The 115,343-nt window shown below is 71.1% G+C and carries 94 protein-coding genes (1 of these 94 cut by a window edge); 51 read left to right on the forward strand and 43 right to left on the reverse strand.

The genetic code is table 11. From position 1 onward, the window contains the following. From OG381_RS18460 to OG381_RS18490, 7 genes are all read left to right on the forward strand, one after another. Positions 1-1,177: the 3' portion of a sugar transferase gene (locus tag OG381_RS18460; protein ID WP_327717182.1), read on the forward strand. 248 nt of this gene lie to the left of the window's left edge; 1,177 of the gene's 1,425 nt are visible here — the last part of the coding sequence; the start codon falls outside the window, past its left edge; its stop codon occupies positions 1,175-1,177. A 2-nt stretch (positions 1,178-1,179) separates the two neighbouring features. After that, a complete protein-coding gene (locus OG381_RS18465) occupies positions 1,180-2,511 on the forward strand; it encodes an O-antigen ligase family protein (protein ID WP_327717183.1) in 1,332 nt (443 codons plus the stop codon). Positions 2,512-3,143: 632 nt separating this feature from the next. Then, on the forward strand, positions 3,144-5,084 hold the full coding sequence (gene murJ, locus OG381_RS18470) for a murein biosynthesis integral membrane protein MurJ (RefSeq protein ID WP_327717184.1): 1,941 nt from the start codon (positions 3,144-3,146) through the stop codon (positions 5,082-5,084). Next, on the forward strand, positions 5,068-5,790 hold the full coding sequence (locus OG381_RS18475) for a polysaccharide deacetylase family protein (protein ID WP_327717185.1): 723 nt from the start codon (positions 5,068-5,070) through the stop codon (positions 5,788-5,790). The genes murJ and OG381_RS18475 overlap by 17 nt, the downstream gene beginning before the upstream one ends. A gap of 1 nt (position 5,791) precedes the next feature. Then, on the forward strand, positions 5,792-6,937 hold the full coding sequence (locus tag OG381_RS18480) for a glycosyltransferase (RefSeq protein WP_327717186.1): 1,146 nt from the start codon (positions 5,792-5,794) through the stop codon (positions 6,935-6,937). Next, a complete protein-coding gene (locus tag OG381_RS18485) occupies positions 6,934-7,590 on the forward strand; it encodes a lipopolysaccharide biosynthesis protein (RefSeq protein WP_327717187.1) in 657 nt (218 codons plus the stop codon). The genes OG381_RS18480 and OG381_RS18485 overlap by 4 nt, the downstream gene beginning before the upstream one ends. Continuing rightward, a complete protein-coding gene (locus OG381_RS18490) occupies positions 7,587-8,675 on the forward strand; it encodes a GNAT family N-acetyltransferase (protein ID WP_327717188.1) in 1,089 nt (362 codons plus the stop codon). Before OG381_RS18485 ends, OG381_RS18490 begins: the two co-directional genes overlap by 4 nt. Positions 8,676-8,697: 22 nt before the next feature. Here OG381_RS18490 and OG381_RS18495 read toward each other — a convergent pair whose 3' ends face one another. Then, positions 8,698-9,984, reverse strand: coding sequence for a glycoside hydrolase family 26 protein (locus tag OG381_RS18495; protein WP_327717189.1), 1,287 nt, complete (start codon positions 9,982-9,984; stop codon positions 8,698-8,700). A 136-nt stretch (positions 9,985-10,120) separates the two neighbouring features. On the opposite strand from OG381_RS18495, the gene OG381_RS18500 reads away from it, so the two are divergent. Together OG381_RS18500 and OG381_RS18505 are read left to right on the forward strand one after the other, a co-directional pair. Continuing rightward, a complete protein-coding gene (locus OG381_RS18500; RefSeq protein ID WP_327717190.1) occupies positions 10,121-11,398 on the forward strand; it encodes a carboxylate--amine ligase in 1,278 nt (425 codons plus the stop codon). Then, on the forward strand, positions 11,398-12,669 hold the full coding sequence (locus OG381_RS18505) for an NAD(P)-binding domain-containing protein (protein ID WP_327717191.1): 1,272 nt from the start codon (positions 11,398-11,400) through the stop codon (positions 12,667-12,669). The genes OG381_RS18500 and OG381_RS18505 overlap by 1 nt, the downstream gene beginning before the upstream one ends. A gap of 42 nt (positions 12,670-12,711) precedes the next feature. Here the strand turns inward: OG381_RS18505 and OG381_RS18510 are convergent, their stop codons facing one another. From OG381_RS18510 to OG381_RS18520, 3 genes are all read right to left on the reverse strand, one after another. Continuing rightward, positions 12,712-13,521 (reverse strand): chaplin, encoded by an 810-nt coding sequence (locus OG381_RS18510; RefSeq protein WP_327717192.1) that lies wholly within the window; start codon positions 13,519-13,521, stop codon positions 12,712-12,714. A gap of 133 nt (positions 13,522-13,654) precedes the next feature. Then, positions 13,655-13,882, reverse strand: coding sequence for a chaplin (locus OG381_RS18515; protein ID WP_327722496.1), 228 nt, complete (start codon positions 13,880-13,882; stop codon positions 13,655-13,657). A gap of 234 nt (positions 13,883-14,116) precedes the next feature. After that, positions 14,117-14,521, reverse strand: coding sequence for a rodlin (locus tag OG381_RS18520; RefSeq protein WP_327717193.1), 405 nt, complete (start codon positions 14,519-14,521; stop codon positions 14,117-14,119). A gap of 257 nt (positions 14,522-14,778) precedes the next feature. On the opposite strand from OG381_RS18520, the gene OG381_RS18525 reads away from it, so the two are divergent. From OG381_RS18525 to OG381_RS18535, 3 genes are all read left to right on the forward strand, one after another. Further along, complete coding sequence (locus OG381_RS18525; RefSeq protein WP_327717194.1) at positions 14,779-15,180, forward strand: rodlin; 402 nt, start codon at positions 14,779-14,781, stop codon at positions 15,178-15,180. Between the two features lie 109 nt (positions 15,181-15,289). Then, positions 15,290-16,309, forward strand: coding sequence for an LCP family protein (locus tag OG381_RS18530; RefSeq protein ID WP_327722497.1), 1,020 nt, complete (start codon positions 15,290-15,292; stop codon positions 16,307-16,309). A gap of 138 nt (positions 16,310-16,447) precedes the next feature. Then, complete coding sequence (locus tag OG381_RS18535; protein ID WP_327717195.1) at positions 16,448-16,858, forward strand: rodlin; 411 nt, start codon at positions 16,448-16,450, stop codon at positions 16,856-16,858. A gap of 59 nt (positions 16,859-16,917) precedes the next feature. Here the strand turns inward: OG381_RS18535 and OG381_RS18540 are convergent, their stop codons facing one another. From OG381_RS18540 to OG381_RS18560, 5 genes are all read right to left on the reverse strand, one after another. Beyond that, positions 16,918-18,837, reverse strand: coding sequence for an AMP-dependent synthetase/ligase (locus tag OG381_RS18540; protein ID WP_327717196.1), 1,920 nt, complete (start codon positions 18,835-18,837; stop codon positions 16,918-16,920). A gap of 55 nt (positions 18,838-18,892) precedes the next feature. Beyond that, positions 18,893-20,443 carry a vWA domain-containing protein gene (locus OG381_RS18545; protein WP_327717197.1) on the reverse strand — a complete coding sequence of 517 codons (1,551 nt, stop codon included), beginning with the start codon at positions 20,441-20,443 and terminating at the stop codon, positions 18,893-18,895. A 147-nt stretch (positions 20,444-20,590) separates the two neighbouring features. After that, positions 20,591-21,445: an ABC transporter permease gene (locus OG381_RS18550; RefSeq protein ID WP_327717198.1), complete on the reverse strand. Its 855-nt coding sequence runs from the start codon at positions 21,443-21,445 to the stop codon at positions 20,591-20,593. Next, positions 21,442-24,084: a CocE/NonD family hydrolase gene (locus tag OG381_RS18555; protein WP_327717199.1), complete on the reverse strand. Its 2,643-nt coding sequence runs from the start codon at positions 24,082-24,084 to the stop codon at positions 21,442-21,444. Before OG381_RS18555 ends, OG381_RS18550 begins: the two co-directional genes overlap by 4 nt. A gap of 193 nt (positions 24,085-24,277) precedes the next feature. Then, positions 24,278-25,669 (reverse strand): APC family permease, encoded by a 1,392-nt coding sequence (locus tag OG381_RS18560; protein WP_327717200.1) that lies wholly within the window; start codon positions 25,667-25,669, stop codon positions 24,278-24,280. 272 nt (positions 25,670-25,941) lie between these two features. Between OG381_RS18560 and OG381_RS18565 the strand changes: the two genes are divergently transcribed. Continuing rightward, entirely contained in the window at positions 25,942-26,775 is an 834-nt protein-coding gene (locus OG381_RS18565) for a hypothetical protein (RefSeq protein ID WP_327717201.1), read from the forward strand. A 60-nt stretch (positions 26,776-26,835) separates the two neighbouring features. Here OG381_RS18565 and mmsA read toward each other — a convergent pair whose 3' ends face one another. From mmsA to iolC, 5 genes are read right to left on the reverse strand one after another with little or no spacing between them, the layout of a single operon-like run. Beyond that, positions 26,836-28,338, reverse strand: a complete 1,503-nt coding sequence (gene mmsA / locus OG381_RS18570; RefSeq protein ID WP_327717202.1) for a CoA-acylating methylmalonate-semialdehyde dehydrogenase — start codon at positions 28,336-28,338, stop codon at positions 26,836-26,838. A 14-nt stretch (positions 28,339-28,352) separates the two neighbouring features. Beyond that, positions 28,353-30,236, reverse strand: coding sequence for a 3D-(3,5/4)-trihydroxycyclohexane-1,2-dione acylhydrolase (decyclizing) (gene iolD / locus OG381_RS18575; RefSeq protein WP_327717203.1), 1,884 nt, complete (start codon positions 30,234-30,236; stop codon positions 28,353-28,355). Further along, the gene (gene iolB, locus OG381_RS18580) at positions 30,233-31,045 is read right to left on the reverse strand and encodes a 5-deoxy-glucuronate isomerase (RefSeq protein ID WP_327717204.1); all 813 of its coding nucleotides are present in this window, start codon (positions 31,043-31,045) and stop codon (positions 30,233-30,235) included. Before iolB ends, iolD begins: the two co-directional genes overlap by 4 nt. Before the next feature lie 10 nt (positions 31,046-31,055). Continuing rightward, complete coding sequence (locus tag OG381_RS18585; protein WP_327717205.1) at positions 31,056-31,937, reverse strand: Cgl0159 family (beta/alpha)8-fold protein; 882 nt, start codon at positions 31,935-31,937, stop codon at positions 31,056-31,058. Further along, positions 31,934-32,884, reverse strand: a complete 951-nt coding sequence (gene iolC / locus OG381_RS18590; protein ID WP_327717206.1) for a 5-dehydro-2-deoxygluconokinase — start codon at positions 32,882-32,884, stop codon at positions 31,934-31,936. The genes OG381_RS18585 and iolC overlap by 4 nt, the downstream gene beginning before the upstream one ends. A 125-nt stretch (positions 32,885-33,009) precedes the next feature. Here iolC and OG381_RS18595 point away from each other — a divergent pair, with 125 nt between their 5' ends. The 4 genes from OG381_RS18595 (at position 33,010) to OG381_RS18610 (ending at position 36,213) form a co-directional block, all read left to right on the forward strand. Beyond that, the gene (locus OG381_RS18595) at positions 33,010-33,927 is read left to right on the forward strand and encodes a sugar phosphate isomerase/epimerase family protein (protein ID WP_327717207.1); all 918 of its coding nucleotides are present in this window, start codon (positions 33,010-33,012) and stop codon (positions 33,925-33,927) included. 77 nt (positions 33,928-34,004) lie between these two features. Continuing rightward, positions 34,005-34,940 (forward strand): helix-turn-helix domain-containing protein, encoded by a 936-nt coding sequence (locus tag OG381_RS18600; protein ID WP_443061909.1) that lies wholly within the window; start codon positions 34,005-34,007, stop codon positions 34,938-34,940. Positions 34,941-35,327: 387 nt separating this feature from the next. Continuing rightward, positions 35,328-35,528, forward strand: coding sequence for a helix-turn-helix transcriptional regulator (locus tag OG381_RS18605; protein ID WP_046262470.1), 201 nt, complete (start codon positions 35,328-35,330; stop codon positions 35,526-35,528). A gap of 118 nt (positions 35,529-35,646) precedes the next feature. Further along, positions 35,647-36,213, forward strand: coding sequence for a GNAT family N-acetyltransferase (locus OG381_RS18610; RefSeq protein ID WP_327717208.1), 567 nt, complete (start codon positions 35,647-35,649; stop codon positions 36,211-36,213). Here the strand turns inward: OG381_RS18610 and OG381_RS18615 are convergent. Together OG381_RS18615 and OG381_RS18620 are read right to left on the reverse strand one after the other, a co-directional pair. After that, on the reverse strand, positions 36,194-37,237 hold the full coding sequence (locus tag OG381_RS18615) for a zinc-dependent alcohol dehydrogenase family protein (RefSeq protein ID WP_327717209.1): 1,044 nt from the start codon (positions 37,235-37,237) through the stop codon (positions 36,194-36,196). The genes OG381_RS18610 and OG381_RS18615 overlap by 20 nt on opposite strands. Then, entirely contained in the window at positions 37,206-39,458 is a 2,253-nt protein-coding gene (locus OG381_RS18620) for an MMPL family transporter (RefSeq protein ID WP_327717210.1), read from the reverse strand. Before OG381_RS18620 ends, OG381_RS18615 begins: the two co-directional genes overlap by 32 nt. A gap of 143 nt (positions 39,459-39,601) precedes the next feature. On the opposite strand from OG381_RS18620, the gene OG381_RS18625 reads away from it, so the two are divergent. The 3 genes from OG381_RS18625 (at position 39,602) to OG381_RS18635 (ending at position 43,039) form a co-directional block, all read left to right on the forward strand. Then, complete coding sequence (locus OG381_RS18625) at positions 39,602-40,267, forward strand: TetR/AcrR family transcriptional regulator (protein ID WP_327717211.1); 666 nt, start codon at positions 39,602-39,604, stop codon at positions 40,265-40,267. A 234-nt stretch (positions 40,268-40,501) separates the two neighbouring features. Continuing rightward, positions 40,502-40,741, forward strand: coding sequence for a heavy-metal-associated domain-containing protein (locus OG381_RS18630; RefSeq protein WP_327717212.1), 240 nt, complete (start codon positions 40,502-40,504; stop codon positions 40,739-40,741). 78 nt (positions 40,742-40,819) lie between these two features. After that, the gene (locus tag OG381_RS18635) at positions 40,820-43,039 is read left to right on the forward strand and encodes a heavy metal translocating P-type ATPase (RefSeq protein ID WP_327717213.1); all 2,220 of its coding nucleotides are present in this window, start codon (positions 40,820-40,822) and stop codon (positions 43,037-43,039) included. A 682-nt stretch (positions 43,040-43,721) separates the two neighbouring features. On the opposite strand, the gene OG381_RS18640 is transcribed toward OG381_RS18635, so the two are convergent. The 3 genes from OG381_RS18640 to OG381_RS18650 form a co-directional block, all read right to left on the reverse strand. After that, positions 43,722-45,011 carry a citrate synthase gene (locus OG381_RS18640; protein WP_266826777.1) on the reverse strand — a complete coding sequence of 430 codons (1,290 nt, stop codon included), beginning with the start codon at positions 45,009-45,011 and terminating at the stop codon, positions 43,722-43,724. 233 nt (positions 45,012-45,244) lie between these two features. Then, positions 45,245-47,479, reverse strand: a complete 2,235-nt coding sequence (gene recD2 / locus OG381_RS18645; RefSeq protein ID WP_327717214.1) for an SF1B family DNA helicase RecD2 — start codon at positions 47,477-47,479, stop codon at positions 45,245-45,247. 45 nt (positions 47,480-47,524) lie between these two features. Continuing rightward, positions 47,525-47,890 carry a hypothetical protein gene (locus OG381_RS18650; protein WP_327717215.1) on the reverse strand — a complete coding sequence of 122 codons (366 nt, stop codon included), beginning with the start codon at positions 47,888-47,890 and terminating at the stop codon, positions 47,525-47,527. A 208-nt stretch (positions 47,891-48,098) separates the two neighbouring features. Between OG381_RS18650 and OG381_RS18655 the strand changes: the two genes are divergently transcribed. From OG381_RS18655 to rbsD, 5 genes are all read left to right on the forward strand, one after another. Further along, positions 48,099-49,136 (forward strand): LacI family DNA-binding transcriptional regulator, encoded by a 1,038-nt coding sequence (locus OG381_RS18655; RefSeq protein WP_327717216.1) that lies wholly within the window; start codon positions 48,099-48,101, stop codon positions 49,134-49,136. Then, the gene (locus tag OG381_RS18660) at positions 49,133-50,662 is read left to right on the forward strand and encodes a sugar ABC transporter ATP-binding protein (protein ID WP_327717217.1); all 1,530 of its coding nucleotides are present in this window, start codon (positions 49,133-49,135) and stop codon (positions 50,660-50,662) included. Before OG381_RS18655 ends, OG381_RS18660 begins: the two co-directional genes overlap by 4 nt. Beyond that, entirely contained in the window at positions 50,652-52,601 is a 1,950-nt protein-coding gene (locus OG381_RS18665) for an ABC transporter permease/substrate-binding protein (RefSeq protein ID WP_327717218.1), read from the forward strand. Before OG381_RS18660 ends, OG381_RS18665 begins: the two co-directional genes overlap by 11 nt. 68 nt (positions 52,602-52,669) lie before the next feature. Next, positions 52,670-53,572: a ribokinase gene (locus OG381_RS18670; RefSeq protein ID WP_327717219.1), complete on the forward strand. Its 903-nt coding sequence runs from the start codon at positions 52,670-52,672 to the stop codon at positions 53,570-53,572. Further along, on the forward strand, positions 53,569-53,967 hold the full coding sequence (gene rbsD, locus OG381_RS18675; RefSeq protein WP_327717220.1) for a D-ribose pyranase: 399 nt from the start codon (positions 53,569-53,571) through the stop codon (positions 53,965-53,967). Before OG381_RS18670 ends, rbsD begins: the two co-directional genes overlap by 4 nt. Before the next feature lie 185 nt (positions 53,968-54,152). Here rbsD and OG381_RS18680 read toward each other — a convergent pair whose 3' ends face one another. From OG381_RS18680 to OG381_RS18690, 3 genes are read right to left on the reverse strand one after another with little or no spacing between them, the layout of a single operon-like run. Beyond that, positions 54,153-54,950 carry a sugar phosphate isomerase/epimerase family protein gene (locus OG381_RS18680; RefSeq protein ID WP_327722499.1) on the reverse strand — a complete coding sequence of 266 codons (798 nt, stop codon included), beginning with the start codon at positions 54,948-54,950 and terminating at the stop codon, positions 54,153-54,155. A 32-nt stretch (positions 54,951-54,982) separates the two neighbouring features. Further along, positions 54,983-56,134, reverse strand: coding sequence for a dihydrodipicolinate synthase family protein (locus tag OG381_RS18685; protein WP_327717221.1), 1,152 nt, complete (start codon positions 56,132-56,134; stop codon positions 54,983-54,985). Next, on the reverse strand, positions 56,131-57,282 hold the full coding sequence (locus tag OG381_RS18690; RefSeq protein WP_327717222.1) for a Gfo/Idh/MocA family protein: 1,152 nt from the start codon (positions 57,280-57,282) through the stop codon (positions 56,131-56,133). The genes OG381_RS18685 and OG381_RS18690 overlap by 4 nt, the downstream gene beginning before the upstream one ends. A 335-nt stretch (positions 57,283-57,617) precedes the next feature. On the opposite strand from OG381_RS18690, the gene OG381_RS18695 reads away from it, so the two are divergent. Together OG381_RS18695 and OG381_RS18700 are read left to right on the forward strand one after the other, a co-directional pair. Continuing rightward, positions 57,618-58,664, forward strand: a complete 1,047-nt coding sequence (locus OG381_RS18695; RefSeq protein WP_327717223.1) for a LacI family DNA-binding transcriptional regulator — start codon at positions 57,618-57,620, stop codon at positions 58,662-58,664. Between the two features lie 241 nt (positions 58,665-58,905). Then, positions 58,906-59,319, forward strand: a complete 414-nt coding sequence (locus OG381_RS18700; protein ID WP_327717224.1) for a hypothetical protein — start codon at positions 58,906-58,908, stop codon at positions 59,317-59,319. A gap of 12 nt (positions 59,320-59,331) precedes the next feature. Here the strand turns inward: OG381_RS18700 and OG381_RS18705 are convergent, their stop codons facing one another. The 3 genes from OG381_RS18705 to OG381_RS18715 all read right to left on the reverse strand — a co-directional run bounded on the left by OG381_RS18705 (position 59,332) and on the right by OG381_RS18715 (position 62,142). Then, complete coding sequence (locus OG381_RS18705; protein ID WP_327717225.1) at positions 59,332-59,919, reverse strand: hypothetical protein; 588 nt, start codon at positions 59,917-59,919, stop codon at positions 59,332-59,334. 31 nt (positions 59,920-59,950) lie between these two features. Beyond that, positions 59,951-61,354, reverse strand: coding sequence for a hypothetical protein (locus OG381_RS18710; RefSeq protein WP_327717226.1), 1,404 nt, complete (start codon positions 61,352-61,354; stop codon positions 59,951-59,953). A 119-nt stretch (positions 61,355-61,473) separates the two neighbouring features. Further along, a complete protein-coding gene (locus OG381_RS18715) occupies positions 61,474-62,142 on the reverse strand; it encodes a class I SAM-dependent methyltransferase (protein WP_327717227.1) in 669 nt (222 codons plus the stop codon). A gap of 168 nt (positions 62,143-62,310) precedes the next feature. On the opposite strand from OG381_RS18715, the gene OG381_RS18720 reads away from it, so the two are divergent. The 3 genes from OG381_RS18720 to OG381_RS18730 all read left to right on the forward strand — a co-directional run bounded on the left by OG381_RS18720 (position 62,311) and on the right by OG381_RS18730 (position 65,393). Beyond that, positions 62,311-63,249, forward strand: a complete 939-nt coding sequence (locus OG381_RS18720; protein WP_327717228.1) for a bifunctional helix-turn-helix transcriptional regulator/GNAT family N-acetyltransferase — start codon at positions 62,311-62,313, stop codon at positions 63,247-63,249. 10 nt (positions 63,250-63,259) lie between these two features. Beyond that, positions 63,260-64,060: a sugar phosphate isomerase/epimerase family protein gene (locus OG381_RS18725; RefSeq protein WP_327717229.1), complete on the forward strand. Its 801-nt coding sequence runs from the start codon at positions 63,260-63,262 to the stop codon at positions 64,058-64,060. A 79-nt stretch (positions 64,061-64,139) separates the two neighbouring features. Further along, positions 64,140-65,393 (forward strand): MFS transporter, encoded by a 1,254-nt coding sequence (locus OG381_RS18730; RefSeq protein ID WP_327717230.1) that lies wholly within the window; start codon positions 64,140-64,142, stop codon positions 65,391-65,393. Here the strand turns inward: OG381_RS18730 and OG381_RS18735 are convergent. Continuing rightward, positions 65,371-65,946 (reverse strand): alpha/beta hydrolase, encoded by a 576-nt coding sequence (locus OG381_RS18735; protein WP_327717231.1) that lies wholly within the window; start codon positions 65,944-65,946, stop codon positions 65,371-65,373. The two genes, OG381_RS18730 and OG381_RS18735, sit on opposite strands and share 23 nt — an antisense overlap. 50 nt (positions 65,947-65,996) lie before the next feature. On the opposite strand from OG381_RS18735, the gene OG381_RS18740 reads away from it, so the two are divergent. After that, positions 65,997-66,950 (forward strand): LysR family transcriptional regulator, encoded by a 954-nt coding sequence (locus OG381_RS18740; RefSeq protein WP_327717232.1) that lies wholly within the window; start codon positions 65,997-65,999, stop codon positions 66,948-66,950. Between the two features lie 41 nt (positions 66,951-66,991). Here the strand turns inward: OG381_RS18740 and OG381_RS18745 are convergent, their stop codons facing one another. Together OG381_RS18745 and aroA are read right to left on the reverse strand one after the other, a co-directional pair. Further along, positions 66,992-67,624: a GNAT family N-acetyltransferase gene (locus OG381_RS18745; RefSeq protein WP_327717233.1), complete on the reverse strand. Its 633-nt coding sequence runs from the start codon at positions 67,622-67,624 to the stop codon at positions 66,992-66,994. Next, on the reverse strand, positions 67,608-68,861 hold the full coding sequence (gene aroA / locus OG381_RS18750; RefSeq protein WP_327717234.1) for a 3-phosphoshikimate 1-carboxyvinyltransferase: 1,254 nt from the start codon (positions 68,859-68,861) through the stop codon (positions 67,608-67,610). The genes OG381_RS18745 and aroA overlap by 17 nt, the downstream gene beginning before the upstream one ends. A gap of 316 nt (positions 68,862-69,177) precedes the next feature. Between aroA and OG381_RS18755 the strand changes: the two genes are divergently transcribed. Continuing rightward, complete coding sequence (locus OG381_RS18755) at positions 69,178-70,422, forward strand: IS256 family transposase (protein ID WP_327717235.1); 1,245 nt, start codon at positions 69,178-69,180, stop codon at positions 70,420-70,422. A gap of 625 nt (positions 70,423-71,047) precedes the next feature. Here the strand turns inward: OG381_RS18755 and OG381_RS18760 are convergent. Next, on the reverse strand, positions 71,048-71,962 hold the full coding sequence (locus tag OG381_RS18760) for an EamA family transporter (RefSeq protein ID WP_327717236.1): 915 nt from the start codon (positions 71,960-71,962) through the stop codon (positions 71,048-71,050). A gap of 136 nt (positions 71,963-72,098) precedes the next feature. Between OG381_RS18760 and OG381_RS18765 the strand changes: the two genes are divergently transcribed. The 3 genes from OG381_RS18765 (at position 72,099) to OG381_RS18775 (ending at position 75,881) form a co-directional block, all read left to right on the forward strand. Further along, positions 72,099-73,016, forward strand: a complete 918-nt coding sequence (locus OG381_RS18765) for a LysR family transcriptional regulator (protein ID WP_327717237.1) — start codon at positions 72,099-72,101, stop codon at positions 73,014-73,016. 333 nt (positions 73,017-73,349) lie between these two features. Next, the gene (locus OG381_RS18770) at positions 73,350-75,134 is read left to right on the forward strand and encodes a glycoside hydrolase family 3 protein (RefSeq protein ID WP_327717238.1); all 1,785 of its coding nucleotides are present in this window, start codon (positions 73,350-73,352) and stop codon (positions 75,132-75,134) included. A 114-nt stretch (positions 75,135-75,248) separates the two neighbouring features. Further along, positions 75,249-75,881, forward strand: a complete 633-nt coding sequence (locus OG381_RS18775; protein WP_327717239.1) for a hypothetical protein — start codon at positions 75,249-75,251, stop codon at positions 75,879-75,881. 25 nt (positions 75,882-75,906) lie between these two features. On the opposite strand, the gene OG381_RS18780 is transcribed toward OG381_RS18775, so the two are convergent. The 3 genes from OG381_RS18780 to OG381_RS18790 form a co-directional block, all read right to left on the reverse strand. Further along, positions 75,907-77,334 carry a S28 family serine protease gene (locus tag OG381_RS18780; RefSeq protein WP_327717240.1) on the reverse strand — a complete coding sequence of 476 codons (1,428 nt, stop codon included), beginning with the start codon at positions 77,332-77,334 and terminating at the stop codon, positions 75,907-75,909. A 121-nt stretch (positions 77,335-77,455) separates the two neighbouring features. Beyond that, complete coding sequence (locus OG381_RS18785; RefSeq protein ID WP_443061910.1) at positions 77,456-77,839, reverse strand: hypothetical protein; 384 nt, start codon at positions 77,837-77,839, stop codon at positions 77,456-77,458. A gap of 312 nt (positions 77,840-78,151) precedes the next feature. Further along, positions 78,152-81,865: an ABC transporter ATP-binding protein gene (locus OG381_RS18790; RefSeq protein ID WP_327717242.1), complete on the reverse strand. Its 3,714-nt coding sequence runs from the start codon at positions 81,863-81,865 to the stop codon at positions 78,152-78,154. 175 nt (positions 81,866-82,040) lie between these two features. On the opposite strand from OG381_RS18790, the gene OG381_RS18795 reads away from it, so the two are divergent. After that, on the forward strand, positions 82,041-82,610 hold the full coding sequence (locus tag OG381_RS18795) for a hypothetical protein (RefSeq protein WP_327717243.1): 570 nt from the start codon (positions 82,041-82,043) through the stop codon (positions 82,608-82,610). Between the two features lie 5 nt (positions 82,611-82,615). On the opposite strand, the gene OG381_RS18800 is transcribed toward OG381_RS18795, so the two are convergent. After that, positions 82,616-83,644 (reverse strand): esterase-like activity of phytase family protein, encoded by a 1,029-nt coding sequence (locus tag OG381_RS18800; protein ID WP_327717244.1) that lies wholly within the window; start codon positions 83,642-83,644, stop codon positions 82,616-82,618. 48 nt (positions 83,645-83,692) lie between these two features. Continuing rightward, positions 83,693-84,532 carry a serine hydrolase gene (locus OG381_RS18805; protein ID WP_327717245.1) on the reverse strand — a complete coding sequence of 280 codons (840 nt, stop codon included), beginning with the start codon at positions 84,530-84,532 and terminating at the stop codon, positions 83,693-83,695. Between the two features lie 144 nt (positions 84,533-84,676). On the opposite strand from OG381_RS18805, the gene OG381_RS18810 reads away from it, so the two are divergent. Further along, entirely contained in the window at positions 84,677-86,917 is a 2,241-nt protein-coding gene (locus OG381_RS18810) for an ArnT family glycosyltransferase (protein ID WP_327717246.1), read from the forward strand. Between the two features lie 192 nt (positions 86,918-87,109). Further along, positions 87,110-87,919 (forward strand): endonuclease I family protein, encoded by an 810-nt coding sequence (locus OG381_RS18815; protein WP_307030342.1) that lies wholly within the window; start codon positions 87,110-87,112, stop codon positions 87,917-87,919. Between the two features lie 139 nt (positions 87,920-88,058). Here the strand turns inward: OG381_RS18815 and OG381_RS18820 are convergent, their stop codons facing one another. The 3 genes from OG381_RS18820 to OG381_RS18830 form a co-directional block, all read right to left on the reverse strand. Beyond that, positions 88,059-89,747 (reverse strand): thiamine pyrophosphate-binding protein, encoded by a 1,689-nt coding sequence (locus tag OG381_RS18820; protein ID WP_327717247.1) that lies wholly within the window; start codon positions 89,745-89,747, stop codon positions 88,059-88,061. Continuing rightward, a complete protein-coding gene (speB, locus tag OG381_RS18825) occupies positions 89,744-90,724 on the reverse strand; it encodes an agmatinase (RefSeq protein WP_327717248.1) in 981 nt (326 codons plus the stop codon). Before speB ends, OG381_RS18820 begins: the two co-directional genes overlap by 4 nt. A gap of 66 nt (positions 90,725-90,790) precedes the next feature. Then, positions 90,791-92,248, reverse strand: coding sequence for a sodium:solute symporter (locus tag OG381_RS18830; protein WP_327717249.1), 1,458 nt, complete (start codon positions 92,246-92,248; stop codon positions 90,791-90,793). 122 nt (positions 92,249-92,370) lie between these two features. Between OG381_RS18830 and OG381_RS18835 the strand changes: the two genes are divergently transcribed. Then, positions 92,371-94,158: a PucR family transcriptional regulator ligand-binding domain-containing protein gene (locus OG381_RS18835; RefSeq protein WP_327717250.1), complete on the forward strand. Its 1,788-nt coding sequence runs from the start codon at positions 92,371-92,373 to the stop codon at positions 94,156-94,158. 62 nt (positions 94,159-94,220) lie between these two features. Beyond that, a complete protein-coding gene (locus tag OG381_RS18840; protein ID WP_327717251.1) occupies positions 94,221-95,009 on the forward strand; it encodes a phosphatase in 789 nt (262 codons plus the stop codon). On the opposite strand, the gene OG381_RS18845 is transcribed toward OG381_RS18840, so the two are convergent. The 5 genes from OG381_RS18845 to OG381_RS18865 all read right to left on the reverse strand — a co-directional run bounded on the left by OG381_RS18845 (position 94,972) and on the right by OG381_RS18865 (position 99,439). After that, positions 94,972-95,952 (reverse strand): cation diffusion facilitator family transporter, encoded by a 981-nt coding sequence (locus tag OG381_RS18845; protein ID WP_327717252.1) that lies wholly within the window; start codon positions 95,950-95,952, stop codon positions 94,972-94,974. The genes OG381_RS18840 and OG381_RS18845 overlap by 38 nt on opposite strands. A gap of 31 nt (positions 95,953-95,983) precedes the next feature. Continuing rightward, complete coding sequence (locus OG381_RS18850) at positions 95,984-96,856, reverse strand: acyl-CoA thioesterase (RefSeq protein ID WP_327717253.1); 873 nt, start codon at positions 96,854-96,856, stop codon at positions 95,984-95,986. 35 nt (positions 96,857-96,891) lie between these two features. After that, positions 96,892-98,049: an acyl-CoA dehydrogenase family protein gene (locus tag OG381_RS18855; protein ID WP_327717254.1), complete on the reverse strand. Its 1,158-nt coding sequence runs from the start codon at positions 98,047-98,049 to the stop codon at positions 96,892-96,894. A 186-nt stretch (positions 98,050-98,235) separates the two neighbouring features. Next, complete coding sequence (locus tag OG381_RS18860) at positions 98,236-98,580, reverse strand: hypothetical protein (RefSeq protein WP_327717255.1); 345 nt, start codon at positions 98,578-98,580, stop codon at positions 98,236-98,238. 262 nt (positions 98,581-98,842) lie between these two features. After that, positions 98,843-99,439, reverse strand: coding sequence for an SACE_7040 family transcriptional regulator (locus OG381_RS18865; RefSeq protein WP_327717256.1), 597 nt, complete (start codon positions 99,437-99,439; stop codon positions 98,843-98,845). Positions 99,440-99,525: 86 nt separating this feature from the next. Between OG381_RS18865 and OG381_RS18870 the strand changes: the two genes are divergently transcribed. The 10 genes from OG381_RS18870 to OG381_RS18915 all read left to right on the forward strand — a co-directional run bounded on the left by OG381_RS18870 (position 99,526) and on the right by OG381_RS18915 (position 112,683). Beyond that, on the forward strand, positions 99,526-101,142 hold the full coding sequence (locus tag OG381_RS18870) for a carboxyl transferase domain-containing protein (RefSeq protein WP_327717257.1): 1,617 nt from the start codon (positions 99,526-99,528) through the stop codon (positions 101,140-101,142). 14 nt (positions 101,143-101,156) lie between these two features. Further along, entirely contained in the window at positions 101,157-103,073 is a 1,917-nt protein-coding gene (locus OG381_RS18875; RefSeq protein WP_327717258.1) for an acetyl/propionyl/methylcrotonyl-CoA carboxylase subunit alpha, read from the forward strand. Continuing rightward, the gene (locus OG381_RS18880; protein ID WP_327717259.1) at positions 103,070-104,014 is read left to right on the forward strand and encodes a hydroxymethylglutaryl-CoA lyase; all 945 of its coding nucleotides are present in this window, start codon (positions 103,070-103,072) and stop codon (positions 104,012-104,014) included. The genes OG381_RS18875 and OG381_RS18880 overlap by 4 nt, the downstream gene beginning before the upstream one ends. A gap of 5 nt (positions 104,015-104,019) precedes the next feature. Next, complete coding sequence (locus OG381_RS18885) at positions 104,020-105,180, forward strand: acyl-CoA dehydrogenase family protein (RefSeq protein WP_327717260.1); 1,161 nt, start codon at positions 104,020-104,022, stop codon at positions 105,178-105,180. A gap of 224 nt (positions 105,181-105,404) precedes the next feature. Continuing rightward, positions 105,405-106,454 carry an ABC transporter substrate-binding protein gene (locus tag OG381_RS18890; RefSeq protein WP_327717261.1) on the forward strand — a complete coding sequence of 350 codons (1,050 nt, stop codon included), beginning with the start codon at positions 105,405-105,407 and terminating at the stop codon, positions 106,452-106,454. Between the two features lie 116 nt (positions 106,455-106,570). Further along, positions 106,571-107,443, forward strand: coding sequence for a siderophore-interacting protein (locus tag OG381_RS18895; RefSeq protein WP_327717262.1), 873 nt, complete (start codon positions 106,571-106,573; stop codon positions 107,441-107,443). Between the two features lie 225 nt (positions 107,444-107,668). Beyond that, complete coding sequence (gene desA, locus OG381_RS18900; protein WP_327717263.1) at positions 107,669-109,111, forward strand: lysine decarboxylase DesA; 1,443 nt, start codon at positions 107,669-107,671, stop codon at positions 109,109-109,111. After that, positions 109,095-110,372, forward strand: a complete 1,278-nt coding sequence (locus tag OG381_RS18905; RefSeq protein WP_327717264.1) for a lysine N(6)-hydroxylase/L-ornithine N(5)-oxygenase family protein — start codon at positions 109,095-109,097, stop codon at positions 110,370-110,372. Before desA ends, OG381_RS18905 begins: the two co-directional genes overlap by 17 nt. Further along, on the forward strand, positions 110,369-110,914 hold the full coding sequence (locus OG381_RS18910; RefSeq protein ID WP_327717265.1) for a GNAT family N-acetyltransferase: 546 nt from the start codon (positions 110,369-110,371) through the stop codon (positions 110,912-110,914). The genes OG381_RS18905 and OG381_RS18910 overlap by 4 nt, the downstream gene beginning before the upstream one ends. Beyond that, positions 110,911-112,683 (forward strand): IucA/IucC family protein, encoded by a 1,773-nt coding sequence (locus tag OG381_RS18915; protein ID WP_327717266.1) that lies wholly within the window; start codon positions 110,911-110,913, stop codon positions 112,681-112,683. Before OG381_RS18910 ends, OG381_RS18915 begins: the two co-directional genes overlap by 4 nt. Positions 112,684-112,735: 52 nt before the next feature. Here OG381_RS18915 and OG381_RS18920 read toward each other — a convergent pair whose 3' ends face one another. Beyond that, a complete protein-coding gene (locus OG381_RS18920; protein ID WP_327717267.1) occupies positions 112,736-114,307 on the reverse strand; it encodes a beta-N-acetylhexosaminidase in 1,572 nt (523 codons plus the stop codon). Between the two features lie 134 nt (positions 114,308-114,441). Here OG381_RS18920 and OG381_RS18925 point away from each other — a divergent pair, with 134 nt between their 5' ends. After that, positions 114,442-115,326, forward strand: coding sequence for a DUF4429 domain-containing protein (locus tag OG381_RS18925; RefSeq protein WP_327717268.1), 885 nt, complete (start codon positions 114,442-114,444; stop codon positions 115,324-115,326). Positions 115,327-115,343 lie beyond the last annotated feature (17 nt).

The following is a 115,343-nucleotide window of genomic DNA, read 5'->3' on the forward strand; positions in this document are numbered from 1 at the left end:
GATGCTGCTGCGCCCGCACCTGCCCCGCGCGGTGCCGGGTGTCCTGGACGAACTGCCCGCCGTCTGCGGCCGGATCGCGGTGTCCTGGCTGGCGCTCGGCGCGCTGGTCGCCGCGTACGCCCCGCAGCACGCGCTGCCCGCCGACACGCTCGCCCTCGGTTTCCTGCTCCAGTCGGCGGCGGCCTGCGCGGTCCGCGGCGCCGTGCACTGGCGGCGCCGCACGGTGCTGCGGAACCGCCCGCGCGCCGCCCTCGTCATCGGCCCCGCGACGACCGCGCAGCGCGTGGCCGCGGGCATCCTGCGCCACCCGCGCTGCGGAGTACGCCCGGTGGGTGTCGTCACCGAGACACCGGACGGCAGCGAGGGCCTGCCCGTGCTGACGACCGGTCAGGAGGTCGAGCGGGCGCTCATCCAGAACGGCGTACGGGACGTCCTGGTCGTGCATCCGTCCGTACGGTCCCAACAGGGGCCGCTGCTGCGGGCGTTGGCCGAGTCGGGCTGCGTGGTGTGGGAGGTCGACGCGGACTCCCCGTCGTACGCCACCCGCGACCAGCTCGCCGGATTCGCCTGCCGGCGCCTGGACATGGGCGGACGGCGGCGCGGCAGCTTCGGCAAGCGGATGCTGGACGTGCTGGTGGCCGGGACCCTGTTGCTGCTGGTCAGCCCGCTGCTGCTGGTGTGCGCGGTGGTGCTGCGGCTGACCGACGGACGCGGTGTGGTGTTCCGTCAGGAACGCATCGGCAAGGACGGCCGCCCCTTCACGCTGCTGAAGTTCCGCACCCACCGCCCGGTCGACGAGCACGAGTCGGCGACCCGCTGGAGCGTGGCGGACGAACGCCAGATGTCGTGGTTCTGCCGCTTCCTGCGCAAGACGTCCCTGGACGAGCTGCTGCAACTGTGGAACGTCGTCTGGGGCGACATGAGCCTGGTGGGACCGAGGCCCGAACGCCCGTACTTCGTCGCGAACTTCAGCCAGACCTACCCCGGGTACGCGGCCCGCCACCGGATGCAGACCGGCATCACCGGCCTCGCCCAGATCCACGGTCTGCGCGGCGACACCTCCATCGAGGACCGGGCCCGCTTCGACAACGCGTACATCGACAACTGGTCGCTGTGGCAGGACATCTGCATCCTGGCCCGCACCGCCGCCGCTCTCGTGCGTCCGACGGGGAGTTGACCATGGACCACGTGCGCAGATGCGCGCCGGTGCTCCCGGTGGTGGCGGTGATCGCCCTGCTGGGACTGCCGATCGGGCCGGGCGGCGAGGGGGGCGCGGGGCCCGCCGACGCGGTCTCGGCGCTGGTGGTGCTCTACTGCGGGGTCCTCCTGGTACGGGACCGGCGGCGCCCCTTGTCGCGCACGGCGGCCGTGGTGCTGGGCCTGCCGGTGCTCGGGCTGGCGATCGCCGCCGCGGGAGCCTCCTCACCGGGTGCCGGGATCACCGGTATGGGCCGCTATCTGCAGATCTTCGTCCTCGTCCCGGCCGCGGTGCTGCTGCTGATCCGGGGCCGGGGCGACTTCCGTGTCCTGGCCTGGTCCTTCGTGGGGCTCGCCCTGTGGCAGGGGGCGATCGGGGTGCACCAGTTCCTGACCGGGACCGGTGCCTCGTACCAGGGCAAGGAGATCCGTGCCGTCGGCACCTTCGGGGCGCAGGACGTGATGGGCATGGCGACGGTCGTGTGCTTCGGGCTGGTGTGCGCGGTGGGGCTGGCGCTGGGCCGGACCCCCGTACGGCACCGGGCGGTCGCCGCCTGCTGCGCGCTGGCCCTGCTGGTGCCGCTCGCCCTGTCCTTCAGCCGCGGGGCGTGGATCGCCACGGCGGTCGCGTGCACGGTGCAGCTGATGCTGGCCGGGATGCGGCGGGCGCTGCGGGTGGCGGCCGTGATGATGGCCCTGGGCGTGATCCTGGTGGGCGGTTTCGGGGTTGGTTCGGCGATGCTCCAGGAGCGGATCAGCAGCATCACGCAGGTCACCGACGCGCCCGACCAGTCCGTCACCGACCGGTACACCATGTGGGCGGCGGCGGTCGGCATGTGGCGTGAACAGCCTTTGACCGGCGTGGGGTTGAAGGGCTTCCCCGAACACCGGGACGCGCACGCCTCACTGGCGCTGTCCGCCGGCAGCGACACCGAGGGCGCGGGCGCGGCCTTCCGCAAGCAGCCGCTGCTCTCCCCGCACAACATGTACCTCCTGGTCCTCTCCGAGCAGGGCCTCATCGGCCTCCTCGCCCTCGCGGGCGGCTGGCTGGCCCTGCTGGTGTGCGGGCTGCGGGGGCTGGCACGGGTACGCCGGTCCGGTCCGGGGCTCGACTGCGCCCTGGTCGCCTGCGGCCTCCTGGTCTGGCAGCTCACCGACTTCGCGTACGCCGACATCGGCGGACCCTCGACGGTCCTGACAGCGGTGTGCTTCGGCCTCGTGGCCTGGTGGGCCCTGCTCGGCAACGCCCCCGAGCAGCCCGCGCCGACCCCGGCCCCGGCCCCCGACCGCGCCGAGGAGGCGGCAACCCGATGACGGTGACGCCGCCCCGGACTCCCGGGGACGCGGCAGGCCCGCCGCGCGGAAGAAACGCGGGGCCCATCGCCGCATCCGCGGTTTCGCCGAGCGCCCCGGGCGGCCATGACGCGAAGCCCGCCGAGACATCCGGACGGCCCTTGGCCTCCCAGAGCCGGCGGACTTCCGGGGTTTCATCGAGCACGCCGAACGGACGGGGCGCACGGCCTGATGAGGCTACGGGGCAGGCCATGGCTGTCCGCAACACCCGGGCTTCCGCGGACCCGACGGACTCCCCGGGCGGCCAGGACGCAGGGACCGGCGAGCCTTCAGGGCGGACCATGATCGCTCGGGGCACCCGGGCCTCCGCGGACCCGACGGACTCCCCGGGCGGCCAGGACGCACGGGCCGGCGAGCCTTCAGGGCAGGCCATGGCCGTCCGGAACACCCGGGCTTCCGCGGACCCGACGGACTCCCCGGGCGGCCAGGACGCAGGGACCGGCGAGCCTTCAGGGCGGACCATGATCGTTCGGGGCACCCGGGCCTTCGCGGTTCCGCCGAGCACCCCGGGCGAGCGGAACGCGGAGCCCGCCGAGGCATCCGCACGGGCCTTGGCCTCGCAGAGTCAGCGGGCTTCCGGGGTTTCCCCGGGCATGCCGAAGGGACCGGGCGTGGAGTCGGCCGAGGCTTCCGGGGGGCCGTTGGAGTCCACTGTTTCCGGGAGGGGCGAGTGGCTCGTAGCGCCCGGAGGCTCCGGGGAGTTCCTCAGTGGTGGGGATTCCGGGGCCCGCGAGGCTCCGGCCGGCCCCCGCGTCTCCAGCGCCTCCCCGGCTCACCCGCAATCCCGTACACCGGCCGCTCCCCCGGCCCCGGACGCTTCCGCGCCCTCCCGGCACCCGCGCGCCGTCCGCGCCCCCCGCCCGTCCCGGGCTCCCCGCCCCTCCCGTACCGCGGGACGCGTCCCCGCTCTCCCATCGGCCCGCCCCGCGGGTCCCCCCACCACTCCCCCCGGGGACAATCCCGACCTCGCCCCCGTCTCCCGCGGCTTCCTGGCCAAGGCCACCCTCGTCACCGCGGTCCTCTCCGTCGCCGGGGCGATCCTCGGGCTCGCGCGGGACCAGGCGCTGGCGCGGCTCTTCGGGGCCGGGATCGAGACGGACGCCTTCCTGGTGGCGTGGACGATCCCGGAGTTCGCGTCGACGCTGCTCATCGAGGACGGGCTGGCGTTCGCGCTGGTCCCGGCGTTCAGCCTGGCGCTGGCGCGGCGGGCGCAGGGCGCTCCCGGGGATCCGGTGCGCTCCCTGGTCGTCGCCACGCTGCCCCGCCTCTCCCTGGCCTTCGTCGCCGTGTCCGCGCTGATCGCCGCCACCGCCCCCTACCTCGTCGAAGCGCTGGCCCCGGGCCTGCCCGACCCCGCTCTCGCCGTCGACTGCACCCGGCTCGCCGCGGTCTGCGTGCTGGGCTTCGGGCTCGCCGGGTACTGCAGCGCCGCACTCCGCGCCCACCGCAGGTTCCTCGCACCGGCCGCGATCTACGTGGCGTACAACACCGGCATCATCACGACGATGTTCGTCCTGGGCGGGCAGTGGGGCGTGCGGTCGGCGGCGATCGGGGTCGCGGTCGGCGGCGGGCTGATGGTCCTCGTGCAGCTGCCTTCCTTCGTACGGCAGTTGTGCCGCAAGCAGGTCGCTCAGCCGGAGTCGGGCGCGAGCGGCGACCGTGCCGTCACCGCCGCCCTCGTCGCCACCGTCCTCCTCTTCGCCCTGTGCAGGCAGTCCCAGACCCTCATCGAGCGCTACCTCGCCTCCACCCTCGACGCCGGCGCCATCTCGCACCTGAACTACGCGCAGAAGGTCGCCCAGATCCCGATGACCCTGTCGATGATGCTGTGCACGGTCACCTTCCCGGTGGTCGCGCGAGCCCTCGCCGACGGCGACATCGAGCGGGCCCGCAGCCGCGTGGAACGGGACCTGGCGCTGGCCACCTGCATGGTGCTGCTCGGCGCCGCCACGGTGATCTCCTGCGCCCCGCAGATCATCGAACTCCTCTTCCAGCGAGGCGCGTTCACCGCCCGGGACACCGCGGCCACCGCGGACGTCATGCGCGTGTACGCCCTCGGTCTGCTCGGCCAGACCCTGACCGGCGTGCTCGTCCGGTCGTACTTCTCCGCCGCCCGCCCCAGCTGGTACCCGGTCGCCGCGATGACCGCAGGCATCGTCGCCACCTCCTGGATCGGCGCCTGGACGGTGGGCCCCTGGGGCGTCTGCGGCATCGCCGCCGCCAACGCCGTCGGCATCACCGTGACCGCCGTACTGCTGCTGGCCGGTATGGGCCCCAGAAGCGTCCCGATCCGCAAGCGGGGCGCGCTGCGCGAGCTGAGCAGGCCCGTCCGTGCCGCGGTGGTCGCGACGATCGCCGGGACCTTCGTCGCCGGGCAGGTGCCGTCCGCCGTGCCGGGGCTCGCCGCGGGCGGGGCGACCGTCGCCGCCGTCTTCGTCCTGCTCGCCTGGGCGCTGGACGCCCAGGGCGTCGTACCCGCACTGAGATCCCTACGCTCCGTCACACGAAGGCTGACGCATGGCCGCTGCCGTTGAATCCGCCCCCGTCCCGTGGATCGCGATGTACCACTCGGTCGGCGACTGCTCCGAGGACCCGTACCGCATCACGGTCACACCCGACCGACTCGACCGCCAGCTGACCTGGCTCCGCCGCCGCGGTCTGCGGGGCGTGTCCATGGCCGCGCTGCTGGCCGACCCCAGCCGCAAGGACCTCGTCGGCCTCACCTTCGACGACGGGTACGCCGACTTCCTCGACCACGCCCTGCCCGTGCTGCGCGCGCACGACTTCGGGGCCACCCTATTCGTCCTGCCCGGCCGGCTCGGCGGCGACAACGCCTGGGACCCGCTCGGCCCGCGCAAACCGCTGCTCGACGCCGACGGACTGCGCCGGGCCTGCGAGGCGGGCGTGGAGATCGGCTCGCACGGTCTCACCCACATCGACCTGACCGAGGCCGACGACCTGCGGCTCAAGGCCGAGGTCGTCGAGAGCCGGGCCGCGCTGGAGGAGCTGACCGGTGCGCCCGTGAAGGGCTTCTGCTACCCGTACGGAACACTCGACCAGCGCGCCGTCGACGCGGTACGGGAAGCCGGATACGCGTACGCCTGCGCCATCGACCCCGGCCACCTCACCGGCCCGTACGCCCTGCCCCGGCTGCACATCGGCCAGAACGACACCGCCGTACGCCTCTTCCTCAAGCACCGGCTGCACCGGCTGCGCCGCCGTCCCGTCGAGGGGATCTGAGATGAAGGCCCTCCACGTCATCACCGGCCTCGGGGTCGGCGGCGCCGAGCAGCAACTGCGGCTGCTGCTGCGGCACCTGCCCGTCGACTGCGACGTCGTGACGCTCACCAACCCGGGCGCGGTCGCCGACGGGCTCATCGCCGACGGGGTCCGCGTCACCCATCTCGGGATGGCCGGCAACCGCGACCTGGCCGCCCTGCCCCGCCTGGTCCGCCACATCCGGGCCGGCGGCTACGACCTCGTGCACACCCACCTGTACCGCGCCTGTGTCTACGGCCGGCTCGCCGCGCGGCTCGCGGGCGTCCGCGCGGTCGTCGCCACCGAACACTCCCTCGGCGACTCGCAGATGGAGGGCCGCAGGCTCACCGCCGGGGTCCGCGGTCTCTACCTGGCCAGCGAACGCCTGGGCCGCGCGACGGTCGCCGTCTCCCCCACCATCGCCGCCCGTCTGAAGCGCTGGGGCGTGCCCGCCCCCCGTATCGAGGTCGTCCCGAACGGCATCGACCTGCCCCGCTTCCGCTTCGACGCCCTCCAGCGGCTGCACACCCGCCGCCGCCTCGGCCTGCCCGAGGAGGCGTACGTCATCGGCGGCGTCGGCCGGCTCACGGCGGCCAAACGCTTCGCCACCGTCATCCGGGCGATGGCCCAACTGCCCGACAATTGCTGGCTGTTGCTGGTCGGCGGCGGCCCGGACGAACACCGGTTGCGCCAGGTCGCCCGTGCGGCCGGGGTCGCCGACCGGGTGCTGTTCACCGGCGAACGCCCCTGCGTTCCCGACGGCTCGCCCGGTCCCGACCTGCCGTCCCTCACCTCCGCGATGGACCTGCTCGTCTCCCCGTCGCCCGAGGAGGCCTTCGGGCTGGCGGTCGTCGAGGCGCTGGCGTCCGGGCTCCCCGTGCTCTACAGCTCCTGCCCGGCGATCGAGGACCTGCCCTCGCAGGCGGCCCCCGGCAGCCGCCAGGTCCTGGGCGGCCCCGACGAGTTCGCCCGCGCGATCGCGGCGGCCCGCACCGAGGGCCCGCGCCCGCGCACCGCCCCGGACGCCGCCCACCACTACTGCATCACCCGCAGCGCCGCACAGCTGATGAATGTCTACGCGGCCGCGACCTCGTCGCCCACGTCACCCCAGGGAGCCAGTTCCTCATGACCGAGAACCCCACCGGACCGCGCCGCCCCGCCACGGTCCTCACCCGCGCCAGGACGCTCCCGGCCTGGTCCCTGCTCGCGGCCGGTGCCGTCGCCGGGGGAATGCTGGGCGGGGCGTACAGCCTGGCCCAGGCGCCTACGTACACGGCCACCAGCTATGTCGTCGCCGTCCCCACCGAGAAGTCCGACCCCGCCTCCGCCCTCGGCTTCGCGCAGGCCTACGGCCGGGTCGCGACCCAGCTCGCGGTGCTCGGGGACGCGCAGGTGTGGGCGGGTGTCCCGGTCAGGACGCTGCAGTCGAGCGTGCAGACCGCGACCTCGCCGGACGCCCCGATGGTCGCGATCACGGCGACCTCCTCGCGCCCCGACCTCGCCGCCGACATGGCCAACGCGGTCGCCCGCGCCCTGACCCGGCACGCGGACACCGCCCAGAGCGCCACCAACGTCGAGCTCCAGCAGTTCGCCCGCGCCACCAAGCCCACCGAGCCGTCCTCGGCCCCGCCCGCGGTGACCGGGCTGGTCGGGGCGAGCGCGGGCGGACTGCTCGGTGGCCTGGTGCTGCTGGTGCGGCCGCGACGGGCCGCCGGAGAGCCGGGGCGCCCGGCCCAGGTGCCCGGCCCGGCCGTCGCCGCCGACGCCCACGGCCAGCTGTGACGTACACGACGGAACTCGTCACCGACGACACCGTCTTCGCCGCACTCGCCCCCGACTGGGCACGCCTGTACGGCCGTTCCTCCGCCGCGACCCCGTTCCAGAGCCACGCCTGGCTGCACTCGTGGTGGCTGTCGTACGGCGGTGGCGGGCGGCTGCGTGTCCTGGTGGTCCGGGACGGGGGCGACCTCGTCGCCGCCGCGCCCCTGATGCGCGTACCGCGTCCCGTGCCCTCGCTCGTGCCGCTCGGCGGGGCGATCTCCGACTACGGGGACGTCCTCCTCGACGACGAGCGGGGCGAGGAGCCGGTCGCCGCGCTCACCGAGGCGCTGGCCGCGGCTGCCCGCACCGCACTGGTCGACCTGCGCGAGGTGCGGCCGGGCGGCGCGGCGCAGCGGATCTACGACCACTGGCCCGGGCCGCGGCGCCGGGTCGACGACTCGCTGTGCCTGGAGCTGCCCGCCGTGCCGATGGACGAGCTGGTGGCCCGGCTGCCGTCGGCCAAGGCCCAGCAGCGGGTGCGCGCCAAGCTGCGCAAGCTGACCTCGCTCGGCATCGAACGGCATGTCGTGGAGCCCGACGAGGTCGACAAGGCGCTGCGGCGGCTTCTGGAGCTGCACGAGCTCCAGTGGCAGGGGCGGAAGGTGACGAGCGAGCATCTGCGGCCGCGGTTCCGCGACCACCTGGTGCGCTCGGTCGCTCCGATGGTGCGGTCCGGGGACGCGGTCGTCACCGAGTTCCGGCTGGACGACGACGTGGTGGCCGTCGATCTGACGCTGCTGTCGCGGCGGCTCGCGGGCGGCTATCTGTACGGCGCCCATCCATGTCTGCGTGAGCGCAAGGCGGATGTGGCGGTGATGCTGCTCGACGCGGCCGGCGACCACGCGCGGGGCACGCTGAGTCTGCTGCGCGGCAACGAGCCGTACAAACACCACTGGAAGCCCGAACCTGTGGTCAACCAGCGGCTGCTGATGGCCCGGCGGCGCACCGCCCCGCTGCTGGCGGCGGCACTGTGCGACGTCGCCGCCCGCAGCCGGGGCAAGGAGCTGGTGCGCAGGTGGAGGGAGCGCGGTGGCGGCGGGCCCTGACCGGCCCGCCGCCACCCGGTCCTCACCGGCTGCGCGACCACCAGTCGAAGCGCATGCACAGCTTCCCGCCGATCCAGTACTCCACCCACTCGCCCAGGTCCATCGGCGAACAGTTGGGCGGGTTCGTCGGAGTGGGGTCGGGCGTCGGCTCGGGCGTCGGGTCGGGCGTGGGCTCGGTCGGCACCGGTGTCGGTTCGTCGGTGCGTCCGAAGAGCACGGACCGGTAGATCTCCGACGCCTTGGGGTTGTCGCCGCACTGCCAGACGCCGTGCGGACAGTAGTCCGTGAGCGTGTTGTACAGCGGCTTGTGCTCGTCCATCCACGCGAGCATGCGCCGCATGTACTCGGCGTTGTCTCCGTTGCGGAAGAGTCCCCATTCAGGATAGGAAATTGCCTTGCCGTGGGACTTGGCGAAATCCACGTGCTCCTGAAGCCCGTACGGCTCTTTCACCTGCTGGTCGAATGAGATGCCTTCCGGCTGGTCGTACGAGTCCATGCCGATGATGTCGACGGTGTCGTCACCGGGATAGCACTTCGTCCAGCCGATGGAGTCCTGACCGCGGCTCGGCGTGAAATCGAAGCGGAATTTCTGGCCCGGCACCGAACGCATGGTGGTGACGATCCTGTTCCAGTACTTCTTCCAGGCCTCCGGGTCCGGCCCGCAGCGATGGGTGTACGTGATGCCGTTCATCTCCCAGCCGAGCACGATGACCGTGTCCGGCACCTTCAGCTCGACCAGCCGTTCGGCGAGGCGGCGGAAGTGGTGATCGAAGTCGCCCCGCGCGCCCTGCTGGATCAGCCGCCGGACCTGGTAGTCGGGGACCCGGCCCTCGTTGCGCTCCTGCATGGGGACGTTGAGGACGAACATGCGGTCGTCGCGCTGGTTGCGCCAGTCGGCCCAGGAGTCGAGGAAGTCGGGGGCGCCCTCGATGTTGCTCCAGCGGTCGCCGGGCAGATAGGTGTGGCCGACGCGCAGATCGGCGCCGCCCAGCCAGCGGCTGAGCTCGGAGATACGGTTCACTCCGCGCGGGCCGTAGTCGAGGTAGGCGCCGAAGGCGGGGAGCTCCGGTACGGGCTTCGGCTCGGGCACGGTCACCGGACCGACGGACGGAGTGGCCGCCGGCGGCTGAGCGGACGCGGACGGAACGGCCGGTACCGCGGGCACCGCCGGCGTGGGAGCGGGAGGATCGCCGGCCTGTCCCACCCCCGCTGCGAATCCGGGCCCCGAGGCCAGGGCGGCGGACGCGGCGACCGACGCCGCAATGAACGCCAGCCTTCTGGTCCGGGCCCGTCGCTGCTGTGAGTCCATGCCTGCTCCTTTCTCACTCTCGCGCTAATCCGATAACTGACACTCAGTCACGTGCAGACGAACTCCGCCACCGTGCTTGCGGCTTTCGAGTGGCCCTGTCGCCCGCATGGGTGAAATAACCGAAGGAATTGAGTCCGTGTCGCTGTTCGACACCCGCGTCCCCGCCGTCCTGCTGCGGATCGACCGAAATCCCTTTCACCACGGAACGCTGGGCGCCGTGCGCTCGCTCGGCAGGGCCGGAGTGGAGGTGCATGTGATCGCGGACTCCGCCGGAAGTCCGTTGGCGCGGTCGCGTTTTGTACGTCAGATCCATCCCCCGCCGCCACCGCAGGCGTCCGCCCCCGACATCGCCGTGGCCCTGCGCCGTATCGCCGCCGGGGTCGCGCGCCCGGCGGTGCTGATCCCGATGGACGACGCGAGCGCGGTTGCCGTGGACCGGCTGCGCGAGGAGCTGGCGCCCGCCTATCTGCTGCCCGCGGCGACGGGCCCGCTGGCCGAACGCGTCGCCGACAAGGCGGAACTGGCCGCCCTGTGCGCCGCCGTGGACGTACCGCATCCGCTCACGCTGATCCCGCGGAGCGCGGCCGAGGCCGCGGGCGCCGCCTGGCGGCTTGGCCTTCCGGTGATCGCGAAGTGGAGCCGGCCCTGGTTGCTGCCGACGGAGAGCGGGCTGCGCAGCACGGTGGTGGTGCGGTCCCCGCAGGAGGCGCGGGAGCTGTATCTGCGCTCGGAGGAGGCGGGCAGTCGGCTGCTGCTCCAGGCGTGGCTGCCGCCCGGCCCCGACCGTGACTGGTTCTTCCACGGGTACGTCGACCGCTCGGGTGCCGTGCGCGGCGGGGGCGTCGGGGTCAAACTGCGGGCCTGGCCGCGCGGTGCGGGCCTGACGGCGGTGGGCCGCTGGACACCGGACCCGCGGGTGCAGGAGCTGGCCGAGCGGATCACCGGCGCGCTGGGCTACCGCGGCATCTTCGACCTCGACTTCCGCTGCGACGCCGAGGGCCGCCACCACCTCCTCGACTTCAACCCGCGCCCCGGCGCCCAGTTCCGGCTCTTCAGCGACACCGCGGACCTGGACGTCGTACGCGCGCTGCACCTGGACCTCACGCACCGTCCGCTGCCGGACGGGGTGCCGCGGGCCGGACGGGCGTTCGTGGTGGAGAACTACGCCCCGCTGACCGCGCTGCGTCCGACGCGCGCCGGGCGGGAACGGGCCTGGGGTGCCCGGGACGACCCGGCGCCGGGCTGGGCGATGTGGTGGCTGTGGAGCCGGCATGTGTCCCGCCGCCTGCTGGAGCGGTTGCGCAGGCTGTGCACCCCGGCCGGTGACGGGGCCCGTGTGCGCCTGGTGCGCCAGGCGACCGCCTCTCCGCTGACGACCGGCCTGACCGACGACGAGAAGGCGAGCAGCCGCTGATGTACGACCTGCTGGTGGTGGGCGCGGGACCCTACGGTCTGTCCATCGCGTCCCACGCCGCGGCCGCCGGGCTGAGGGTACGTGTCTTCGGCCGACCCATGGCGTCCTGGCGCGATCACATGCCGCGCGGGATGTTCCTCAAGTCGGAGCCGCGGGCCTCCAGCCTCTCGGACCCGGAGCGCCGCTGGCGCCTCGACGTCTACTGCGAGGGGCAGGGTGTGACGGCCCGTCACGGGGAGCCGATCCCGGTCGAGATGTTCGCCGAGTACGGCCTGTGGTTCGCCCGCAACGCCGTACCGAAGGTCGACGAGCGCACGGTGTCCCGAGTGGTGGCGCTGCGCCCCGGCGGCTTCGAGACGGTCACCGAGGACGGCGAGGTGCTGCCCTCCCGCACGGTCGCGCTGGCCGTGGGCGTGATGCCGTTCGTGGAGATCCCCGCGGCCTTCGAGGGCCTCTCCCCCTCCCTCGTCTCGCACAGCAGCCACCACAGTGACCTCGACCGCTTCCGCGGCAAGGACGTCACGGTGATCGGCGGCGGCCAGGCGGCCCTGGAGACGGCGGCCCTCCTCGCGGAACAGGGCACCCGGGTCCGGGTCCTGGCCCGCGCCGGCGAGCTGTGCTGGAACGATGTGCCGCCGCCGTGGCAGCGCCCCTGGTGGCAGTCGGCCCGCTCCCCGCACAGCGGGCTGGGCTGCGGCTGGCGCAACTGGTTCTACGCCGAGCGCGCCGGTCTCTTCCGCCGGCTCCCGGAGCCGACGCGGGCCCGGATCGCGGCGACGGCACTGGGCCCGGCGGGCGCCTGGTGGGTGCGGGACCGGGTGGAGCCGGCCGTGGAGGTGCTCCTCGCCCACGAGGTGGCGGCGGCCCGGGCGGTGCCGGGCGGGGTACGGCTCGACATGCTGGACCGGGCGGACGGGGCGGGGTCCCTGCGCACCCTGGAGACCGAGCACGTCATCGCGGCCACGGGCTTCAGGCCGTCCGCCGACCGTCTCGGCCTGCTCTCCGAGGACCTGCGCTCGGCCCTGGCCACGGGCCCGGACGGCGCCCCGGAGGCCGGCCGGGACTTCGAGTCCCCGTCGCATCCCGGCCTGTTCCTGGCGGGCCTGGTGACGGCCTCCGCCTTCGGCCCGGCGATGCGTTTCGTGCACGGCGCGACCTACACGGCGGGCGCGCTGGTACGAGGGGTGCGGCGCCGTCTGCACACCGGTCCGCGCGAAGGAATCGTCCCGGCGCCGGGACGGCACGGCACGCCGGAGCGGGTGGGGCGTTGAGGGGCGCGGGTGCCGGACGAAGGTGTCCGGCACCCGGCGCGCCTACTGGTGGGCCCCGGCCTGCCTACGGCCCCGCCGGTACAGCACGGCACCGGCCCCGATCATCGCCGCACTGCCGACGGAAGCGGCCAGCATGGCCTCGTTGCTTCCGGTGTCGGGCAGCTGGGGCGGCGGACCGTGGGGACCGGGGGACGTGCTGTCCGTGCCGGTCGGCGGGGTGGGGGTGGGCGTCTCCTCACCGTGACCGGGCGGCGTCGGCGTCGGAGTGGGCGTCGGCGTCTCCTCACCGTGACCGGGTGGCGACGGGGTCGGAGTGGGCGTCTCCTCGCCGTGGCCCGGTGGCGTCGGCGTCGGCGTGTCGCCGTACCCCGGGGTGTCCCCCGGGCCGCCGGAGCCGCAGTCGTCGCCGTAGGCGGGGTTGAGTCCGCTGATGACATCCGCCGTGTTCCCGCACGCGTTCACCGGCACCTCGACCGGCGCCTGCGTGTTGTTGCCGGACAGCACACCGGGCGAGCCCTCCGCGCGGCCGTGCGTCGCGTGCCCGGAGGGGCCGTGGCTCCCCCCGCCGTAGCCGGACTCGTCACCGTAGCCGGAGTCGTCGCCGTACGAGGCGCCGCCCCTGGGTGAACCCGAGTCGTTCGCACAGGAGTTGCCGAACGCCGGGTTCAACAGGGCGATGACGTCCACGGAGTTGCCGCAGGCGTTGACCGGTACGTCGACCGGGGCCTGGACGTCGTTGCCGGACAGGACGCCGGGCGAGCCCTGGGCGGCGCCGTTCGCGTCCGAGTCGGCAAGGGCGGGGCTGCTGCCGCACAGGGACAGGATGCTCGTCGCGGCGGCGGCCGCGACCATTCCCCTACTCAGGGTCTGTCGCAATCTCGTTGTCTTCCTGCTTGAAGAAGTGGGAAAAGCCGGCCTTGGAAGGCAACAGAGGCTGTTTCCAAGGCCGGCTCACACAGCCGAAAGCGGCTGGGGCGCTACGGCGTCACTTGTTGATGCAGGTGTTGCCGAACGCCGGGTTCAGCAGGGCGATGACGTTGACGGTGTTGCCGCACACGTTGACCGGGATGTGGATGGGAACCTGGACCACGTTGCCGGAGAGGACGCCCGGCGAGTGGACAGCGGCAGCCTCGGCGCCCGCGTCGGCAAAAGCGGGGGCGGCCATGCCCAGGGCCATGATCGCGCCCGCGACGACAGCAGCGGTCTTCTTCATGAGCTTTCCCTTCTCTGCGGTCATGCCCCTATGACGTGACCTGCAGGCTGTAAACGAGGGATAGCCGGACGAAGAAACTACGGAACGTGAGTCGCCTGGTAATTCACTCGAACGCCTTCACAGAATTGACACGAGAAGCCCAATCGAGGAGAAACGCTTCTCCTGAGTGGCGCAAAACGCTCGGACGGCCCGCGCGCATTCGCGGGCCGTCCGAGCGGACTCACAACCGGCGGATCAGCGGTTGCCCGCGCCGTTGCCGGAGAGGGCGGAGATGTCGTCCAGGATGTGCGACAGCGGCTCGTCGCCCTTGGCCTGCGTCGAGTTCTCGGCGCACTGCTGGTTCTGCGGGGCCGACAGGATCGGCACGTCCTGGGCCACGCCGACGGCGGCGATGAGACCGACGATGGCCTGCAGGTTCGCCTTCGCGGGCAGGCCGACGCACAGCTTGTTGGCCGTGCTCTGCACCAGGGTCGCCTGCGGGCTCAGGTCACCCTTGGTGACCGAGTTGCCGAACGCCGAGTGGGCGCCGTTGCCGCTGGCGGACTTGGTGCCGTCGTCGTTCCCGATGGCCATGGCCGGCGACGCCGCACCAACGACGGAAGCGGCGACCGCCGCGGCAGCCATTGCCTTCTTCAGCATTTCTGTTCCTTTCCTGGGTGCATCACCAAGACGCACGCTCCTGCTCCCGCATCAACCAGCTCTGTGTGGTTTGGTTTCGGCACTTCACCCGATCGGGCCGCGCCTCTCCCCGTAATTCACAGAATCGCCGGACTCCGGTATCCACGACTGGCGTCCCATTCAATGGGCCATCGGAGTGAAGGGGAGCAACCAAGCGGCCGCGAGGCAGTTGACCAGAGCGCTCCGGTGGACGGGGTTTCTCCAGAAGGGACTAGCAAGTGATCAAGAAGGTTCTGGCTACCGCCGCGGTCGCCGCCTCCATCGTGGGTGCCGCCTCCCCCGCCATGGCGATCGGCAACGACGACGGCACCAAGTCCGCCAGCGGCAACGGTGCGCACCAGTCGTTCGGCAACTCGGCCACCTACGGCAACATGAGCCCGCAGATGGCGCTCGTCCAGGGCTCGCTCAACAAGCCCTGCATCGGCCTGCCCGCGAAGGCGAACCTGCAGGGCATCCTCGGCCTCGCCGCCGTCGGCGTCCTCCAGGACGTGCCGATCCTGTCGGCCCCGCAGAACCAGCAGTGTGTCGAGAACTCCACCCAGGCCAAGGGCGACGAGCCGCTGTCGCACATCCTGGACGACATCTCGGTCCTGGCCGGCAACGGCACGGGCAACCGCTGAACCACCCTCGGGGACTGAGGTCCCTGAGCCTTGGGGCTGCAATCTGAACCCCCGTCAGCGGGCCGCCGGTTTCTCGGCGGCCCGCTGTTTTAGCGTTCGGCCCGTGACGATGAAGAGAACTCTTTCTTCCCTCGCAGTCCCCGGACTCGTCCTCGCGACGACCGCGACACTCCTCGCCAGTGCCGCACTCCCCGAACGACGGGCGCCCAAGGCCCTGAACATCCTGCTCATGGGCACGGACGGCCGGGACACCATCACCGCCGCCGAGAAGCGCACGTTCCACGCCGGCGGCCACGCCTGCAACTGCACCGACGTCCTGATGCTCGTGCACGTCTCCGCGCGCCGGGACCGCGTCAGCGTGGTGAGCATGCCCCGGGACTCCTACGCGGACATCCCGCCGTACCGCGACGCGGCGAGCGGTGAGGAACGCGCACCGCATCCCTCGAAGATCAACGGCGCCTACAACGAAGGCGGCCCGGCGCTCACCATCAGCACGGTCGAGTCGATGAGCGGAATGCGGATCGACCGGTATCTCCAGGTGGACTTCCGGCGTTTCATCGACGCCGTGAACGACGTCGGCGGCGTCGAGGTGTGCACCTCGCGGACCCTGAAGGACTCGGCCACCAAGCTGAAGCTCAAGCCCGGCAGGCACCGGCTGAAGGGCGGCCCGTCGCTGCAGTACGTCCGCTCCCGGCATGTCGACACCAGCGCCGATCTCGGGCGGATCCAGCGCCAGCACCGGTTCCTGGTGAACGCGCTGCGCGGGCTCCGGGCGGACAACGCGCTCACCGATCCGGTGGGCATGGCGCGCGTGGTGGACACACTGCTCGGCAAGGGGCGGGTCGAGCAGGGCTTCGACGCCAAGGAAATGGTGCAGCTGGCGGCGGCGCTGCAGAAGGTGCCGGCCAAGGCGATCGAGTTCACGACGGTGCCGATCGCCGGCTTCAACGAGACCCGGCCGGACATCGGCTCGACGCTGGCCTGGGACATGGAGCGGGCGGACGCGATGTTCGCCAAGCTGCGCGCGGACCGGCCGCTGCTCAAGGCCGACGCGAACCCCAGCCCCAAGGATCCGCCGGGCCTGAAGGGCTACGGCCCGGTGCGGGGCACCTCGCTGACCTGCAAATGAGCTCGTACGACCGGGGCGCCCGCGCGGTTCGCGAATGCGCTGCGCCAATCGGGGCAAAGAACGCAACCCCGGACGGGGTGCGGCCGTTGACGATCATGCAGCTCCTCACCGGAGTCCGCATTTCGAAAGGGAATGAACATGAAGAAGCTGTGGGCTTCCGCGGCTATCGCCGCCTCCGTCGCCGGTGTCTCGGCTGCGGCCGCCCCCCAGGCTCTTGCCATCGGTGACGGCGACGGCACCCACTCCGCCAGCGGCAACCACGCCTCGCAGGAGTTCGGCAACTCTGCCACGTTCGGCGACATGAGCCCGCAGCTCTCGCTGGTCCAGGGCTCCCTGAACAAGCCCTGTGTCGGCCTGCCGGCGAAGCTGAACCTCCAGGGCCTTGTCGGCGTCGTCGCCGTCGGTGTCCTGCAGGACGTGCCGATCCTGTCGGCCCCGCAGAACCAGCAGTGTGTCGAGAACTCCACCCAGGCCAAGGGCGACGAGCCGCTGTCGCACATCCTGGACGACATCTCCGCCCTCTCCGGCAACGGCCAGGGCAACGGCTGATCCTCGGATCTCCGCCACGGCGGGTCACCGGTTCCCCCGGTGACCCGCCGTTCGGCGTTTCATTTGCGGTAGATCGCCTCGATGTCCTGCGCGTACGCCGACAGCACGGCGTGCCGTTTGACCTTCAGGGACGGCGTGAGCATGCCGTTGTCCTCGGTGAACTCGCCCTCGACCAGCCTGAAGGCGCGGATCGACTCGGCGCGGGAGACGGCCTCGTTGGCGTAGTCCACGGCCTTCTGGACGTCGGCGCGCAGCCTCGGGTCCCGGACGAGTTCGGACAGCGGGGTGTCGGCCGGCATCTTGCGGACCGAAAGCCAGTGGGTGATCGCGTCGGGTTCGAGGGTGATGAGCGCGGCGACGAAGGGGCGGTTGTCGCCGACCACGAGGCACTGGCCGACCGGGGGGCGGCTGCGCAGCCGGTCCTCCAGGACGGCCGGGGAGACGTTCTTGCCGCCCGAGGTGACGATGATGTCCTTCTTGCGGCCGGTGATGGTGAGATAGCCGTCCTCGTCCAGGGAGCCGAGGTCGCCGGTGGCGAACCAGTCGTCGGTGAGTACGGCGTCGGTGGCGGCCGGGTTGTTCCAGTAGGCGCCGAAGACGATGCCGCCCTTGATGAGGACCTCCCCGTCGTCGGCGATGCGGACGGCGGTGCCGGGGACGGGCGGGCCAACCGTGCCGGGGCGGGGTTTCAGGGGCGGGACGATGGTGGCGGCGGCCGTCGTCTCGGTCAGTCCGTAGCCTTCGTAGACGATGATCCCGGCCGCGTAGAAGAACAGGTTGAGGTTGCGGTCGAGCGGGGAGCCGCCGCTGATGGCGTAGCGCATCCGGCCGCCGAGTTCCTTGCGGACCCGGCGGTAGACCAGCAGGTCGTACAGGGCCCAGGCGGCGTAGAGGCCGAGGCCCGGGCCCTTGCCGCGGTCGAGGAACTTGTCCAGGTACTGCTCGCCGAAGCGGACGGCGATGCGGTCGGCGCGGTCGAAGGAGGCGCCGCGGCCGAGCTTCTCGGCGGTGGCACGGCCGGTGTCGTGGATCTTCTCGAAGAGGTACGGCACGCCGACGAGGAAGGTCGGGCGGAACTCCTTGAGTGCCGGGCGGAGTTCGTCGGGCTTGATGCTCGGGCAGTGGCCGATCTCGATGCGGGCCATCAGACAGGCGATCTGGAGGGTGCGGCCGAGGATGTGGGCGAGGGGGAGGAAGAGGAGGGTGGAGGCGACCTGGCGGGTGACCTCCTTGAAGATCGGGTGGAGCAGCTCGACCGTGTTGGCGGCCTCGGCGTGGAGGTTGGCGTGGGTGAGGACGCAGCCCTTGGGTTGTCCGGTGGTGCCGGAGGTGTAGCAGATCGTCGCGACGGTGTCGGGGGTCAGGCCGGTGCGGCGCTTGGTGACCTCCTCGTCGGGGATGTCGGCGCCGAGCGTCCTGAGTTCGGCCAGTGCCTCAGCGTCCAACTGCCAGACGCGTGGCTGCTCTTGGTGGCGGGCCGTGCCCGTCGTCACCGTGGTGGCGTTCTCCGCGGTCTCGGTGACGACGAAGCGGGCGCCGGAGTCCCGGACGATCCACTCCACCTGTTCGGCGGAGGATGTGGCGTAGATCGGGACGGTCTGGCCGCCCGCCGCCCAGATCGCGAAGTCCAGGACCGTCCACTCGTAGCGGGTGCGGGACATCACCGCGACGCGGCCGCCCGGTTCGAGCCCTGCGGCGATCAACCCCTTGGCGACGGCGGTGACTTCGCGGGCGAAGGCGACCGCGGTGACCGGGTGCCAGGTGTCCCCTTGTTTTCGGCGCAGGACCACCGCGTCCGGGGCCTCGCCGGCGTTGGTGAACGGGAGGTCGGCGGTGCTGCCGGCCGGTGCGGGCGGGGCGAGGGGCGCGGTGCGGGCCTCTCGCACCACGCCCCGCTCGTCCCGGGTGATCTCGACCTTGGCGCGGATGGCCAGGTCGGTGCGTTGTTTTGCCCTCTTCAGATCCTTGCGTACGCCCATGACGGCCCCCAGTCGGCTCTGACTGGGGGGTAACTTACTCGCGCGTAAGGAAAGGTCAATCCCCGTGGCGTTTCGCCTGGTCGATGGCTTCGGCGAGCTGCGTCACGTCCTTGTCCTCGGTGCTCCTCGCCAAGTCGTGGGCGTGTTCGCTCAGTTCGCCGAGGGACGGGGTGCCGGGCAGGGGGCTGAACTCGGCGCCGTAGGAGCGCAGGGTGTCGGCGAAGTAGGCGGCGACGGCGGTGACTTGGAGGCGGGAACCCGCTTTCCAGAGGTCGCCGTCGAGGTCTTCGCTCTCCAGTTGGCCTGACTCCTCGTGCGGGGTGCGGGACTCGGGGTCGAGCCAGCGGACGCTCGCGGTGGCGAGGTGGCCGTCGGTGCCGGGCTTGTGGCGCACCGCGTAGAGGGCGGTGACGGTGTGGCCGGGGCCGATCTCGCCGCCGTCGACGCTGTCGTCGCGGAAGTCCTCGTCGTCGACGCGGCGGTTGTCGTAGCCGACGAGACGGAACTCCTTGACCGTCTCGGGGTCGAAGGCGACCTGGGCCTTGGCGTCGCGGGCGGTCAGGTCGATGTTCCGCGGGAGTTGGTCGACGAAGACCTTGCGGGCGTCGCCCTCGTCGGAGACGTAGGCGGTGTGGCCGTCGCCCTTGTCGGCGAGCTGCTCCATCAGCTGGTCGCCGTAGTCGCTGCCGACTCCGACGCCGAAGAGGGTGATGCCGTGCTCGCGGCGTTCGCTCGCGATGCGTTCGAGGATGGTGTCGGCGTCGGTGTCGCCGGTGTTGGCGAGGGCGTCCGAGATGAGGACGACCCGGTTGGTGGCGCCTTCGCGCAGGCCGTCCTCGGCGGTCTCGTAGCCGGTGTCGACGCCGGCGCCGAGGTTGGTGGAGTCGGTGGGCTCCAGGCCCTCGATCGCGTCGTGGACCTCGTCGCGGTTGCCGTCCAGGCGGGTCATCGGCAGGACCCGCTCGGCCTCGTCGCTGAAGGTGACGATGGCGACCGAGTCGTCGTCGCGGAGCTGGTCCGTCATCGTGCCCAGGGAGTCCTTGGCGAGGTCGAGGCGGCCCGGCTCGGCCATGGAGCCGGAGATGTCGATGACGAAGGTCAGGGCGGCCGGCGGGCGTTCCTCGCCGTCCTCGGCGGCGCGGGTGGCGAGGCCGACGCGGACCAGGGACCAGTCGTCCTTGTCGGTGCGGGCGCCGTCGACGGTGACCGTGAAGCCGTTGCCGTCGGGGCGGTCGTAGTCCTGGCGGAAGCTGTTGACGAACTCCTCCGGGCGGACCGTTGAGGGGTCGGGCATGCTGCCCTCGGCGAGGGTGCGGCGGGCGTAGCCGTAGGAGGCGGTGTCGACGTCGAGGGCGAAGGTGGAGAGGTAGTCGGGCTCGGGGGCGACGTCCCGGGAGTCGCTGTCCGAGCTGTCCGGACTGTCCGGGCTGCTTCCCTGTTGCTCCCCCTCCGGCGCGGGTGCGTATCCGCCGCCCTTGTTGCCGCCGTCGTACGACGATCCGTTCGCGCCGTCGCCGCTCGCGCTGCACCCCGTCAGCAGCAGGCCTCCCGCCGCGGTGAGCGCGAGCAGCGCGGCGCGCACGCGTCGTATTCGATACTGCTCCATCTTCCGTGCCCCCTTGGTCCGTTGACGTCGACCTTTGTGACTGTGACGGGCCAGGGGGCCGAAACGTGCGTTACGGAGCGTTGCGGAAGCGTCTCGAAGAGGCCACGGAGCAGGGCCGTTGAGACCGGTAGGTGATCCTCCGGTGACCTAGGACACCACGTCCTTGCGGGCGAAACCGCGGAAGGCCAGCGCGAACAGCACGAGGGCGTACGTTATCGAGACCGCGGTGCCCTGGATCATGCCGGACCACTCGGGAGTGGGCTGGACGGCGTCCGCCCAGGCGAACTGCCAGTGCGCGGGCAGGAAGTGGCGCCAGTCGCCGAGGGCGGTCACCGCGTCCAGGACGTTGCCGACGATGGTCAGGCCGACGGCGCCGCCGACCGCTCCGAGGGGGGCGTCGGTCTTGGTCGAGAGCCAGAACGCGAGCCCCGCGGTGACCAGTTGGGAGACGAAGATGAATCCCACGACGACGACGAGCCGCTGGGCCGCCGTTCCCGGGTCGAGTGAACCTCCCGTGGGCAGCTCCAGCGAGCCCCAGCCGTAGGCCGCCGTGCCGACGGCCAGCGCGACGACGGGCAGCAGGATCATCGCGGCCAGGCTGAGGCCGAGGCCGACGACGAGCTTGGACCACAGGAGGCGGGCCCGGGGCACCGGGGCCGCGAGGAGGTAGCGCAGGGAGGACCAGCCGGCCTCCGAGGCGACCGTGTCCCCGCAGAACAGGGCGACCGGGATGACCAGCAGGAAGCCCGCCGACACGAACAGGTTGACCGCGGCGAAGTTGGCGCCGGACGCGGTCGCCGTGTCCATCAGGGAGACCGTGTTGTTGCGGCCGCCCGGCTCGCCGCCGATGGCGAAGGCGACGAGGAGGACGAAGGGCAGGGCGGCGAGGATGCCGCCCATGACGATCGTGCGGCGGCGCTTGAGCTGGCGGATCAGCTCCACGCGCAGAGGGAGCGTACGGCCCGCTTTGTAGCCGGAGGCCGTCTCGGTCAGCGTGCTCATGCGGCACCTCCGATCAGGGTGAGGAAGGCGTCCTCCAGGCGGCGGTGCGGGCCCACCGACTGGACGGGCACCTCGAGCCGGACGAGTTCGGCGACCAGCCGCTCGGCGCTGCCGTCGGTGTCGAGGCGGATCAGGATGCCCTCGTCGGTGCGGAGCGCCGAGACGATGCCGGGCAGCGCCGCGACCTTCTCGACGATCGGCTCCTCGACGGGCGAGGCCGTGCCGACCAGCAGGGTGTCGCCGGAGCCGATGATCTCGGCGACCGGGCCGGCCTGGACGAGGCGGCCGCGGTCCATGACCACGAGGTGGGTGCAGGTCTGCTCGACCTCCGCCAGCAGGTGGCTGGAGACGATGACCGTGCGGCCGGCCGCCGCGTAGCGGATCATCACCTCGCGCATCTCGCGGATCTGTGGCGGGTCGAGGCCGTTGGTCGGCTCGTCGAGGATGAGCAGGTCCGGCAGGCCGAGCATCGCCTGGGCGATGGCCAGGCGCTGGCGCATGCCCTGCGAGTACGTGCGGACGGCGCGGGCCAGTGCGTCGCCGAGGCCGGCGATCTCCAACGCCTCGTCCAGGTGGGAGTCCTCGGCCGGGCGGCCGGTCGCCCGCCAGTACAGCTCCAGGTTCTCGCGGCCCGAGAGGTGCGGCAGGAAGCCCGCGCCCTCGACGAAGGAGCCGACCCGGGACAGGACCGGGGCGCCGGGGCGGATCGCGTGCCCGAAGACCCGGATCTCGCCGCCGTCCGGCTTGATCAGGCCCATCAGCATGCGCAGGCTGGTCGTCTTGCCGGCGCCGTTGGGGCCGAGGAGGCCCAGCACCTGGCCCTTCTCGACGCGGAAGGAGAGGTCGCGGACGCTGTAACGGTCGCCGCCCGCGTACTTCTTGCTCAAGTCGGTGATCTGGAGCGGGACTTCGGCCAGCTCCGGGTCCGGGGCGGGCATGGCGGTGCGGCGGCGGCCCGTCAGGAGCAGGAGCAGCGCGAGCACGGCGCCCGCGAGCGGCAGCCACCAGACCCAGGAGGGCAGCGGGGCGGCCGCGGTGGAGACGCCGGGGGCCGTCGGGACCTCGAGGTCGCCCTTCAGGGAGACGGTGTACGTCGCCGGGGCGGCCGGGGAGGCGTAGCCGAGGTCCGTGGAGGCGAGGACCAGACGGAGGCGGTGGCCCGCGTCGATCTTGTGGTCGATCGCCGGGAGGGTGAGCGTCACGTCCTTGCCCGACTTGGCGCCCTCGACGCGGACGGGTGAGACCAGCTGGGACGGCAGTACCTGCCGGGTGCCGTTCGGGCTCACGTCGTAGACCTTGGCGAACAGCACGGCGTCGTCGGTCGTGGACTTCACGTGGACGGTGGCCGTCGGGGCGCCGGTGATACGGAGGTCGTCGGTGACCGGCTTCGAGTCGAAGCGGGCGAACTGGCCCGGGAAGTCCAGGGAGACGCCGACGCCCAGCGAGGAGAGCTGGGAGAGGCCGGAGCCGCCGAGGCCGGGGAGGGCGGAGACGGCGGGTGGGTTGGCGCCGGCCGGGTTGGCGAACTCCTGCTCGCGGCCGGTCAGGGCGATGGACTTCCGGCCGCTCTCCAGGCCCGGGTAGGTGTCGTCGCTCGCACCCCGCAGCTGCGCCGCGCCGTCGGTGGAGTCGACACCGCCGGTGCGGGTGACGCGGAAGGCCGGGCCGGTGTCGGTGGTCTTCTCGTCCTTGAGATAGCGGTCGAACCAGGACCGCACCCGGGACTGGACGCGGCTCGTCTCCATGTCGCCGCCGTCATGGCCGCCCGCGATCCAGTCGACGTCCACGGGGGCGCCGTTGGCCTTGATCGCCTTCTCGGCGGCGTCGGCCTGGTCCAGCGGGAAGAGGGAGTCGGTCTGGCCCTGGATGAGCAGGGTCGGGACCTTGATCCGGTCGCCGACCGCGGAGGGCGAGCGTTCCTCCAGCATCTTCTCGGCCGCGGCGTCCGGGGTGCCGGACTCGGCGACGCGCTGGTACATCTCGCAGAGCTGCGGTTCGAACTTGTCGCAGCCGCCGCCGGTGTTGACGAAGATGCCGGCCCAGAGCTTCTTGAAGACGCCGTTCGGGAAGAGGGCGTCCGAGAGGTTCCAGTAGGTGATCGCCGGGGCGATGGCGTCGACGCGGGCGTCGTGCCCTGCGGTGAGGAGGGCGATCGCGCCGCCGTACGAGCCGCCCGCCATGCCCACGCGGGGGTCGCCCTTCTTGTCGAGCTGGACCGTCGGCTGCTCGGCGAGCCAGTCGATCAGCTTCTCGACGTCGGCCACCTCGGCCTGCGGGCCGTTGAGTCCGACCTTGCCGGTCGACTTGCCGAAGCCGCGGGCGGACCAGGTGAGGACCGCGTAGCCGTCCCGGGCGAGGGCCTCGGCCTGCTCGCGTACGTCGTTCTTGCTGCCGCCGAAGCCGTGGCCGAGGAGGACGGCGGGGTGCCTGCCGGCGGTGTCGGGGGTGAAGTACGAGGTGTCTATGCGTACGCCGTTCACCGCCATGACCCGGTCGGCCTGATGCACCGGGGGCGCGTCGTCGTCCGCGACGGCCGTCCATGTACCGGCTCCGGCCAGTACGACGACGGAGGCCGCGGCGGTGATCCACCGTCGCGGCCTCCGGAGGCGTCCTCGCAGTCCGGGGGGTCGAAGATCCATGGTTCAACGGTACGGGGTGAAACTGTCGGATCGTTATCGACCGGGGGTTGAACCGCTGACCTCCCGTGGAGGTACGTCGGCGGGTTCGTGTACCGCGTTCGCTGTATGGCTAAGAGCTCGGTCCGGGCTGTGAGTTGTCGGGTGCCGGTGCGTTGTGGCTGGTCGCGCAGTTCCCCGCGCCCCTCAAGGGGTGCTACTCCTCCGTCGGGATCGAGACCAGCCACCTCGTGTCCTTGCGCGGGCGCAGGTACAGGGCCCAGTAGAGAGTTGCCGCCGCCGTGATGCCGCCCGTCCAGAGCAGGTACGCCGGCTCCTGTTGGCTCAGGATGTACGTCAGTACGACTATGAGCAGCACCGGCACCGCCGGCCACAGGGGCATGCGCCAGGCCGGGGCGTGCTGGTGGGGGCCCTTGCGGGACAGCAGTGCCGCCACCGCCACCAACAGGTACATGGCGGTCACCGAGACGCCCGTGATGCCGTAGAGGGTGTCCAGGTTCACGAAGCAGAGGATCGCGCCGGGGACGCCGACCGCGAGGGTGGCGACCCACGGGGAGCCGAAGCGGCCGAGTCTGGCGAAGACGTGGTTGACCGGGGCGGGCCAGGCCTTGTCGCGGGCCGAGGCGAACAGGACGCGGGAGTTCTGGATGACCATGACGATGCCCGCGTTGATGATCGCGAGGGCCACGCAGAGGCTGACGAAGGTGCCGACGGCGGAGTTGGACCAGCCGGTGACCATCGTGCCGATGTCGCCGCCCGTGAGCGCGGAGAGGTCCTTGGCGCCCATCGTGATCGCGACCACCGGGACCAGGATGACCACGGAGGAGATCGCGAGGGTCGCGAGGACCGTGCGGGCCACGTTGCGGCGCGGGTTCTCCATCTCCTCGGAGAGGTAGACGGCGGTGGAGAAGCCCTGGGTGATGAAGAGGGCGATGGCCAGACCGGAGACGACCAGCATCGCCGTCACGGTGTCCGCGTGGCCGTCCGCGCCCGCCACCTGGAGCGAGACCAGACTGTCCGCGCCCCGCTCGCTGTGTGCGAAGCCCAGGACCGCGACCACGGCCGCCGCGATCACCTCGAGGACCAGGAAGACACCGGTGATCCACGCGTTGGCGCGCAGGTCGAGCAGGCCGGCGAGCGTCGCCAGAAGCATGACGCCGGCGCCTGCCATGGACGGGTCGAGGTGGACGATCGGGGCGAGGTAGTCCGCCGTGCCCATCGCGATCACCGGCGGGACGATCATCACGACCAGGAGGGACAGCACGAAGACGAGCCAGCCCGCCAGCCGGCCCGCCATCGTCGAGACCATCGCGTACTCGCCGCCCGCGCTGGGGATGAGGGTGCCCAGCTCGGAGTAGCAGAACGCCACGGCGATACAGAGGAGGGAGCCGATGGCGATCGTCAGGGCGGTCGCGGTGCCGAGCGAGCCGAACAGGTCCGGGACCACCACGAAGAGCGTGGACGCGGGGGTCACACAGGAGAGGGTCAGGAGGGTGCCGCCGACGACTCCGATGGAGCGCTTGAGCTTCTGGGGACTGTCGGGCGCCTCGGGGAGGCCGGCCTCGGCAGGGCGGAGCGTGTCGGTCATACGGCGGTTCCGATCGACTCGTGCAGCAGATGGCGCTGATGGAACCCCGACGAAAACCATTGCGTCAATGGCTTGCTTGCTACGGAATCAGTAGATCAACTGCCCTGTCACGTTCGTATACGGCAGTCAATCGCTGTCTCCTCCCCGCCCTTGAGAGGTACGGGAACCGCAGCGTCCGCGGTGAAAAAATCCCGTCGCGGGGGTGTCGGTGGGGCCCGCTACAGTCATTTCTCACAGAACTCACATACGAATCACAGCAACGGGTGGGGAACATGAAGCTGAGGCACACCGCTGCCTGGGTGGGGTTCACGGCGGCGGCGCTCTTCGCGACGTCGGCGTGCGGCGCGGAGTCCGTGAAGCAGACGGCCGACGCGATCGACAAGACCGACGCGATCATGGCGGCGCTCACGCGGGCCACCGACCGGACCGAACAGACCGGCTCGGCCGAGATCAAGATGACGACCGACCTGGGTACCGGCACACCGATAGCCATGGACGGCACGTACTCGTGGGGCGACGGCATCGCCTACGACGTCCAGATGGACACCGCGGCCGCGCAGATGCAGACCGTGCAGGACGACCCGACGATCCACTGTCTGCTCGTCGACGGCGTGTACTACTACGACGTCGACCCGCAGGCCTCGGGCCCGCTCAAGGGCAAGGAGTGGATGAAGGTCGACGCCTCCGCCGTCTTCGGCGAGAACGGCGCCGCGGCGATGAACGGGGGCGGCGGTGGCAACCCGACGGCCTCGATGAAGGGTCTCAAGTACGCCGATGACGTCAAGGACCTCGGTTCGGAGACCGTCGACGGGCAGAAGACGACCCACTACCGGGCCGTGATCGACCAGTCGAAGATGGGCAAGTTCAAGGACGCCTACACCGACAAGGACAGCCTGCTGGGCTCGGTGACCGGCGGCGCGGACTCCATCACCATGGAGATCTGGGTGAACGACAAGGACCTGCCCGTCCGTCTGAAGCAGGTGATGGGCAAGGTCACGGCCACCATGAACTTCTCCGAGTTCGGTGCCACGGCCGAGGTCAAGGCTCCGCCGGCCGCGGAGACCGCCGACATGACCCAGGCGCTGAAGGACGCGCAGGGGCAGTAGGTCTTCCCCTGGACATGACTGGGCCCGGGCACCTGGCAGGTGCCCGGGCTCAGTGGTCGCTCAGTGGTTGCGCGGGAAGCCCAGGTCCACGCCCGTCGGGCCGTCGGCCGGGTCGGGCCAGCGGGTGGTGACGACCTTGCCGCGGGTGTAGAAGTGCGTGCCGTCGTTGCCGTAGATGTGGTGGTCGCCGAAGAGCGAGTCCTTCCAGCCGCCGAAGCTGTGGTAGCCGACGGGGACCGGGATCGGGACGTTCACGCCGACCATGCCGGCCTCGACCTCCAGCTGGAAGCGGCGGGCGGCGCCGCCGTCCCGGGTGAAGATCGCGGTGCCGTTGCCGAACGGCGAGGCGTTGATGAGGGCGATGCCCTCGTCGTAGGTGTCGACACGCAGCACGGTCAGCACCGGGCCGAAGATCTCGTCCTGGTACGCCTTCGCCGTGGTCGGCACCTTGTCGAGGAGCGAGATGCCGATCCAGTGACCGTCCTCGAAGCCCTCGACCGTGAAGCCGGAGCCGTCCAGGACGACCTCGCAGCCCTCGGCCGCCGCGCCGGTGACGTAGGACGCCACCTTGTCGCGGTGAACCTTGGTGATGAGCGGGCCCATCTCGGAGGCCGGGTCGTTGCCGGGCCCGATCTTGATCTTCTCGGCGCGCTCGCGGATCTTCTCCACCAGCTCGTCGCCGATCGCGCCGACCGCGACCACGGCCGAGATGGCCATGCAGCGCTCGCCCGCCGAACCGTAGGCCGCGCTCACCGCGGCGTCCGCCGCCGCGTCGAGGTCGGCGTCCGGGAGGACCAGCATGTGGTTCTTGGCACCGCCCAGGGCCTGGACGCGCTTGCCGTTCGCGGAGGCCGTGGTGTGGATGTAGCGGGCGATCGGGGTCGAGCCGACGAAGGAGACGGCCTTGACGTCCGGGTGCTCCAGGAGTCGGTCCACGGCCACCTTGTCGCCGTGCACGACGTTGAAGACACCGTCGGGCAGACCGGCCTCGGCCAGCAGCTCGGCGATCTTCAGGGAGGCCGACGGGTCCTTCTCCGACGGCTTCAGCACGAAGGTGTTGCCGGTCGCGATGGCGATCGGGAACATCCACATCGGGACCATCGCCGGGAAGTTGAACGGCGTGATGCCCGCGACGACACCGAGCGGCTGGCGGATCGAGGCCACGTCCACGCGGCTGGCGACCTCGGTGGACAGCTCGCCCTTCAGCTGCACGGTGATCCCGCACGCCAGGTCCACGATCTCCAGGCCGCGCGCGACCTCGCCCAGCGCGTCGCTGTGCACCTTGCCGTGCTCGGCGGTGATCAGCTCCGCGATCGCGTCCCGGTTCGCCTCGAGGAGCGCCCGGAACCTGAACAGGATGGTCGTCCGCTTGGCCAGCGAGGAGGTGCCCCAGGTCTGGAACGCGTCCTTGGCGGCGGCGACGGCGGAGTCCACCTCCTCCACGGAGGCGAACGCGACCTTGGTGGTGACCGCGCCGGTCGCCGGGTCGGTGACCGGCCCGTAGTTGCCCGACGCGCCTTCGACGGTCTTGCCGCCGATCCAGTGGTTGACGATCTTCGTCATGCCCAGTTGCTCCTTCACAGATGGCGGCGTCGGGTAGAGACGTGCCGGTCGTACAGCTCTCGTGCCTTGACCGCCGACGGTCGGGTCGCGGTCTCGGCCACAGGTACATCCCACCAGGCTTGCGCCGGAGGCGCGCCCGACACTGTGTCTGCCGTTTCGGTCTCGACGTAGACACATGTGGGTGTGTCCGCCGCACGTGCCTGAGCGAGGGCCTCGCGCAGGTCACTCACGGTCTTCGCGCGCAGCACGCGCATGCCCAGGCTGGCCGCGTTGGCGGCCAGATCCACCGGGAGCGGCGCCCCGGTGTAGGTACCGTCCTCGGACCGGTACCGGTAGGCGGTGCCGAACCGCTCACCGCCCACAGACTCGGAGAGCCCGCCGATCGAGGCGTACCCGTGGTTCTGGATGAGCACCATCTTGATCGCGACGCCCTCCTGGACGGCGGTCACGATCTCGGTCGGCATCATCAGGTACGTGCCGTCGCCGACCAGCGCCCAGACGTTGCGCTCGGGGGCGGCCATCTTCACGCCGATCGCGGCCGGGATCTCGTAGCCCATGCAGGAGTAGCCGTACTCCAGGTGGTACTGGTCCCGGGAGCGTGCCCGCCACAGCTTGTGGAGGTCGCCGGGGAGCGAGCCGGCCGCGTTGATGATCACGTCCGACTCGTCGACCAGCGCGTCCAGGGCGCCGAGGACCTGCGGCTGGGTCGGGCGGACATCGGGTTCGTCGGCCTCGTAGGCGGCGTCGACGCGGTACTCCCAGCGGTCCTTGTCGAGCCGGTACTCATCGGCGTACGACTCCGTGACCCGGTGGTCGTGCATCCGCAGGGCCGCGGTCAGCTCGGCCAGGCCGCTGCTCGCGTCCGCGACGAGCGGCTGCCCGGCGAGCTTGTGGCCGTCGAACGGGGCGATGTTGAGGTTGAGGAAGCGCACGCCGTCACCCGAGAACAGGGTGTGGGAGGCCGTCGTGAAGTCGGTGTAGCGGGTGCCGACGCCTATCACCAGGTCGGCCTGGCGGGCGAGTTCGTTGGCGGTCGCGGTGCCGGTGTGGCCGACGCCGCCGACGTCCTGGGGGTGGTCCCAGCGCAGCGAGCCCTTGCCGGCCTGGGTGGAGGCGACAGGGATGCCCGTGGTCTGCGCGAACTCGGCGAGGGCCTCCTCCGCGCGGCTGTGGTGGACGCCGCCGCCCGCGATGATCAGCGGGCGCCGCGCGGACCGGATCGCCGTGACCGCCTCGGCGAGTTCGGTGGGGTCCGCGCCCGGCCGTCGTACGACCCAGGTGCGCTCGGCGAAGAACTCCTCGGGCCAGTCGTAGGCCTCGGCCTGGACGTCCTGCGGGAGCGCGAGGGTCACCGCGCCCGTCTCCACCGGGTCGGTGAGGACGCGCATCGCCTGGAGGGCGGCCGGGATCAGGGCCTCCGGCCGGGTGACGCGGTCGAAGTACCTCGACACCGGGCGCAGGCTGTCGTTGACGCTGATGTCTCCCGCGTGCGGGACTTCCAGCTGCTGGAGGACCGGGTCGGCGACGCGGGTGGCGAAGGTGTCGCCGGGGAGGAGCAGGACCGGGAGGTGGTTGATCGTGGCGAGCGCGGCGCCGGTGACCAGGTTGGTCGCGCCGGGGCCGATCGACGTCGTCACGGCGTGCGTGGACAGGCGGTTGGACTGGCGGGCGTAGCCGATGGCCGCGTGGACCATCGACTGCTCGTTGCGGCCCTGGTGGTACGGCATGTCGTCGCCGTACTCGATGAGCGCCTGGCCGAGCCCGGCCACGTTGCCGTGGCCGAAGATGCCCCAGGTGGCGCCGATCAGCCGCTGCCGTACGCCGTCGCGCTCCGTGTACTGGGCGGCGAGGAAGCGTACGAGTGCCTGCGCGACCGTGAGCCTCGTCGTTGAGGTCATCGGTAACCCTCCGTGTGGTCCGGGTGGAAGCAGATCCGCCACTCCCGCGTCCGGCCCGGTCCCGCCATGACGTTCAGGTAGTACATGTCGTGGTCGGGCTGGGCGATGGACGGGCCGTGCCAGCCGTCGGGGACGAGGACGGCGTCGCCGGAGCGGACCTCCGTGAGGACGTCCGATCCGCCCTCACGGGAGGGAGATACGCGCTGATAGCCGAAACCGTTCGGGCCGTCGATCTCGAAGTAGTAGATCTCCTCCAGCTCCGCTTCCTCGCCGGGCCGGTTCTCGTCGTGCTTGTGGGGCGGGTACGAGGACCAGTTGCCGCCGGGGGTGATGACCTCGACGGCGATGAGCTTGTCGCAGTCGAAGGCGTCGGCGGAGGCGAAGTTGCGGACGTGGCGCAGCCGGTTGCCGCTGCCGCGTTCTTCGGTGGGGACCTCCGGCGCGGGGCCGTAGCGGGCGGGGAGTCGTCGCTCGCACTTCGCTCCTGCCAGGGCGAAGCGGCCTCCCGCGCCGGAGGCGATCGTTGCCCGGGCGTCGCGGGGTACGTACGCGAAGTCGGAGACCGACGCGAACACGCTTTCCCTGCCCAGGAGTTGGAACTCGTTTTCTTCTGTTTGTACGGTACATCCGCCTTCCAGCGGAAGGACGATCCACTCGCTGTCGCCGGTGGTGAAGGTGTGCGTGCCACCCGGCTCCAGCGTGACGATCCGCAGACTGCAGTAGGTCCAGCCGGCCCGCTTGGGGTCGATGTCCACGGTGTACAGGGCGTTGGTCGAGGATCCCTCGGGAACGTACAACTCGATGCTCATGCGGCGGCCCTCACAGCAGTCCTACGGCGGTGTCCACGGCGGCGGCCACGTCACCGTCCGCCGGGTAGAGCAGCGAACGGCCGACCACCAGGCCCTGGACGGTGGGGAGTTGCAGCGCCCCGCGCCACTTCTCGTACGCGCCGTCCTGGTCGTCGCCCACCTCGCCGCCCAGCAGCACGGCGGGCAGGGTGGAGGTGGCCATGACCTCGGCCATGTCGTCGGGGTTGTCGGTGACGGGGACCTTCAGCCAGGTGTAGGCCGAACTGCCGCCCAGGCCCGAGGCGATGGCGATGGACTTGGTGACGGCCTCGGCGGAGAGGTCGTTGCGCACCTTGCCCTCGTCCGTGCGGCTGCTGATGAACGGCTCGACGAAGACCGGGAGTCGCCGTGCGGCCATGTCGTCGATCGCACGGGCGGTGGACTCCATGGTGGTCAGGGAGCCCGCGTCGGCGTAGTCGATCCGCAGGAGCAGCTTGCCGGCGTCGAAGCCGAGCCGCTGTATGTCCTCGGCGCGGTGGCCGGTGAAGCGGTCGTCGAGTTCGAAGCTGGCGCCCTGGAGGCCGCCGCGGTTCATCGAGCCCATGACGACCTTGCCGTCGAGGGCGCCGAGCAGCAGCAGGTCGTCGAGGATGTCGGCGGTGGCGAGGACGCCGTCGACGCCGGGCCGGGACAGCGCCAGGACCAGGCGTTCGAGCAGGTCGGCGCGGTTGGCCATGGCGAACTTGCGGTCGCCGACGCCGAGGGCGCCGCGGGCCGGGTGGTCGGCGGCGACGATCATCAGGCGGTCGTTCGCGCCGAGCAGCGGCCGGCGGACCCGGCGGGCGGCGGCCTCCGCGATCGCCTCGGGGTGGCGGGTGCGCAGACGGACGAGTTCGGAAACGTCGACGGTCACTTGACGGCCCCCGCGCTGATCGCGGCCTCGACCTCGTCCGGTGTGGGCATCGCCGAGCTGCACTCCAGGCGGGAGGCGACGATGGCACCGGCCGCGTTGGCGTGCCGCATGGTCTTCTCCAGGTCCCAGCCTTCGAGGAGGCCGTGGCAGAGCGAGCCGCCGAAGGCGTCTCCGGCGCCGAGTCCGTTGAGGACGGTGACGGGCAGGGGCGGGACCTCGGCTTCCTCGCCCTTGCTGTTGACGGCGAGGACACCCTTGGGGCCCTGCTTGACCACGGCGAGCTCGACACCGGCGTCCAGGAGCGCCTGGGCCGCCGCGCGGGGTTCGCGGACGCCTGTGGCGACCTCCACCTCGTCGAGGTTGCCGACCGCGACGGTGGTGTGGCGCAGGGCCTCCTCGTAGAAGGGGCGGGCCTGCGCGGGGTCCTTCCAGAACATCGGGCGCCAGTCGAGGTCGAAGACGGTGACGCCCGCCCTGGCGCGGTGGGCAAGGGCCGCCAGCGTGGCCGTACGGCTGGGCTCCTCGCTCAGGCCGGTGCCGGTGACCCAGAAGACACGGGCGTCCCGGATGGCGTCGAGGTCGAGCTCGTGGGCGTCGATCTCCAGGTCCGGGGCCTTGGGCTCCCGGTAGAAGTACAGCGGGAAGTCGTCCGGCGGGAAGATCTCGCAGAAGACGACCGGGGTGGGCAGGCCCGGGACCGCGGTGACCCAGCGGTCGTCGACGCCGAAGTCCTTCAGCGCCTGGTGGAGATAGGCCCCGAAGGGGTCGTCGCCGGTGCGTGTGATCACCGCGGTGCGGCGTCCCAGGCGGGCGGCGGCGACCGCGACGTTGGTGGCCGAGCCGCCGAGGAACTTGCCGAAGGACTCCACCTCCGGCAGCGGGACGCCCGTCTGCAGCGGATAGATGTCTACTCCGATCCGCCCCATGGTGATCAGGTCGTACGCCATCGAGTTCCCTTCGTATCGGCTCTCCCCGGATTTCTAGCCTCGGATCCCGAGCCCTGTCAATGTTTTGTCCAGACATTCGGACGAGACCTTGACAGCGCTTACTGCTCGAACGGAAGCTGACCGGCATGACGTCGTTGTCACCTCAGCCCTCACTGTCGCGCATCCGGATCGGGTCGGCTCCCGACTCCTGGGGTGTGTGGTTCCCCGACGACCCCCAGCAGGTCCCCTGGCAGCGCTTCCTCGACGAGGTCGCCGGCTCCGGTTACGAGTGGATCGAGCTGGGCCCGTACGGGTATCTGCCGACCGATCCCGCGGTCCTCACCGAGGAGGTGGACCGCCGGGGCCTGAAAGTGTCCGCCGGCACCGTCTTCACCGGCCTGCATCACGGCGAGGCCGTGTGGGAGAAGACCTGGGCGCATGTCGCGGACAACGCGGTGCTGGCGCAGGCGATGGGGGCCAAGCACCTCGTGGTCATTCCGTCCTTCTGGCGGGACGACAAGACCGGTGAGGTGCTGGAGTCCGACACCCTGACGCCGGAGCAGTGGCGCAATCTCACCTCGTTGACCGAGCGTCTGGGGCAGCGGGTGCGGGAGGAGTACGGGCTCCAAATCGTCGTCCATCCGCACGCCGACACGCACATCGACAGCGAGTCGAACGTCGTCCGGTTCCTGGACGGGACCGACTCCTCGCTCGTGTCGCTGTGTCTGGACACCGGGCACTACGCGTACTGCGGCGGGGACAGCGTCAAGCTGATCGAGACGTACGGGTCGCGGATCGGGTATCTGCATCTCAAGCAGGTGGATCCGGAGATCCTCGCGGACGTGCGGGCCAAGGGGACGCCGTTCGGGCCCGCGGTGGCGCAGGGTGTGATGTGCGAGCCGCCGACGGGGGTGCCCGCGCTGGGGCCGGTGCTGGAGGCGGCGGGGAAGCTGGATGTGGATCTGTTCGCGATCGTCGAGCAGGACATGTACCCCTGCGAGCCGGACAAGCCGTTGCCCATCGCCCAGCGGACTCGGGCGTTCTTGAGGTCCTGCGGGGCGTAGGCGGTTCTTCGTCCGCTGGGGCGCGGGGGCTGGTCGCGCAGTTCCCCGCGCCCCTGCGGGTGTTGCAGCATGGGGCGATGAGTCGTGCCGTGCGTGTCCTGAGCGGATACGGGTCCTCTGGGACCTGGGAGTTCGCCGTTGCCGCGCCTCATCCCCGGGTGCGGCCCGCGATCATCAGCTATCGCGGGGTCCGGGTCGCCATGAAGGGGCCCCGGCGGCGGCTGGAGGCGCCCATCGGGGCGGCCACACTGCTGCTCGGGTTCGAGGAGCCCGTACGGATCTCCCGCGCGGGACGCGCCCCCGACACCCTCGTGTCCGTGTTCTGCGGGCCCACGACGACCCCCGCCGTCGGAGAGCACGAGGGACGACTCTCCGGCATCGAGGTGCTGTTGGCGCCCTGGGCGGCCTTCACTCTCTTCGGGACGCCGCAGTACGAACTCGCCAACCGGACCGTCGATCCGGACGAGCTGCCGCACGCCTTGTCCCACCGGGTCGGTGAACTCGCTTCCGCCCTGGCCGCGTTGCCGTCGTGGGAGTCACGGTTCGGCCTGCTGGACGAGGTGTTCGCGCGGTGGTTCGCGGCCGGTACGCCCTGCTCGGACCGGGTCGTGCGGGCATGGGCGGAGCTGGTGCGAAGCGGGGGTGTGATGCCGGTGCCGCGGCTCGCCGACGAGGTCGGGTGGAGTGTGCGGCAGCTGGAGAGCCGGTTCCGGGAGCAGATCGGGATCGGACCCAAGGCGGCGGGCCGGGTGCTGCGGTTGCAGCGGGCTCGGCGGCTGCTGGCGGCGGGGCGGGGGCAGGCGGAGACCGCGGCGGTGTGCGGGTACTACGACCAGGCCCATCTCAGCGGTGAGTTCAAGGCGATGACCGGGTGCACACCGCGGGAGTTCACGCTGGCGCGGGGCGGGCCGGGCGGGGTGCCCGACGGTGACCGGATGACGGGCGAGGCGACGAGTCTGGTGCTCACGCCGGGTGGCGGTGCGGATTTCTCCAAGACCGGCGGTGTTGGCTGAATGCAGTCTGTGACCGCCGGCGCGGAGCCGCTCGTCCGGCCACGGGGGACGGGGGAGCCGGCGGGCCGGGCCCGGCGCAGCGGGTCCGGCCCGTCCTCGCGCCCACGCCCGACCGCACGCCGTGAGGGGTGCTCCGCGTCCCGATGTCAACGCGCCCCGCCCATGGGCCCGCGTACGCCTTTGCTGCACTCCCGTCACAAACACCCCCTTCGTGTCACACATGTCGCGTGTACGCGGGTCTTGCGTCACACGCGGTACACAGGCCCTGACTTGCAGTCACTCAGCGTCGTTCACCGGGCACAGGCTTTGTGATCGCCAGCGCAGCGCCCGGTACCCCCGACGGCCGTTCCCGGCCGGCGCCGCGGTGCGCGCGAGGAGGTGCCACTCATGACCGACCGAAGGCTCTGGTCGTACAAGGAGATCGCGGCGCACATCCGGGTGCAGCCGGACACCGTGCGGTCGTACCGCAAGCACGGGCTGCTCCCGCCGCCCGACCATGTCGAGGGCGGCAAGCCGTTCTGGTACGCGGACACCGTCCGCAAGTGGGTCGCCGCGCGCCCGGGCAACCGTGGGCGCAGAGAGGACTGAGACACCTCCCGTCGTGTCCAAGGGTGCCTGCGTACGGCTCGCGGGCACCCCTTTTCGTGGTGCCGGCGGCCACGAAAATCGCGGGCCGGAAGGAGGTCGCCTCTGACACAGTCACCCCATGAGCGACTTCTCTGTCAAACCTGTCCTCACCGGCGAGAAGACCGTGCTGCGCCCGTTCACGGAGGCGGACGCGGAGGGCATGTGGGAGATCATCGGCGACGCGGAGGTCACCCACTTCACGGGCGACCCGCCCGACGAGATCACCCCGGAGCGGCTGAGGGACTGGTACGGCTCCCGCAGCGCTCAGCCGGACCGCCTCGACCTCGCCGTCACCGACGCCGCCACCGGTGAACTCGTCGGCGAGGTCGTGCTCTACGAGTGGGACCCCGGCGCCCGCAGCTGCACCTTCCGCACGCTCATCGGCCCGCGGGGACGCGGCCGGGGCATCGGCACGGAGGCGACCCGGCTCGTCGTCGGGTACGGCTTCCAGCGACTCGGTCTGCACCGGATCCAGCTGGAGGCGTACGCCTTCAACCACCGGGCGCTGCGCGTGTACGAGAAGGCCGGGTTCGTACGGGAGGGGCTCCGGCGGGAGACCGAGTTCAAGCACGGCGCATGGGTCGACGAAGTCGTCATGGGCATCCTCGACCGTGACTGGGCCGCCCTCACCGCCACGGCTCGATGACCGTCACCCCCGCCCCCGGTGCCGTGCCCATCGCGGCCAGCGCGGCGGGTGTCGCGTCCAGGTCGATCGAGGACGTCACCAGCAGATCGGGCCGCAGCACGCCCGCCCGGACCAGCTCCAGCATCGGCGGGTAGGTGTGCGCGGCCATGCCGTGGCTGCCGAGGAGTTCGAGCTCCAGGGCGATCACGCGGGCCATCGGAACCGGGGTCGTGCCGGTGGGTGAGGGCAGCAGGCCGACCTGGACGTGCCGGCCCCGGCGGCGCAGCGAGTCGACCGAGGCCGCGCAGGTGACGGGCGAGCCGAGGGCGTCCAGCGACAGATGGGCGCCGCCGCCGGTCAGTTCGCGGACCGCCGCCCCCGTGTCCCCGGCCTTCGACGCGTCCACGCACTGCGCCGCGCCGAACTTCCGTGCCAGGTCCAGCGCCTGCGGGGACACGTCCACCGCCACCACCCTCGCCCCCGACGCCGCCGCGATCATCACCGCCGACAGGCCCACCCCGCCGCAGCCGTGCACCGCGACCCACTCCCCCGCGGCGGCCCTTCCCTGTTGCACGACCGCGCGGAACGCCGTGGCGAAACGGCAGCCGAGCCCCGCGGCGGTGGCGTAGGAGAGGTCGTCGGGGATCGCCACGAGGTTCACGTCGGCGTGGTCCAGGGCCACGTACTGGGCGAACGAACCCCAGTGGGTGAAGCCCGGCTGGGTCTGGTGCGGGCAGATCTGGTGGTCGCCTGCGGCGCAGGTCGCGCAGGAGCCGCAGGCGCAGACGAAGGGGACGGTCACTCTCTCGCCGGGGCGCCAGGCGGTGACCGCGGTGCCGACCGCTTCCACGACACCGGCGAGTTCGTGGCCGGGTACGTGGGGGAGGGTGATGTCCGGGTCGTGGCCCTGCCAGCCGTGCCAGTCGCTTCGGCAGAGGCCGGTGGCTTCTACGCGTACGACGACTCCGTGCGCGGGGGGTGCGGGGTCGGGGACCTCGCGTACCTCTGCCGGGTCACCGTATTGCTCGAAGACCACCGCTCGCATCTGCCATCCCCTCGCCGTTTTCGTCTGCGGGTACATCGTGGCTGGTCGCGCCGTTCCCCGCGTCCCTGTCGGGGCGCTCATCGCCACCCTCGCTCAAGCCGAACCGTTCGTGGAACCTCCGCAGCGGTCCCGGCGCCCACCACGTCGCCCGTCCCGTCAGCTTCATCACCGCCGGGACCAGCAGGCTCCGTACGATCATCGCGTCCATCACGACCGCCAGGGCGATGCCCAGGCCCAGCATCTTGGTGTTCGTGACCCGTGACGTGCCGATCGCGACCATGACCACCGCCAGGATCACCGCCGCCGCCGTGATCAGGCCGCCCGTGCGCTGGAGGCCGTGGCGGACCGCCTCGTTGTGGTCGCCTGTCGTGTCGTACTCCTCCTTGATGCGGGACAGGAGGAAGACGCCGTAGTCCATGGAGAGACCGAAGGCCACGCAGAACATCAGGACCGGGAGGGTCGTCTCGATCGAGCCGGGGCTGGTGAAGCCCAGCGGGCCGGAGAGGTGGCCGTCCTGGAAGACCCAGACCACCGCGCCGAACATGGCCGTCAGACTGAGCGCGTTGAGCACCACCGCCTGGATCGGTATCAGCACACTGCCGGTCAGGAGGAAAACCAGGAGCAGGGTGACGATCACTATGAAGGCGACCGCCCAGGGCAGTTGCTCGGCTATCGCGTCCTTGGAGTCGACGAGGACGGCCGCGGTACCGGTCACGCTGGTGTCGAAGGGGGCGTCCGTGGAGCGCAGTTCGCCCACGAGTCGCTGAGCCGCGTCATCGACCGCCTCGCCCGTCGGCTGCACCGTGAAGTACGCCGACTCACCGTTCACCAGAGGGCCGTCGACCCTCAGCACCCCGGGGAGCTCGGCGATCCGCTCCTTGTACGCGGCGTACTGCGCTTCGCTCGCGCGGCCCTCCGCCAGGACTTCCAGGCCGCCGCCGGGGCTGCCCGGGAAGCCGTCCCTGATGTGCTGCTGCACGACATGGGACTCGGCGGTCGAGGGCAGCTGGCGGTCGTCGGCGGTGCCGAACCTCACGCCCAGGAAGGGGAGCCCCAGCAGGACGAGGACCGCGGTGGTGCCGAGGGCGAAGAAGGGGGCCCGGCGCATGACGAGCGTCGCCGCGCGGGCCCAGGCCGCGCCTTCCCTGGCGGGCCGGGCGCGGCGGAACAGGCGCCGCAGGTCCCAGGAGTCGACCCGCTCTCCCAGCAGAACCAGCGCCGCCGGGAGCAGGATCAGCGCGGCCGCCGCGGCCAGCAGGACGACCGCGATGCCGGCGTAGGCGAAGGAGCGCAGGAAGTACTGCGGGAAGAGCAGCATCGCCGCCAGGGAGACCGCGACGGTGAGGGCCGAGAAGAGGACCGTGCGGCCGGCCGTGCGCAGGGTGGTGCCGACCGCGGTCGACGGGTCTGCGCCGCCGGCCAGTTCCTCGCGGAAGCGGCGGACGATGAACAGGGCGTAGTCGATGGCCAGGCCGAGGCCGAGGGCCGTGGTGAGGTTCATCGCGAAGACCGAGACGTCGGTGAACTCGGTCAGGCCGCGCAGCACCGCGTTGGTGCCCAGGATCGCCACGATGCCGATGCCGAGGGGCAGCAGGGCGGCGACCGCGCTGCCGAAGACCATCACCAGCAGGACGAGCGTCACCGGCAGGGCGATCAGCTCGGCCCGGGTGAGGTCCTCCTGGATGATCGTCTGCATCTCGTGCCGCACGGCGACCGGGCCGCCGATCGTCACCTCCACCGGGCCGTGCGCACCGCGGAACGAGGGCGCGAGGCGGTCCAGGGTCGTGCCCATCACCTTCTCGTCGCCCGTGATGCGGGCGGCGATCAGCGCCTCATGGCCGTCCTCCGCGCGCAGGGCCGGGGCGCCGGTGGCCCAGTAGGAGCCGACGCCCGTCACGCCCTTCTCGCCCGCCAGCCGCTCCGTCAGCCGCTCGGCCTCGGCCGCGACCGCCGGGTCGTCCACCGAGGCACTCCCCGCGTCGACCAGGAGCAGGAGGTTGGGCTGGGAGTCCGGGAACTCGCGCTCCAGCGCCTTGGTCGCGTACGTGGACTCGGCGTCCGGGTCCTCCCAGCCGCCGGCGCCCATGCGGTCGGCGACCCCGCTGCCGGCCAGCACGGCGAGCACGGTGAGCACGAGGGCCGCGAGCAGGGCCAGCCTCGGACGGGCGGTCACGAGCTTGGTCCAGCCTCCGGTGCGCGGCGGCTTGTCGACTTCGGTCATCGTGCGGTGTCCCCTTCACCAGGCAGCATGGATCTGCCACTGCCTTGCCATAGACTGACAAACACGAGACATCGCTCGCGTTTCTCCAGAATGCGAGCGACCGCTCGTGTTGTCAATCCTGTTCGGAGAGTTGGGGATAACGCGTGCCCGCGAACGAGGAGAAGGACCCGCCACGCCGCCGCCAGGCCCGCGGAGAACGCCGTATCGCACAGCTGCTCGAAGCCGCGGCCTCGGTCTTCTGCACGACCGGCTACACGGCCGCGAGCACCAACGCCATCGCGCGCGAGGCGGGCGTCTCACCGGGCACGCTCTACCAGTTCTTCCCGAACAAGGAAGCGATCGCCATCGAGCTCGGCGGCCGGCTCGTGCACGAGATGCAGGAGGCCTACGGCGAGGCGCTCGCACCCGTCGACCCGACGACCCCGCTGGAGCAGGCGGTGGGCACCATCGTCGACCGGTTCATCGACTTCAACTGCCGGCACCCGGTGTTCTTCGCGCTGATGCACGGCCCCGACATCCCCGGCCGGATCGCCGAGCAGCACGACGCCCTGCACACGACCCTCGTCGCCCGCGTCGAGAACCTGCTCCGCTCGTTCATGCCCGAGGCGCCCCAGGCCGCGATCACCCGTGTCGCGCACATGGCGCTGGGGATGTACATGGCTGGCCTGGAGCTCGTCCTCGCCCACGAGGGCGCCGAACGGGACGCGTATGTCCAGGAGTTGAAGAACGCCCTGGTCCGCTATCTCGAGCCGCTCGTGGGAGCCGGCCTCGGCCTGCCGGACGGACTCACCACGACCCCGACCGCCTGACCGGCGGTGTGCTGCCGTCGCATCGGCGTCTCGCTGCCGCACGCTCTGTGGGACTCGACACACGGCATCGCGCTGTGGTTGGCGACGCTGCCGGCGAGCACCCGTCCGGACAGGGAGCTGGCCCTTTTCGGCGTCGCGTGGATGCGGGCTCCGACGCGGCGGGAGCCTTCTTGGATAAATACCCCCTAGGGGTATAGTGGGTAACGGCCCACATCCCTCGACGAGGAGAACGACATGAGCGCCCAGACCGACACCCAGGGTTCCGTCACCACCGTCTACAAGGTGAGCGGGATGAGCTGTGGACACTGCGAGGGTTCCGTGTCCGGCGAGCTCTCCGAGATCGCGGGGGTGACCTCGGTGAAGGCCGTCGCGTCGAGCGGTGAGGTCACGGTCGTGTCGCAGGCCCCGCTCGACGAGGAGGCGGTGCGCGCGGCCGTGGACGAGGCCGGGTTCGAGCTCGTCGGCAAGGCCTGACCCCACCCCCTCACCAAGGGCCGTGCCGACCGGTCGAGACCGGTCCCGCACGGCCCGGCCCGTTTCCTGGAGTACGGCATGACCACCACCGAGACCCCGATAACGCCGACCGCCTCCGAAGTCGAGCTCCTCATCGGCGGGATGACCTGTGCCTCCTGCGCGGCTCGTGTGGAGAAGAAGCTCAACCGGATGGACGGGGTCACCGCCACGGTGAACTACGCCACCGAGAAGGCGAAGGTCACCTTCGCCGGGGGCGTCGGGGTCGCCGACCTGATCGCCACGGTGGTGAAGACCGGGTACACGGCACAGGAGCCGGCGCCGCCACGGGAGGCAGCGGCGGACGAGGACCCGGAGTTGACGTCGCTACGGCAGCGTCTCGTCGTCGCCGCCGTGCTCGCCGTCCCCGTGGTGCTGCTCTCGATGGTCCCGGCCCTCCAGTTCGACAATTGGCAGTGGCTCGCGCTCACCCTCGCCTCCCCCGTCGTCGTCTGGGGCGGGCTGCCCTTCCACCAGGCCGCCTGGACGAACGCGCGGCACGCCGCGGCCACCATGGACACGCTGGTCTCGCTGGGCACCCTGGCCGCGTTCGGCTGGTCGCTGTGGGCGCTGTTCTTCGGTGACGCGGGCATGGCGGGCATGAAGGACGAGTTCGCGTTCACCGTCTCCCGCGCGCAGGGCGCCTCGACCATCTATCTCGAAGTGGCCGCAGGGGTCACCGTGTTCATCCTGCTCGGGCGCTATCTGGAGGCACGTTCCAAGCGGCGCGCGGGGGCGGCGCTGCGGGCGCTGATGGAGCTGGGCGCCAAGGACGTGGCCGTGCTGCGGGACGGGCGCGAGGTGCGGATCCCGGTGGGCCGGCTGGCGGTCGGGGACCGGTTCGTCGTACGGCCCGGGGAGAAGGTCGCCACCGACGGCACCGTCGTCGAGGGTGCCTCCGCCGTGGACGCGTCGATGCTGACCGGGGAGTCGGTGCCGGTGGACGTGACGGTGGGGTCCGCCGTCGCGGGCGCGACCGTGAACGTCGGCGGGCGGCTCGTCGTGGCGGCCACGCGCGTGGGCGCCGACACGCAGCTCGCGCGGATGGCGAAGCTCGTCGAGGAGGCGCAGAACGGCAAGGCCGAGGTGCAGCGGCTCGCCGACCGGATCTCCGCCGTGTTCGTGCCGGCCGTGATCCTGATCGCCGTCGCCACCTTCGGGGCCTGGCTGGGCCTCGCCGGGGACACGGTCGCCGCGTTCACCGCGGCCGTCGCCGTGCTGATCATCGCCTGTCCGTGCGCGCTGGGACTGGCCACGCCGACCGCGCTGATGGTCGGCACGGGGCGCGGGGCGCAGCTGGGCATCCTCATCAAGGGGCCCGAGGTGCTGGAGTCCACGCGCCGGGTCGACACCGTCGTACTCGACAAGACCGGCACGGTGACCACCGGACGCATGACCCTCCAGGAGGTCTACGCCGTCGAGGGCACCGACGAGAAGCAGGTGCTGCGGCTCGCGGGGGCCCTGGAGCACGCCTCCGAGCACCCCGTCGCCCGGGCGGTCGCGGCCGGTGCCGAGGAGCGGGTCGGGCCGCTGCCGGAGGTCGAGGGGTTCGAGAACGTGCCCGGGCGGGGCGTGCGTGGGCGCGTGGAGGGCCGTGACGTGGCCGTGGGGCGCCTCCATGACGTCCTGCCGCAGGAGTTGGCCCGGATCAAGGAAGAGGCCGAGAGCGGCGGGCGTACGGCCGTGGTGGTCGGCTGGGACGGGGTGGCACGGGGTGTCGTGGCCGTCGCGGACGCGGTGAAGGAGACCAGTGCCGAGGCGGTGCGGGAGCTGCGGGCGCTGGGGCTGACGCCGGTACTGCTGACCGGGGACAACCGGGCGGTGGCGGAGGCGGTGGCCGCGCAGGTCGGGATCGAGCGGGTCGTCGCCGAGGTGCTGCCCGAGGACAAGGTCGACGTCGTACGGCGGTTGCGGGCCGAGGGGCGGGTCGTGGCCATGGTCGGGGACGGGGTCAACGACGCGGCCGCGCTCGCCACGGCGGACCTGGGGCTCGCCATGGGGACGGGGACGGACGCGGCGATCGAGGCGAGTGATCTGACGCTGGTGCGCGGGGATCTTCGGGTGGCCGTCGACGCGATCAGGCTGTCGCGGCGGACGCTGGCGACGATCAAGGGCAATCTCGTGTGGGCGTTCGGCTACAACGTGGCGGCGCTGCCGCTGGCCGCCGCGGGGCTGTTGAACCCGATGATCGCGGGGGCCGCCATGGCCTTCTCCTCGGTCTTCGTGGTGACGAACAGCCTGCGTCTGCGCGCATTCCGTTGAGGGGTCCCTCTGGAGTCCGGAGCGACACTCACATAAGCTCTTCACAAGGCTCGCGCATCATCCTTACGCTTGGGCCTCGATCGACGTATCGGCCCTCTTGCGTACCTAACGGACAAATGCAAGAGACGCAGATCACAGTGATGTGAAGGTAACCATCGAAGGGGTTCGAAGGTCTAAGTTGACGATGTCAGGCCGCGTCTTGGGGGGCGCGTTCTGGCATCTGGGGATGTCTTGGGGGACTTCCTCAGAGATGCGTTGCCGGGGCACGCACTTCGGGAAGCTTTGAGCGGCCCTCCCGACCGTGCGCTGTCCCGGCAGATCGCACACTGGAGTAGTACGGCGAGTTTTGCTCGTTCTGCTCAACGGCAGTACCAGGCAATACCGAAAGACAGCGAATTCAGGCGCTGGTCTCTCAGACGCCCGGCCGGATCCCGTGGGGGGAATCCGCACCGGGACATGGGAAGGCGCCCTGGTCGTCGGCCCGTGGGGGGACTGGCGCTGGGGCGCCTTCTCCTATGTCCGCCCACCCACGAACCCCGGACACACGAAGGCCCCGCACACCTTCATCAGGCGTACGGGGCTCTGCGACATCACGCCTCACCACAGTGGGGCCCTACCCTCTACCGGGGACACGCCTCCAGCGGTGGGGGCACCCATCGAGCGGCGCCCTCACCGGCAGGTGTCAGCGCTCCTCGACCGGGACGAAGTCGCGTTCGACGACGCCCGTGTAGATCTGGCGGGGGCGGCCGATGCGGGAGCCGGGCTCCTTGATCATTTCGTGCCACTGGGCGATCCAGCCGGGGAGGCGGCCGAGGGCGAAGAGGACCGTGAACATCTCGGTCGGGAAGCCCATGGCGCGGTAGATCAGGCCGGTGTAGAAGTCGACGTTCGGGTAGAGGCTGCGCGAGACGAAGTAGTCGTCGGAGAGCGCGTGCTCCTCCAGCTTCAGGGCGATGTCCAGCAGCTCGTCGGACTTGCCCAGCGCCGAGAGAACGTCGTGGGCCGCGGCCTTGATGATCTTGGCGCGCGGGTCGAAGTTCTTGTACACCCGGTGGCCGAAGCCCATCAGGCGGACGCCGTCCTCCTTGTTCTTCACCTTGCGGATGAAGGAGTCGACATCGCCGCCGGACGCCTGGATGCCCTCGAGCATCTCCAGGACGGACTGGTTGGCGCCACCGTGCAGCGGGCCCCACAGGGCGGAGATGCCGGCGGAGATCGACGCGAACATGTTCGCCTGCGAGGAGCCGACCAGGCGGACCGTCGACGTCGAACAGTTCTGCTCGTGGTCGGCGTGCAGGATGAGGAGCTTGTCCAGGGCCGAGACGACGACCGGGTCGAGCTCGTACTCCTGCGCCGGGACCGAGAAGGTCATCCGCAGGAAGTTCTCGACGTAACCGAGGTCGTTGCGCGGGTAGACGAACGGGTGACCGATCGACTTCTTGTACGCGTACGCCGCGATCGTCGGAAGCTTGGCGAGAAGGCGGATCGTGGAGAGGTTGCGCTGGTTCTCGTCGAAGGGGTTGTGGCTGTCCTGGTAGAAGGTGGACAGCGCGGAGACGACCGAGGACAGCATCGCCATCGGGTGGGCGTCGCGCGGGAAGCCACGGTAGAAGTTCTTGACGTCCTCGTGCAGCAGGGTGTGCTGCGTGATCTCGTTCTTGAACGAGGTGAGCTCGTCGACGGTCGGCAGCTCGCCGTTGATCAGCAGGTAGGCGACCTCCAGGAAGGTGGAGCGCTCGGCCAGCTGCTCGATCGGGTAGCCGCGGTAGCGGAGGATGCCCGCCTCGCCGTCGAGGTAGGTGACGGCGGATTTATAGGCCGCGGTGTTCCCGTAGCCACTGTCCAGTGTCACCAGACCGGTCTGGGCGCGGAGCTTGCCGATGTCGAAGCCCTTGTCGCCGACGGTGCTGTCGATCACCGGGTAGGTGTACTCGCCGTCGCCGTACCGCAGTACTACAGAGTTGTCGCTCACGTCTTCCCTCACCCGACGTTGTGCCTCATCTTCGAGGTTGCCCTGACTGTCTCTACCATCCCCCATTTGGCGCAGGAGAGTGCACTCGGGGTCGGCCATTGGGCTAATTGGCGGCACTCAGTGCCGTCAGCTTGCCCATCCTGCCCCTCCTCGCCCGGTTCCGGAAGGGCTCTGTGACCTTCATGACTCATTTGATCGATCATTTTTCGCGATGCGTGACCCGGCGTCCCACTTCACTCCCGGAGGGGGCCCGGTGAGAGGCGGAAGTCGAGGGCCGTACAGCGCCGCCCCGCCGACACCGTGCGCACCGCCTGACCGATCGCCTTGCGCGAACCGACGAGGACGACCAGCTTCTTGGCCCGGGTGACCGCCGTGTAGAGCAGATTCCGTTGAAGCATCATCCATGCTCCGGTGGTGACGGGGATCACCACGGCGGGATATTCACTGCCCTGGGAACGGTGAATGGTCACCGCGTACGCATGGGCCAGCTCGTCCAGTTCATCGAATTCGTACGGAACCTCCTCGTCCTCGTCCGTCAGCACCGTGAGGCGCTGGTCGACCGGGTCGAGTGAGGTGACGACGCCCACGGTGCCGTTGAAGACACCGTTCTTGCCCTTCTCGTAATTGTTGCGAATCTGGGTGACCTTGTCGCCGACGCGGAAGACTCTTCCGCCGAACCGCTTCTCCGGGAGGTCGGGGCGGCCCGGCGTGATGGCCTGCTGCAACAGGCCGTTGAGGTTTCCGGCGCCGGCGGGGCCCCGGTGCATGGGGGCGAGGACCTGGATGTCGCGGCGCGGGTCGAGTCCGAACTTGGCCGGAATTCGCCGGGCCGCCACGTCGACCGTGAGCCGGCCCGCCTCCTCCGTGTCGTCCTCGACGAAGAGGAAGAAGTCCTTCATGCCGTCGGTGACGGGATGCTGCCCGGAGTTGATCCGGTGGGCGTTGGTGACCACCCCGGACTGCTGGGCCTGACGGAACACGCGCGTGAGACGGACGGCGGGGATGGGGCTGCCGTCGGCGAGCAGGTCGCGCAGGACCTCCCCCGCCCCGACGCTGGGGAGTTGGTCGACGTCCCCGACGAAGAGGAGGTGCGCGCCCGGGGGCACCGCCTTCACGAGCTTGTTGGCGAGCAGCAGGTCCAGCATCGAGGCCTCGTCCACCACCACCAGGTCCGCCGGGAGGGGACGGTCCTTGTCGTACGCCGCGTCGCCGCCCGGCTTCAGCTCCAGGAGGCGGTGGACGGTGGAGGCCTCGGCGCCGGTGAGTTCGGCGAGGCGCTTGGCGGCGCGTCCCGTGGGGGCGGCGAGGACGACCCTGGCCTTCCTGGCGCGGGCCAGTTCCACGATCGAGCGGACCGTGAAGGACTTGCCGCAGCCGGGGCCGCCGGTGAGGACGGCGACCTTCTTGGTGAGCGCGAGCTTGACGGCGGCCTCCTGCTCGGCGGCGAGGTCGGCGCCCGTACGGCCCTTCAGCCAGCCGAGCGCCTTGTCCCAGGCCACGTCGTGGAAGCCCGGCATACGGTCCTCGTCGGTGCGCAGGAGGCGCAGCAGCTGGGCGGAGAGGGAGAGTTCGGCCCGGTGGAAGGGGACGAGGTAGATCGCGGTGACGGGTTCCCCGTGCTCGCCGGGCACCTTCTCGCGTACGACGCCGGGTTCGCCGGAGTCCTCGTCCGGCTGGGCCAGTTCGGCGAGGCACTCGATGACGAGACCGGTGTCGACCTGGAGGAGCTTGACGGCGTCGGCGATCAGCTTCTCCTCGGGGAGGTAGCAGTTGCCCTGGTCGGTGGCCTGCGAAAGGGCGTACTGCAGGCCCGCCTTGACGCGCTCCGGGCTGTCGTGCGGGATGCCGACGGACTGGGCGATCTTGTCGGCGGTGAGGAAGCCGATGCCCCAGACGTCGGAGGCGAGACGGTAGGGCTGGCTCTTGACGACGGAGATGGAGGCGTCGCCGTACTTCTTGTAGATCCGCACGGCGATGGACGTGGAGACCTCCACGGTCTGGAGGAAGAGCATCACCTCCTTGATCGCCTTCTGTTCCTCCCAGGCGTCGGCGATCTTCTTGGTCCGCTTCGGGCCGAGCCCGGGGACCTCGATGAGTCGCTTGGGCTCCTCCTCGATGATCTGGAGGGTGTCCAGGCCGAAGTGCTGGGTGATGCGGTCGGCGAAGACGGGACCGATGCCCTTGACGAGACCCGAGCCGAGGTAGCGGCGGATGCCCTGGACGGTGGCCGGCAGGACGGTCGTGTAGTTCTCCACGGTGAACTGCTTGCCGTACTGCGGATGCGAACCCCAACGCCCCTCCATCCGGAGGGACTCACCGACCTGTGCGCCGAGCAGCGCGCCGACGACGGTGAGGAGGTCGCCGCCGCCCCTGCCCGTGTCGACACGGGCGACCGTGTAGCCGTTCTCCTCGTTGGCGTACGTGATCCGTTCCAGTACGCCTTCGAGTACGGCGAGCCCCTGAGCCATGATCCGACGGTACCGGGGGCCTGTGACAGTGGGGGGCGTCAGCGGTCAGGCGGACTGGGAAGTCAGGTGGGTGATCACCGGTTCGAAGTCCTCCGTCGGGGAGAACTCCACGAAGTCGCAGTCCTCCAGCGCCTCCGGGACGTGGCCGGGGGCCCAGTAGTACGCCTGGCCCGCCTCGTAGGTCTCCGAGCCCGTGGCCGTGCGCATCCGGAGCTTTCCCTTGAGGAGGTAGCCCCAGTGGGGGCACTGGCAGGCGTCGTCGGTCAGGCCCTTGAAGGCGGGGCCCATGTCCGCGCCCTGCGGGAGGTGGACGTAGCCGACGGACATGCCGCCGCCGATGGGCATCGTGCGCAGTTCGACCCCGTTGCCTTCGATGGCCACGGGGACGTCGTTGCGTGTCGCCGACGTCATGACTCCTCCGTCTCCGGCCCTCGCGAGGGCCCCGGTGAGATCAGTCCGTAGCTCCAGAGTGGCACCCCTGCGGCCGCGGCACATCTGAGCGCCGATCATCACGATCGGGTCTCGGGATGCCGGGAGGGGCTTGATTAACCCGCGTGTAATCGATTCCAATCCTCTGCGTACGTCGATGTAATCGATTCCACGAGGAGGTGGAGCGGCGATGGCGAGCATCAAGGACGTCGCTGCCGAGGCGGGGGTCTCCGTCGCCACGGTGTCGCGCGTCCTGAACGACCATCCGTCGGTCAGCGACGACGCACGCACCCGTGTGCTGGCCGCTGTCGAGGCGCTGGGCTACCGCCCGAACGCCGTCGCCCGTTCGCTGCGCACCGACCAGACCCGCACCCTCGGCCTGGTCATCAGCGACGTGATGAACCCGTACTTCACCGAGCTGGCCCGCTCCGTCGAGGAGGAGGCCCGCGCGCTGGGGTACAGCGTCATCATCGGCAACGCCGACGAGCGGCCCGACCTCCAGGACCACCACGTACGGACCCTGCTGGACCGCCGTATCGACGGCCTCCTCGTCTCCCCCACCGACGGCGGCTCCCCGCTGATGCTGGACGCCGCGCGCGGGGGGACACCGATGGTCTTCGTGGACCGGTGGATCCCCGGCGTCGAGGTGCCCGTCGTACGGTCCGACGGGCGGGGCGCCGTGCGTGATCTCGTCGCGCATCTGCACGCGCTCGGGCACCGGCGGCTCGCCATCATCGCGGGGCCCGCCGCCACCACCACGGGTCGCGAGCGTGTGGAGGCCTTCCGGGAGGCGCTCCTGGCCCACGGTCTCGAACTCCCCGACGCCTACACAGGGCAGGGCGACTTCCAGGCCGAGAGCGGGCGCCGGGTCACCGAGGGCTTCCTCGATCTGCCCGAGCCGCCCGAGGTCGTGTTCGCGGCCGACAACCTGATGGCGCTCGGCGCCCTGGACGCCGTACGCGCGCGTGGGCTGCGGATTCCGCGAGACATCGCTCTCGCCGCGTTCGACGACATCCCGTGGTTCGTGCACACCGACCCGCCGATCACCGCGGTCGCCCAGCCCACGGGCGAGCTGGGCCGCGCCGCCGTGCGCGCGCTCGTCGACCGCATCGAGGGACGGCCCCCGCAGTCCGTCACCCTCCCCGCCCGTCTCGTCGTACGCCGCTCGTGCGGCGAGCAGCCGGCTTCCCCCGAGTCGGCACCCGCACAGAACAGGAGCCAGTCGTGAGCAACCAGGACGAGTTGCTGCGCATCGAGGGCATCAGGAAGACCTTCCCCGGCGTGGTCGCGCTGGACGGGGTCGACTTCGATCTGCGCCGCGGCGAGGTGCATGTCCTCCTCGGTGAGAACGGCGCGGGCAAGAGCACCCTCATCAAGATGCTCTCCGGCGCCTACACCCCGGACGGCGGGCGCATCCTGGCCGGTGGCAAGGAGGTGCGCATCCATGGCGCGCAGGACTCCGAGCGCCTCGGGATCGCCACCATCTACCAGGAGTTCAACCTCGTGCCCGACCTCACGGTCGCCGAGAACATCTTCCTGGGCCGCCAGCCGCGCCGCTTCGGCATGATCGACCGCAAGAGGATGGAGGCCGACGCCGAGGTCCTCCTCGCGCGCGTGGGCGTCCATGTCTCGCCCCGCGCACGCGTGCGTGAACTCGGCATCGCCCGCCTCCAGATGGTCGAGATCGCCAAGGCGCTGAGTCTGGACACGCGCGTGCTGATCATGGACGAGCCGACCGCCGTGCTCACCTCCGAGGAGGTCGAGAAGCTCTTCGCCATCGTGCGCAAGCTGCGCGAGGACGGCGTGGGCATCGTGTTCATCACCCACCACCTCGAGGAGATCGCCGCCCTCGGCGACCGTGTCACCGTCATCCGCGACGGCAGGTCCGTCGGGCAGGTCCCCGCCACCACCCCCGAGGACGAACTCGTACGCCTCATGGTGGGCCGCTCGATCGAGCAGCAGTACCCGCGCGAACAGCCGGAGAAGGGCGCCGCGCTGCTCACCGTCGAGGGGCTCACCCGCGACGGGGCCTTCCGCGACGTCACCTTCGAGGTGCACGCCGGTGAGGTCGTCGGCATCGCCGGGCTCGTCGGAGCCGGCCGTACCGAGGTCGTGCGGGCCGTGTTCGGCGCGGACCCGTACGACAAGGGCACCGTGAAGGTCTCCGGAGCGCCCCTGAAGCGGCACGACGTCAACTCCGCCATGGCCGCCGGCATCGGGCTGATCCCCGAGGACCGCAAGGGCCAGGGGCTCGTCCTGGACGCGTCCGTGGAGGAGAACCTCGGGCTGGTGACGCTGCGTGCGGCCACGCGCGCGGGGCTCGTCGATCTCAAGGGCCAGCGGGAGGCCGCCGCCCGGATCGCCGAGCAGCTGGGCGTCCGGATGGCCGGGCTCCAGCAGCAGGTGCGCACACTCTCCGGCGGCAACCAGCAGAAGATCGTCATCGGCAAGTGGCTGCTCGCCGACACCAAGGTGCTGATCCTCGACGAGCCGACGCGCGGGATCGACGTCGGCGCCAAGGTCGAGATCTACCAGCTCATCAACGAACTGACGGCCGCGGGTGCCGCCGTCCTCATGATCTCCAGCGATCTGCCCGAGGTGCTCGGCATGAGCGACCGGGTCCTGGTCATGGCCCAGGGCCGGATCGCCGGCGAACTCTCCGCCGCCGAGGCCTCGCAGGACGCCGTGATGGCCCTAGCCGTCAGCAACCCCACGAACGAGAAGACCGAAACGGAGGCCACCCGTGGCCACTGACACGCTCAAGAGCACGACGGGCGCGAGTGGCGCCTCGGGGCTTCGCCGCCTGCTCCTCGACAACGGCGCGCTCACCGCGCTGATCGTCCTCGTCATCGCCATGTCGGCACTGTCCGGCGACTTCCTGACGACGGACAACCTGCTCAACGTCGGCGTCCAGGCGGCCGTGACCGCCATCCTCGCCTTCGGTGTGACCTTCGTGATCGTCTCGGCGGGCATCGACCTGTCGGTCGGCTCGGTCGCCGCCCTCTCCGCCACCGTCCTCGCCTGGAGCGCGACCTCGGAGGGCGTGCCGGTGTTCCTGGCGGTGCTGCTCGCCGTCGCGACCGGCATAGCGTGCGGCCTGGTCAACGGCTTCCTCATCTCGTACGGGAAGCTGCCGCCGTTCATCGCGACGCTCGCCATGCTGTCGGTGGCCCGCGGTCTGTCCCTGGTGATCTCGCAGGGCTCCCCCATCGCCTTCCCCGGCTCGGTCTCGCACCTCGGTGACACGCTCGGCAGCTGGCTGCCGGTGCCGGTGCTCGTCATGGTCGCCATGGGTCTCGTCACCGCGTTCGTGCTGGGCCGGACGTACATCGGCCGCTCGATGTACGCGATCGGCGGCAACGAGGAGGCGGCCCGGCTCTCCGGTCTGCGGGTGCAGCGGCAGAAGCTCGCGATCTACGCCTTCTCCGGACTGTTCGCCGCCGCCGCGGGCATCGTGCTCGCCTCCCGGCTCTCCTCCGCGCAGCCGCAGGCCGCGCAGGGCTACGAGCTCGACGCGATCGCCGCGGTCGTCATCGGCGGTGCCTCGCTGGCCGGTGGCACGGGCAAGGCGTCCGGCACGCTGATCGGCGCGTTGATCCTGGCGGTGCTGCGCAACGGGCTCAACCTGCTGTCCGTGTCGGCGTTCTGGCAGCAGGTCGTCATCGGTGTGGTGATCGCGCTCGCCGTGCTCCTCGACACCGTGCGCCGCAAGGCGGGGGCGACCCCGGTGACGGCGAGCGGGACCGGCAACAAGGGCAGGCAGGCGGCGACGTACCTGCTCGCCGCCGTGGTCGCGGCGGCGATCGTCGGCGCCACCTCCTTCCTGCACAGCGGTTCCTCGGACACGGGGAGGTCGCAGCGGATCGGGCTCTCCCTCTCGACGCTCAACAACCCGTTCTTCGTGTCGATCCGCTCCGGCGCGCAGGCCGAGGCGAAGAAGCTGGGTGTGGACCTGACCGTCACGGACGCGCAGAACGACGCCTCGCAGCAGGCCAACCAGCTGGAGAACTTCACCAGTTCGGGGCTCGGCACGATCATCGTCAACCCGGTGGACTCCGACGCGGTGACCCCGGCGGCGAAGGCCGTGAACAAGGCGGACATCCCGCTGGTCGCCGTCGACCGCGCGGTCAACAACGCGACCACCGCCGCGCTCGTCGCCTCCGACAACACCACCGGCGGCAAGCTCGCCGCCAAGTCGCTCGCGGAGAAGCTGGGCGGCAAGGGGAAGATCGTGATCCTCCAGGGCCAGGCCGGCACCTCCGCCAGCCGGGAGCGCGGCGCCGGTTTCGCCGAGGGGCTGAAGGCCTACCCGGGTATCGAGGTCGTCGCCAAGCAGCCGGCCGACTGGGACCGCACCAAGGGCCTGGACGTCATGACCAACCTGCTGCAGGCCAACCCGGACGTCTCCGGTGTCTTCGCGGAGAACGACGAGATGGCGCTCGGTGCGATCAAGGCGCTCGGTTCCAAGGCCGGAAAGTCCGTCCAGGTCATCGGCTTCGACGGAACCGACAACGGTCTCAAGGCCGTCAAGGCAGGCACGCTGTACGCATCCGTGGCGCAGCAGCCGTCCGAACTCGGCAGGATCGCCGTGCGGAACGCGGTGAAGGCCGCCGAGGGTGAGAAGGTCGCGAAGTCGGTGATGGTGCCGGTGAAGGTGGTCACGGAGGAGAACGTGGCCGGGTTCACGGGCTGAGACCACAGGGCGGGCGGTTCCCCCAGGGGGACCTCCCGCCCGAAATCACTTACCAGGGGAGCAACTTCATGTACGACTACGACCTCCTGGTCGTAGGGTCGGCCAACGCCGACCTGGTGATCGGGGTCGAGCGCCGGCCGGGCGCCGGTGAGACCGTGCTCGGCTCCGACCTGGCCGTCCACCCGGGCGGCAAGGGCGCGAACCAGGCGGTCGCGGCCGCCCGCCTCGGTGCCCGTACGGCCCTGCTGGCCCGGGTCGGCGACGACGCGTACGGCCGGCTGCTGCTGGACTCGCAGCGCTCGTCCGGGGTCGACACGGTGGGCGTGCTCGTCGGCGGTGCGCCGACGGGGGTCGCGCTGATCACGGTGGACCCGTCGGGCGACAACAGCATCGTGGTCTCACCGGGCGCCAACGGGCGGCTGACGCCCCTGGACGTACGGGCCGCGGTCAGCCTCTTCCACGCCTCGCGGGTGGTCTCCGTGCAGCTGGAGATCCCGCTGGAGACGGTCGTGGAGGTCGTACGGAATCTGGCGCCGGACAGCCGTTTCGTGCTGAACCCGTCGCCGCCGCAGCCGCTGCCGACGGAGGTGCTGGCCGCCTGCGATCCGCTGATCGTCAACGAGCACGAGGCGAAGGTCATCCTCGGTGACTCCCGGATCGGGGACGAGCCGGAGGACTGGGCGCGGATCCTGCTGGCGAAGGGGCCGCGGTCGGTGGTGGTGACGCTGGGGTCGCGGGGTGCGCTGGTGGCCTCCAGGGAGGGCGTGGCCCGGGTGGCACCGGTCAAGGTGGACGCGGTGGACACGACCGGCGCGGGCGACGCGTTCACGGCGGCGCTGGCCTACCGGCTCGGTGCCGGTGCCTCCCTGGCCGAGGCCGCGGCGTACGCGGCGCGGGTGGGCGCGGCCGCCGTCACGAAGGAGGGCGCCCAGGCGTCCTTCCCCACCGCCGCGGAGGTCGACGCGCTGTGAAGAAGGCGGGAATCCTCAACCGTCATCTCTCCGGCGCGCTCGCCGAGCTCGGGCACGGTGACGGGGTGCTGGTCTGTGACGCCGGCATGCCGATACCGGACGGCCCCCGGGTCGTCGACCTCGCCTTCCGGGCCGGGGTGCCGTCCTTCGCCGAGGTGGTGGACGGGCTGCTGGCCGAGCTGGTCGTGGAGGGGGCCACGGCGGCGACGGAGGTACGGGACGCCAATCCGGCGGCGGCGGAGCTGCTGGACGGGTACTTCGGCGAGGACGGCGACCTGGAGTTCGTCTCGCACGAGCGGCTCAAGGAGCTGTCGGCGGGGGCGCGGCTGGTCGTGAGAACCGGCGAAGCACGGCCGTACGCGAACGTGCTGCTGCGCTGCGGGGTGTTCTTCTAGCCGGACAAACTTCGAGGGGGCCTGGTCCGTCGACCAGGCCCCCTCGGGTTTTCCCCTCCGTATCAGAACCCCCGCGATCCCCCCAGATCCCCACCCCAGAAGTCCTGATGCCAAGTACGACCCGCGAGGTGCGGGGAGGGTTGCACGGTTTCTCAAGAAATTTTTACCGGGCCTCCCTTCGCAGGTCAGGCCGTGTGTTCCACGAACCTCGCCGCCGTCTCCGCCAGCACCTCGCGCCCGTCCCTGGCCCACAGCTCGTCGTTGAAGAGCTCCACCTCGATGGCGCCGGTGTAGCCGGCCGCCTCGACGTAGCCCTGCCACTCGCGCATGTCGATCGCGCCGTCGCCGATCTGGCCGCGGCCGTTGAGGACACCCTCCGGCAGCGGGGTGGTCCAGTCGGCGAGCTGGAAGGTGTGGATACGGCCGGAGGCGCCCGCGCGGGCGATCTGCGCGGGAGCGTTGTCGTCCCACCAGATGTGGTACGTGTCGACCGTGACGCCGACCTGGTGGGCGGGGAAGCGTTCCGCGAGGTCCAGCGCCTGGGTGAGCGTGGAGACCACGCAGCGGTCGGAGGCGTACATCGGGTGGAGCGGCTCGATGGCCAGCTTCACGCCGCGCTCCTGCGCGTACGGGCCGAGAACCGACAGCGCGTCCGCGATGCGCTCACGGGCGCCGTGCAGGTCCTTCGAACCGGCGGGCAGGCCGCCCGAGACCAGCACCAGCGTGTCCGTGCCGAGCGTCGCCGCCTCGTCGACGGCACGGCGGTTGTCGTCCAGGGCCGCGGCGCGCTCCCCCGCGTCGATGGCCGTGAAGAAGCCACCGCGGCACAGCGTGGTGACGGTCAGGCCCGCGTCGCGGACCAGCTTGGCCGTCGCCTCCAGGCCGTACGTCTGGACGGGCTCCCGCCACAGACCGACGTTGACGATGCCCGACCGGCCGCAGGCGTCGGCCAGTTCCGGCAGCGACAGCTGCTTGACCGTCATCTGGTTGATGGAGAAGCGGGAGAGGTCGCCGGTCACTGGTTCACTCCGTACAGGGACAGCAGGTTCTTCATCCGCTCCTCCGCCAGCTTCGGGTCCGGGAACAGGCCCAGTCCGTCGGCGAGTTCGTAGGCGCGGGCGAAGTGCGGCAGCGAGCGGGCCGACTGGAGTCCGCCGACCATGGTGAAGTGGCTCTGGTGGCCCGCGAGCCAGGCCAGGAACACCACGCCCGTCTTGTAGAAGCGGGTCGGCGTCTGGAAGAGATGGCGGGACAACTCGACGGTGGGGTCGAGCAGTTCGCGGAAGCCCGCCGTGTCGCCGGTGTCCAGGACGCGCACTGCCTCGGCCGCCAGCGGGCCCAGCGGGTCGAAGATGCCGAGCAGGGCGTGGCTGAAGCCCTTCTCGTCGCCCGCGATCAGCTCGGGGTAGTTGAAGTCGTCGCCGGTGTAGCAGCGGACGCCCTGCGGCAGGCGCCGGCGGATGTCGATCTCGCGCTGGGCGTCAAGCAGCGAGACCTTGATGCCGTCGACCTTGTCCGGGTGGGCCGCGATGACCTCCAGGAAGGTGTCGGTCGCCGCGTCCAGGTCGGACGAGCCCCAGTAGCCCTCCAGCGCCGGGTCGAACATCGGGCCCAGCCAGTGCAGGACGACCGGCTCGGAGGCCTGGCGGAGCAGATGGCCGTAGACCTCGAGGTAGTCCTCGGGCCCCTGGGCCGCGGCGGCGAGGGCGCGGGAGGCCATGAGGATCGACTGCGCGCCGGACTCCTCGACGAGGGCGAGCTGCTCCTCGTAGGCCGCGCGGACCTCGGCCAGCGAACCGGCCGCGATCTGGTCGGTGCCGACGCCGCACGCGATCCGGCCGCCGACCGCCTTGGCCTCGGCGGCACTGCGGCGGATCAGCTCCGCCGCGCCCGCCCAGTCCAGGCCCATCCCGCGCTGGGCGGTGTCCATCGCCTCGGCGACGCCGAGCCCGTGGGACCACAGATGGCGGCGGAAGGCGAGGGTGGCGTCCCAGTCGATCGCGGCGGGCGAGTCGGGGGTGGTGTCGGCGAAGGGGTCGGCGACGACATGGGCCGCCGAGAACACCGTACGAGAGGTGAGGGGGGAACCCGTGGTGAGGGCGAGCGGCTCCTGGCGGGGCTCGTACGCCTTCACGTTCCCACTGGTGTCAGGGAGTTGGATGGTCACAGCGCGATCTCCGGGACATCGAGGCGACGGCCCTCGGCCGAGGACTTCAGACCCAGCTCGGCGAGCTGGACGCCACGGGCGCCGGCGAGGAGGTCCCAGTGGTAGGGGGCGTCGGCGTAGACGTGCCGGAGGAACAGCTCCCACTGGGCCTTGAAGCCGTTGTCGAACTCGGCGTTGTCCGGGACCTCCTGCCACTGGTCGCGGAAGACCTCGGTGGCGGGGATGTCCGGGTTCCAGACCGGCTTCGGGGTGGCCGAGCGGTGCTGGGCGCGGCAGTTGCGCAGACCGGCGACGGCCGAGCCCTCGGTGCCGTCCACCTGGAACTCCACGAGCTCGTCGCGATTGACGCGGACGGTCCAGGAGGAGTTGATCTGGGCGATCGCGCCGCCGTCGAGCTCGAAGATGCCGTAGGCGGCGTCGTCGGCCGTCGCGTCGTACGGCTTGTCGTTCTCGTCCCAGCGCTGCGGGATGTGGGTGGCGGTGAGGGCCTGGACGGTCTTCACCCGACCGAACAGCTCGTGCAGGACGTACTCCCAGTGCGGGAACATGTCGACAACGATGCCACCGCCGTCCTCGGCCCGGTAGTTCCACGAGGGGCGCTGGGCGGCCTGCCAGTCGCCCTCGAAGACCCAGTAGCCGAACTCGCCGCGGATCGAGAGGATCCGGCCGAAGAAGCCGCCGTCGATGAGGCGCTTCAGCTTGAGCAGGCCCGGGAGGAAGAGCTTGTCCTGGACGACGCCGTGCTTGATGCCGGCGGCGTTGGCGAGCCTGGCCAGCTCCAGGGCGCCGTCCAGGCCGGTGGCGGTCGGCTTCTCGGTGTAGATGTGCTTGCCCGCCGCGATCGCCTTCTTCAGCGCCTCCTCGCGGGCCGAGGTCACCTGGGCGTCGAAGTAGATGTCCACGCTGTCGTCGGCGAGGACCTCGTCCACGTCTGTTGCCCAGTGCTCCAGGCCGTGCTGCTCGGCCATCGCCTTCAGCGCGTGCTCGCGGCGGCCGACCAGGATCGGCTCCGGCCACAGCACGGTGCCGTCGCCGAGGTCGAGGCCGCCCTGCTCGCGGAGCGCGAGGATGGAGCGGACCAGGTGCTGGCGGTAGCCCATGCGCCCGGTCACACCGTTCATGGCGATACGCACCGTCTTGCGTGTCACGTCGATCCCTTCGTAGGCGTCGTGCGCAGCATTCCCTGCGCATTCCGTACGCGGTTGTGCGCGCCGCGTACGCCTCCACTGATGAGCGTCACAGCAAGCGCTTTCTATCTGATGAGAAGCTAGCCTCTGAGCAGCGGTTCGGACAAGACCGTGACCGCTTCGAGTTGTTCGAGGGGACGAACGACGGGGTGTCGGGGCCTTAGGGTCTGCTCGGAACCATGACTGACTGTGCGGCGTCTGTGCAGCCGCACAGTCCTGCGTGGCTGACTGTGCGGGGACGGGCGCGGAGCCCGAGTACGACGAGGTACGACGATGCGCGACCGGAGGACGACGAGATGACGGTGACCCTGGCGGACGTGGCGGCGCGCGCGCAGGTCTCGCCCGCGACGGTGTCGCGCGTGCTGAACGGGAACTATCCCGTGGCCGCAACCACCCGTGAGCGGGTGCTGCGGGCCGTGGACGAACTGGACTACGTACTGAACGGGCCGGCGAGTGCGCTGGCCGCGGCGACGTCCGACCTGGTCGGGATTCTCGTCAACGACATCGCGGACCCCTTCTTCGGGATCATGGCGAGCGCGATCCAGTCCGAGATCGGCGGTCCGGGCGGGCGCGCGGGCGGCGAACGGCTGGCGGTGACCTGCAACACCGGGGGCTCTCCCGAGCGTGAGCTGACGTATCTGACCCTGCTGCAGAGACAGCGGGCGGCGGCCGTGGTGCTGACGGGCGGTGCGGTGGAGGACAAGCCGCACGCGGCGGCGGTCGCCGCGAAGTTGCGGCGGCTGGAGGATGCCGGGACGCGGGTGGTGCTGTGCGGGCGGCCGCCGGCGCCGGAGACCGGGGCGATCGCGCTGACCTTCGACAACCGTGGCGGCGGGCGGGAGCTGACGGAGCATCTGCTCGGGCTCGGGCATCGGCGGCTCGGGTACATCGCGGGACCGGAGGAGCGGACGACCACGCGGGACCGGCTGGAGGGGCATCGGGCCGCGCTCGCGGACGCGGGGATCTCCGAGGATCCGCGGTGGACCGTGCACGGGCGGTACGACCGGCGGTCGGGGTACGAGGCGACGCTGGAGTTGTTGCGGCGGGATCCGTCTCTTACGGCGGTGGTGGCGGCGAACGACTCCGTCGCGCTGGGGGCGTGTGCCGCGCTGCGGGACTCCGGGCTGCGGATTCCGGATGATGTGTCCGTCGCCGGGTTCGATGATCTGCCGTTCAGTATTGACGCGGTGCCTGCGTTGACGACGGTGCGGTTGCCGTTGGCGGAGGCGGGGGCTCGGGCGGGGCGGATCGCCATGGGGCGGGAGGAGGGGCCGCCCGGGGGGATCGCTGTGATTCGGGGGGAGTTGATGGTGCGGGGGTCTACGGGGGGGCCGCGGGGCTGAGGTTCTTTGGGGGTGCGGTGTCGGGGGTACGGCGTTGGGGTGCCCTCGGCTGTTTTCGCCCCCGCCGCCCCTACCCGTCCCATCCTCCAGGGGCTCTGCCCCTTCGACCCCGATCCCTGGGGGCTCCGCCCCCAGACCCCCGTCGGCCCTCAAGGGGCCTCGTCCTCAAACGCCGGACGGGCTGAAAGACACGGGTGGGCAGGGAGGTCGGGACGGCGACGGCGAGTCCTAGTGTCGTCCCGTGTACGCGTACGCGTCCCTCCGGCGCACCACGCCCTGCCCCGAATGCCGCTCTCCCGCCGACTGGGTCGGAGTGCAGGCTCTCGTCGGTGACTTCTTGCGGTGGGACGTCGAAGTGACCTGCCGGGCCTGCCGGTTCGCCGTCGCCGACTGCGGGGGTGCGCTGCCTGACGACGTACGGGAACAGTTGCTCGCCGAGACCGGGGCCGCCGTACTGCGGCTGCGGGCGCCCGCGCACCGGGTCACCGTGCTGCGCGTTCTGCGTGCCGCGCTACGGCTCGAACTCGGCGCCGCCAAGGATGTGTTGGAGCGGGTCTGGAGCGGGACGTACACGGGGACGCCGCCCGAGGTGGAGCTGCTCGCGCGCCGGTTGCGGGAGGCCGGGGTCGATGCGATCGCCTCCGTGGGCTCGTAGGGACGGCGAGGGTCACGCGGCCAGGCGGGGCACCGGACGGCGGGTCGCCAGCCATACCCCGGCGCCCTCGGCGAACGGGACCTGGTGCGGGGTGCGGAAGCCCAGCGGGCGCAGTGGGTCCATGTGGCGGGGCGAGAGGGTGACCGCGACCGCGTCGGCGGCCTCCTCGTCGACGGTGCGCAGGCCCGGGGACAGCAGGTCGGACACGACTCTGCGGTCCCAGGCCTCCGAGTCGTCCGGAGTGCAGACGGTGACCACGGTCCAGTGCGGCGCGTCGGGCTCGGCCCGCTTCAGTGCGGTCGGCAGGACCGGCTCCTGCGGCAGCGGGGCGGCGAGTTCGCGGGCGAAGAGGCCGCTGAAGCGGGTGTGAGGGGACTCGGCGCCGGGCGGCAGCCACACCGCGGCCGCGAGAAGGGTGCCGTCCGCACGCTCGGCCACCCAGACTTGGCCCTCCTCGAGCGCGTAGTGGGCCAGCATCAGCCGCATGGCACGCTGCGCCTGGTCCCGGTCCACACCGACGTGTCCGGGCACCCCGAACAGGCGCACCACGGCGGGTACGTCCACCAGTCCCGCCCTGCGTACGGCGGTCCGAGGGGGCATCTGCAGGATCGTCATCTTCGGGTTCTGCCTCTCACATGGCCCGGCTCGCGCCGGTCAGTCCGACGGAGACGGGGAGGGGGCGGCGCAGGGGTTCGGTGCGTATCGGTGGGGCGGGGAGCGTCGGCCGCGCCTGGCCGGAGTTCTGTTCGAGGTGCGGGCTGCCGAGCAGGACCGGGCGGGGCGGGCGGGCTCGGTCGACGTCCTGACCGACGGTCTCGGACCCGCCGACCAGGACGGGGCGGGGCGGCCCTACCGCGTCGACGTTCTGACCGGCGGCCCCGGGCCCACCCACCAGGACGGGGCGCACCGGCCCCAACCATTCGACTTCCTGCCCGACCGCAGACCGGCCGACCCGGGCGGTACTCAACGGCTCCACCCGGTCAACGTCTTGCTCAGCCACAGACCGGCCAACCAAGACGGGACCAGCCCGCCGCGCCCGGTCGACGCCCTCAGACCCACCGATCAGGACGGGTCGCAGCGACCTCACCCGGTCAACGTCCTGACCGACGGTCTCGGACCCGCCGACCAAGACAGGACCAGCCCGCCGCGCCCGGTCGACGCCCTCACCGGCAGCCTCAGACGCACCGACCAGGACAGGGGGCAACGACCCCGCACGGTCAACTTCCTGCCCAGCAACCGCCGCCGGGGCGGTGGTCGGGCGGCTGAGCAAGGTCACGCCGTGGATGGCGGACGCGGCGGCGGTGAGGGCGAGGAGGGTGCCTGTGGGGCCGTAGCGGAAGCCCTCGCCGAGGAGGGTGAGGCCGATGGCGGCGGCGGTGACGGGGTTGACGAGGGTGAGGAGGGCGAGGGGGCCGCCGAGGCCGTGGCGGTAGGCCTTCTGGGAGAGCAGCAGGCCGCCCACCGCGAAGGCGACCGTCAGGAGCGCCACCAGCGCCGTGCTCCAGGAGAGCGTCGGGCCGACCGCGAGCTTCTGTGCCAGCGTGGAGCCGGCCCCGGAGGCGATGCCGGACGCGGCGGCGACCGCGAGGCCCCCGCGGGCCGAGAGCAGCGTGACGGCCGCGGCGGCGACGAGTGCCACCAGCAGGACCCCGGTGGTGTTCAGGGTGTCGCCGCGCCCCGAGGCCGTGACGGCCAGCAGGGTCGTCAGCCCGAGGAGGGTGAAGGCCATGCCGTTCCACTGGGTGCCCGAGGTCCGGCGGCCCGAGACCAGCGAGCCCAGCGGTACCGCGAGCACGAGGCTCAGCGCGCCGAGCGGCTGCACCAGGGTCAGCGGTCCGTAGCGCAGGGCGACCACGTGCAGCAGCGCACCGGAGGCGTTGAGGAGCACGGACCCCCACCACCCGCCGCGGGCCAGCGCCCCGCGCACGCTCATGGTGTCGGCGGCGGTCCGCTCCTGGACGACCGCGGCCGCCGCGTAGCAGATCGCCGAGACCAGGGAGAGGGCCACGGCCAGGAACACCGGAGAACCTGTCATCGCGGTCCACCTCCCCATCTGTCGATGTCGATACGAAACGGTTTCGTACCGACACACTACGAGGAGGCTTAACGAAACGCAAGCGTTTCTCTAGCTGGGCCGGATTTCCGACACGAACCTCATCGCATCGCGACGAATCCGAACAGCTCCGGCACCCCGCCCGGCCCGATCTCGACGGTCCGCTCCAGCCGCAGCCCCGCCGACACCACGGCGTTCAGAAGATCGGCCAGCGGGATGTGCCAGGCCCCCACCCGGGCCCGTACACCGGCGGGGTTCCAGGAGTCGAGGGTGCGGGCGCGGTCGGCGTACCGCTCGTCCAGCACCACCCGCCCCGGCTCCCGCCAGTCGGCGAACGCGCCGACGAAGCAGGGGTGGACGCCCAGGTGCACGAACCGTCCGCCGGGCGCCAGCACCCGGGCGATCTCCCGCAGGACGGCCGCGTAGTCGGGCACGTCCGTGCTCGCCAGCACACACATCGCGGCCGGCACCGAGGCGTCGGCCAGCGGCAGCGCCGTCGCGTCGGCGACCGCGACCGGCAGCCGGCCGGCCGCGTGGCGGAGCTGACCGCCGGAGAGGTCGAACCCGTACGGGGTCCGGCCGAGTTCCGCCGCCACGGACGCGTGGGCGCCGGTCCCGCAGCAGACGTCCAGACAGATCCCCTCGCCGGGGCCCAGCAGCTCCCTCAGCGTCGCGTGCACCCGGGCGAAGTACTCGCCGCCCGAGGTCGGTGACATGAAGGCGTTGTACCAGTCCGCGTGGGCGTCGTACGCCGGTGTGGTCGTCGTCATGTCCTAGAGACTGGGAACAACTCCCCCGTCACAAACGCCCGTTCGCTCACGGCGTCGGCTTCCGGGTCCCGCCGGGCAGTGGACGGGGGTACGGGACCGTCGTACGGTATCTCTGACTGAGTCAACCATTCGAGGGTTGGCGAAGGGGTCGAGAAGGGGCCGACGATCATGACCGTGCAGGACATCCGCGCCTTCAACCGCTTCTACACCAACGTCATCGGCGCCCTCGACTACAGCCGTCAGCTGTACGCCCCGTACACCCTCACCGAGTCCCGCGTCCTGTACGAGCTCGCGCATTCCCCGCGTACGGACGCGGCGGACCTGCGCGGTGAACTCTCCCTGGACGCCGGCTACTTGAGCCGCATCTTCAACAAGTTCGAGCAGGACGGGCTGATCGAACGCACCCCGTCGCGCCGCGACCCGCGGCGCAGGCGCGTGACGCTCACGGCGCGGGGGCGGGAGACCGCCGCCCTGCTCGCCGAGCGCGCGGACGAATCCGTGGGCGCGCTGCTCGCCACGGTCCCGTCCGCCGACCGCCCCCGTCTCGCCGAGGCCATGCGGACCGTCCGCGAGCTCCTCTCCGACGGCCGCCCGCCCCGCCGCGAGGACGTCCTGCTGCGCGACCCGGGCCCGGGCGACCTGGGCTGGATCGTGCAGCGCAACGCCGCCCTCTACACCGTGGAGCACGGCTTCAACGCCGACTACGAGGGGCTGGTGGCCCGGATCGTCGCCGACTTCGCCGAGGACCACGACCCGCACCTGGAGCGGGTGTGGATCGCGGAGCTCGACGGCCGGCCGGTGGGCTGTGTGATGTGCGTACGGGACGAGGCACCCGGCACGGCCCGGCTGCGGCTGCTGCTGGTCGAGCCGGACGCGCGCGGACTCGGCATCGGCGCCCGCCTCGTCTCGGCCGTCGTCGACTTCGCACGCGGCGTCGGCTACCGCGACCTGGTCCTGTGGACCAACGACATCCTCGCCTCCGCCCGCCACATCTACCAGCGCCACGGCTTCGTCCTCGTCGCCGAGAAACCGCACCGCTCCTTCGGCAAGGACCTGGTCGGCCAGGACTGGCGCCTGGATCTGCACGCGCCCAGGAGTGACGCGTAGAGTCCGGAGCATGAAGCTGGCGTTCTCCACTCTCGGCGTCCCCGGTCTCCCCGTCCCCGAGGTGCTCCGCCTCGCGCACACGCACGGCTATCACGGCGTAGAGCTGCGCGCGCACCCGGAGGAGGCGGTACATCCCGGCATCGACGCCGCCCAACGGGCCGACACGGTGGCCGAGTTCAAGGCGGCCGGGGTGGAGGTCCTCGGTCTCGCCGGGTACGCGCGCGTGGCCGCGCCGGGCGACGACGAGCCGGTGCTGGCGGAGATCCGCGCCCTCCTGGACCTCGCCCGCGACCTGGGCGCCCCGTACATCCGCGTCTTCCCCGGCGCGAGCCCCGAGCAGTCGGCCGCCGAGGCCGACGCGACGGCGGCCCGGCGCCTGGGCACGGCGGCGCGGTACGCGGCGGACGCCGGAGTGCGCATCCTCCTGGAGACCCACGACTCGCACCGCACCGGAGCCGACGCGATCCGCATCCTCGGCCCGGTCGGCCACCGCAACGTCGGCTCGCTGTGGGACGTCATGCACACCTGGCTGGGCGGCGAGCAGCCCTCGGAGACGTACGCGGCACTCTCCCCGTTCCTCGGATACGTCCAGGTCAAGGACATCGCCTCGCCCGACGACACCACCCCGCTCCCGCTCGGCGCGGGCGTGCTGCCCCTCGCCGAGTGCGTCGAGGTCCTCTCCCGCCACGGCTGGGACGGCTGGCTGTGCTGGGAGTACGAGAAGCGCTGGTACGAGGGGGCCGCGCCGCTTCCCGAGCTGCTGGGCGCGGGCCGCGAGCACCTGGCCCGGCTCCTGAACGAGAGCGCGTAGGTAATTCGGTGGCTCAGGGACCGGGGGCCGGTTAGCGTCCCGGGGTGCCTCAGCCCACCCCGCTCCCGGTCCCCCTCTCATGAGCCTGTCCGACGTGCTCCTCGACGTCCGGCCCCTGCGCACCTCCCCCGTCTTCCGGCGGCTGCTGTTCGGGCGCACGGTGTCCACGCTCGGCACCTTCATGACCATGGTCACCGTCATGTACCAGGTCTGGGACATGACGCACAGCGCGTTCTGGAGCGGCGCCGTCGGCATCGCACAGGCCGTGCCGATGGTCGCCGTCAGCCTGTTCGCGGGCGCCTGGGCCGACCGCGTCGACCGCCGCCGTATGTATCTCACCGGCACGGTCGGCTCGGCGGTCTGCTCCCTGCTGCTGACCGTGCAGGCCTTCATCGGCCACCCGCCCGTGGCCGTGATCCTCGTGCTGGTGGCGGTCCAGACGTCCTTCGCCGCGCTCGGCGCCCCCGCGGCGGGGGTGTTCGTCCCCCGGCTGCTGCCCAAGGAGCAGGTGGCCGCCGGTCTCGCCCTCCAGCAGGTCACCGGCCAGGCGATGATGCTGGTCGGCCCCGCCGTCGCCGGTGTCGTCCTCGGCTGGTGGGGCATCGGCGTCTGCTACCTGCTGGACACCCTCAGCTTCGCCCTGTCCTTCTACGGCGCCTACGGCCTGCCCGCGCTGCCGCCCGAGGGCGACAGGTCCCGGCCCGGCGTCCACGGCGTCCTGGACGGTCTGCGCTTCCTGACCGGCCACCGCGCGGTGCGCGGCGCGCTGCTGACGGACCTCGCGGCCTGTCTCCTGGCGATGCCCACGTCGTTGTTCCCCCTGGTCAACGAGGAACGCTTCGGCGGCGACCCGCGCACCCTCGGCCTGTTCCTGTCGGCGCTGGCGGTGGGCGGGGTCACGGCGACGGCCTTCTCCGGCCCGGTGACCCGGCTGGCCCGCCCCGGCCCGGTGATGCTGTGCGCGTCCGCGGGGTGGGGCGCGGCCCTCTTCCTCTTCGGCCTGACGACGAGCGCCTGGGCGGGCCTGGGGCTGCTGGCCCTGGCCGGCGCGGCGGACGCCCTCGCCGTGCTCTCCCGTACGACCATCGTCCAGACCCTCACCCCCGACGCCCTCCTCGGCCGTGTCACCGCCGCCGAGACGATCGTCGGCCAGGCGGGCCCCCACCTGGGCAATCTGCGCGGCGGCCTGGTCGCGGGCTGGTCCTCGGGCGCGACGGCGCTGGTCTCCGGCGGGCTGATGTGTCTGGCGGCGGTGACTGCGGTGGGCGTCACGACGCCGGAACTGCGGCGGACGGGCGCGCCCGGTGCGGCTACCGCTCCGGCCGCACCGTGAACTCGGCGGCCGGGTCCAGGCACCACTCCAGTACGGACGGCCAGGAGCCGTAACCGGCGTCCAGGTCGAGGTGGCCCGCGCCGGGGAGGAGTGTGGTGGGGACGCCGAGAGGGTCGCCGTAGACGGCCTGCGCGCCCCCCTCGCAGTACGGGTCGTCATCGCCGGCGACGAGCAGGGTCGGCCCGGGGAGGGTGAGGTCCAGCGAGGGCGGCGCGAACCCGGCGACCTCGGGGTACCGCGCGAGAACGGACGGGGACGGCGGGCCGACGAGCAGAACGCGGCCCACGTCACCGGCCCCGACGATCCCGCGGGCAACGGCGTGCAACCACAGCAGGACGGAGGCACTGTGGGCGACGACGACATCCGGCACGTCCTCCGCGAGATGCCGCGCGAGTTCACCGAGCCACACCTCCAGGTCCGGGTCGTCCGGGTCGGGCAGCTGGGGATACGTCACCTGGTGACCGAGCTCGCCGAGACGGTCGGCGAGCCAGTGCTGCCAGTGGTCCTTGGGCCGGTGGTTCTGCCAGCCGTGGAGGATGAGGTAGGCGGTCATGGCATCGATCGTTTCCGAACCCGCCCCCAGGGTCCAGTTAACCTTTCTCGATGGAACAGGTAAGCGAGACCTTCACAGTCGACCTGCGCCGACTGACCGTCCTGCGCGAACTCCAGCGCCGGGGCAGTCTGGCGAGAACGGCGGAGGCCCTGCACCTGACCCCGTCGGCGGTCTCCCAGCAGCTCTCGGCGCTGGCCCGCGAGATCGGCGCACCCCTGACGGAACGGGACGGCCGGGGCGTACGGCTCACCGGACAGGCCCGCGTGCTGCTGGCCCACGCCGACGAGATCGCCGCCCAACTGGAGCGGGCCCGCGCCGACCTGGCGGCGTACGGGAGCGGCGGCCGCGGCTCGGTGACCATCGGCTGCTTCTCCAGCGGCATCCTGGGCCTGCTGCCGGGAGTGCTGCGAGGACTGGCCGAACACCTCCCCCACGTCCGCGTCGACGTCGTGGAGGCGGAACCGCCGGACCTGTTCACGGCCCTGGACGCGGGCCAGGTGGACGTGGCCGTGGCGGTGGACTTCGCGGCGACCCCGCCCCACACGGACCGCCGCTACAGCCGGTCCGACCTGCTGACGGACGTGATGGACATCGTGGTCCCGGCGGATCACCGGCTGGCGGGACGCGGGCGGCTCCCGCTGCGGGAGCTGGCCGGCGAGCCCTGGATCGCGGGGGACGCCCGCAGCTGTGTGGGCGCGATCGCCCGCGCCGTCTGCGCGACGTCCGGCTTCACCCCGGACATCCGGCACGCCGTGAACGACTGGGGCGCGCTGGCGGCCCTGGTGGAGGCGGGAGCGGGCGTGGCCCTGATCCCCCGCCTGGTCCACCCCCTGTACGCCCACCGCGCACTGGCGGTACTGACCCCCGAGGGCGCCCCTCCCTCACGGAACGTCTTCGCGGCGGTCCGCACGGGCGCGGACGCGGACCCGGTCCTGGAGACGGTCAGGCGGCACCTGACCCGGGAGGCGCGACGACTGGCGGACGTGTCACAAGTCCAGGCGTAGATCCACAGGTGGCCGGAGCCGCCGTAGAGCGGATCTGCCCCTCATCCGCCCCCCGGGCTGAACCTTGCCACCCGCTGCTCCAGACGTTTCCGCCGCTCCGGCCATTCGTCCGCCGTGATCGAGAAGATCGCCGAGTCCCGCAGCCGGTTGTCCTCGCCGGGGGCCCAGGAGCGGGACCAGTTGCGCAGGACGCCCTCGAAGTGGGCGCCGACGCTTTCGATCGCCGCTCGGGAGCGGGCGTTTCGGGCGTCCGTCTTCAGGTCCACCCTCGAGACGTTCCACACCTCGAAGGCGTGGCGGAGGAGGAGGAGCTTGGCCTCGGCGTTGACGCCGGTGCCCTGGGCGGAGCGGGCCAGCCAGGTGAAGCCGATCTCGATCGCGTCCAGGGTGTCGTCCGAGAGCCAGCTGCGGGGCTCCCAGTAGGACGTCGCGCCCACCACTCGCCCCGTCGCCCTGGAGATCTGGGCGTACGGCGCCAGCCGGCCGGTCGCGGCCCGGGCGAGTTGCGCGTCGACGTAGTCCGCCACCTCGTCGGCCCTGGGCACCCAGGTGAACTCGTACGTTCCCCGGTCCTCCTCCGCCGCCACCGCCAACTCGGTCACATGCGCGTGCGAGAGCGGCTCCAGGCGCACCAACTCGCCCTCCAGCACCGGACCTTCAAGCTTGAACGCCATTCCCCGGCCGACCCCTCAACTCCGCGAACGCCTCGTGGAAACCGGGGAAAGTCTTGCGTACGCACCCAGGGTCGTCGAACGAAATACCCGGCACGCGCAGCCCGGTGACCGCGAAGGACATGACGATGCGGTGGTCGCCGTACGAGGCGATCTCCGTGCCCGCGCCGCGCACACCGGGCTGGATCTCGATCCAGTCCGGACCCGTCGTCACCTCCACCCCGAGCCGCCGCAGGTTCTCCGCACACGCTTCCAGGCGGTCGCACTCCTTGACCCGGGTGTTCGCCACGTCCTCGATACGGACCGGTCCGTCCGCGAAGGGCGCGATCGCCGCCAGCGTCGGCATCGTGTCCGAGATGTCCCGCATATTGACGGTCAGGCCGCGCAGTACGCCCGTCCCCCGGACCGTCGTGCCCGACGCGCCGACCGACACCTGCGCGCCCATCCGCCGCAGTACGTCGACGAAGCCCAGGTCGCCCTGGAGCGCGCCGGTGCCCAGGCCCGGGACCGTCACCTCGGCACCCGGGGTCACCGCCGCCGCGGCGAAGAAGTAGCCGGCCGTGGAGGCGTCCGGTTCGATCGCGTACGTCGTCGCGCGGTAGCCGCCGGGCGGGACCACGAAGACGTCCCCCTCCCGTTCCACCCGCACCCCGAAGGCCCGCATCATCGCGATCGTGATCTCCACGTACGGCACCGAGACCAGGTCCGTCACCCGGATCCGCAGCCCCTTGCGGGTCAGCGGACCGAGGAGCAGCAGCGCCGTCAGGTACTGCGAGGACTGCCCCGCGTCCAGCACCACCTCACCGCCCTCGACCCCGGCCGCCCGTACGGTCAGCGGGTGATGCCCCTCGGCCCGCTCGTGCCGCAGGTCCACGCCCAGGTCGCGCAGGGCACGGGTCAGGGGCAGCAACGGCCTGCGCCGCATCTGCTCCGAGGCGTCGAAGCGGTACGTCCCGTGCCCCGCCGCCGCCAATGTCGGCAGGAAGCGGGCCGTCGTAGCACCGTCCCGGCAGTACACGTCCGCCTCCGCCACCGCGGGACCCTGCGGCCGCCCGTCGACCTGCCACGCATCCGGCGTCCGCCCCACCCGATACCCGAGCCGCGCCAGCCCCTCCGCAAACCCCTCCGTGTCATCCGACCTCAAAGGCCGCACGAGCGTGGTGACTCCGTCGGCCGCCGCCGCCAGAAAAAGCGCACGGGCGGTAATGGACTTGGACCCGGGAACGTCAACAACGGACATACCCCCATGATCGACCGCCACCCCCCTCCAACGCCGCCCCGTCCACGGAATGGACCCCACGAGCCCCCAGGCAGACCGCACCCACACCACCGCACCGCCCCGGACGGGACACCACCCACGCTTGGGCACCGCCCTCAAGCGGAACGCACCCACACCGCGATGGCGTCCCTTGAAGTGGTGTAGTCGGAGCGAGTCCCGGAACGCGCTGGTGTCTGCCCGGGGCGTGCATCCGCTGACCGTGCATGCTCCCTGAACAAGGGCAGGCCATCGCGTAAGTCTCCCTGGTGAACGGGCAGTTCAACCGGAGGAGCACGCGATGGCCTTGTCCCAGTCTGAGCTGATGCGGCTGCTGGAGTCACTACGTCGGGCCGAGGGAGTTGAAGCAATCAGGGTGGTGTGCGAGCGCATCCTGCAGGAGCTCATCGAGGCCGAGGCCACCGAGGTGATCGGTGCCGGGCCGCGTGAGCACTCCGAGTCGCGCACGACCTGGCGCAACGGACACCGCGACCGTCTGCTGACCACCCAGGCCGGCGACCTGGATCTGAAGATCCCGAAGGTGCGGACCGGGTCGTTCTTCCCCTCGTTGCTGGAACGTCGGCGGCGCATCGACCGGGCACTGTTCGCCGTGGTGATGGAGGCATACGTGCACGGCGTCTCCACCCGCAGCGTGGATGACCTGGTCAAAGCACTCGGTGCGGACTCCGGGATCTCCAAGTCCGAGGTCTCGCGGATCTGCGGAGAACTCGACGAGGAACTGACCGCGTTCAAGGAACGGCCGCTGGATCACACCGTCTTCCCCTACGTCTTCCTGGACGCCACCTACTGCAAGGCCCGGGTGAACCACCGGATCGCCTCGCAGGCCGTGGTCATCGCCACCGGCATCTCGGCCACCGGGCACCGCGAGATCCTCGGTGTGATGGTCGGCGACAGCGAATCGAAGCCGTTCTGGACGAAGTTCCTGCGCAGTCTGCGGGCTCGCGGCCTGGAGAACGTCCAGCTGGTGATCTCCGACAGCCACAGCGGGCTGGTGGCCGCGATCCGCACCGTCTTCCTCGGTGCGGCCTGGCAACGCTGCCGGGTCCACTTCGTCCGGGACGTCTTCAGCGTGATCGAAAAGGGCTCGGGCGAGATGGTGGCAGCGACCATACGCACCATCTTCGCGCAGACCACCGCCGAGCAGGTGCGCACCCAGCTGGACGTGGTCGCCGACATGCTCGGACGACAGTTCCCGCAGGTCAAGAAGATGCTGCTGGACGCCGCACCGGACATCACGGCGTTCGCGGACTTCCCTCCGACGCACTGGAAGAAGATCTGGTCGACCAACCCGCTGGAACGGCTGAACCGGGAGATCAAACGACGGGCCGACGTCGTCCAGGTCTTCCCCAACCCCGCCGCCCTGGACCGGCTCGCCGCCGCGGTCCTGGCCGAACTCCACGACGAATGGCAGGTCTTCGACCGCCGCTACCTCTCCGAAGCCTCCATGGCCGAACTCTTCACCACCCAGCCCACCTCACCGGAGCCGCAGATCAACTCCAAACCGGAATCGAAACAGCTGCCGTGACTACACCACCCCGCGGGACATGACCCACACCGCCGCACCACCCCCGGGCGGGGCACCCACTCATGCGCGCCGCCCCAGGCGGAACGCACCCCCACCACACCGTCCCCAGGCGGGACGGGCCCGCGCGTGCACCGCCCACCCTCACCACCGCACCGCCTCACGGCGGGGCACCACCCACGCTCGCGCGCCCCCCCAAGCGGAACGCGCCCCCACCACCGCACCGTCCCCAGGCGGGACACCACCCACGCATGCGCGCCACCCCCAGGCGGAACGCACCCTCACCACCGCACCGTCCCCGGCGGAACGCACCCCCGGCGCCGCACCGTCCCCAGGCGGAGCGCAGCCGCACCGCCGCACCACTCCACGGCGGAACGCACCCGCCCCCAGGCGAGACGGGCCCGCGCTCGCGCAACGGCCAGAAGGGGACGTACCGGGGGGTGTCCGCCCGCAGCGTCGGGCGACCAACCAACCCCACATCCCCAACCCACAGCACCGCCCGACCGAGGACGGACACCCCCCGGTGCGGCACCGACCCACAACCGGACCGGCATGCGCGACGCACGCCCCCACCGAAGCCGCAACAGGCCGCCGCAGGCACCCCGCACCCCCACTCACCGTCAGACGCTCACGACCCCCCACCCACCCGCACCACCTCGGCCGCCTGCGGCCCCCCGACCACCCGCGCCCCCCGAACCGTCACCGACGCCAACGCCACCCCGCCCACCAACAGCGCCGCCGCACACCAGCGGAGCCCACTCACCCCCTCCCCGAGGAACAACGCCGCCGACGACATGCCGAACACCGGAACCAGCAGCGAGAAGGGGGCCACCGTGGACGCCGGGTGGCGGCGGAGCAGCCACCCCCACGCCCCGAAGCCGAAGACCGTCGTGATCCACGCGACGTAGACGACCGTCCCGGCGCCCTGCCAGTCCAGCGCGCGCAGCGCGTCGTAGTCCGCCCGAGGACCCTCCAGCAGCAGAGACAGGAGCAGCAGCGGCAGCACCGGCACGGTGCTCACCCACACCATGAAGTTCAGCGCGTCCGGCGGCGCCGCCTTACGGGTCAGCACGTTCGAGACACCCCAGCACGCCGCCGCCGCGACGCACAGCGCGAACGCGCCGAGCGGACCGGACGTGCCCTCGTCCACGGCCGCCACACCGATACCGGCGAGCGCCACCAGCATGCCCGTCAGCCGCAGCCGAGTGGGCCGTTCGCCCAGCACCGCGAAGGCGATGGCCGCCGTGAACACCGCCTGGATCTGGAGGACCAGCGACGACAGCCCCGCCGGCATCCCCGCATCCATCCCGACGAACAGCAGCCCGAACTTCGCCACCCCCAGCACCAGCCCCACCGCCACGATCCACTTCCACGCCACCTTCGGCGGCCCCACGAGGAACACCGCGGGCAGCGCCGCCACCAGGAAGCGCAGAGCCGAGAACAGCAGCGGCGGAAAGTGGTCGAGGCCGATCTCGATGACGGTGAAGTTGACGCCCCATACGGCGGCGACGAGGACGGCGAGGGCGATGTGTGCGGGACGCATGCGTCGAGCATCACGCCCCGGAACCATGAAGCACCAGCGATGATTGCTGCATGGTCGGATGTAGCAACCCTAATCAATAGCAACGCTGACCGACCGCAACCCTGGTCAATGGCAGCCCTGCTCATTGGAGGACCCCGTGCTCGATCTCCAGCGCCTCCGCGCCCTGCACGCCGTCTCCGTCCACGGCACGGTCGGCGCGGCCGCCGCCGCGCTCGGCTACACACCCTCCGCCGTGTCCCAGCAGATCGCGAAGCTGGAGCGGGAGACAAGAACCGTACTGCTGGAACGGGAGGGACGGGGAGTCCGGCTCACCGCCGAGGCACTGCAACTGGTCGACACCGCACAGGAGTTGCTCGCGATCGTGGAGCGCGCCGAGACGGGTATCGAACAGCGCCGGAGCATCCCCGCGGGCCGGCTGACCGTGGCGGCCTTCGCCTCCGCGGCGCGTGGTCTGATGCCCGGCGTGCTCGCCGACCTCGCCGCCCGGCACCCCGCCCTGGACCTGCGGCTCTCCGAGATCGACCCGCACCTGTCCGTCGGACTGGTCGCAAGGGGCGCGCTGGACATGGCCGTCGTGCACGACTGGGACATCTCGCCGCTGCCCGTGCCGCCGGGGGTCGAGCAGGCGGCCATCGGGGAGGACCGGTGCACCCTGCTGGTCCCCGAGGGGCACCCCTTCGCCGCCCGGAAGGCGGTCCGGCGGGAGGATCTCGGCGGGGAGCGGTGGGTGTGCCAGCCGCCGGGGCGGGTCTGTCACGAGTGGCTCGTACGGACCCTGCGCGCCGCCGGGTACGAGCCGGAGATCATCCACCAGGCCGACGAGAACCCGACGCTGGTCGCCCTCGTCGCCGCCGGGCTCGGTATCTGCCTGATCCCCCGGCTCGGGCGGGGGCCGCTGCCGGGCGGGGTGGTGGAGGTGGAGCTCGATCCGACGCCGGTGCGGCGGCTGTACGCGCTGTGGCGGACCGGTGCCGCGGGACGGCCGTCGATCACCGAGACCGTACGCACTCTGCAGGACCACTGGCCCGAAGTGGCGGCTCATCCGTCCCGTTGACCCCGGGCCCACCAACTTCCGGGATTCGGGGCCGAGCCGGGAACCCCGCTCCACCCCCGCTCGTCCAACCCGCGAGCTGTCGGAGAGTCACCGCGGTGCGGTGTCGGCCTCGCTGCTGGCTGCGAACGCTGACTTACCCTCTCCGCCGTACCGCGGCCGGCAGCACGCCGTCATCGGCGCGCCCCCCTCCAACAGCGCCGATGGCGGCCCCTCATTGCCGGGCCCCGGGTCCACCCCGGGTTAGTGTGCACTCCCTTGACTGGCAGAAACTTCCCGGATATTGGTGACTCCTCGGAAGTTTCCTTCAGCGGATCACCTCCGGAAGGAGCGCACGTGCCCTCCAGACGTACCGTCCTCGCCGCCACCGCGGGAGTCGCCGCCACCCTCGCTGTCGGCGGGACCGCATACGCGGACGACAAGAAGCTCCGCTCCCTCGTCTCCCGTATGACCCTGGAAGAGAAGGTCGGCCAGCTCTTCGTGATGCGGGTCTACGGCCACTCCGCCACCACCCCCGACCAGGCCGACATCGACGCCAACCTCAAGGAGATCGGCGTCCGCACGGCCGCCGAACTGATCGCCAAGTACCGCGTCGGCGGCATCATCTACTTCACCTGGGCGCACAACACCCGCGATCCGCACCAGATCGCCGACCTGTCCAACGGCATCCAGAAGGCGTCCCTCAGCCTCCCCCGGGGCCTGCCCGTCCTCGTCTCCACCGACCAGGAGCACGGCATCGTCTGCCGGGTGGGCGAGCCCGCCACCCTCTTCCCGGGCGCGATGGCCATCGGTGCCGGCCGCTCCCGCAAGGACGCCCGTACCCTCGGCCGTATCGCGGGGCAGGAGCTCAGAGCCCTCGGCATCCGGCAGAACTACTCCCCCGTCGCCGACGTCAACGTCAATCCGGCCAACCCCGTCATCGGCGTGCGCTCCTTCGGCGCGGACCCGGGCGCGGTGGCCGGGATGGTGGCCGCCGAGGTCGGCGGGTACCAGCACGCGCGGCAGGTCGCCGCCACCGCCAAGCACTTCCCCGGGCACGGGGACACCGCCGTCGACAGCCACTACGGCTTCCCGGTCATCACCCACACCCGCGCCCAGTGGGACAAGCTCGACGCTCCCCCGTTCCGCGCCGCGATCGCGGCCGGCATCGACTCGATCATGACCGCGCACATCATGGTCCCGGCCCTCGACGACTCCGGCGATCCGGCCACCCTCTCCCACCCCATCCTGAACGGCATCCTGCGCGGGGAGCTCGGCTACGACGGCGTGATCGTCACCGACTCCCTCGGCATGGAGGGCGTCCGCACGAAGTACGGCGACGACCGGGTGCCCGTGCTCGCGCTGAAGGCGGGCGTGGACCAGCTCCTCAACCCGCCGAACCTGGACGTCGCCTGGAACGCCGTCCTGAAGGCCGTACGGGACGGGGAGCTGACCGAGGCGCGGCTCGACGAGTCGATCCTGCGGGTGCTGCGACTGAAGGCGAAGCTGCGGCTGTTCGAGGCGCCGTACGTCAGCCAGGCCGGGGTGACCCGCACGGTCGGGATCCCCTCCCACCTCGCGGCGGCCGACCGGATCGCCGAGCGGACGACGACCCTGCTGGTCAACGAGAACCGCACGCTCCCTCTGTCGCCGCGCAAGCTCCTCGTCGTCGGCGCCGACCCGGCCTCCCCGTCCGGGACGACGGGCCCGCCGACCGGGGTGCTCGCGGCCGCGTTCACCGAGCTCGGCTTCACGGCCACGGCCCTGTCGACCGGCACGGCACCCTCCGCCGCCACCATCGCCAAGGCGGTCGCGGCGGCTCGGGACGTGGACGCGGTGATCGTGGGGACGTACAACGTCTCGGCGACCAGCAGCCAGAAGACGCTCGTCGAACAACTCGTCGCGACGGGCAGACCGGTGATCGCGATCGCGGTCCGCAACCCCTACGACGTGGCTCACCTGCCCTCCGTACCGGCCGTCGTGGCCTCGTACTCCTGGACCGACGTCGAACTGCGGGCCGCGGCGCGGGTGATCGCGGGGCGGGCGGCACCGCGCGGGAGGCTGCCGGTGCCGGTGCAGAGGGCCGACGATCCGGCCGCGGTGCTGTATCCGATCGGGTACGGCTTGTCGTATCAGACGTAGTACGCGTACGCCACGCACCCGGCGTACGCCCCCCAAAGGGCGCAAAGCACCCCGCACGTCTGGCGTGTGCCCGCTGCGGCGGGTCACGCTGGACGCGGTATCCGGGGGGCTGCGATGCGTGAGAGATGTTCCGTGGGGGTGGTGTGCGCACTGCCGGCACTGCTCGCCGCCCTGCTGGCGGGGTGCCAGAGTTCGTCGGACGGCGCCACCGACGGTGAGAGCCGGCTCAGCAGCCAGGTCGCGCCCACCCGGCCCTCGGGGTACGGGGCGGTCTTCCTCTCGGTCGACGAGTGCAGTTCCTTCGGCAAGACCAGCTTCACCGAGGTCCCGTGCACCAGCGAGCGGGCGGCGGCACGCGTCGTGGCGCGCTTCGACGGCACGGTGGGCGACGGCCCGCTGTGCCCGGGGACCACGGACTTCGTGCTGCACATCAGCGAACAGAGCCCGTCCTCCGACGAGGACGGCGACGGCGCGGTCCCGCGGGGCTACGCCTGTATGCGCAACCTCACCCCGCCGCATCCCGGCGACCCGGGCGGCGGAGGCGGTCCGCGCACCATCGTCGGCGACTGCGTCTACAGCTCCGGCGACGGCCAGGTCCGCGAGACGACGTGCGACGGCGAGGGCGGGAAGAAGCCGGAGTACGAGGTGACGAAGGCGGTCACGAGCCGCGCGAAGTGCCCGGTGTCGACGGCGTTGTACGTACAGCTGCGGGGCGAGAAGCCGGTGGGCTGCGCCCGGCCGGTGTGACCGGGGGCCGGGCGCAGCACCCGCGTTACGGCCGCAGCGTGGGCTCGCGCTCCACGTCGCGGACGTCCAGCTTCTTGTCGAACTTCGCCAGTGGTTTCGCCTGCGCGACGGCCGAGGCGGAGACGCCCGCCCAGTCGAGGATGCGGGCGGTGGCGAGGGTCTTCTGGTCGGCGACCAGACCTGCCACGTTGGCGCCGTGGTTCATGCCGGGGGCGGTGAAGACGTACGCGTCCTTCGCGCCCTTGTCGACCCGGAAGCGCTCCGAGCCCCACGGGTCGTTCTGGCCGTAGACGTAGAGCATGTGGCGGGCGTTGTGGCGCACCCAGTTGTCCACGTCACGCATCGCGTACGGCTGGAACTTCGTCGGGATCTCGCGCGGGACGAAGTTGCGCGGCGGCTGGTAGCCGTAGCGGATGTACTTCTTCTCGATGTGCGGGAAGTGGATGTTCGGCGCACCGAGCTGCGTGGCCGCCTGGTAGTAGTACGGCGTGTACGGCTCCAGGCCCTGGTCCGTGTAGAACGAGAACCCGGAGATCGTGTCGATCGAGTTCCAGATCTGGTCGTCGGTCGCGGTCTTCGCGTCCGGCGGGATCAGCTCGTCCTCGTCGCAGTCGGCTGCCTGGGCGGCCTGCCAGAAGCCCCACACGTAGTCCAGGACGACCGCCTCGTACGCCTTGTCGAGGCTGCCGATGGTGGTGAAGGTGTAGCCCTCGGCGGCGGCGTACTCCGCGTACTTCTTCTCCAGCGGTTCGCGGCGCACGAGCGCCTCGCGCTGCACCGCGTTCAGACGGTCGCGGCACTGCTTGGTGTCGACGTGTGCGAAGAAGCGGTCGTAGGCCGAGTCCTCGTTGTTCACCACGTCGTTGGGGGCGACGTAGGCGACGACGCCGTCCATGTCCTTGGGGTAGAAGCGCTCGTAGTACGTGGCGGTCATGCCGCCCTTCGAGCCGCCCGTGGAGATCCACTTCTTGTCGTAGATCTTCTTGAACGCCTTGAAGACGCGGTGCTGGTCGCTGGCGGCCTGCCAGATGTCCAGCTTGGTCCAGTCGGCCGGGTTCGGCCGGGACGGGGTGAAGAAGCGGTACTCGAGCGAGACCTGGTTGCCGTCCACGATCTGGGTCGGCTCGCGGCGGCTGGGCGTCGTGGAGACGTTGTAGCCGCCGGTGTAGAAGACCGTCGGGCGGGAGACGTCCTTGTGCAGCACGGTGATGCGCTGCTGGAACGTGCCCTTGGACGGGTGCCGGTGGTCGACCGGCTGCGTGAAGTTGAGGACGAAGAAGCGGTACCCGGTGTACGGCTTCTCCTCGATCAGGCTCACGCCCGGTATGGAGAGCAGTCTCTCCTTGATGTCGGTGGTGCCGGTGGCCGGCTCGGCGGCGGTGGCCGCCCCTGCCGTGCTCACTGTGCCTATGAGCACGGTGAGCGCCAGCAGCCATCTGAGCGCCTTGCGCATGCACCCTCCCCTGTGAGACAGATGTGCGAGCGGAAGCTATCGGAGCAACTCGCTTGCGCACCAGGGGAGATAGGGAAAACCCTCGGATGCCGGCGGGTCCGGAAGGGGATTTGTCGGACGTCTACAGCCGGATCCAGCCACCGGTCGAGTACGACCCGCTGCCGACCCGCCCCTTGATCCACACCTTGCGGCCCCCGACGTACGACTTCACCGGCCCGGCGCGCTTGGTGTAGACCCCCTCGTCGACGACGGCCTCGAAGCCGCGCGTCTGCAGGCTGACCATCATCGTGCGCGGCGAGCCGACCCGCTTGGGGACGGTGACGGCGCAGAGCGAGGTGCCTTTCTTGTAGACCTTCACATGGCCCGTGGAGAAGGTGTACGTCCGGATCTTGCGGCCCTCGCAGTGTGTGGCCGCGACGGCCTCCGCCGGGACCGCGACAGCGAGCAGTCCCGAAGCGGTCAGTACGGCCAGACCGACGGCGACCCGCCGCCGTATCGCACCCATGGCCACTCTCGTCCCTCCCGTACCCGGCGATGAGCGTACTGGTGTACGGACGCAGGACGTATGTCGGATGGTTGCACGGCCGTCACAAGTTCAGGCCACGCCCCACCGCCGCGGGCTCACGCCACCACGGGCGCGTCCTCCCCCACGAACGTCCGCCACAGCTCCGGACCCGGCCGTGGGCTGAACCTCCCGATGTCGCCCTCGCACCGCTCGGCCCCAGCGGGCCTCCCGGGCTTCGAGACGACTGGCCGGACTCCGTCGGCACCCGGTGCGGCCGCCGCCCCACAGACCGGACGACGCGCCACCAGCCCCTCACGCCACCACGGGCGCGTCCTCCCCCACGAACGTCCGCCACAGCTCCGCGTACCGCCCGCCCAGGGCCAGCAGTTCCTCGTGCGTGCCGTCCTCGGCGACCCGGCCGTGGTCCATCAGCACGACCCGGTCCGCGCGGGCCGCCGTGGTCAGACGGTGGGCCACCACGAGGGTGGTGCGGCGTCCGGCGATGCGGTCCGTGGCCTGGTTGACCTGGGCCTCCGTGGCCAGGTCCAGGGCGGCCGTGGCCTCGTCGAGGAGGAGGATGTCCGGGTCGACCAGTTCGGCGCGGGCCAGGGCGATCAGCTGGCGCTGCCCGGCGGAGAGGTTGCGGCCGCGTTCGGCGACCTCGTGGAGGTAGCCGCCGTCGAGGGTGGCGATCATCTCGTGGGCGCCGACCGCACGGGCCGCCGCCTCCACCTCGGCGTCGGTGGCGTCCGGGCGGCCGTAGGCGATGGCGTCCCGCACGGTGCCCTGGAAGAGGTACGCCTCCTGCGGGACGACGCCGAGGCGGTGGCGGTACGACGTGAGGTCCAGCGTCCGCAGATCCGAGCCGTCGACCGTCACCCGGCCGCCCGTCGGGTCGTAGAACCGCGCCACCAGCTTGACCAGGGTCGACTTGCCCGCGCCGGTCTCGCCGACGAAGGCGACGGTCTGTCCGGCGGGGATGGTCAGATCGATGCCGGTGAGGGCCTCTTCGGGCGCGTCGGAGGACCCGTAGGCGAACCGCACGTCCTCGAAGGCGATCTCGCCCCGCAGGGACAGCACTTCGAGGGGTTCGTCGGCCGCCTTCGTGGACGTCGGCTCCTGGAGCAGCTCCTGGATACGGCCCAGCGAGACGGTCGCCTGCTGGTAGCCGTCGAAGACCTGCGAGAGCTGCTGCACCGGCGCGAAGAACAGGTCGATGTAGAGCAGATACGCCACCAGCGCACCGGTCGTCAGCGTCGCGTCGTCGATCCGCCCGGCGCCCGCGACGAGCACGGCCGCCGCGGCCACCGACGCCAGCAGCTGCACGAAGGGGAAGTACACCGAGATCAGCCACTGACCCCGGATGCGCGCCTGCCTGTAGCTGTCGCTGCGCTCCGCGAACCGCGCCCCGCCGTCCCGCTCGCGCCGGAAGGCCTGCACGATCCGCAGCCCGGACACCGACTCCTGGAGGTCGGCGTTGACCACCGACACCCGCTCCCGGGCCAGTTCGTACGCCTTCACGCTCGCCCGCCGGAAGAAGTACGTCGCGACAATGAGCGGCGGCAGCGTCGCGAACACGACCAGCGCGAGCTCCACGTCGAGGACCAGCAGGGTGCCCATGATGCCGAAGAACGTGACGACCGAGACGAACGCCGTGACCAGGCCGGTCTGCAGGAAGGTCGAGAGCGCGTCGACGTCGGTGGTCATGCGGGTCATGATCCGGCCGGTCAGCTCCCGCTCGTAGTAGTCGAGTCCGAGCCGCTGGAGCTGCGCGAAGATCTTCAGACGCAGCGAGTACAGGACCCGCTCACCGGTACGTCCCGTCATCCGCGTCTCACCGACCTGCGCGATCCACTGCACGCCCACGGTGAGCAGACCGAGCAGCGCCGCCACCCACACCGCGCCGAGGGCGAGCTCGCCGACGCCCGAGTCGATGCCGTGCCGGATCAGGATCGGGAGCGTGAGCCCCATCCCGGCGTCCACGGCGACCAGCGCGAGGCTGACGAGCAGCGGCAGCCCGAAGCCGCCCAGCAGTCTGCGCAGCCCGTAGGACTCCTCCGGCGTGACCGCGCGGGCCTCGTCGATGCCGGGGGTGTCCTCGGCCGGAGGCAGCGCCTCGACCTGGGCGAGGAGTTCCGGAGTGGCCGGCATGCCTTCGAGGGCGGTGTCCCGGGGGCCGCGCTCGCCCGCCCACAGCCGGGGCGTGATGCCGCGTTCGGCGTCGAACTCGGCGTCCAGCTCCTCCCGCAGCGAGGTGTCCTCGCTGGGCTCGGCGGGCTGGGCGTGACCGGGCGAGACCCCGCCGAGCTCGTCGGGGTCGGTGAGGAGGCGCCGGTAGAGCGCGGACCGCTTCTGGAGTTCCTCGTGGGTGCCGATGTCGGCGAGGCGTCCGTCGTCGAGGACGGCGATGCGGTCGGCGAGGTTCAGGGTGGAGCGGCGGTGCGCGATGAGGAGGGTGGTGCGTCCCTCCATGACCTGCTTCAGCGCCTCGTGGATCTCGTGCTCGACGCGGGCGTCCACGGCCGAGGTGGCGTCGTCCAGGACGAGGAGCCTCGGGTCGGTGAGGATCGCCCGGGCGAGCGCGACGCGCTGGCGCTGGCCGCCGGAGAGGGTGAGGCCGTGCTCGCCGACCGTGGTGTCGTAGCCCTCGGGCAGCTCGGCGATGAAACGGTCCGCCTGGGCGGCGCGCGCGGCCTGCTCGATCTGCTCCTGGGTCGCCTCGGGACGGCCGTACGCGATGTTGTTGCGGACCGTGTCCGAGAAGAGGAACGAGTCCTCGGGGACCAGTCCGATCGCGGCCCGCAGGGATTCCAGGCTCAGCTCGCGGACGTCGTGGCCGCCGACGAGGACGGCGCCGTGGGTGACGTCGTAGAAGCGCGGCAGGAGGAGGGAGACGGTCGACTTGCCGGAGCCGGAGGAGCCGACGACGGCGAGGGTCTCGCCGGGGCGGATCTCGAAGGAGAGTCCTTGGAGCACCGGCCGCTCGTCGTCGTACCCGAAGGAGACGTCGTCGAACTCGACGGTCGCGGGCGCGTCGGCGGGCAGCTCCTTCTTGCCGTCCCGCATCGACGGCTCGGTGTCGATCAGCTCCAGGACCCGCTCGGTGCCCGCGCGTGCCTGCTGGGCGACCGTGAGGACCATGGCGAGCATGCGGACCGGGCCGACCAACTGGGCGAGGTAGGTGGAGAAGGCGACGAAGGTGCCCAGCGTGATGTGTCCGCGCACCGCCAGCCAGCCGCCGAGGGCGAGCATCGCGACCTGGCCGAGGGCGGGCACGGCCTGGAGGGCCGGGGTGTAGCGGGAGTTGAGGCGGATGGTGCGTAGCCGTCCCGCGAAGAGCCGGCGGCTGACCTCCCGGAGCTTCCCGGTCTCCTGCTCCTCCTGCCCGAAGCCCTTGACCACGCGCACCCCGCCCACGGCCCCGTCGACCACGCCCGCGACGGCGGCGGCCTGGGCCTGGGCGTACCAGGTGGCGGGGTGCAGCTTGCTGCGGGAACGCCTCGCGATCCAGGCGAGCGCGGGGGCCACGGCGAGGGCGACCAGTGTGAGCGGCAGGGACAGCCAGGCCATGACGACCAGGGAGACCAGGAAGAGGGCGAAGTTCCCGATGGTCATCGGGAGCATGAAGAGCAGGCCCTGGATCAGCTGGAGGTCGCTGGTGGCCCGGCCGACGACCTGCCCGGTGGACAGCTCGTCCTGGCGGCGGCCGTCGAGGCGGGTGATCGTGCCGTACATCTCGGTCCGCAGGTCGTGCTGGACGTCGAGGGCGAGGCGGCCGCCGTAGTAGCGGCGGACGAAGGTGAGGACGTAGACGATGACGGCGGAGCCGATGAGCAGGCCCGCCCAGGGGGCCATGTCCCGGCTGTGGTCGCCGATGACGTCGTCGATGATCACCTTGGTGATCAGCGGGACCAGCGCCATGACGGCCATGCCGACGAGCGAGGAGCCGAGGGCGAGGACGACGTCCTTCGGATACCGCCAGGCGTATCCGGCCAGTCGTCGTGCCCATCCCCGTTGCGCGCTCACGCGGGTGCCCTCCATCGGTCAGCGGTCCTGATCTTCCGGAAGGCACCAACGCGAAAGGAACCGGATTTCATCCCTCCGCAACAAACCGGGGGCGGCCGTCTGGGTGCCTGTGCTCAGGCCGGCTGAGTAGCGGAGCGCTGCCGTACGCCCCGCCGGAGCCGCTTTGATCGACGGCATGAAGTCGAAGATCGTGGTCCCCGCCCTCTCCGTCGCCCTCGTGGCGCTGTTCGGGCTGGTCGCCAAGGGGTGCGAGACGATGCAGGGCGGGCCCGTCCACAGCACCGACGAGTTCCGCGACCACGTCCGGGCCACGACCCGGGCCGGCGAGGACGTCTTCCACACCCTGTCCCCGGCCCCGTCCGGCCGTCCGTGGGCCTCCCAGGAGGGCAGCTCGTCCTGTGTGGACGACTTCGGCTTCGACGGGACGGGCGTCGCCCGCGACGAGCCGATCTACACCTGGGACCTGGACTTCGCGAGCGACGCCGACTACTGGAAGGCGGTGGCGTCCCTCGGATCCGCCTGGCGCGAGGAGGGCCGCACGGTCGAGGAGATCGAGAACGGCATCGCGACGACCGTCGACGACGGCATCCGCGTCTCGCTCCACCTGGGGTACTACGACGGTGAGCCGGTGCTGCGCACGGAGGGCTCGTGCATGCGCTACCGGGACGAGTACGGCGACGAGTACGACTACATGTTCGACGACAACGGGGACGGAACCGTCGACCCGAACGAGCGGCCGAGCTGAGCTCGTCACCTGGAGGGAGTCGTCCGCACCCGCAAGGAGAGGAACCGGGTCGTCTGCACCGCGTTCTGGTTGTCGTCGCTCACCAGCAGCACCTTCCAGGCCCCGTGGCTCCGGCCCGTCACCACCATGCCCTCGATGTTGTCGAGGAGCGGGTTGGGCTGGGGCTGCTTGGCGGTGGCGCCCAGGGTCGGGCAGTTCACGATGTCGGCGAGCAGGGTCTTTCCGATCAGGCGTACGCCGGGCTGACCCGTGAGGTTCTCGACAGCGCTCGTGTCGGTGGCGTGCCGGGGGTCGGCCAGGTAGAGGCGGACCGTGTTGCCGACGCCGGAGGTGAAGCCGCGCTCCAGGACGAGGAGCCGGCCGTCGGGGAGGGCCTGGACCTCGGGGACGCCGAGGCCGGTGTCGGGCCGGTAGGCGTACTGTTCCGCGGGCTTCCAGCTCTTCGCGTGCCGCTCCCACGTCTGGAAGCGCACCGCGCCCGAGGTGTCACCGGAGAGCGCGTACTCCATCGACGCGAGCAGCGTGCGGCCACCCGGCAGCAGGGTCAGCCCCTCGAAGGTGCCGTTGGAGACGGCCCGCCCGGCGGGGGCCACCTGAAGTGGGGCCGGCACCGGGAGGCGGTCGAGTATCGCGCCGTCGCGGGAGTAGCGGCGTATGGACGGCTCGGTCTCCGAGGTGATCAGGCGGGTGCCGTCACGGTCGACGACCAGGCCCTCGGAGTCGAGCGCCGTGCCGTTCTCGTCGGTGAGCGGGACCACCGACTTCGGCGCGAGGGTCCCCGCGTCCAGGCCGAACAGCGCCGACCGGTCGGAGAGCGCGGCGAGGGAGCCGTCGCGGTCCAGCGCGAGCGCGGAGAGGTTGCCGACGTAGGTGCCCTCGTACGTCGTCCTGTCGAGCGCGTCGGAGAAGCGGTCGAGGGAGACGGACGGCGAACAGGCGTGGCCCGGCTGGGCGTTGGCGGGACCGGCGGCGGACAGACAGGTGGCCGCCGCCAGTCCGGCGGTGACGGTCGTCAGGAGGGTTCTGATGCGCATGGGCGTCACCGTAGGGCCGCCCGGTGAAGGGCGGGAGTCCAGCAGGCGTCAGGAGGCGGCGAGGTCCCTGTGGATGACCTTCGCGACACCCTGGATGGTCGTGATGCCGTAGTTCATGGTGCTGTTGCCGTGCGTGAGCACCGTCATCACGTAGTCGTGGCCGCCACCCTTGAAGGTGCCGACGCTGTGCACCCGCCAGCCGTACGTGGCGCGCTGCAGCCAGCCGTTCTTGACGTGCACGAGGACGTCGGAGGGAGCGCCGTACGGGGTGCCCCAGCGCTGGGAGGAGATCACCTCGCCCATCAGCTTGCGGACGTACCGGCGCGAGTCGTCGGTGAGGACCGCGTTCGCCGCCGTGAGCAGCTTCATCAGCTTCTGCTCGTCGGTGACGGTGATCTGGGTCAGACCCCAGTAGCCGTCGGCGCCGGGCTTGGTCTGGGTCATGCCCGCCTTGGCGAGGAAACCCTTCACCTTGGTCACGCCGAGCTGCTTCCACAGGGTCGACGTGGCCGTGTTGTCCGACTTGGTGATCATGGCCGTGGCGAGGGTCTTCTCCCGGCTGGTGAGGGACCGGCCGGTCTTCTGCGCGTCCCACAGCAGGGTGGCGAGGACGGTGACCTTCACGACGCTCGCGGAGTCGTAGGCCGTCGAGGAGCGGAGCGTGCAGGTGGTGTTCGTGGTGCGGTCGTAGAGGCCCACCGCGATCGTGCCCTTGCGGTTGGCGAGCGCCGAAGTGATGTCCTTCTTCAGCTTGGCGGCGAGGCCGGCCTTGGCGGACGTACAGCTGACGGTCGGCGTGGCCGCCGCGGCCGGTGTGGCGGCGGCGACGCAGGCGAGGAGTGCGCCCCCCGCCACCCATCTCGCACGTCTGGATATCCCCTGAGTCATGCCCTGTTGACTCATGAGTTCGAGGGAAAGGTTGTACGACTTGAGGAACGGATGTGCCAGTCGTTACTTCCTCCTTCGCGAATTCACAGGAAAGCGCCAGCTACGGCACAGCGCGCACCCACCCGGGGTTCGCACCATGCCCGGGTGACATCTGCCACCGACCCACACCCCCACACCGACGCCGCCGCATCCGCCGACCGGCCACCGCCGGCCCCCTCCGCGGCGACCCCGGACAGGGCGCCCCGCTGGTCGCTCCCCGCGCTGCTCGCGATCCTGGCCCTGGCGGCGGTCCTGTACTCCTGGAACCTGTCCGGATCCAGCCTCAACAGCTTCTACAGCGCGGCCGTGCTGAGCGGTACGCAGAGCTGGAAGGCGTGGTTCTTCGGATCGCTGGACGCGGGCAACTTCCTCACCGTCGACAAGCCGCCGTTCGCCCTCATGGTCATGGGGCTGTCGTGCCGCCTCTTCGGCTTCGGCACCTGGCAGATGATGCTGCCGATGATCCTGACCGCCCTCGGCACGATCTGGATCGTGCACGCGTCCGTGCGGCGCGTGTGGGGCCATGTCGCGGCGACCGTCGCCGCGCTGGTGCTCGCCCTCACCCCGATCACGGTCGCCATCAACCGGGACAACAACCCCGACACGCTGCTGGTGTTCCTGATGGCGGCGGGCGCGGCCCTCGCGCTGCGTGCCACGCGTGACGGCAGGCTGCTGCCGCTGCTCGGCTCGGCGGCCTGCTTCGGCCTCGCCTTCAACACCAAGATGCTCCAGGGCTACATCCCGCTGCCGGTCGTCTTCGCGGTCTATCTCTACGCGGCCAAGCCGAAGCTGGTGAAGCGGATCACCAACCTGCTGCTCGCGGGCGTGGTCCTCGCCGTCTCCAGCCTCTGGTGGGCGGCCGCGGTCTCCCTGGTCCCGGCCGACGACCGCCCCTACATCGGCGGTTCCACGGACGGCAGCGCCTGGAACCTGATCATGGGCTACAACGGCCTGGGCCGGATCTTCGGCGGCGAGGGCAACGGCGGAGGTGGTGGTGGAGGCGGCGGATTCTCCGGTACGGCGGGACTCGGCCGGCTCTTCAACGACATCCTCGGCGGCCAGATCTCCTGGCTGATCCCCTTCGCGGCGATCGCCCTGACCGGCGGCCTGGTCCTGTGCGGCCGCGCCCCGCGCACCGACATGACCCGTGCCGCACTGGTGATGTGGGGCGGCTGGACCGGCCTGCACTACCTGACCTTCGCCATGGCCGAGGGCACCATGCACCCGTACTACACGACCGCGCTCACCCCGGGCATCGCGGCCCTGTGCGCAGGCGGCGGTGTGATGCTGCTGCGCGCCTTCCGCGCCGACCGGCGGTGGGCGTGGGTGCTGCCGCTCGGCCTCGCGGTCACGGCGGTCTGGGCGGCGGTGCTGCTGCGCCGTGCCTCCGGCTGGAACACCTGGCTGTGGCCGGCGATCCTCGTCGTCATGGCGCTGGCGATCACGGGCCTGCTGGTCTTCCGGTCCGGCGGCAACGGCCGAAGGGCACGTCTGCTGGCGGCTTCCCTCGCCGCGGCGGTCGTCGCCTCGGTGGCCGGTCCGGCCGCGTACGCCTGGTCGGTGCCGTCCGGTTCGGGCGGCGGCATGGGCGGTACGAACCCGACGGCCGGGCCCTCCACGGGTGGCGGCGGCTTCGGCGGGGGCGGTGGCGGCCGGGGCGGGATGCCCGGCGGCACCGGTGGCGGTCCTGGCGGCACCCGGCAGGGCGGCCGGAACGCCGAGGCGCCCGGCGGCGGTCAGATGATGCCCGGCGGCGGCAACGGCGAGCTTCCGGGCGGCGGCGGGGCGGGCGGGGGTACGCCCCCTGACGGCACCGGTGAGAACGGCACTTCCGGCGACACCCAGAACGGCCAGAACGGCCAGGGCGGCCCCGGCGGCATGGGCGGGGGCATGGGCGGCGGCGCGAGCAGCGAGCTCATCTCGTACCTGAAGAAGCACCAGGACGGCGCGACCTGGCTGCTGGCGGTGTCCGGTTCGCAGAGTGCCGCGCAGCTCATCATGAGCAGCGGTGAGCCGGTCATCTCGATGTGGGGCTGGTCCGGTTCCGACCAGGCGATGACCCTGGCCAAGCTGAAGGAGCTGGTCAAGGCGGGCAAGCTGCACTACATCCAGCTCGGCGGCGGTGGCATGGGCGGCGGCCCCGGCGGAGGGTCCGGCCTCAGCACCGAGGTCACCGAGTGGGTGCAGAAGAACGGCACGGTCGTGAAGGAGAGCGAATACAGCTCGAATTCGACGTCGAGCACGTCCGGTTCATCCGGTTCCTCGGATTCGTCCGGCTCGTCGAACTCGTCGAACTCGTCGAACACCTCGACCGTCTACCGCCTGGACGCGTCTGACGTCGCCTGACGCCCCGACCACCCGACGACCCCCGACCGAAAGGCCGGGGGTCGTTTTGGTATGTCAACTCGCGTAGATGCGGGGCGATATGCCGCTTCCAGTCACCTGATCGACATCTACAAGCCATTTACAGGGTCGCATGTCCATGTCACGCTCCCGATTGCCCGCTCCATTCAACACGCGTAGAACGGACAGCCCCCGATGCCCGTGAACCCCATACGCACGCGCCGCTGGAAGTCCCTGGCGCTCACCGTCTCAGCCGTGCTCGTCGGCTTCACCGCCCCCGTGGTGGCCTCGTCCCCGGCGGCGGCCACCACGACGGCGTACGACGCGACGTACTACAAGAACGCGATCGGCAAGACCGGGACGAGCCTGAAGTCCTCGCTGCACACGATCATCAGCAGCCAGTCGAAGATCTCGTACTCCGCGGTCTGGGACGCGCTCAAGGTCGCCGACCAGGACCCGAACAACACCAGCAACGTCCTCCTGCTGTACAGCGGTGCCTCGCGCAGCAAGTCCCTCAACGGCGGTGACGTCGGCGACTGGAACCGCGAGCACACCTGGGCCAAGTCCCACGGCGACTTCGGCGAGGTCACCGGTCCCGGCACGGACCTGCACCACCTGCGCGCCTGCGACGTGACGATCAACAGCACCCGCGGCAACCTGGACTTCGACAACGGCGGCAGCACCGTCACCAACGGCGGCGGCAGCACGGTCGACTCGGACTCCTTCGCGCCGCGCGCCGCGGACCGGGGCGACGTGGCCCGCATGATCCTCTACATGGCCGTGCGCTACGAGGGTGACGACGGCTTCGCCGACCTGGAGCCCAACGAGAAGGTCGGCAACGGCTCCAACCCCTACATGGGCAAGCTGGCCGTCCTCAAGGCGTGGAACGAGGCGGACCCGCCGAGCGCCTTCGAAGAGCGGCGCAACCAGGTCATCTACGACACGTACCAGCACAACCGCAACCCGTTCATCGACCACCCGGAGTGGGTCGAGGCGATCTGGTAGCAGCGCGGTCGCCGACCGTACGCCCGTACCGCCGGGGCCCCACACCCGCGGTACGGGTCGCCGCCTCCGTGACCCACCTGGTCTGCCAGGCGGTCGCGGGGGCGGCTGTGGTACGTCAACTCCCCCGGCGCACCGGCTCTCAGCTCTCCAGGTGCGTCGGCGCGAACATCCGCAGCACCGCCGGAAGCACGACCACCGAAGGCCCCGGCTCCCCCAGCGCCTTCGCCAGGTCCGCCTCCAGCGTCTGAGGCGAGGTCCGCACCCCCGGCACCCCGAACGACTCGGCCAGCGCCACATAGTCCGGCCGCGTCAGCTCGGTCGCCGTCGCCTCGCCGAACGCGTCGGTCATGTACTCGCGCAGGATGCCGTAGCCGCCGTCGTCGACGATCAGCCACGTCACGTTCAGGTCGTACTGCCGTGCCGTCGCCAGTTCGGCGATCGAGTACAGCGCCCCTCCGTCGCCGGACACCGCGAGGACCGGCCGTGTCGGGTCCGCGACCGCCCCGCCGAGCGCCGCCGGGAAGCCGTAGCCGAGGCCGCCGGCGCCCTGGGCGGAGTGCATGTGGTTGGGGCCCTTGGCGTCGAAGGCCGACCAGGCCCAGTACGCGAGGATGGTCATGTCCCAGAAGGACGGGGAGTCGGCGGGCAGCGCCCTGCGGACGGCGGCCAACACGTCCTGTTCCAGGGTGAGTTCCTGGGACCCGAGCCGCTCGGCGACCTTCGCGAGCACCTCGCGCACCCGCTCCGGGGCCTTCGCGTCCTCCCGCACGGACACCGTCTCCAGCAGCGCCTGCAGGGCGAGCCGTGCGTCCGCGTGGATGCCCAGCGCCGGATGGTTCGACTCCAGCTTGCCGAGGTCCGCCTCGATCTGGACGACCCGGCCGCGCGGCTTGAACGTGTGGTAGTTCGAGGAGAGTTCACCGAGTCCGGAACCGACGACCAGGAGGACGTCCGCGTCCTCGAGGAAGTCGGTCGTGTGCCGGTCCTCGATCCAGGACTGGAGCGACAGCGGATGCTTCCACGGGAACGCGCCCTTGCCGCCGGGAGTGGTGACCACGGGCGCCTGCACCATCTCAGCGAGCTGCTTCAGCTTGCCGGACGCGTCCGCCCGTACGACTCCCCCGCCCGCGATGATCGCCGGGCGCTCGGCGCGGGACAGCAGGTCGGCCGCCACAGCGGTCAGTTCGGGGCGCGGCGGCAGTTCCTCGGGGAAGGCGTCGCCGCCCGTCACCACCGGGATCGACGTCTCGGCGAGCAGCACGTCCTGCGGGATCTCCACCCACACCGGGCCGTGCGGGGCGGTCAGCGCCGACTTCCAGGCCGCCTCGATCGCGGAGGGGATCTGGGACTGGGTGCGCACGGTGTGGACCGACTTCACCACTCCGCGGAACGAGGCGGACTGGTCGGGGAGTTCGTGGAGGTAGCCGTGGCGGCCGCCGCCCAGCCCCGCGGAGGGGATCTGGCTGCTGATCGCCAGCACGGGCGCGGAGGCGGCCGCCGCCTCCTGGAGCGCGGCCAGGGACGTCAGCGCCCCCGGCCCCGTCGACAGCAGCAGCGGTGCCGCCTCGCCGGTGATCCGGCCGTACGCGTCCGCCGCGAACCCGGCGTTGTTCTCCACCCGCAGTCCGATGTACCGCAGGTCGGAGCGGCGCAGGGCGTCGAACATGCCCAGCGCGTGCTGGCCGGGCAGTCCGAACACGGTCGTCGTGCCGAGCGCGGCGAGCGTCTCCACGACCAGGTCTCCGCCGTTGCGGCCGGGAGGAGGGTTGAGAGCAGCGGAAGTCTGCGCCTCCGTCGGGCGGAGCACCAGGTCGTGGTCGTGGGTCACTTCGCTTCCGAGTCCTTCCGGGCCGCCGCGATCTGCCGGGACATGATCGTGGTCAGTTCGTACGCCGTGTGGGACGCGGCCACCGACGTGATCTCCGCGTGATCGTACGCGGGGGCCACCTCGACGACGTCCGCCGAGACCAGGTTGCAGGACGCGAGTCCGCGCAGGATCTCCAGGAGCTCGCGGGAGGTCATGCCGCCGGCCTCGGGCGTGCCGGTGCCGGGCGCGTGGGCCGGGTCCAGGCAGTCGATGTCGATGGAGATGTAGAGGGGACGGTCGCCGATGCGCTGACGCAGCTGGTCGGCGATCTCGTCCACTCCGCGCCGCATGACGTCCGCGGACGTCACGATGCCGAAGCCGAGCTTCTCGTCGTCGGTGAGGTCCTGCTTGCCGTACAGCGGACCGCGGGTACCGACGTGGGAGAGGGCCTCGGTGTCGAGGATCCCCTCCTCCACGGCCCGGCGGAACGGCGTCCCGTGCGTGTACTCGGCGCCGAAGTAGGTGTCCCAGGTGTCGAGGTGCGCGTCGAAGTGCAGCAGCGCCACCGGACCGTGCTTCCTGGCGACCGAGCGCAGCAGGGGCAGCGCGATGGTGTGGTCGCCGCCCAGGGTCAGGAGCCGCGCGCCGGTGCCGAGGAGATCGTCCGCGGCGGCCTCGATCGTCTCAACGGCCTCGTGGATGTTGAACGGGTTCACCGCGATGTCGCCGCCGTCCGCCACCTGCGCCAGCGCGAAGGGGGAGGCGTCCTGCGCCGGGTTGTAGGGGCGCAGCAGCCGGGACGCCTCGCGGATCGCGTTGCCGCCGAAGCGGGCGCCCGGCCGGTAGGAGACGCCCGAGTCGAACGGCACGCCCACCACGGCGACATCGGCGCGGCCGACCTCGTCGAGGCGGGGCAGCCGGGCGAAGGTCGCGGGTCCGGCGTACCGCGGGACGCGGGAGGAGTCGACGGGGCCGCGGGGCGTCTCGTTGCTGCTCATGGGGTACTGCCTTCTTTCCTACGCTTCATCGCGTATGACGGCGTTTGTCTGCGCTTGTCTACGACTCTACTGGGGAGCCGGGACCGGTTCGGACACGAGTTCGGGGGCGCCGCGACCGGCGAGACGCTCGCGCCAGGCTTCGAGTACGGCGGCGTCGGTCGCCGGCGTCGCCAGGGACACGACGACGTAGGCGGCCAGCGACAACAGCAGGCCGTAGTAGACGGGCTCGTTGGCGAGGATGCCGTAGCCCGCCATCAGAGCGATGACCGCGAGCCCGCCGACGACGACCGAGGCGAGGGCGCCGTGCACCGTGCCGCGCTTCCACAGCAGCCCGCCGAGGATCGGGACGAGGAGACCGCCGACGAGCAGGTTGTACGCCACCGTCAGCGCCTCGACGACGTTGTCGATGGCGATGGCCGTACCGATGACGGCGAGGCCCATGATCAGGATGAAGGCGCGGTTGCCGCGCACTTCGTCACGCTCGCCGGAGGCGGCCTTCCCCCGCAGCCGGGACCAGATGTCGTTGTTGGCCACGGTCGCGCAGGCGATCAGCGCGCCGGAGGAGGTCGACATGACGGCGGCGAGCGCGGCGGCGAGCACCAGTCCCCGCACACCGACCGGGAGTTCGTCCTTGACGATGGTCGCGAAGGCGTCGTCCGCATTCGCCAGGTTCGGGTAGAGCACCTTGGCCGCGGTGCCGATGACGGCGCCGGCGAGGGCGTAGACGAGACAGTAGGTGCCCGCGACCGTGCCGCCCCACTTGGCCGTCCGGTCGCCGCGGGCGGTGAAGACGCGCTGCCAGATGTCCTGCCCGATGAGCATGCCGAAGGTGTAGATCAGCACGTAGGTGAAGATCGTCTCGCCGCCGATGCCCAGCGGGTCGAAGTACCCGGTGGGGAGCTTCGCCTTCATCTCACTGAAGCCGCCCGCCTTGACGACCGCGATGGGCAGCAGGAGCAGGAGCACGCCGATGGTCTTCACCACGAACTGCACCATGTCCGTGAGGGTGATCGACCACATGCCGCCGAGCGTCGAGTAGGCCACGACGATCGAGCCGCCGAGGACGATCGCGACGGTCCGGTTCACGTCGAAGAGGACGTCGAAGATCGTGGCGTACGCGATGGTCGAGGTGACCGCGAGCATGAGGGTGTACGCCCACATCACCACGCCGGAGATGACGCCGGCCCGGCCGCCGTAGCGCAGGTCGAGCATCTCGGAGACGGTGTAGACCTTGAGGCGGGCGATGCGCGCGGAGAAGAAGACGGAGAGGGCGAGGAGCCCGAGGCCGATGGTGAAGACCATCCAGGCGCCGGACAGTCCGTACCGGTAGCCCAGCCCCACGCCACCGATGGTGGAGGCGCCGCCGAGGACGATGGCGGCCATGGTCCCGGAGTACATCGCGGGCCCGAGCCGCCGCCCGGCGACGAGGAACTCGCTCTTGGACTTGGCGCGGCGCATGCCCCACCAGCCCATGGCCAGCATGCCGGCCAGGTAGATGACGATCACTGTGTAGTCGACGGCCACAGGGCCCTCCTTCGCGCGTTCTCGCCGGCGGGTGTCGAGCACTGACACTAGGTGGCCGGAAAGCGGCCGCGAAGTGTAGGTTTCATCCATTCCAGCCGCGCCGAATGGAGGAAATGCACACCATGCCGGATCCCTCCGTTCCGCCCACTCCCCCCGTGCCCCTCGCGGCTCTCCTGGCCCGTGAGGACCTGGCCCTGCGGCAGATCGCGGGCCCCTCCGATCCCGCCACGGTGATCCACTGGGCGCACACCTCGGAGATGGCGGACCCGTATCCCTATCTGCTGGGCGGCGAGCTGCTGCTGACGGCCGGCGTCCACGTCCCGGAGGCGGCGGGCTCGGGGGCCTACTTCGACGACTACGTCTCCCGGATCGTGGCGGCGGGCGGCGCGGCCCTCGGTTTCGGTGTCGCCCCGGTCCACGACACGGTGCCGCGGGCGCTGGTGGAGGCCTGCAACGCGTACGAGCTGCCGCTCATCGAGGTCCCGCCCCGGACCACGTTCTCCGGTGTGGCCCGCGCGGTCTGGCAGCTCATGGCCCAGGCCCGCCTCGCCGAACTGCGCCGCGTGACGGAGGCCCAGCAGAGCCTGGCGGCGGCCGCCTCCCGACCGGACCCGGTGCCCGCGGTGCTGCGGCAACTGGCCCAGCGGGTGAGCGGCCGGGCGGTGCTGTACGGACCGGAGGGGACCGAACTGGCGGCGGCGGGACGGGAGCCGGGGGGTGCGGTGCCCGGGGCTCTGGCAGAGCTGGCGGGGGTCGTACGGCCGGTGGCGGCGCGCGGGACAGGCTTCTCGCCCTCGCGGACGGACGGCCCGGCAACATCGGCGAGCCCGGCCACCGGACGGCCAGGGACGGCGGGCCGGGCAGGTACCTCGCCGTCTCGGACAGACGGCCCGGCGGCACGGGCGGGTGGCCCGGCAGCATCGGTGGGCCCGGCAACGGAACGGCCGGGGGAGCTCGCCGACGCGCCGAGCTCCCGGCCGGCCGGCGGGCCCGCTCGCGGCGCCGACCGGACCGGCTCCGGCTCGCCCGCGACCACCGGCCGCCTCACCCGCAGACCCGCCCCGCCCACCGTCGACGCCCCGCCCTCGCCCACCAGCCGCCCCGCCCCCACCTCCGCCACCGACACCGTCGCCGGGACCCACCTCGCCGCCTACGCCCTCGGTGCCGGGCAGGGGTTCGTGCTCGGGGTCGCCTCGCCCGAGGGCGTTCCCGGGGACCACACCATCGCCTCCGTCGCCGCCGTCCTGCTGTCCCTGCTCACCGGCGAGCACCAGAGCGGTTCGGGGGCGGCGCGGTCGTCCGCGCTGGTACGGCTGCTGCTGGGCGCCCCGCCACAGGAGGTGGCCGTGCTGCTGGGGGCCGAGCGGTGGGTCGTCGTGCACGCCCGTCCCGACGCGCACGCGCCCGACGCCGTCGCCGCCTCCGCGCTGGGCGCCGCGCTCGGCTCGCCGCTCGTCGACCTCGCGCGGGACGTCGTACGCGTCCTCGTCCCGGCCGACCGCGAGGCACAGCCGCAGCCCGGCTGGACCCTGGGCGTCAGCGCGCCGGTGAGCCCGCCCGAGTGGCCGGTCGCGGACACCCAGGCCGCCCGTGCCCTCGCCCGCGCCCGGGCGACCCGCAGCGCACTGGTCCGCCACGACCCCCGCCCCGGCCTGAGCGCCCTCGTCCCGGCCGACGAGGCCGAGGCACACGCGCGTGCCCTCCTCGCACCCATCGCGGACACCCCGGCCCTCACCGACACCCTGCGCACCTGGCTGTCCCTGCACGGCAGTTGGGACCGCACCGCCGTGGCGCTGGCCGTGCACCGCAACACCGTCCGCCAACGCGTCGCCCGCTGCGCGTCCCTGCTGGACACGGACCTGGACGACCCCGACGTACGCATGGAGTTGTGGTTCGCGCTGCGGCAGTGACCCGCGTCCCAGCGTCCGGTACACCGGGCACGCCGACAGCCGCCTGCCTCACAATGGACACCATGCCGATACCCGGGACCCCCAGCCGCGCCGAGCTCGTCGACCACCTCGTACGGACCCGCATCGCGGGCGATGTCGCGACGCCCCGCGAGAACAACCTCTCCCACTACCGCCAGCTGGCGAACGGCGTCCGCAACTTCTGGCTCGGCCTGGAGCTCGGCGACCGCTGGACCGACGAGCAGGACGTGCTCGCGGTGATGGCGGAGCGGGTGGGTGTCAACGACGACCCGGAGTACCGGTACGGCCAGGACACCATCGACCCCGAGCTGACCGTGGACGGCCTCGACCGCATGGCGGCCCGGCTGCGCAAGGCCGCCGACGGGCAGCAGCGCGTCCTGTTCGCCACCGGCCACCCGGGCGGCCTCCTTGAGGTGCACCACTCCACCGCCGCCGCGCTGCGGGCCGCCGGCTGCGAGATCGTCGTCATCCCGGAGGGGCTCCAGACGGACGAGGGCTACGTCGTGCAGTTCGCGGACGTGGCGGTCCTGGAGCACGGCGCGACGCTCTGGCACACCCACTCCGGCGAGCCGATGAAGGCGATCCTCACCGGACTGGTGCGCGAGGGCCGTCCGCTGCCGGACCTGGTCGTCGCGGACCACGGGTGGGCGGGCTACGCCGGCCAGCACGGCGTCGACTCCGTCGGTTACGCCGACTGCAACGACCCGGCGCTCTTCCTCGCCGAGGCCGAGGGCACCGTCCAGGTGACGGTCCCCCTCGACGACCACGTCATCAGCCCCCGCTACTACGACCCGCTCACGGCGTACCTTCTGGCGGAGGCGGGCCTGGCGTAGGCGTCGGGTCCAGATACACCCGGCTCACCCCGGGGAACACCGCCCGCAGCCGCTGCTCGGCCCGCTCGCAGGCCCACTCGATCTCGGCCGCCGTGGAGACGTCCCGGAAGTCCACCTTGGCGGCGACGAGGGCCTCGCGCGGACCCTGCACCAGGGTCGTCAGTTCGAGTACGGCCTCGATCTCCGCCACGGCCAGCAGCTCGGCCCGGATCCGCTCCCGCATCGGCCCGGGCAGCGGCCGGCCGATCAGGAGCTCGGCGTTGGAGCGGCCGAGGACCCACGCCACCCAGAGCAGCAGCAGACCGATGAGCAGCGAGGCGATGCCGTCCCAGACGCCGGAGCCGGTGAGCTGGCCGCCGAGCAGTCCGCCGGCGGCGAGGACGAGTCCGATGAGCGCGGCGGAGTCCTCGAGGACCACGGCCTTCACCGCGGTGTCGGGGGTGTGCCGCAGATAGGTCTTCATGGGCGCCCGGAAGCGGGCCGCCTCGCCGCGCGCCTGCTTCAGCCCGGTGCGCAGCGAGTAGCCCTCCAGCAGGAAGGCGACGCCCAGGACGATGTACGACACGAGCGGGTCGCCGAGTTCCTCGCCCGCGACGAGGGTGTGGATCCCGTCGTAGAGCGAGAAGACCGCGCCGCCGACGAAGGTGGCGACGGCGGCGAGCATCGCCCAGATGTACCGCTCGGGCCCGTAGCCCAGCGGATGGTCCTCGTCGGCGGGTTTCTCGCTCCGTTTGAGGGCGGTGAGGAGCAGTACCTCGGTGACGGTGTCGGCGACCGAGTGGGCCGCTTCCGACAGCATCGCGCTCGATCCGCTGATGACACCGGCCACGGCCTTGGCGACCGCGATCCCGAGGTTGGCGACGGCGGCGACGACGACCGTGAAGGTCGACTCGCCGCCGCCGTGCTGATCCGCTGAGTCCACTGGGTCCGCTGCTTGCGCCATGCCCCTCAGTGTCACCGATCGATGTGGCCGATCAGTGCCGGCGGGGTGCGCGGACGACGCCTTCCTGGATCACCGAGATGGCGAGCCGTCCGTCCTGTGTGTAGATGCGGGCCTGGCCGAGACCGCGGCCGCCGTACGCGGACGGCGACTCCTGGTCGTACAGGAGCCACTCGTCGGCGCGGAAGGGCCGGTGGAACCACATCGCGTGGTCGAGGGAGGCGCCCACGACGTCGTTGACCGCCCAGCCGCCGCGGCCGTGCGCGAGCAGGACCGAGTCGAGGAGGGTCATGTCGGAGACGTAGGTGGCGAGGACGACGTGCAGCAGCGGGTCGTCGGCGAGCTTGCCGTTGGTGCGGAACCAGACCTGGGAGTGCGGCTCGCGGGGCTCGCCGAAGCGGCCGTAGGGCGGCTCGTCGACGTAGCGCAGGTCGATCGCCTCGCGGGCCTCGAGGAACCTCTCGATGACGTCCGGGGCGATGTGGTCGTAGCCGCGCAGCCGCTCCTGCGAGGTGGGCAGGGTGGCCGGGTCGGGGGCGGCCGGGGTCGGGGTCTGGTGGTCGAAGCCTTCCTCGTACTTCTGGAAGGACGCCGACAGGGCGAATATGGGCTGCCCGTGCTGCACCGCGACCACGCGGCGGGTGGTGAAGGAGCGGCCGTCGTTCATGCGGTCGACCGTGTACACGATGGGCGCGCCCGGGTCCCCCATGCGCAGGAAGTACGCGTGGAGGGAGTGGGCGAGGCGGTCCTCGGGGACCGTCCGCCCCGCGGCGACGAGCGCCTGCGCCGCGACCTGCCCGCCGAAGACACGGGGGACGATGGCGGGCCGGGACCGGCCGCGGAAGATGTTCTCCTCGATCTGCTCCAGGTCGAGCAGATCGAGGAGATCCTGTAGTGCCTGACTCATGCAGTCATTTCTACTGGTCAGTAGTTGCGGGAGTCTTACAGGCCCATGTCCTTGGCGATGATCGTCTTCATGATCTCGCTGGTGCCGCCGTAGATGCGGTTGACGCGGTTGTCCGCGTACAGACGCGCGATCGGGTACTCGTTCATGAAGCCGTAGCCGCCGTGCAGCTGGAGGCAGCGGTCGATCACGCGGTGCGCGACCTCGGTGGCGAACAGTTTGGCGCTGGCGGCCTCGGCGGGGGTCAGCTCGCCCGCGTCCAGGGCCTCCAGGGCGCGGTCCACGACGGCCTCGGCGGCGTCCACCTCGGACTGGCAGGCGGCCAGCTCGAACTTGGTGTTCTGGAACGAGGCGACCGGCTTGCCGAAGACGGTGCGCTCCTGGACGTACTCCTTGGCGAACCGGACGGCGGCCTTGGCCTGCGCGTAGGCGCCGAAGGCGATGCCCCAGCGCTCGGAGGCCAGGTTGTGACCGAGGTAGTAGAAGCCCTTGTTCTCCTCGCCGAGGAGGTCCTCGACGGGGACCTTCACGTCGACGAACGCCAGCTCGGCGGTGTCTGAGGTCTTCAGGCCGAGCTTGTCGAGCTTGCGGCCGATGGAGTAGCCCTCGGACTTGGTGTCCACGGCGAACAGGGAGATGCCGTGGCGGCGGTCCTCGGCGGTCGGCGCGGAGGTGCGGGCGCAGACGATCACGCGGTCGGCGTGGACGCCACCGGTGATGAAGGTCTTCGAGCCGTTGAGGACGTAGTGCGTGCCGTCCTCGCTCAGCTTGGCGGTGGTCTTCATGCCCGCGAGGTCGGAGCCGGTGCCCGGCTCGGTCATCGCGAGGGCCCACATCTCCTCGGCGGAGACGAACTTCGGCAGGAAGCGCTTCTTCTGCTCGTCGGTGGCGAGCATCTTGATGTACGGCAGTCCGAGCAGGACGTGCACACCGGAGCCGCCGAACTGCACACCCGCGCGCGCGGTCTCCTCGTACATCACCGCCTCGAACTTGTACGAGTCGATGCCGGCGCCACCGAACTCCTCGTCGACGCGGATACCGAAGACGCCGAGCTCGGCGAGCTTGTAGTAGAAGTCGCGCGGCGCCTGGCCGGCTGCGAACCACTCGTCGTAGACCGGGACGACCTCGGCCTCGATGAAGGCCCGCAGGGTCTCCCGGAACGCCTCGTGATCCTCGTTGAACACCGTACGGCGCACCGCCGCCACCCTCTCTGCGCCTAAACCGGCGCCGCTCTCGCGTACGTGGTTGCTCGCCGTGGGGGTTGCTCAATTGATGGTTGCGGTCCACCCTTGGCTAAGCGCTTGCTCATGTCCAACCGTACCGGCCGGTAGCGAGAGGCGCCAGAGGCCCACCCCCGTAACGCTCGTCACGCCGACTCAGCACTACCGGCCGAGCAGCGGCTCTTCGGTGAGCCGTACGGCGTCCTCGGGGGCGGTCTCGCGGGTGGCGCCGTCGAGGTGTTCGACGCGGTACGCGCCCGCGCCCGCAGGAACGGTCGCCGTGCCGGACAGGGTCCAGCGGATGCGGACGAGTCCCGGGGTCAGCGCCTCGCGCTGCCGGACGTTCTCGGGCAGCCCGATCTCCGGGCCGCGGCCGCAGGAGCGGATCTCGGCGTGGGCGAGCCACCGCTGGAGCCGCTCGACATGGCGGCCGACCTTGGTGGGGGCCTGGCCCTCGGCCTGGACGACCAGGGGGATCTCGCGGTTTTCACAGGCGTAGAAGTACATCCGCTCCGCGATCCGGGAGGACAGCCCCGTCAGACAGAAGCGGACCGCGTGGTTGGCCGCCGTCTCCGGTTCAGCGGGTCGTTCAGTTGGATCATCTGTGCGACCCCGTGCTCCACAGCGGCAGGTGGTACCCCGCGAGCTGGAAGGTCGGCACTGAAAGAGGGGCGCCCGGCCCTGCTTCACCGGCCGGTTCGTGGCCGTTCCCGCGACGACCTGAGCCGCCGGCCGGGGGCGAGCCGCCCGCCGTCGTCCGCCGTCGCGGTCACTCCGTCCCCGCCGCCGCGAACGCCCCCCGGGCCATGCGGTGCAGCAGCTCGGCCGTGACGCCGCGGCCCGGCAGGGACCCCGGGCGGCCGAGGTGCGGAGTCGAGTTCAGCAGGCCGAACACCGAGTGCACCGCCGAGCGGGCCGTGGGTTCCGTCAGGACCGGGTACACCTCGCGCACCACCTCCACCCACAGCTCGACGTACTGCCGCTGGAGCTGGCGCACGAGCTTGCGGTCGCTGTCCCTCAGCCGGTCCAGCTCCCGGTCGTGCAGCGTGATCAGGGGCCGGTCGTCCAGGGCGAAGTCGATGTGGCCCTCCACCAGCGAGTCGAGGACGTCCTCCGCCGAGCCCCCGTCGACCTCCGCCAGCCGGCGCCTCGCGCCCCTGAGCAACTGCTCGCTGATCCCCACCAGCAGCTCGGCGAGCATCGCGTCCTTGCCCGCGAAGTGGCGGTACAACCCGGGTCCGCTGATGCCGACCGCGGCACCTATCTCGTCCACGCCGACACCGTGGAAGCCACGCTCGGCGAAGAGTCGAGCGGCTTCCTTGAGGATCTGCTCGCGGCGGGTGGGGGCGTCGGTTCTGGTGGCCATGGTGGCAATTCTAGACAGGGAGGTTAGCGCTCGTTAACCTGGACGACATACGTTAACGCTCATTAACAACGTGAGGGGATCGCGGGATGCATCAGGCACCGGAGCTTCACAGCGCGGCGGACCCCGCGTCGGAGGCCTGGCGGGCCAATGAGCGGGGCCACCTGAAGCTCGTCGAGGAGCTGCGCGACAAGCTCGCCGCCGCCCGGCTCGGCGGCGGCGAGAAGGCACGGGCCCGGCACACCGCGCGCGGCAAGCTGCTGCCCCGGGACCGGGTCGACCACCTCCTCGACCCCGGTTCCCCCTTCCTGGAGCTCGCCCCCCTCGCCGCCGACGGGATGTACGAGGGCCAGGCCCCGGCCGCCGGTGTCATCGCCGGGATCGGGCGGGTCAGCGGGCGCGAGTGCGTGATCGTCGCCAACGACGCGACCGTCAAGGGCGGCACGTACTACCCGATGACCGTGAAGAAGCATCTGCGGGCCCAGGAGGTGGCCCTGGAGAACCGGCTCCCCTGTCTCTACCTCGTGGACTCCGGGGGCGCCTTCCTGCCGATGCAGGACGAGGTCTTCCCCGACCGTGAGCACTTCGGGCGGATCTTCTTCAACCAGGCCCGGATGTCCGGCGCGGGCATCCCGCAGATCGCCGCCGTCCTCGGGTCCTGCACCGCCGGCGGGGCGTACGTGCCCGCCATGAGCGACGAGGCGGTCATCGTCCGGAACCAGGGGACGATCTTCCTCGGCGGGCCCCCGCTGGTGAAGGCCGCCACCGGTGAGGTCGTCACCGCCGAGGAGCTGGGCGGCGGCGAGGTCCACTCCCGGATCTCCGGTGTCACCGACCACCTCGCCGAGGACGACGCCCACGCCCTGCGCATCGTGCGCAACATCGCCGCGACGCTGCCCCCGCGCGGGCCGATGCCCTGGTCCGTGGAGCCGGCGGAGGAACCCAAGGTCGACCCCTACGGGCTGTACGGCGCCGTCCCCGTCGACTCCCGCACCCCGTACGACGTACGCGAGATCATCGCCCGGATCACCGACGGCTCGCGCTTCGCGGAGTTCAAGGCCGAGTTCGGGCAGACCCTGATCACCGGCTTCGCCCGGATCCACGGCCACCCGGTCGGCATCGTCGCCAACAACGGCATCCTCTTCTCCGAGTCCGCCCAGAAGGGCGCCCACTTCATCGAGCTGTGCGACCAGCGCGGCATCCCGCTGCTCTTCCTCCAGAACATCTCCGGCTTCATGGTCGGCAGGGACTACGAGGCGGGCGGCATCGCCAAGCACGGCGCCAAGATGGTCACGGCCGTCGCCTGCACGCGCGTGCCCAAGCTGACCGTCGTCGTCGGCGGGTCGTACGGCGCCGGCAACTACTCCATGTGCGGCCGGGCCTACTCCCCCCGCTTCCTGTGGATGTGGCCCAACGCCAAGATCTCGGTCATGGGCGGCGAGCAGGCCGCCTCGGTCCTCGCGACCGTCAAGCGGGACCAGCTGGAGGCACGCGGCGAGGAGTGGGCCGCCGCGGAGGAGGAGACCTTCAAGGACCCGATCCGTGCGCAGTACGAGCGTCAGGGGAACGCCTACTACGCGACGGCCCGCCTGTGGGACGACGGGGTCATCGATCCCCTGGAGACCCGTCAGGTGCTGGGACTGGCCCTGACCGCCTGCGCCAACGCGCCGCTGGGTGACCCCCAGTTCGGCGTCTTCCGGATGTGAGGGACTTCCAGACGATGTTCGACACCGTGCTTGTCGCCAACCGGGGCGAGATCGCCGTCCGCGTCATCCGCACCCTGCGCTCGATGGGGGTGCGGAGCGTCGCCGTCTTCTCCGACGCGGACGCCGACGCCCGGCATGTGAGGGAGGCCGACACCGCCGTACGGATCGGTCCGGCCCCGGCGTCCGAGAGCTATCTCTGCGCCGAGCGGCTGCTGGAGGCGGCCGCCCGGACCGGCGCCCAGGCCGTGCACCCCGGGTACGGCTTCCTCGCGGAGAACGCCGCCTTCGCGCGCGCCTGCGCCGACGCGGGGCTGGTCTTCATCGGGCCGCCCGCCGACGCGATCGCCCTCATGGGCGACAAGATCCGCGCCAAGGAGACCGTCGAGGCGGCGGGCGTCCCCGTGGTCCCCGGCGGCCGTGACCCCGAACTGGCCGAAGCCGCCCGCGCCCTGGGCGCCCCGGTCCTGCTGAAGCCCTCCGCGGGCGGTGGCGGCAAGGGCATGCGCCTGGTCCGGGACCTCGACCTCCTGGACGACGAGATCGCCGCCGCCCGCCGCGAGGCCCGCACCTCCTTCGGCGACGACACCCTGCTGGTCGAGCGGTGGGTCGACCGGCCCCGGCACATCGAGATCCAGGTCCTGGCGGACGGCCACGGCAACGTCGTCCACCTCGGCGAACGCGAGTGCTCCCTCCAGCGCCGCCACCAGAAGGTCATCGAGGAGGCGCCCTCCGTCCTCCTGGACGAGGAGACCCGCGCCGCGATGGGCGAGGCGGCGGTCCAGGCGGCCCGCTCCTGCGGCTACCGGGGCGCGGGCACGGTGGAGTTCATCGTGCCGGGCGGCGATCCCTCGTCGTACTACTTCATGGAGATGAACACCCGACTCCAGGTGGAACACCCGGTGACGGAGCTCATCACCGGCCTCGACCTGGTGGAGTGGCAGCTGCGGGTCGCGGCGGGCGAACCGCTCCCCTACGGACAGAGCGACATCACGTTCACCGGGCACGCCATCGAGGCGCGCATCTGCGCGGAGGACCCCTCCCGCGGGTTCCTCCCCTCCGGCGGCACGGTCCTCAGGCTGTCCGAGCCCCAGGGCGACGGCGTCCGCACCGACTCCGGGCTCAGCGAGGGCACCGAGGTCGGCAGCCTGTACGACCCGATGCTGAGCAAGGTGATCGCGTACGGCCCCGACCGCGCGACCGCGATCCGCAAACTCCGGGCCGCCCTCGCCGGGACGGTCACGCTGGGCGTGCAGACCAACGCCGGGTTCCTGCGCCGGCTGCTGGCCCATCCGGCGGTGGTGGCGGGCGAGCTGGACACCGGGCTGGTGGAGCGGGAGGTGGCGGGGCTCGTCGCGGTCGACGTGCCGGAGGAGGTGTACGAGGCGGCGGCGGCCGTACGGCTGGACGCGCTGCGCCCGCACGGCGACGGCTGGACGGACCCGTTCTCGGTGCCGAGCGGCTGGCGCCTGGGCGGGATCCCGAAGCCCGTCGGTTTCCACCTGCGGGTGCAGGACCCGGTGGAGTACGCCCCACGCGGCACCGCCTCCGTCACGGAGGACCGGGTCCACGTCACCCTCGACGGCGTACGCCACACCTTCCACCGGGCCGCCGACTGGCTGGGCCGCGACGGCGACGCCTGGCAGGTGCGCGACCACGACCCGGTGGCCGCCTCCCTCACCGGGGCCGCGCACGCGGGCGCCGACTCGCTCACCGCGCCCATGCCCGGGACGGTGACGGTGGTGAAGGTCGCCGTGGGCGACGAAGTGAGCGCGGGACAGAGCCTGTTGGTGGTGGAGGCGATGAAGATGGAGCACGTCGTCTCCGCCCCGCACGCCGGCACGGTCGCCGAACTGGACGTGGCACCGGGCTCGACGGTCGCCATGGACCAGGTGCTCGCGGTGATCGCACCTCACGAGGAGGCGACGGAATGACACACCCCCTGGCCCTGCCCATGGCCGTACCGGAGAAGGGTCTGCCCGCCCGGGTCCGCATCCACGAGGTCGGCGCGCGCGACGGCCTGCAGAACGAGAAGGGCACCGTCCCGACGCAGGTCAAGGCGGAGTTCATCCGCCGCCTCGCCGACGCGGGCCTGACGACGATCGAGGCCACCAGCTTCGTCCACCCGAAGTGGGTGCCCCAACTCGCCGACGCGGAAGAGCTGTTCCCGCAGATCGCCGACCTTCCCGTGGACCTCCCGGTCCTGGTGCCGAACGAACGCGGCCTGGACCGCGCCCTGGCACTGAAGGCGACCCGGGTCGCCGTCTTCGCGAGCGCCAGCGAGTCCTTCGCCAAGGCCAACCTCAACCGCACGATCGACGCGGCGCTGGCGATGTTCGCACCGGTGGTGACGCGGGCGAAGGAGGCCGGCGTCCATGTCCGCGGCTATCTGTCGATGTGCTTCGGCGACCCGTGGGAGGGCCCGGTCCCCGTCCCGCAGGTGGTGGACGTCTGCCGGACGCTGCTCGACATGGGCTGCGACGAGCTGAGCCTGGGCGACACGATCGGTGTGGCGACACCGGGCCACGTCCGGGCCCTGCTGACCGAACTGACCGGCCACGGCGTCCCCGTGGAGGTCCTGGGCGTGCACTTCCACGACACCTACGGGCAGGCCCTCGCCAACACCTACGCCGCCCTCCAGCACGGCGTCACCACCGTCGACGCGTCCGCGGGCGGCCTCGGCGGCTGCCCGTACGCCAAGTCCGCCACCGGCAATCTCGCCACCGAAGACCTCGTGTGGATGCTGCGGGGGCTCGGCATCGACACCGGAGTCGACCTCGACCGTCTCGTCGCCACCAGCGTCTGGATGGCCGGACAACTGGGCCGACCCAGCCCGTCCCGCACCGTACGAGCCCTGTCCCACAAGGAGCAGTGACCGCGATGGACCACCGACTCTCCCCCGAACTCGACGAACTCCGCCGTACGGTCGAGGCGTTCGCGCACGACGTCGTGGCGCCGAAGATCGGCGAGTACTACGAGCACCACGAGTTCCCGTACGAGATCGTCCGCGAGATGGGCCGCATGGGCCTGTTCGGCCTGCCCTTCCCGGAGGAGTACGGCGGCATGGGCGGCGACTACCTGGCGCTGGGCGTGGCCCTGGAGGAGTTGGCCCGGGTCGACTCCTCGGTCGCCATCACCCTGGAGGCGGGGGTGTCGCTGGGCGCCATGCCGCTCCACCTGTACGGAACCGAGGCACAGAAGCGGGAGTGGCTCCCCCGGCTCTGCTCGGGCGAGATCCTGGGCGCGTTCGGCCTGACGGAGCCGGACGGCGGCAGTGACGCGGGGGCGACGCGTACGACGGCCCGGCTGGACCCGGACACGGACGAGTGGGTGATCAACGGCACGAAGTGCTTCATCACCAACTCGGGCACGGACATCACGGGTCTGGTGACCGTGACGGCGGTGACCGGCCGCAAGCCGGACGGCAAGCCGCTGATCTCCTCGATCATCGTCCCGTCGGGCACCCCCGGCTTCACGGTGGCGGCCCCCTACTCCAAGGTCGGCTGGAACGCCTCGGACACCCGCGAGCTGTCCTTCGCGGACGTCCGGGTCCCCGCGGCGAACCTCCTGGGCGAACAGGGCCGCGGGTACGCCCAGTTCCTGCGCATCCTCGACGAGGGCCGCATCGCGATCGCGGCGCTGGCGACGGGGCTGGCGCAGGGCTGTGTGGACGAGTCGGTGAAGTACGCGAAGGAGCGGCACGCCTTCGGCCGGCCGATCGGCGCCAACCAGGCCATCCAGTTCAAGATCGCCGACATGGAGATGAAGGCTCACACGGCCCGCCTCGCCTGGCGCGACGCGGCCTCCCGCCTGGTCTCGGGCGAGCCCTTCAAGAAGGAGGCGGCCCTCGCGAAGCTCTACTCGTCGACGATCGCGGTGGACAACGCCCGGGACGCCACCCAGGTCCACGGCGGCTACGGCTTCATGAACGAATACCCGGTGGCCCGCATGTGGCGCGACTCCAAGATCCTGGAGATCGGAGAGGGCACGAGCGAGGTACAGCGCATGCTGATCGCACGGGAGCTGGGCCTGGTCGGCTGAGCCGGCGCGGCGCCTCCGGCTTCGTCCTGACCAGGAGTCAGGGGCGCCCAACAGGTAGCGGTTTCAAGGGGGTTGGGTCTCGCGAACCTTGACAACCCGCACCACAGGGCTTTCACAGCTTCCGATCAAAGGGGTCCGGCCCCTGGACAAGATCTGAGGTTAGGCTAACCTACATTCGAACTTGTCCGGCGGGCGCTCCGCCCCGTTCGAAAGCAGCCACACACATGTCCAACGCCCGAGCCACCCACCTCACCCGCCGCGGCATCCTCGCCGCGGGCGGCGCCCTCGGCCTCGGTGCCGTGCTCGCAGCCTGCGGCGACGACGACGCGAAAAGCGGTGGCTCTGACACGGAGACGACCGCCGCGAAGAAGTCCGGTCCCTGGACGTTCAAGGACGACCGCGGCACCGAGGTGAAGCTCGACAAGATCCCGGCGAACATCGTCGCGTTCACCGGTGTCGCCGCCGCGCTGTACGACTACGGCATCTCGGTCAAGGGCGTCTTCGGCCCGACCAAGACCACCGACGGCAAGGCCGACGTGCAGGCCGGCGACATGGACATCTCCAAGGTCGAGATCCTCGGCAACGTGTGGGACCAGTTCAACGTCGAGAAGTACGCCGCGCTCGCCCCCGACGTCCTCATCACCACGATGTTCGACGACGCCGGCACCCTCTGGTACGTCCCCGCGGCCTCCGCGGACAAGATCGCCAAGCTCGCCCCGAGCGTCGGCATCTCCGTCTACGACCGCCAGATCACCGAGCCGCTGCAGCGCGTGTGGGAGCTCGCGGAGTCGCTGGGCGCCGACATGACGGCCGCCTCCGTCACCGACGCCAAGAAGAAGTTCGAGGCCGCGGCCACCCGCCTGCGCGCCGCCGCGAAGGCGAAGCCCGAGATCAAGGTGCTGGCCGGTTCCGCGAGCCAGGACATCTTCTACGTCTCCGGCACCAACCTCTCCATCGACCTGGAGTACTTCAAGGCCCTCGGCGTGAACTTCGTCGAGCCCTCGGAGAAGGCCAAGGCGAAGGGCGGCGGCTGGTACGAGAGCCTGAGCTGGGAGAACGTCGACAAGTACAAGGCCGACATCATCATGATGGACGACCGGTCCGCGACCATCCAGCCGGCCGACATCACCGAGGCCACGTGGAAGAAGCTGCCTGCCGTGAAGGCGGGGCAGGTCGTCTCCCGTTCGCCCGAGCCGATCCTGTCGTACGACAAGGTCACCCCGCTGCTCGAGACCCTCGCCGAGGCGCTCGAGAACGCGAAGAAGGTCAGCTGAAAAACGGGGCTTGATGTTGTGGGGTGACTGCGGGCCCGGCTGTGGCTGGTCGCGCAGTTCCCCGCGCCCCTAAAAGACAAAAACATCCCTCGCCCCCTGATCAGGAGCGCACCCCAATGACCACCGCCGTAGCCGCCCCGTTCCGTTTCTTCTCCCTGCAGGTCGTACGGACGCGGCGGCTCGGGCCGTCCCTGGTCCGGGTCACCTTCGCCGGGGACGAGTTGCGGGAGTTCTGCTCCAACGGGTGCGACCAGTCACTGTCGTTGTTCCTGCCGCACCCGGGGCAGACCGAGCCCGCGGTGCCGATCGAGCTCGGCGACGGCTGGTGGCAGGCGTGGCGCGAACTCCCCGACGACGTACGGGCCGTGATGCGGTCGTACACGCTCCGCGCGCTGCGTCGTGACCCCCTGGGGAACACCACCGAGATCGACATCGACTTCGTCCTGCACGGCGTCGAGCCCGACGCCGCCACTCCGGCGGGGCCCGCCTCCCGCTGGGCCTCCCGCGCCGCCGCCGGTGACCGCGTCCTGCTGCTCGGCCCCGCGATCGCCGACAACCGGGCGATCCGGTTCCGGCCCGCCGACGACACCGACCTGGTCGTCATCTGGGGTGACGAGACCGCCGTACCCGCCGCCTCCGCGATCATCGAGTCGCTGCCCGCCGGCACCCGGGCCCGGGTCTGGCTGGAGGTGCAGCACGCCGAGGACGTCCAGGATCTGGTGACCGAGGCCGACGCCGAGGTCACCTGGCTCGTGCGGGACCACCATGAGCTTGGCGTCGAGGGCGCCCCCATGGCCCTCGGCGCCATTCGCGAGGCCCAACTCCCGCCCGCCGCGCGCCCCTACGTGTGGATCGCCGGCGAGTCCGGTCACATCAAGGCGCTGCGCCGGCACTTCGTGGGTGAGCGGGGCATCGACCGCCGCAGCGTCACCTTCGTCGGCTACTGGCGTCAGGGGCTGACCGAGGAGCAGCTCCGCGCCGCGGAGTAACCCACCGAGCGGCACCCACCGCTGTACGCGACTCCCCGGCGTGCGGCGGTGACTGCTGTGCCCGCAGGGACGACTGCGGCCGGAGTGATCGTCGTCACGGCTGGTACCACGTTTGACCAGAGTTACTTAGGTTAGGCTAACCTAAGTAACGCGAAGCGAGATCGAAGATCGCGTCCCCACCCCCGTCCGACCCGCACGGACTGCTCCCCCCGGAGGACCCCCACCATGCGCTCGCACCTGCTCAATGACACGACCGCGGAGCAGTACCGCCGCTCCGTGACCGAAGGAGTAGAGCGGGTGGCAGCCAAACTCGCCGCCACCGACCGTCCGTTCACGGGTGTCACCGTCGACGCCCTCGCCCCGACGATCGACGCGATCGACCTCGACAAGCCGCTGCTCGACACCGCCGCGGCCCTCGACGAGCTGGAGGACGTCTACCTCCGCGACGCGGTCTACTTCCACCACCCGCGCTACCTCGCCCACCTCAACTGCCCGGTCGTCATACCGGCGGTGCTCGGCGAGGCGATCCTCTCCGCGGTCAACTCCTCCCTGGACACCTGGGACCAGTCGGCCGGCGGCACCCTCATCGAGCGCAAACTGATCGACTGGACGAACGCGCGGATCGGCCTCGGCCCGAACGCCGACGGCGTCTTCACCTCCGGCGGCTCCCAGTCCAACCTCCAGGCCCTGCTCCTGGCCCGCGAGGAGGCCAAGACCGACTCCTTCGCGAAACTGCGCATCTTCGCCTCCGAGGTCAGCCACTTCAGCGTGAAGAAGTCCGCGAAACTGCTGGGCCTCGACCAGGACGCCGTGGTCACCATCCCGGTCGACCAGAACAAGCGCCTGCAGACCGTCGCGCTCGCCCACGAGCTGGAGCGCTGCAAGGCGGACGGCCTCGTCCCCATGGCCGTCGTCGCCACCGCCGGCACCACCGACTTCGGCTCCATCGACCCGCTGCCCGAGATCGCCGAGCTGTGCGAGCAGTACAACACCTGGATGCACGTCGACGCCGCCTACGGCTGCGGACTGCTCGCGTCCGTGAAGTACCGCGGCCGCATCGACGGCATCGAGCGCGCCGACTCGGTCACCGTCGACTACCACAAGTCCTTCTTCCAGCCGGTGAGTTCGTCCGCCGTGCTGGTCCGGGACGCGGCCACCCTGCGCCACGCGACCTACCACGCGGAGTATCTGAACCCCCGCCGTATGGTCACCGAGCGCATCCCCAACCAGGTCGACAAGTCCCTGCAGACCACCCGCCGCTTCGACGCCCTCAAGCTGTGGATGACCCTGCGGGTGATGGGCGCCGACGGCATCGGCCAGCTCTTCGACGAGGTGTGCGACCTGGCCGTCGACGGCTGGCGGCTCCTCGCCGCCGACCCGCGCTACGACGTGGTCGTCGAGCCCACCCTCTCCACCCTCGTCTTCCGCTACATCCCCGCCGCCGTGACCGACCCGGCCGAGATCGACCGCGCCAACCTGTACGCCCGCAAGGCCCTGTTCGCCTCCGGGGACGCGGTCGTCGCGGGCACCAAGGTCCAGGGCCGCCACTACCTGAAGTTCACCCTGCTCAACCCCGAGACGACGACCGACGACATCGCCGCCGTCCTCGACCTGATAGCCGGCCACGCCGAGCAGTACCTGGGAGAGTCCCTTGACCGCGCGTCCTGAAAACCCGACACAAACCCATGACTTCGTGGGCATCGGGCTCGGCCCGTTCAACCTCGGCCTCGCCTGTCTGACCGAGCCCATCGACGAACTCGACGGTGTCTTCCTGGAGTCGAAGCCCGACTTCGAGTGGCACGCCGGCATGTTCCTCGAAGGCGCCCACCTCCAGACGCCGTTCATGTCGGACCTGGTGACGCTGGCGGACCCGACCTCGCCGTACTCCTTCCTGAACTACCTGAAGGAGAAGGGTCGGCTGTACTCGTTCTACATCCGCGAGAACTTCTACCCGCTGCGCGTCGAGTACGACGACTACTGCCGCTGGGCCGCGAACAAGCTGACCAGCGTCCGCTTCAGCACGACGGTCGCGAACGTCACGTACGAGAACGACCTGTATGTCGTGAGGACCACGGCCGGCGACACCTACCGCGCCCGCCGGCTCGTCCTCGGCACCGGCACCTCGCCGCACTACCCGGACGCCGTCCAGAGCCTCGGCGGCGACTTCTTCCACAACTCCCGCTATATGCAGAACAAGGCGGAGCTCCAGAAGAAGGACTCGATCACGATCGTCGGCTCCGGCCAGTCCGCCGCCGAGATCTACTACGACCTCCTCTCCGAGATCGACGTCCACGGTTACCGGCTGAACTGGGTGACGCGCTCCCCCCGCTTCTTCCCCCTCGAATACACCAAGCTCACGCTGGAGATGACCTCCCCGGAGTACATCGACTACTACCGCGAGCTGCCGGAAGCCACCCGCTACCGGCTCACGGCCCAGCAGAAGGGCCTGTTCAAGGGCATCGACGGCGATCTCATCAACGAGATCTTCGACCTGCTCTACCAGAAGAACCTCGGCGGGCCCGTCCCCACCCGGCTGCTCACCAACTCCTCGCTGAACAGCGCAACTTACGAAAACGGCACGTACACCCTCTCCTTCCGCCAGGAGGAGCAGGAGAAGGACTACGACCTGCAGACGCAGGGCCTGGTCCTGGCGACCGGCTACAAGTACGCCGAGCCGGAGTTCCTGGCCCCCGTCAAGGACCGGCTGCGCTACGACACCCAGGGCAACTTCGACGTCGCCCGCAACTACTCGATCGACACCACGGGCCGCGGCGTGTTCCTGCAGAACGCCGGTGTGCACACCCACAGCATCACCTCGCCCGACCTGGGCATGGGCGCGTACCGCAACGCCTACATCATCCGTGAGCTGCTCGGCACCGAGTACTACCCGGTCGAGAAGACCATCGCGTTCCAGGAGTTCTCCGTATGACCACCCCCCACACCTTCGCCTTCCGCCCGCTCGACCCGCTCAAGGACGCCGAGCTGCTGCACGGCTGGGTCACCCACCCCAAGGCCGCGTTCTGGATGATGCAGGACGCGAAACTGGAGGACGTCGAGCGCGCGTACATGGAGATCGCCGCCGACGAGCACCACCACGCGCTGCTGGGCCTCGACGCGTACGGCGCCCCCGCCTTCCTCATGGAGAAGTACGACCCCGCCCACCGCGAACTGGTCGGCCTGTACGACCCGCGGCCCGGCGACGTCGGCATGCACTTCCTCACCCCCGCGACCGACACCCCGGTCCACGGCTTCACCCGGTCCGTCATCACCGCCGTGATGGCCCACCTCTTCGAGGACCCCGCCGTGGAACGCGTCGTCGTCGAGCCGGACGTCTCCAACAAGGCCGTCCACGCCCTCAACGAGGCCGTCGGGTTCGTCCCCGAGCGGGAGATCCAGAAGCCGGAGAAAACGGCCCTGCTGAGCTTCTGCACCCGGGAGCAGTTCTTGGCGGCGACGGCGGTGACGGCATGACCCTCGCCGACTCGGTCGCCCACCTCTCCCCCGAGCGCTGGGAGCAGGCCAACCGCCTCCTCATCCGCAAGGCCCTCGCCGAGTTCGCCCACGAGCGGCTCATCACGCCGGAGGCCACCGCCGACGGCCGCTTCGAGGTCCGCAGCGACGACGGTCTGACCCGCTACGGGTTCACCGCCACGCGCCGCGCCCTCGACCACTGGCAGGTCGACGCCGACTCGATCTCCCGTCACCGAGACGGCGTCGACCGCCCCCTCGCCGCGCTGGACTTCTTCATCGAGCTGAAGAAGTCGCTGGGCCTGAGCGACGAGATCCTGCCGGTCTATCTGGAGGAGATCTCCTCCACCCTCTCCGGCACCTGCTACAAGCTCACCAAGCCGCAGATCCCGGTCGCCGAACTCGTCCGCGCGGACTTCCAGGCCATCGAGACCGGCATGACCGAGGGCCACCCCTGCTTCGTCGCCAACAACGGACGGCTCGGCTTCGGCATCCACGAGTACCTGTCGTACGCCCCGGAGACGGCGAACCCGGTCCGCCTGGTGTGGCTGGCCGCACACCGCTCGCGCGCCGCGTTCACGGCGGGTGTCGGGATCGAGTACGAGTCCTTCGTACGGGACGAGTTGGGCGCTCAGACGGTCGAGCGCTTCCACGAGAAGCTCACCGCCGAGGGCCTCGACCCGGCCGACTACCTCTTCATCCCCGTCCACCCCTGGCAGTGGTGGAACAAGCTCTCCGTCACCTTCGCCGCCGAGGTCGCCCGCCGGCACCTGGTCTGCCTCGGTGAGGGCGACGACGAGTACCTGGCCCAGCAGTCCATCCGGACCTTCTTCAACACCTCGCACCCCGAGAAGCACTACGTGAAGACGGCCCTGTCCGTCATCAACATGGGCTTCATGCGCGGACTGTCGGCCGCGTACATGGAGGCGACCCCGGCGATCAACGACTGGCTGGCCCAACTCATCGACAACGACCCCGTGTTGAAGTCGACGGGCCTGTCGGTCATCCGTGAGCGCGCGGCCGTCGGCTACCGGCACCTGGAGTACGAGGCGGCGACCGACCGCTACTCGCCGTACCGCAAGATGCTGGCGGCCCTGTGGCGGGAGGGCCCGGTGGGCACCCTCCAGGGCGGCGAGTCGCTGGCGACGATGGCCTCCCTGGTCCACGTCGACCACGAGGGGAAGTCCTTCGCGGGCGCCCTGATCGAGCAGTCGGGCCTGGCGCCCACCCAGTGGCTGCGCCGCTATCTGACGGCGTACTTCACCCCGCTGCTGCACAGCTTCTACGCCTACGACCTGGTCTACATGCCGCACGGCGAGAACGTGATCCTGGTCCTGAAGGACGGCGTCGTGGAGCGCGCGATCTACAAGGACATCGCCGAGGAGATCGCGGTCATGGACGTCGACGCGGTCCTGCCGCCGGCGGTCGAGCGGCTGCGGGTGGACGTGCCGGAGGACAAGAAACTCCTCTCGATCTTCACGGACGTCTTCGACTGCTTCTTCCGCTTCCTCGCCGCGAACCTCGCCGCCGAGGGAATCGTGGCGGAGGACGACTTCTGGCGGACGGTCGCGGACATCACCCGCGAGTACCAGGCCTCGCTGCCCGAACTGGCCGACAAGTTCCGGCAGTACGACATGTTCGCCCCGGAGTTCGCGCTGTCCTGCCTCAACCGGCTCCAGCTGCGCAACAACAAGCAGATGGTGGACCTGGCCGACCCGGCGGGCGCACTGCAGCTCGTCGGCAACCTGAAGAACCCGATCGCCGGGTTCTGACCCGCAGACAGGCGGGCGCCCGGGGTACGGTCCCCCGGGCGCCCGTCCGCGTCTACCGTGCGGGCCAGGGAACTTGGGGCGACCTGTAGTAGTCGATCCCCAGCGCCTCCCACCGCGGCCCCTGCGCCGCGAGCCGCACCTTGTACCGGTCCCAGTCGTGCGTGGCCGCCGGCGACCACCCCAGCTCCGCCGCCCCCGCCAGCCTCGGGAAGGCCATGTACTCGATGTCCGCGGAGTTCGTGAGCGTCTCCGTCCACATCGGTGCCTCGACCCCGCGGACGGCCGAAGCGGGCACGCCCGGAAGGTAGCTGCCGGGGTCCCAGTCGTACGACCGCTGCACCTCGACCAGACCGGCCCAGTCCAGCCCCAGCGGGGTGTCCGCCGTGTACTTCATGTCGAGGTAGATCCGGTCGGCGGGCGACAGCACGATCCCGGTCCCGTTGCGCGCGGCCGCCGCGACCCGCTCCTTCTCCTCGGCGCTCGTGTCGTCGAGCCCCCAGTACTGAGCCACCGCCCCCTTCGCGGGCGTCGCCCCGGTCAGCTGGTGCCAGCCCACCACGGTCTTGCCGTACTCGGCGACGACCGGCTGCACCCGGTCCATGAACTTCACGTAGTCCTCGTGGCTCGTGGAGTGCGCCTCGTCCCCGCCGATGTGCAGATACCGGCCCGGTGTGAGCGCGGCGAGCTCCCGAATCACGTCGTCCACGAAGTCGTACGTGATCTCCTTCGCCACACACAGCGAGCTGAAGCCGACCTCGGTGCCGGTGTACAGCGGCGGCGCGACGCCGTCGCAGTTGAGCTCGGCGTAGGAGGCGAGGGCCGCGTTGGTGTGGCCCGGCATGTCGATCTCGGGGACGACCTCCAGATAGCGGGAGGCGGCGTACCGGACGATCTCCCGGTAGTCGGCCTTCGTGTAGAAGCCGCCGGGCCCGCCGCCGACCTGGGTGGAGCCACCGTGGGTCGCAAGGCGCGGCCAGGAGTCGACGGCGATCCGCCAGCCCTGGTCGTCGCTGAGGTGCAGGTGCAGCTTGTTGACCTTGTACAGGGCGAGTTGGTCGACGTACCGCTTGACCTGGTCGACGGTGAAGAAGTGCCGGGACACGTCCAGCATCGCGCCGCGCCAGCCGTAGCGCGGGGTGTCCTTGATCGTGCCGCCGGCCACCAGCCACGGGCCCGGCTGCACCGAGTCCTTCTCGACGGCGGCCGGGAGGAGCTGACGCAGGGTCTGGACGCCGTGGAAGAGCCCCGCGGGCTGGGCGGCGGTGATGGTGACGCCCTTGGCGCCGCTGTCGAGGCGGTAGCCCTCGGCGCCGAACGACCCCTTGGCCAGCCGCAGTTGGATGCCGCCCTTGCCGCGGGAGGTGACCGGCAGCGGATAGCCGGTCGAGGGGCGCAGCACGTCCGCCACGTACTCGCCGATCCGGCGGACCGCACCGGAGTCGTCGACGCGGATGCGGGTGGCGCGGGTGATGCGGTACGGCGATCCGCCCGGCTCGACCGAGGCGGGCGCCGGGACGACCTCGCCGAGCGGCCCGGCCGTCTCCGCCTCGGGGGCGGGCGCCGCTCCCGCGACGAAGGTGCCCGCGGTCGCCATCAGCAGCAACGAGCCGAGCAGTCGGGCCATACGGGGAGTTGGTCTGTGGTGCGGTCTCACATGTGGCTCCCTTCACCCTGAATTGGTAGAGACCACCTTGCCATGCGGCCCGTCGGCAGCCCAGACGCCCAGCCCCGTCACGGCGGGAATGCCAGACTTTGCCCATGGCGGAAATCATCCAGAAGGACGGCACCTGGACCTTCGACGGCGACGCCCTGCGGCTGACCCCGGGGCGCGACAAGAACGTCAGCCTGTTCCGCAAGACCCTGGGTGAACTGGTCGTCCCGCTGGGCGCGTTGGCGGGCGTCTCGTTCGAGCAGGGCCGCAAGGCCGGGCGGCTCAGGTTACGGCTGCGGGACGGCGCGGACCCGCTGCTGCACGCCACCGGCGGCCGGCTGACCGAGCCCAACGACCCGTACCAGCTGATCGTCGAGTCCGACCGCTACGGCGTCGCCGAGTACTTCGTGGACGAGGTCAGGAACGCCCTGCTGCTCGACCAGGTCCCGGCCGCGCCGGTCGCCGGGTACCTGCTGCCGGGCCCGGCCGTCCCGCTGTCCGTGTCCGCCGGGGACGGCACCGCGAGCTTCGACGGCGAGCGTGTCCGGCTGGAGTGGAACTGGAAGACGGAGGACGCCAAGGCCGCCGCCGGCATCCGCACCCTCGCCGTCACCGACCTCGACGGCGTGGAGTGGCTCCCGGCGGTCGGCCTGGAGAACGGCTGTCTGCGCTTCAGCGTGAAGAACGCGCCGACCAAGGCGCCCCCGAAGTACGACCCCAACTCGGTGGAGCTGTGGGGCTTCAAGAAGGACCCGCTGATGGCCCTCATCGCGGCGGCCGTCCAGGCCCGGCTCCCGCACCCGGCCAGGGCGACCGCCACGGACGTACGCGAGGGACGACCGGAACTGCCCTCCGCTCCGGTCGGGTCCGCCGAGGACGACCACGACGCCCTCCTGCGCCGCCTGCGCGAGCTCGGCGAGCTGCGCCGCACGGGTGTGCTGACGGACGAGGAGTTCACGCTGGCCAAACAGGCGGTCCTCAAGCGGATGTGATCCCCACGGGCCCCAGG

Source organism: Streptomyces sp. NBC_00490 (genome assembly GCF_036013645.1).
Lineage (GTDB): Bacteria > Actinomycetota > Actinomycetes > Streptomycetales > Streptomycetaceae > Streptomyces > Streptomyces canus_F.

Excerpts from the sequence above, each read along its gene's own strand:
- OG381_RS18465 (WP_327717183.1), top strand. The coding sequence starts at position 1,180 with ATGGACCACGTGCGCAGATGCGCGCCGGTGCTCCCGGTGGTGGCGGTG.
- murJ (WP_327717184.1), top strand. The coding sequence starts at position 3,144 with ATGCCGAAGGGACCGGGCGTGGAGTCGGCCGAGGCTTCCGGGGGGCCG.
- OG381_RS18475 (WP_327717185.1), top strand. The coding sequence starts at position 5,068 with ATGGCCGCTGCCGTTGAATCCGCCCCCGTCCCGTGGATCGCGATGTAC.
- OG381_RS18480 (WP_327717186.1), top strand. The coding sequence starts at position 5,792 with ATGAAGGCCCTCCACGTCATCACCGGCCTCGGGGTCGGCGGCGCCGAG.
- OG381_RS18485 (WP_327717187.1), top strand. The coding sequence starts at position 6,934 with ATGACCGAGAACCCCACCGGACCGCGCCGCCCCGCCACGGTCCTCACC.
- OG381_RS18495 (WP_327717189.1), bottom strand. The coding sequence starts at position 9,984 with ATGGACTCACAGCAGCGACGGGCCCGGACCAGAAGGCTGGCGTTCATT.
- OG381_RS18505 (WP_327717191.1), top strand. The coding sequence starts at position 11,398 with ATGTACGACCTGCTGGTGGTGGGCGCGGGACCCTACGGTCTGTCCATC.
- OG381_RS18510 (WP_327717192.1), bottom strand. The coding sequence starts at position 13,521 with ATGGTCGCGGCCGCCGCCGCGACGAGCATCCTGTCCCTGTGCGGCAGC.
- OG381_RS18515 (WP_327722496.1), bottom strand. The coding sequence starts at position 13,882 with ATGAAGAAGACCGCTGCTGTCGTCGCGGGCGCGATCATGGCCCTGGGC.
- OG381_RS18520 (WP_327717193.1), bottom strand. The coding sequence starts at position 14,521 with ATGCTGAAGAAGGCAATGGCTGCCGCGGCGGTCGCCGCTTCCGTCGTT.
- OG381_RS18530 (WP_327722497.1), top strand. The coding sequence starts at position 15,290 with ATGAAGAGAACTCTTTCTTCCCTCGCAGTCCCCGGACTCGTCCTCGCG.
- OG381_RS18535 (WP_327717195.1), top strand. The coding sequence starts at position 16,448 with ATGAAGAAGCTGTGGGCTTCCGCGGCTATCGCCGCCTCCGTCGCCGGT.
- OG381_RS18540 (WP_327717196.1), bottom strand. The coding sequence starts at position 18,837 with ATGGGCGTACGCAAGGATCTGAAGAGGGCAAAACAACGCACCGACCTG.
- OG381_RS18545 (WP_327717197.1), bottom strand. The coding sequence starts at position 20,443 with ATGGAGCAGTATCGAATACGACGCGTGCGCGCCGCGCTGCTCGCGCTC.
- OG381_RS18550 (WP_327717198.1), bottom strand. The coding sequence starts at position 21,445 with ATGAGCACGCTGACCGAGACGGCCTCCGGCTACAAAGCGGGCCGTACG.
- OG381_RS18555 (WP_327717199.1), bottom strand. The coding sequence starts at position 24,084 with ATGGATCTTCGACCCCCCGGACTGCGAGGACGCCTCCGGAGGCCGCGA.
- OG381_RS18560 (WP_327717200.1), bottom strand. The coding sequence starts at position 25,669 with ATGACCGACACGCTCCGCCCTGCCGAGGCCGGCCTCCCCGAGGCGCCC.
- OG381_RS18565 (WP_327717201.1), top strand. The coding sequence starts at position 25,942 with ATGAAGCTGAGGCACACCGCTGCCTGGGTGGGGTTCACGGCGGCGGCG.
- mmsA (WP_327717202.1), bottom strand. The coding sequence starts at position 28,338 with ATGACGAAGATCGTCAACCACTGGATCGGCGGCAAGACCGTCGAAGGC.
- iolD (WP_327717203.1), bottom strand. The coding sequence starts at position 30,236 with ATGACCTCAACGACGAGGCTCACGGTCGCGCAGGCACTCGTACGCTTC.
- iolB (WP_327717204.1), bottom strand. The coding sequence starts at position 31,045 with ATGAGCATCGAGTTGTACGTTCCCGAGGGATCCTCGACCAACGCCCTG.
- iolC (WP_327717206.1), bottom strand. The coding sequence starts at position 32,884 with ATGGCGTACGACCTGATCACCATGGGGCGGATCGGAGTAGACATCTAT.
- OG381_RS18595 (WP_327717207.1), top strand. The coding sequence starts at position 33,010 with ATGACGTCGTTGTCACCTCAGCCCTCACTGTCGCGCATCCGGATCGGG.
- OG381_RS18600 (WP_443061909.1), top strand. The coding sequence starts at position 34,005 with ATGAGTCGTGCCGTGCGTGTCCTGAGCGGATACGGGTCCTCTGGGACC.
- OG381_RS18605 (WP_046262470.1), top strand. The coding sequence starts at position 35,328 with ATGACCGACCGAAGGCTCTGGTCGTACAAGGAGATCGCGGCGCACATC.
- OG381_RS18610 (WP_327717208.1), top strand. The coding sequence starts at position 35,647 with ATGAGCGACTTCTCTGTCAAACCTGTCCTCACCGGCGAGAAGACCGTG.
- OG381_RS18615 (WP_327717209.1), bottom strand. The coding sequence starts at position 37,237 with ATGCGAGCGGTGGTCTTCGAGCAATACGGTGACCCGGCAGAGGTACGC.
- OG381_RS18620 (WP_327717210.1), bottom strand. The coding sequence starts at position 39,458 with ATGACCGAAGTCGACAAGCCGCCGCGCACCGGAGGCTGGACCAAGCTC.
- OG381_RS18630 (WP_327717212.1), top strand. The coding sequence starts at position 40,502 with ATGAGCGCCCAGACCGACACCCAGGGTTCCGTCACCACCGTCTACAAG.
- OG381_RS18635 (WP_327717213.1), top strand. The coding sequence starts at position 40,820 with ATGACCACCACCGAGACCCCGATAACGCCGACCGCCTCCGAAGTCGAG.
- recD2 (WP_327717214.1), bottom strand. The coding sequence starts at position 47,479 with ATGGCTCAGGGGCTCGCCGTACTCGAAGGCGTACTGGAACGGATCACG.
- OG381_RS18650 (WP_327717215.1), bottom strand. The coding sequence starts at position 47,890 with ATGACGTCGGCGACACGCAACGACGTCCCCGTGGCCATCGAAGGCAAC.
- OG381_RS18655 (WP_327717216.1), top strand. The coding sequence starts at position 48,099 with ATGGCGAGCATCAAGGACGTCGCTGCCGAGGCGGGGGTCTCCGTCGCC.
- OG381_RS18670 (WP_327717219.1), top strand. The coding sequence starts at position 52,670 with ATGTACGACTACGACCTCCTGGTCGTAGGGTCGGCCAACGCCGACCTG.
- OG381_RS18680 (WP_327722499.1), bottom strand. The coding sequence starts at position 54,950 with ATGACGGTCAAGCAGCTGTCGCTGCCGGAACTGGCCGACGCCTGCGGC.
- OG381_RS18695 (WP_327717223.1), top strand. The coding sequence starts at position 57,618 with ATGACGGTGACCCTGGCGGACGTGGCGGCGCGCGCGCAGGTCTCGCCC.
- OG381_RS18705 (WP_327717225.1), bottom strand. The coding sequence starts at position 59,919 with ATGCCCCCTCGGACCGCCGTACGCAGGGCGGGACTGGTGGACGTACCC.
- OG381_RS18710 (WP_327717226.1), bottom strand. The coding sequence starts at position 61,354 with ATGACAGGTTCTCCGGTGTTCCTGGCCGTGGCCCTCTCCCTGGTCTCG.
- OG381_RS18715 (WP_327717227.1), bottom strand. The coding sequence starts at position 62,142 with ATGACGACGACCACACCGGCGTACGACGCCCACGCGGACTGGTACAAC.
- OG381_RS18720 (WP_327717228.1), top strand. The coding sequence starts at position 62,311 with ATGACCGTGCAGGACATCCGCGCCTTCAACCGCTTCTACACCAACGTC.
- OG381_RS18725 (WP_327717229.1), top strand. The coding sequence starts at position 63,260 with ATGAAGCTGGCGTTCTCCACTCTCGGCGTCCCCGGTCTCCCCGTCCCC.
- OG381_RS18730 (WP_327717230.1), top strand. The coding sequence starts at position 64,140 with ATGAGCCTGTCCGACGTGCTCCTCGACGTCCGGCCCCTGCGCACCTCC.
- OG381_RS18735 (WP_327717231.1), bottom strand. The coding sequence starts at position 65,946 with ATGACCGCCTACCTCATCCTCCACGGCTGGCAGAACCACCGGCCCAAG.
- OG381_RS18740 (WP_327717232.1), top strand. The coding sequence starts at position 65,997 with ATGGAACAGGTAAGCGAGACCTTCACAGTCGACCTGCGCCGACTGACC.
- OG381_RS18745 (WP_327717233.1), bottom strand. The coding sequence starts at position 67,624 with ATGGCGTTCAAGCTTGAAGGTCCGGTGCTGGAGGGCGAGTTGGTGCGC.
- aroA (WP_327717234.1), bottom strand. The coding sequence starts at position 68,861 with ATGTCCGTTGTTGACGTTCCCGGGTCCAAGTCCATTACCGCCCGTGCG.
- OG381_RS18755 (WP_327717235.1), top strand. The coding sequence starts at position 69,178 with ATGGCCTTGTCCCAGTCTGAGCTGATGCGGCTGCTGGAGTCACTACGT.
- OG381_RS18760 (WP_327717236.1), bottom strand. The coding sequence starts at position 71,962 with ATGCGTCCCGCACACATCGCCCTCGCCGTCCTCGTCGCCGCCGTATGG.
- OG381_RS18775 (WP_327717239.1), top strand. The coding sequence starts at position 75,249 with ATGCGTGAGAGATGTTCCGTGGGGGTGGTGTGCGCACTGCCGGCACTG.
- OG381_RS18780 (WP_327717240.1), bottom strand. The coding sequence starts at position 77,334 with ATGCGCAAGGCGCTCAGATGGCTGCTGGCGCTCACCGTGCTCATAGGC.
- OG381_RS18785 (WP_443061910.1), bottom strand. The coding sequence starts at position 77,839 with ATGGGTGCGATACGGCGGCGGGTCGCCGTCGGTCTGGCCGTACTGACC.
- OG381_RS18795 (WP_327717243.1), top strand. The coding sequence starts at position 82,041 with ATGAAGTCGAAGATCGTGGTCCCCGCCCTCTCCGTCGCCCTCGTGGCG.
- OG381_RS18800 (WP_327717244.1), bottom strand. The coding sequence starts at position 83,644 with ATGCGCATCAGAACCCTCCTGACGACCGTCACCGCCGGACTGGCGGCG.
- OG381_RS18805 (WP_327717245.1), bottom strand. The coding sequence starts at position 84,532 with ATGACTCAGGGGATATCCAGACGTGCGAGATGGGTGGCGGGGGGCGCA.
- OG381_RS18815 (WP_307030342.1), top strand. The coding sequence starts at position 87,110 with ATGCCCGTGAACCCCATACGCACGCGCCGCTGGAAGTCCCTGGCGCTC.
- speB (WP_327717248.1), bottom strand. The coding sequence starts at position 90,724 with ATGAGCAGCAACGAGACGCCCCGCGGCCCCGTCGACTCCTCCCGCGTC.
- OG381_RS18835 (WP_327717250.1), top strand. The coding sequence starts at position 92,371 with ATGCCGGATCCCTCCGTTCCGCCCACTCCCCCCGTGCCCCTCGCGGCT.
- OG381_RS18840 (WP_327717251.1), top strand. The coding sequence starts at position 94,221 with ATGCCGATACCCGGGACCCCCAGCCGCGCCGAGCTCGTCGACCACCTC.
- OG381_RS18845 (WP_327717252.1), bottom strand. The coding sequence starts at position 95,952 with ATGGCGCAAGCAGCGGACCCAGTGGACTCAGCGGATCAGCACGGCGGC.
- OG381_RS18850 (WP_327717253.1), bottom strand. The coding sequence starts at position 96,856 with ATGAGTCAGGCACTACAGGATCTCCTCGATCTGCTCGACCTGGAGCAG.
- OG381_RS18860 (WP_327717255.1), bottom strand. The coding sequence starts at position 98,580 with ATGTACTTCTACGCCTGTGAAAACCGCGAGATCCCCCTGGTCGTCCAG.
- OG381_RS18865 (WP_327717256.1), bottom strand. The coding sequence starts at position 99,439 with ATGGCCACCAGAACCGACGCCCCCACCCGCCGCGAGCAGATCCTCAAG.
- OG381_RS18870 (WP_327717257.1), top strand. The coding sequence starts at position 99,526 with ATGCATCAGGCACCGGAGCTTCACAGCGCGGCGGACCCCGCGTCGGAG.
- OG381_RS18875 (WP_327717258.1), top strand. The coding sequence starts at position 101,157 with ATGTTCGACACCGTGCTTGTCGCCAACCGGGGCGAGATCGCCGTCCGC.
- OG381_RS18880 (WP_327717259.1), top strand. The coding sequence starts at position 103,070 with ATGACACACCCCCTGGCCCTGCCCATGGCCGTACCGGAGAAGGGTCTG.
- OG381_RS18885 (WP_327717260.1), top strand. The coding sequence starts at position 104,020 with ATGGACCACCGACTCTCCCCCGAACTCGACGAACTCCGCCGTACGGTC.
- OG381_RS18890 (WP_327717261.1), top strand. The coding sequence starts at position 105,405 with ATGTCCAACGCCCGAGCCACCCACCTCACCCGCCGCGGCATCCTCGCC.
- OG381_RS18895 (WP_327717262.1), top strand. The coding sequence starts at position 106,571 with ATGACCACCGCCGTAGCCGCCCCGTTCCGTTTCTTCTCCCTGCAGGTC.
- desA (WP_327717263.1), top strand. The coding sequence starts at position 107,669 with ATGCGCTCGCACCTGCTCAATGACACGACCGCGGAGCAGTACCGCCGC.
- OG381_RS18910 (WP_327717265.1), top strand. The coding sequence starts at position 110,369 with ATGACCACCCCCCACACCTTCGCCTTCCGCCCGCTCGACCCGCTCAAG.
- OG381_RS18915 (WP_327717266.1), top strand. The coding sequence starts at position 110,911 with ATGACCCTCGCCGACTCGGTCGCCCACCTCTCCCCCGAGCGCTGGGAG.
- OG381_RS18920 (WP_327717267.1), bottom strand. The coding sequence starts at position 114,307 with ATGGCCCGACTGCTCGGCTCGTTGCTGCTGATGGCGACCGCGGGCACC.
- OG381_RS18925 (WP_327717268.1), top strand. The coding sequence starts at position 114,442 with ATGGCGGAAATCATCCAGAAGGACGGCACCTGGACCTTCGACGGCGAC.